Source organism: Bradyrhizobium yuanmingense (assembly GCF_029167105.1).
Lineage (GTDB): Bacteria > Pseudomonadota > Alphaproteobacteria > Rhizobiales > Xanthobacteraceae > Bradyrhizobium > Bradyrhizobium yuanmingense_A.
Map to the genome: position 1 here is coordinate 1 of NZ_JARFML010000009.1, position 111,440 is coordinate 111,440.

At 65.1% G+C, this 111,440-nt stretch carries 111 protein-coding genes and 3 tRNA genes (1 of these 114 running past the window's edge); 57 read left to right on the plus strand and 57 right to left on the minus strand.

The genetic code is table 11. From position 1 onward, the window contains the following. Nucleotides 1-78 precede the first annotated feature (78 nt). A complete protein-coding gene (locus tag P0R31_RS13405; RefSeq protein ID WP_275514483.1) occupies nt 79-1,839 on the minus strand; it encodes a CYTH and CHAD domain-containing protein in 1,761 nt (586 codons plus the stop codon). Nucleotides 1,840-2,017: 178 nt separating this feature from the next. Beyond that, the gene (locus P0R31_RS13410) at nt 2,018-3,565 is read right to left on the minus strand and encodes an FAD-dependent oxidoreductase (protein WP_275514484.1); all 1,548 of its coding nucleotides are present in this window, start codon (nt 3,563-3,565) and stop codon (nt 2,018-2,020) included. Nucleotides 3,566-3,691: 126 nt separating this feature from the next. Between P0R31_RS13410 and P0R31_RS13415 the strand changes: the two genes are divergently transcribed. From P0R31_RS13415 to P0R31_RS13425, 3 genes are all read left to right on the plus strand, one after another. Continuing rightward, on the plus strand, nt 3,692-3,919 hold the full coding sequence (locus P0R31_RS13415) for a hypothetical protein (RefSeq protein ID WP_275514485.1): 228 nt from the start codon (nt 3,692-3,694) through the stop codon (nt 3,917-3,919). 106 nt (nt 3,920-4,025) lie between these two features. After that, complete coding sequence (locus P0R31_RS13420) at nt 4,026-4,841, plus strand: helix-turn-helix domain-containing protein (protein ID WP_275514486.1); 816 nt, start codon at nt 4,026-4,028, stop codon at nt 4,839-4,841. Between the two features lie 104 nt (nt 4,842-4,945). Next, a complete protein-coding gene (locus tag P0R31_RS13425; RefSeq protein ID WP_275514487.1) occupies nt 4,946-5,923 on the plus strand; it encodes a Bug family tripartite tricarboxylate transporter substrate binding protein in 978 nt (325 codons plus the stop codon). 38 nt (nt 5,924-5,961) lie between these two features. Here P0R31_RS13425 and P0R31_RS13430 read toward each other — a convergent pair whose 3' ends face one another. Further along, on the minus strand, nt 5,962-6,669 hold the full coding sequence (locus P0R31_RS13430; RefSeq protein ID WP_036029681.1) for a GntR family transcriptional regulator: 708 nt from the start codon (nt 6,667-6,669) through the stop codon (nt 5,962-5,964). A gap of 258 nt (nt 6,670-6,927) precedes the next feature. Between P0R31_RS13430 and P0R31_RS13435 the strand changes: the two genes are divergently transcribed. From P0R31_RS13435 to P0R31_RS13460, 6 genes are all read left to right on the plus strand, one after another. Beyond that, a complete protein-coding gene (locus P0R31_RS13435; protein WP_275514488.1) occupies nt 6,928-7,914 on the plus strand; it encodes an ABC transporter ATP-binding protein in 987 nt (328 codons plus the stop codon). A gap of 41 nt (nt 7,915-7,955) precedes the next feature. Continuing rightward, complete coding sequence (locus P0R31_RS13440; RefSeq protein WP_036044006.1) at nt 7,956-9,245, plus strand: ABC transporter substrate-binding protein; 1,290 nt, start codon at nt 7,956-7,958, stop codon at nt 9,243-9,245. 5 nt (nt 9,246-9,250) lie between these two features. After that, nucleotides 9,251-10,204, plus strand: a complete 954-nt coding sequence (locus tag P0R31_RS13445) for an ABC transporter permease (RefSeq protein ID WP_275514489.1) — start codon at nt 9,251-9,253, stop codon at nt 10,202-10,204. 3 nt (nt 10,205-10,207) lie between these two features. Continuing rightward, nucleotides 10,208-11,086 (plus strand): ABC transporter permease, encoded by an 879-nt coding sequence (locus tag P0R31_RS13450; RefSeq protein ID WP_275514490.1) that lies wholly within the window; start codon nt 10,208-10,210, stop codon nt 11,084-11,086. Between the two features lie 21 nt (nt 11,087-11,107). After that, nucleotides 11,108-11,839: an aspartate/glutamate racemase family protein gene (locus tag P0R31_RS13455; protein WP_275514491.1), complete on the plus strand. Its 732-nt coding sequence runs from the start codon at nt 11,108-11,110 to the stop codon at nt 11,837-11,839. A gap of 180 nt (nt 11,840-12,019) precedes the next feature. Then, a complete protein-coding gene (locus P0R31_RS13460) occupies nt 12,020-12,511 on the plus strand; it encodes a hypothetical protein (RefSeq protein ID WP_275514492.1) in 492 nt (163 codons plus the stop codon). 180 nt (nt 12,512-12,691) lie between these two features. On the opposite strand, the gene P0R31_RS13465 is transcribed toward P0R31_RS13460, so the two are convergent. From P0R31_RS13465 to P0R31_RS13480, 4 genes are all read right to left on the minus strand, one after another. Next, nucleotides 12,692-13,066, minus strand: coding sequence for a hypothetical protein (locus P0R31_RS13465; RefSeq protein WP_275514493.1), 375 nt, complete (start codon nt 13,064-13,066; stop codon nt 12,692-12,694). Between the two features lie 145 nt (nt 13,067-13,211). Then, nucleotides 13,212-14,906 carry a PAS-domain containing protein gene (locus tag P0R31_RS13470; RefSeq protein ID WP_275514494.1) on the minus strand — a complete coding sequence of 565 codons (1,695 nt, stop codon included), beginning with the start codon at nt 14,904-14,906 and terminating at the stop codon, nt 13,212-13,214. A gap of 134 nt (nt 14,907-15,040) precedes the next feature. Continuing rightward, on the minus strand, nt 15,041-15,571 hold the full coding sequence (locus P0R31_RS13475) for a gamma carbonic anhydrase family protein (RefSeq protein ID WP_260379792.1): 531 nt from the start codon (nt 15,569-15,571) through the stop codon (nt 15,041-15,043). Between the two features lie 84 nt (nt 15,572-15,655). Then, nucleotides 15,656-15,985 (minus strand): DUF6949 family protein, encoded by a 330-nt coding sequence (locus tag P0R31_RS13480; protein WP_275514495.1) that lies wholly within the window; start codon nt 15,983-15,985, stop codon nt 15,656-15,658. Between the two features lie 220 nt (nt 15,986-16,205). On the opposite strand from P0R31_RS13480, the gene P0R31_RS13485 reads away from it, so the two are divergent. Both P0R31_RS13485 and P0R31_RS13490 read left to right on the plus strand, forming a co-directional pair. Continuing rightward, complete coding sequence (locus P0R31_RS13485) at nt 16,206-16,913, plus strand: hypothetical protein (protein ID WP_275514685.1); 708 nt, start codon at nt 16,206-16,208, stop codon at nt 16,911-16,913. Nucleotides 16,914-17,217: 304 nt separating this feature from the next. Then, the gene (locus P0R31_RS13490) at nt 17,218-19,047 is read left to right on the plus strand and encodes a caspase family protein (RefSeq protein WP_275514496.1); all 1,830 of its coding nucleotides are present in this window, start codon (nt 17,218-17,220) and stop codon (nt 19,045-19,047) included. Between the two features lie 214 nt (nt 19,048-19,261). On the opposite strand, the gene P0R31_RS13495 is transcribed toward P0R31_RS13490, so the two are convergent. Further along, complete coding sequence (locus P0R31_RS13495) at nt 19,262-19,771, minus strand: GNAT family N-acetyltransferase (protein ID WP_275514497.1); 510 nt, start codon at nt 19,769-19,771, stop codon at nt 19,262-19,264. A gap of 259 nt (nt 19,772-20,030) precedes the next feature. Further along, nucleotides 20,031-20,885 (minus strand): AraC family transcriptional regulator, encoded by an 855-nt coding sequence (locus P0R31_RS13500; RefSeq protein WP_275514498.1) that lies wholly within the window; start codon nt 20,883-20,885, stop codon nt 20,031-20,033. A gap of 240 nt (nt 20,886-21,125) precedes the next feature. Between P0R31_RS13500 and P0R31_RS13505 the strand changes: the two genes are divergently transcribed. Genes P0R31_RS13505 through P0R31_RS13515 form a run of 3 tightly spaced genes read left to right on the plus strand, consistent with a single transcriptional unit; the run spans nt 21,126 to nt 24,867 of the window. After that, entirely contained in the window at nt 21,126-23,252 is a 2,127-nt protein-coding gene (locus P0R31_RS13505; protein WP_275514499.1) for a molybdopterin-containing oxidoreductase family protein, read from the plus strand. A gap of 2 nt (nt 23,253-23,254) precedes the next feature. Continuing rightward, entirely contained in the window at nt 23,255-23,560 is a 306-nt protein-coding gene (locus P0R31_RS13510) for a ferredoxin family protein (RefSeq protein ID WP_275514500.1), read from the plus strand. Further along, nucleotides 23,557-24,867 carry an FAD-dependent oxidoreductase gene (locus tag P0R31_RS13515; protein WP_275514501.1) on the plus strand — a complete coding sequence of 437 codons (1,311 nt, stop codon included), beginning with the start codon at nt 23,557-23,559 and terminating at the stop codon, nt 24,865-24,867. Before P0R31_RS13510 ends, P0R31_RS13515 begins: the two co-directional genes overlap by 4 nt. A gap of 11 nt (nt 24,868-24,878) precedes the next feature. Here P0R31_RS13515 and P0R31_RS13520 read toward each other — a convergent pair whose 3' ends face one another. After that, nucleotides 24,879-25,097: a DUF3126 family protein gene (locus P0R31_RS13520; protein ID WP_007602550.1), complete on the minus strand. Its 219-nt coding sequence runs from the start codon at nt 25,095-25,097 to the stop codon at nt 24,879-24,881. Nucleotides 25,098-25,228: 131 nt separating this feature from the next. Beyond that, nucleotides 25,229-26,053, minus strand: coding sequence for a serine O-acetyltransferase (cysE, locus tag P0R31_RS13525; protein WP_145640657.1), 825 nt, complete (start codon nt 26,051-26,053; stop codon nt 25,229-25,231). Between the two features lie 274 nt (nt 26,054-26,327). On the opposite strand from cysE, the gene P0R31_RS13530 reads away from it, so the two are divergent. Further along, nucleotides 26,328-27,698 carry a hypothetical protein gene (locus P0R31_RS13530; RefSeq protein ID WP_275514502.1) on the plus strand — a complete coding sequence of 457 codons (1,371 nt, stop codon included), beginning with the start codon at nt 26,328-26,330 and terminating at the stop codon, nt 27,696-27,698. Between the two features lie 123 nt (nt 27,699-27,821). Here the strand turns inward: P0R31_RS13530 and P0R31_RS13535 are convergent, their stop codons facing one another. Further along, on the minus strand, nt 27,822-28,235 hold the full coding sequence (locus tag P0R31_RS13535) for a hypothetical protein (RefSeq protein ID WP_275514503.1): 414 nt from the start codon (nt 28,233-28,235) through the stop codon (nt 27,822-27,824). A 108-nt stretch (nt 28,236-28,343) separates the two neighbouring features. Here P0R31_RS13535 and P0R31_RS13540 point away from each other — a divergent pair, with 108 nt between their 5' ends. Next, nucleotides 28,344-29,279, plus strand: coding sequence for a LysR family transcriptional regulator (locus P0R31_RS13540; protein ID WP_275514504.1), 936 nt, complete (start codon nt 28,344-28,346; stop codon nt 29,277-29,279). Between the two features lie 66 nt (nt 29,280-29,345). On the opposite strand, the gene P0R31_RS13545 is transcribed toward P0R31_RS13540, so the two are convergent. Further along, nucleotides 29,346-30,101, minus strand: coding sequence for an alpha/beta fold hydrolase (locus tag P0R31_RS13545; protein WP_275514505.1), 756 nt, complete (start codon nt 30,099-30,101; stop codon nt 29,346-29,348). Between the two features lie 117 nt (nt 30,102-30,218). Beyond that, on the minus strand, nt 30,219-31,355 hold the full coding sequence (locus P0R31_RS13550; RefSeq protein WP_275514506.1) for a hypothetical protein: 1,137 nt from the start codon (nt 31,353-31,355) through the stop codon (nt 30,219-30,221). A 309-nt stretch (nt 31,356-31,664) separates the two neighbouring features. Between P0R31_RS13550 and P0R31_RS13555 the strand changes: the two genes are divergently transcribed. Both P0R31_RS13555 and P0R31_RS13560 read left to right on the plus strand, forming a co-directional pair. Then, nucleotides 31,665-31,910: a zinc-finger domain-containing protein gene (locus P0R31_RS13555; RefSeq protein ID WP_275514507.1), complete on the plus strand. Its 246-nt coding sequence runs from the start codon at nt 31,665-31,667 to the stop codon at nt 31,908-31,910. A gap of 20 nt (nt 31,911-31,930) precedes the next feature. After that, nucleotides 31,931-33,133: an FAD-dependent monooxygenase gene (locus P0R31_RS13560; RefSeq protein WP_275514508.1), complete on the plus strand. Its 1,203-nt coding sequence runs from the start codon at nt 31,931-31,933 to the stop codon at nt 33,131-33,133. Nucleotides 33,134-33,158: 25 nt separating this feature from the next. Here the strand turns inward: P0R31_RS13560 and P0R31_RS13565 are convergent, their stop codons facing one another. Continuing rightward, nucleotides 33,159-33,575 (minus strand): twin-arginine translocation pathway signal, encoded by a 417-nt coding sequence (locus P0R31_RS13565; RefSeq protein ID WP_275514509.1) that lies wholly within the window; start codon nt 33,573-33,575, stop codon nt 33,159-33,161. Between the two features lie 171 nt (nt 33,576-33,746). Between P0R31_RS13565 and P0R31_RS13570 the strand changes: the two genes are divergently transcribed. Next, nucleotides 33,747-33,835: transfer RNA gene (locus P0R31_RS13570), tRNA-Leu, on the plus strand. 9 nt (nt 33,836-33,844) lie between these two features. On the opposite strand, the gene P0R31_RS13575 is transcribed toward P0R31_RS13570, so the two are convergent. Then, on the minus strand, nt 33,845-35,146 hold the full coding sequence (locus P0R31_RS13575; RefSeq protein ID WP_275514686.1) for a hypothetical protein: 1,302 nt from the start codon (nt 35,144-35,146) through the stop codon (nt 33,845-33,847). Nucleotides 35,147-35,481: 335 nt separating this feature from the next. On the opposite strand from P0R31_RS13575, the gene P0R31_RS13580 reads away from it, so the two are divergent. After that, on the plus strand, nt 35,482-36,729 hold the full coding sequence (locus P0R31_RS13580; protein WP_275514510.1) for a multidrug effflux MFS transporter: 1,248 nt from the start codon (nt 35,482-35,484) through the stop codon (nt 36,727-36,729). A 294-nt stretch (nt 36,730-37,023) separates the two neighbouring features. Here P0R31_RS13580 and P0R31_RS13585 read toward each other — a convergent pair whose 3' ends face one another. Further along, complete coding sequence (locus P0R31_RS13585) at nt 37,024-38,631, minus strand: ABC transporter substrate-binding protein (RefSeq protein WP_275514511.1); 1,608 nt, start codon at nt 38,629-38,631, stop codon at nt 37,024-37,026. A gap of 267 nt (nt 38,632-38,898) precedes the next feature. Here P0R31_RS13585 and P0R31_RS13590 point away from each other — a divergent pair, with 267 nt between their 5' ends. The 8 genes from P0R31_RS13590 to P0R31_RS13625 all read left to right on the plus strand — a co-directional run bounded on the left by P0R31_RS13590 (nt 38,899) and on the right by P0R31_RS13625 (nt 49,257). Beyond that, nucleotides 38,899-40,029 carry a M20/M25/M40 family metallo-hydrolase gene (locus P0R31_RS13590; RefSeq protein ID WP_275514512.1) on the plus strand — a complete coding sequence of 377 codons (1,131 nt, stop codon included), beginning with the start codon at nt 38,899-38,901 and terminating at the stop codon, nt 40,027-40,029. Between the two features lie 212 nt (nt 40,030-40,241). Beyond that, nucleotides 40,242-41,183, plus strand: a complete 942-nt coding sequence (locus tag P0R31_RS13595) for an ABC transporter permease (protein ID WP_275514513.1) — start codon at nt 40,242-40,244, stop codon at nt 41,181-41,183. Between the two features lie 18 nt (nt 41,184-41,201). Then, nucleotides 41,202-42,089 carry an ABC transporter permease gene (locus tag P0R31_RS13600; RefSeq protein WP_275514514.1) on the plus strand — a complete coding sequence of 296 codons (888 nt, stop codon included), beginning with the start codon at nt 41,202-41,204 and terminating at the stop codon, nt 42,087-42,089. Between the two features lie 132 nt (nt 42,090-42,221). Then, nucleotides 42,222-43,871 (plus strand): ABC transporter ATP-binding protein, encoded by a 1,650-nt coding sequence (locus P0R31_RS13605; RefSeq protein ID WP_275514515.1) that lies wholly within the window; start codon nt 42,222-42,224, stop codon nt 43,869-43,871. 247 nt (nt 43,872-44,118) lie between these two features. Beyond that, nucleotides 44,119-45,624, plus strand: coding sequence for a M81 family metallopeptidase (locus P0R31_RS13610; RefSeq protein WP_275514516.1), 1,506 nt, complete (start codon nt 44,119-44,121; stop codon nt 45,622-45,624). A 14-nt stretch (nt 45,625-45,638) separates the two neighbouring features. Continuing rightward, on the plus strand, nt 45,639-46,811 hold the full coding sequence (locus P0R31_RS13615; protein WP_275514517.1) for a M20 aminoacylase family protein: 1,173 nt from the start codon (nt 45,639-45,641) through the stop codon (nt 46,809-46,811). Continuing rightward, nucleotides 46,804-48,225 carry an amidase gene (locus tag P0R31_RS13620; protein ID WP_275514518.1) on the plus strand — a complete coding sequence of 474 codons (1,422 nt, stop codon included), beginning with the start codon at nt 46,804-46,806 and terminating at the stop codon, nt 48,223-48,225. Before P0R31_RS13615 ends, P0R31_RS13620 begins: the two co-directional genes overlap by 8 nt. A gap of 141 nt (nt 48,226-48,366) precedes the next feature. Continuing rightward, nucleotides 48,367-49,257 carry a crotonase/enoyl-CoA hydratase family protein gene (locus tag P0R31_RS13625; protein ID WP_275514519.1) on the plus strand — a complete coding sequence of 297 codons (891 nt, stop codon included), beginning with the start codon at nt 48,367-48,369 and terminating at the stop codon, nt 49,255-49,257. Nucleotides 49,258-49,373: 116 nt separating this feature from the next. On the opposite strand, the gene P0R31_RS13630 is transcribed toward P0R31_RS13625, so the two are convergent. The 3 genes from P0R31_RS13630 to P0R31_RS13640 all read right to left on the minus strand — a co-directional run bounded on the left by P0R31_RS13630 (nt 49,374) and on the right by P0R31_RS13640 (nt 51,794). Continuing rightward, nucleotides 49,374-50,351 (minus strand): NADPH:quinone oxidoreductase family protein, encoded by a 978-nt coding sequence (locus tag P0R31_RS13630; RefSeq protein WP_275514520.1) that lies wholly within the window; start codon nt 50,349-50,351, stop codon nt 49,374-49,376. Continuing rightward, nucleotides 50,351-50,959 carry a 2-hydroxychromene-2-carboxylate isomerase gene (locus P0R31_RS13635; protein ID WP_275514521.1) on the minus strand — a complete coding sequence of 203 codons (609 nt, stop codon included), beginning with the start codon at nt 50,957-50,959 and terminating at the stop codon, nt 50,351-50,353. The genes P0R31_RS13630 and P0R31_RS13635 overlap by 1 nt, the downstream gene beginning before the upstream one ends. A gap of 133 nt (nt 50,960-51,092) precedes the next feature. Further along, the gene (locus tag P0R31_RS13640; RefSeq protein WP_275514522.1) at nt 51,093-51,794 is read right to left on the minus strand and encodes a glutathione S-transferase N-terminal domain-containing protein; all 702 of its coding nucleotides are present in this window, start codon (nt 51,792-51,794) and stop codon (nt 51,093-51,095) included. 146 nt (nt 51,795-51,940) lie between these two features. Between P0R31_RS13640 and P0R31_RS13645 the strand changes: the two genes are divergently transcribed. Then, nucleotides 51,941-52,963, plus strand: a complete 1,023-nt coding sequence (locus tag P0R31_RS13645) for a methionine synthase (RefSeq protein WP_275514523.1) — start codon at nt 51,941-51,943, stop codon at nt 52,961-52,963. On the opposite strand, the gene P0R31_RS13650 is transcribed toward P0R31_RS13645, so the two are convergent. The 3 genes from P0R31_RS13650 to P0R31_RS13660 form a co-directional block, all read right to left on the minus strand. Then, a complete protein-coding gene (locus P0R31_RS13650) occupies nt 52,964-53,599 on the minus strand; it encodes a hypothetical protein (RefSeq protein ID WP_275514524.1) in 636 nt (211 codons plus the stop codon). A 103-nt stretch (nt 53,600-53,702) separates the two neighbouring features. Beyond that, complete coding sequence (gene gpt / locus P0R31_RS13655; protein ID WP_271544783.1) at nt 53,703-54,230, minus strand: xanthine phosphoribosyltransferase; 528 nt, start codon at nt 54,228-54,230, stop codon at nt 53,703-53,705. A 36-nt stretch (nt 54,231-54,266) separates the two neighbouring features. Then, nucleotides 54,267-55,004 (minus strand): competence/damage-inducible protein A, encoded by a 738-nt coding sequence (locus P0R31_RS13660; protein WP_275514525.1) that lies wholly within the window; start codon nt 55,002-55,004, stop codon nt 54,267-54,269. A gap of 278 nt (nt 55,005-55,282) precedes the next feature. Between P0R31_RS13660 and P0R31_RS13665 the strand changes: the two genes are divergently transcribed. The 7 genes from P0R31_RS13665 (at nt 55,283) to P0R31_RS13695 (ending at nt 62,302) form a co-directional block, all read left to right on the plus strand. After that, nucleotides 55,283-56,701, plus strand: coding sequence for a circularly permuted type 2 ATP-grasp protein (locus P0R31_RS13665; protein WP_036015353.1), 1,419 nt, complete (start codon nt 55,283-55,285; stop codon nt 56,699-56,701). A gap of 4 nt (nt 56,702-56,705) precedes the next feature. Continuing rightward, the gene (locus P0R31_RS13670; protein ID WP_036015356.1) at nt 56,706-57,650 is read left to right on the plus strand and encodes an alpha-E domain-containing protein; all 945 of its coding nucleotides are present in this window, start codon (nt 56,706-56,708) and stop codon (nt 57,648-57,650) included. Between the two features lie 102 nt (nt 57,651-57,752). Then, nucleotides 57,753-58,601 (plus strand): transglutaminase family protein, encoded by an 849-nt coding sequence (locus P0R31_RS13675; RefSeq protein WP_275514526.1) that lies wholly within the window; start codon nt 57,753-57,755, stop codon nt 58,599-58,601. 70 nt (nt 58,602-58,671) lie between these two features. Further along, nucleotides 58,672-59,079 (plus strand): carboxymuconolactone decarboxylase family protein, encoded by a 408-nt coding sequence (locus P0R31_RS13680; protein ID WP_275514527.1) that lies wholly within the window; start codon nt 58,672-58,674, stop codon nt 59,077-59,079. A gap of 136 nt (nt 59,080-59,215) precedes the next feature. Beyond that, entirely contained in the window at nt 59,216-59,974 is a 759-nt protein-coding gene (locus P0R31_RS13685; protein ID WP_036015360.1) for a proteasome-type protease, read from the plus strand. 26 nt (nt 59,975-60,000) lie between these two features. Beyond that, on the plus strand, nt 60,001-60,759 hold the full coding sequence (locus P0R31_RS13690) for an SDR family oxidoreductase (protein WP_275514528.1): 759 nt from the start codon (nt 60,001-60,003) through the stop codon (nt 60,757-60,759). A 292-nt stretch (nt 60,760-61,051) separates the two neighbouring features. Beyond that, nucleotides 61,052-62,302, plus strand: coding sequence for a NupC/NupG family nucleoside CNT transporter (locus P0R31_RS13695; RefSeq protein WP_275514529.1), 1,251 nt, complete (start codon nt 61,052-61,054; stop codon nt 62,300-62,302). Nucleotides 62,303-62,418: 116 nt separating this feature from the next. Here the strand turns inward: P0R31_RS13695 and P0R31_RS13700 are convergent, their stop codons facing one another. Beyond that, nucleotides 62,419-63,618, minus strand: a complete 1,200-nt coding sequence (locus P0R31_RS13700) for a rhomboid family intramembrane serine protease (protein ID WP_275514530.1) — start codon at nt 63,616-63,618, stop codon at nt 62,419-62,421. 151 nt (nt 63,619-63,769) lie between these two features. Further along, nucleotides 63,770-64,297, minus strand: coding sequence for a cupin domain-containing protein (locus P0R31_RS13705; protein WP_275514531.1), 528 nt, complete (start codon nt 64,295-64,297; stop codon nt 63,770-63,772). 218 nt (nt 64,298-64,515) lie between these two features. Between P0R31_RS13705 and P0R31_RS13710 the strand changes: the two genes are divergently transcribed. Beyond that, nucleotides 64,516-66,645, plus strand: coding sequence for a tetratricopeptide repeat protein (locus P0R31_RS13710; RefSeq protein WP_275514532.1), 2,130 nt, complete (start codon nt 64,516-64,518; stop codon nt 66,643-66,645). 134 nt (nt 66,646-66,779) lie between these two features. Here P0R31_RS13710 and P0R31_RS13715 read toward each other — a convergent pair whose 3' ends face one another. Further along, on the minus strand, nt 66,780-67,067 hold the full coding sequence (locus P0R31_RS13715; protein ID WP_036046235.1) for an usg protein: 288 nt from the start codon (nt 67,065-67,067) through the stop codon (nt 66,780-66,782). 376 nt (nt 67,068-67,443) lie between these two features. Between P0R31_RS13715 and P0R31_RS13720 the strand changes: the two genes are divergently transcribed. Both P0R31_RS13720 and groL read left to right on the plus strand, forming a co-directional pair. Next, a complete protein-coding gene (locus P0R31_RS13720) occupies nt 67,444-67,758 on the plus strand; it encodes a co-chaperone GroES (RefSeq protein WP_025037205.1) in 315 nt (104 codons plus the stop codon). Between the two features lie 47 nt (nt 67,759-67,805). Then, complete coding sequence (groL, locus tag P0R31_RS13725; protein ID WP_057029537.1) at nt 67,806-69,446, plus strand: chaperonin GroEL; 1,641 nt, start codon at nt 67,806-67,808, stop codon at nt 69,444-69,446. 324 nt (nt 69,447-69,770) lie between these two features. Here the strand turns inward: groL and lepB are convergent, their stop codons facing one another. The 6 genes from lepB to P0R31_RS13755 form a co-directional block, all read right to left on the minus strand. Then, entirely contained in the window at nt 69,771-70,514 is a 744-nt protein-coding gene (lepB, locus tag P0R31_RS13730) for a signal peptidase I (protein WP_275514533.1), read from the minus strand. A 160-nt stretch (nt 70,515-70,674) separates the two neighbouring features. After that, nucleotides 70,675-71,826 (minus strand): slipin family protein, encoded by a 1,152-nt coding sequence (locus tag P0R31_RS13735; RefSeq protein ID WP_275514534.1) that lies wholly within the window; start codon nt 71,824-71,826, stop codon nt 70,675-70,677. Between the two features lie 338 nt (nt 71,827-72,164). Next, a tRNA-Lys gene (locus tag P0R31_RS13740) sits at nt 72,165-72,230 on the minus strand. Nucleotides 72,231-72,234: 4 nt separating this feature from the next. Continuing rightward, nucleotides 72,235-72,307, minus strand: a tRNA-Phe gene (locus P0R31_RS13745). Nucleotides 72,308-72,511: 204 nt separating this feature from the next. After that, nucleotides 72,512-72,781, minus strand: coding sequence for a GIY-YIG nuclease family protein (locus tag P0R31_RS13750; RefSeq protein ID WP_275514687.1), 270 nt, complete (start codon nt 72,779-72,781; stop codon nt 72,512-72,514). 154 nt (nt 72,782-72,935) lie between these two features. Further along, nucleotides 72,936-73,775 (minus strand): LysR family transcriptional regulator, encoded by an 840-nt coding sequence (locus P0R31_RS13755; protein WP_275514688.1) that lies wholly within the window; start codon nt 73,773-73,775, stop codon nt 72,936-72,938. A 127-nt stretch (nt 73,776-73,902) separates the two neighbouring features. On the opposite strand from P0R31_RS13755, the gene P0R31_RS13760 reads away from it, so the two are divergent. Further along, complete coding sequence (locus tag P0R31_RS13760) at nt 73,903-74,496, plus strand: cysteine hydrolase family protein (RefSeq protein ID WP_275514535.1); 594 nt, start codon at nt 73,903-73,905, stop codon at nt 74,494-74,496. Between the two features lie 13 nt (nt 74,497-74,509). Then, nucleotides 74,510-75,139: a glutathione binding-like protein gene (locus P0R31_RS13765; RefSeq protein WP_275514536.1), complete on the plus strand. Its 630-nt coding sequence runs from the start codon at nt 74,510-74,512 to the stop codon at nt 75,137-75,139. Between the two features lie 7 nt (nt 75,140-75,146). Here P0R31_RS13765 and P0R31_RS13770 read toward each other — a convergent pair whose 3' ends face one another. Then, nucleotides 75,147-76,226, minus strand: coding sequence for a DUF2778 domain-containing protein (locus P0R31_RS13770; protein WP_275514537.1), 1,080 nt, complete (start codon nt 76,224-76,226; stop codon nt 75,147-75,149). Nucleotides 76,227-76,837: 611 nt separating this feature from the next. Between P0R31_RS13770 and P0R31_RS13775 the strand changes: the two genes are divergently transcribed. Together P0R31_RS13775 and P0R31_RS13780 are read left to right on the plus strand one after the other, a co-directional pair. Next, nucleotides 76,838-77,362, plus strand: a complete 525-nt coding sequence (locus P0R31_RS13775; RefSeq protein WP_275514538.1) for a FecR domain-containing protein — start codon at nt 76,838-76,840, stop codon at nt 77,360-77,362. Nucleotides 77,363-77,418: 56 nt separating this feature from the next. After that, complete coding sequence (locus P0R31_RS13780; RefSeq protein WP_275514539.1) at nt 77,419-79,308, plus strand: CHASE2 domain-containing protein; 1,890 nt, start codon at nt 77,419-77,421, stop codon at nt 79,306-79,308. 188 nt (nt 79,309-79,496) lie between these two features. Here the strand turns inward: P0R31_RS13780 and P0R31_RS13785 are convergent, their stop codons facing one another. The 4 genes from P0R31_RS13785 to P0R31_RS13800 all read right to left on the minus strand — a co-directional run bounded on the left by P0R31_RS13785 (nt 79,497) and on the right by P0R31_RS13800 (nt 83,095). Further along, nucleotides 79,497-80,999, minus strand: a complete 1,503-nt coding sequence (locus P0R31_RS13785; RefSeq protein ID WP_275514689.1) for a glycosyltransferase family 39 protein — start codon at nt 80,997-80,999, stop codon at nt 79,497-79,499. Between the two features lie 6 nt (nt 81,000-81,005). Further along, a complete protein-coding gene (locus tag P0R31_RS13790) occupies nt 81,006-82,133 on the minus strand; it encodes a glycosyltransferase family 2 protein (protein ID WP_275514540.1) in 1,128 nt (375 codons plus the stop codon). Between the two features lie 241 nt (nt 82,134-82,374). Then, a complete protein-coding gene (locus P0R31_RS13795) occupies nt 82,375-82,578 on the minus strand; it encodes a hypothetical protein (protein WP_275514541.1) in 204 nt (67 codons plus the stop codon). Between the two features lie 136 nt (nt 82,579-82,714). Beyond that, the gene (locus P0R31_RS13800; RefSeq protein ID WP_275514542.1) at nt 82,715-83,095 is read right to left on the minus strand and encodes a hypothetical protein; all 381 of its coding nucleotides are present in this window, start codon (nt 83,093-83,095) and stop codon (nt 82,715-82,717) included. Between the two features lie 98 nt (nt 83,096-83,193). Here P0R31_RS13800 and P0R31_RS13805 point away from each other — a divergent pair, with 98 nt between their 5' ends. Both P0R31_RS13805 and P0R31_RS13810 read left to right on the plus strand, forming a co-directional pair. Beyond that, nucleotides 83,194-84,030, plus strand: coding sequence for a DUF72 domain-containing protein (locus P0R31_RS13805; protein ID WP_275514543.1), 837 nt, complete (start codon nt 83,194-83,196; stop codon nt 84,028-84,030). Nucleotides 84,031-84,036: 6 nt separating this feature from the next. Beyond that, a complete protein-coding gene (locus P0R31_RS13810; RefSeq protein WP_275514544.1) occupies nt 84,037-84,498 on the plus strand; it encodes a DUF488 family protein in 462 nt (153 codons plus the stop codon). 126 nt (nt 84,499-84,624) lie between these two features. Here the strand turns inward: P0R31_RS13810 and P0R31_RS13815 are convergent, their stop codons facing one another. The 6 genes from P0R31_RS13815 to P0R31_RS13840 all read right to left on the minus strand — a co-directional run bounded on the left by P0R31_RS13815 (nt 84,625) and on the right by P0R31_RS13840 (nt 90,692). Then, nucleotides 84,625-85,539 carry a PhzF family phenazine biosynthesis protein gene (locus P0R31_RS13815; RefSeq protein WP_275514545.1) on the minus strand — a complete coding sequence of 305 codons (915 nt, stop codon included), beginning with the start codon at nt 85,537-85,539 and terminating at the stop codon, nt 84,625-84,627. Between the two features lie 152 nt (nt 85,540-85,691). Further along, complete coding sequence (locus tag P0R31_RS13820; protein ID WP_275514690.1) at nt 85,692-86,999, minus strand: adenylate/guanylate cyclase domain-containing protein; 1,308 nt, start codon at nt 86,997-86,999, stop codon at nt 85,692-85,694. Nucleotides 87,000-87,107: 108 nt separating this feature from the next. Next, nucleotides 87,108-88,271 (minus strand): ABC transporter permease, encoded by a 1,164-nt coding sequence (locus tag P0R31_RS13825; protein ID WP_275514546.1) that lies wholly within the window; start codon nt 88,269-88,271, stop codon nt 87,108-87,110. Beyond that, on the minus strand, nt 88,268-89,200 hold the full coding sequence (locus tag P0R31_RS13830; protein WP_036027774.1) for an ABC transporter ATP-binding protein: 933 nt from the start codon (nt 89,198-89,200) through the stop codon (nt 88,268-88,270). Before P0R31_RS13830 ends, P0R31_RS13825 begins: the two co-directional genes overlap by 4 nt. After that, the gene (locus P0R31_RS13835) at nt 89,197-90,000 is read right to left on the minus strand and encodes an HlyD family secretion protein (protein WP_275514547.1); all 804 of its coding nucleotides are present in this window, start codon (nt 89,998-90,000) and stop codon (nt 89,197-89,199) included. Before P0R31_RS13835 ends, P0R31_RS13830 begins: the two co-directional genes overlap by 4 nt. Beyond that, entirely contained in the window at nt 89,997-90,692 is a 696-nt protein-coding gene (locus P0R31_RS13840) for a TetR/AcrR family transcriptional regulator (protein WP_275514548.1), read from the minus strand. The genes P0R31_RS13835 and P0R31_RS13840 overlap by 4 nt, the downstream gene beginning before the upstream one ends. 107 nt (nt 90,693-90,799) lie before the next feature. Between P0R31_RS13840 and P0R31_RS13845 the strand changes: the two genes are divergently transcribed. The 3 genes from P0R31_RS13845 to P0R31_RS13855 are packed head-to-tail and all read left to right on the plus strand — an operon-like array spanning nt 90,800 to nt 92,022. Next, nucleotides 90,800-91,135: an ArsR/SmtB family transcription factor gene (locus P0R31_RS13845; protein ID WP_275514549.1), complete on the plus strand. Its 336-nt coding sequence runs from the start codon at nt 90,800-90,802 to the stop codon at nt 91,133-91,135. Continuing rightward, entirely contained in the window at nt 91,132-91,593 is a 462-nt protein-coding gene (locus tag P0R31_RS13850) for an SRPBCC family protein (protein ID WP_275514550.1), read from the plus strand. The genes P0R31_RS13845 and P0R31_RS13850 overlap by 4 nt, the downstream gene beginning before the upstream one ends. A 15-nt stretch (nt 91,594-91,608) precedes the next feature. Next, complete coding sequence (locus P0R31_RS13855) at nt 91,609-92,022, plus strand: GFA family protein (protein WP_275514551.1); 414 nt, start codon at nt 91,609-91,611, stop codon at nt 92,020-92,022. Nucleotides 92,023-92,031: 9 nt separating this feature from the next. Here the strand turns inward: P0R31_RS13855 and adhP are convergent, their stop codons facing one another. The 11 genes from adhP to P0R31_RS13910 form a co-directional block, all read right to left on the minus strand. After that, nucleotides 92,032-93,057 carry an alcohol dehydrogenase AdhP gene (gene adhP, locus P0R31_RS13860; protein ID WP_275514552.1) on the minus strand — a complete coding sequence of 342 codons (1,026 nt, stop codon included), beginning with the start codon at nt 93,055-93,057 and terminating at the stop codon, nt 92,032-92,034. A gap of 139 nt (nt 93,058-93,196) precedes the next feature. Then, nucleotides 93,197-93,607: a DUF2000 family protein gene (locus P0R31_RS13865; RefSeq protein WP_275514553.1), complete on the minus strand. Its 411-nt coding sequence runs from the start codon at nt 93,605-93,607 to the stop codon at nt 93,197-93,199. A gap of 159 nt (nt 93,608-93,766) precedes the next feature. Then, complete coding sequence (locus tag P0R31_RS13870) at nt 93,767-94,156, minus strand: DUF4189 domain-containing protein (RefSeq protein WP_275514554.1); 390 nt, start codon at nt 94,154-94,156, stop codon at nt 93,767-93,769. 204 nt (nt 94,157-94,360) lie between these two features. Next, entirely contained in the window at nt 94,361-95,965 is a 1,605-nt protein-coding gene (locus P0R31_RS13875; protein WP_275514555.1) for a molybdopterin-binding/glycosyltransferase family 2 protein, read from the minus strand. Continuing rightward, complete coding sequence (locus tag P0R31_RS13880) at nt 95,962-96,663, minus strand: XdhC family protein (RefSeq protein ID WP_275514556.1); 702 nt, start codon at nt 96,661-96,663, stop codon at nt 95,962-95,964. Before P0R31_RS13880 ends, P0R31_RS13875 begins: the two co-directional genes overlap by 4 nt. Before the next feature lie 2 nt (nt 96,664-96,665). Then, complete coding sequence (locus P0R31_RS13885; RefSeq protein WP_025037240.1) at nt 96,666-96,989, minus strand: XdhC family protein; 324 nt, start codon at nt 96,987-96,989, stop codon at nt 96,666-96,668. A 10-nt stretch (nt 96,990-96,999) separates the two neighbouring features. Then, nucleotides 97,000-98,202 (minus strand): vWA domain-containing protein, encoded by a 1,203-nt coding sequence (locus P0R31_RS13890; RefSeq protein WP_275514557.1) that lies wholly within the window; start codon nt 98,200-98,202, stop codon nt 97,000-97,002. Nucleotides 98,203-98,339: 137 nt separating this feature from the next. Then, nucleotides 98,340-99,263, minus strand: coding sequence for an AAA family ATPase (locus tag P0R31_RS13895; protein ID WP_275514558.1), 924 nt, complete (start codon nt 99,261-99,263; stop codon nt 98,340-98,342). A 62-nt stretch (nt 99,264-99,325) separates the two neighbouring features. Beyond that, on the minus strand, nt 99,326-100,132 hold the full coding sequence (locus P0R31_RS13900) for an FAD binding domain-containing protein (protein WP_275514559.1): 807 nt from the start codon (nt 100,130-100,132) through the stop codon (nt 99,326-99,328). Between the two features lie 27 nt (nt 100,133-100,159). Next, nucleotides 100,160-100,645 (minus strand): (2Fe-2S)-binding protein, encoded by a 486-nt coding sequence (locus P0R31_RS13905; protein ID WP_014494194.1) that lies wholly within the window; start codon nt 100,643-100,645, stop codon nt 100,160-100,162. Nucleotides 100,646-100,794: 149 nt separating this feature from the next. Then, entirely contained in the window at nt 100,795-101,241 is a 447-nt protein-coding gene (locus P0R31_RS13910) for an SRPBCC family protein (protein WP_036012850.1), read from the minus strand. Between the two features lie 172 nt (nt 101,242-101,413). Between P0R31_RS13910 and P0R31_RS13915 the strand changes: the two genes are divergently transcribed. From P0R31_RS13915 to P0R31_RS13925, 3 genes are all read left to right on the plus strand, one after another. Beyond that, nucleotides 101,414-102,769, plus strand: a complete 1,356-nt coding sequence (locus P0R31_RS13915) for a 3-carboxy-cis,cis-muconate cycloisomerase (RefSeq protein WP_275514560.1) — start codon at nt 101,414-101,416, stop codon at nt 102,767-102,769. 125 nt (nt 102,770-102,894) lie between these two features. Then, on the plus strand, nt 102,895-103,677 hold the full coding sequence (pcaD, locus tag P0R31_RS13920; protein ID WP_225124767.1) for a 3-oxoadipate enol-lactonase: 783 nt from the start codon (nt 102,895-102,897) through the stop codon (nt 103,675-103,677). Between the two features lie 108 nt (nt 103,678-103,785). Then, entirely contained in the window at nt 103,786-104,178 is a 393-nt protein-coding gene (locus P0R31_RS13925; protein WP_024340834.1) for a carboxymuconolactone decarboxylase family protein, read from the plus strand. Here the strand turns inward: P0R31_RS13925 and P0R31_RS13930 are convergent. Together P0R31_RS13930 and P0R31_RS13935 are read right to left on the minus strand one after the other, a co-directional pair. Continuing rightward, on the minus strand, nt 104,140-104,679 hold the full coding sequence (locus tag P0R31_RS13930) for a hypothetical protein (RefSeq protein WP_275514691.1): 540 nt from the start codon (nt 104,677-104,679) through the stop codon (nt 104,140-104,142). The genes P0R31_RS13925 and P0R31_RS13930 overlap by 39 nt on opposite strands. A gap of 287 nt (nt 104,680-104,966) precedes the next feature. Next, nucleotides 104,967-105,134: a hypothetical protein gene (locus P0R31_RS13935; protein WP_275514561.1), complete on the minus strand. Its 168-nt coding sequence runs from the start codon at nt 105,132-105,134 to the stop codon at nt 104,967-104,969. Nucleotides 105,135-105,395: 261 nt separating this feature from the next. Between P0R31_RS13935 and P0R31_RS13940 the strand changes: the two genes are divergently transcribed. The 5 genes from P0R31_RS13940 to P0R31_RS13960 all read left to right on the plus strand — a co-directional run bounded on the left by P0R31_RS13940 (nt 105,396) and on the right by P0R31_RS13960 (nt 110,479). Further along, nucleotides 105,396-106,313, plus strand: coding sequence for an ABC transporter permease subunit (locus P0R31_RS13940; RefSeq protein ID WP_036043577.1), 918 nt, complete (start codon nt 105,396-105,398; stop codon nt 106,311-106,313). A gap of 12 nt (nt 106,314-106,325) precedes the next feature. Next, nucleotides 106,326-107,645 carry a high-affinity branched-chain amino acid ABC transporter permease LivM gene (gene livM, locus P0R31_RS13945; protein ID WP_275514562.1) on the plus strand — a complete coding sequence of 440 codons (1,320 nt, stop codon included), beginning with the start codon at nt 106,326-106,328 and terminating at the stop codon, nt 107,643-107,645. Next, nucleotides 107,642-108,475, plus strand: a complete 834-nt coding sequence (locus tag P0R31_RS13950; protein WP_275514563.1) for an ABC transporter ATP-binding protein — start codon at nt 107,642-107,644, stop codon at nt 108,473-108,475. Before livM ends, P0R31_RS13950 begins: the two co-directional genes overlap by 4 nt. Beyond that, nucleotides 108,472-109,209: an ABC transporter ATP-binding protein gene (locus P0R31_RS13955; RefSeq protein WP_025037253.1), complete on the plus strand. Its 738-nt coding sequence runs from the start codon at nt 108,472-108,474 to the stop codon at nt 109,207-109,209. The genes P0R31_RS13950 and P0R31_RS13955 overlap by 4 nt, the downstream gene beginning before the upstream one ends. A 151-nt stretch (nt 109,210-109,360) precedes the next feature. After that, nucleotides 109,361-110,479, plus strand: coding sequence for a branched-chain amino acid ABC transporter substrate-binding protein (locus P0R31_RS13960; protein WP_036012868.1), 1,119 nt, complete (start codon nt 109,361-109,363; stop codon nt 110,477-110,479). Nucleotides 110,480-110,573: 94 nt separating this feature from the next. On the opposite strand, the gene P0R31_RS13965 is transcribed toward P0R31_RS13960, so the two are convergent. Continuing rightward, the gene (locus P0R31_RS13965) at nt 110,574-110,960 is read right to left on the minus strand and encodes a response regulator (RefSeq protein WP_275514564.1); all 387 of its coding nucleotides are present in this window, start codon (nt 110,958-110,960) and stop codon (nt 110,574-110,576) included. Nucleotides 110,961-111,188: 228 nt separating this feature from the next. Between P0R31_RS13965 and P0R31_RS13970 the strand changes: the two genes are divergently transcribed. Then, nucleotides 111,189-111,440: the beginning of a PAS domain S-box protein gene (locus tag P0R31_RS13970; RefSeq protein WP_275514565.1), read on the plus strand. 2,562 nt of this gene lie beyond the right edge of the window; only the first 252 of its 2,814 coding nucleotides appear in the window; it begins with the start codon at nt 111,189-111,191; its stop codon lies beyond the right edge, outside the window.

The window sequence follows — 111,440 nt, forward strand, 5'->3', positions numbered from 1 at the left end:
CCCCTCCCCGTCCCAGACCGGTTCGCGCGCGCCCAGCCATCCCCCAATGGCTGGGCGCAACTTTTTGGGAAAGCGCGATCAGCTCTGCTGGCCCTGGCGCGACCAGGGCACGCGTGCGGCGGCAAAATCCCGCCAGCTATCCTGCAAGCCCTGCTGCATGCCGATCGATGCCCGCGCCTGCCAGCCGGCGATCGCGGCCGGCGCAATGGCGCTGTCGCGATCTTCAGCGCCGAGCCCGTCGAGCAACGAGGCCGTCACCGCCATGTCGTTGAAGACGCCGAGCTCCTCCTGCAAGCCGGCGAGCCGGCGCGCGAATTTTCGCGCGGACTTGCGATCCTCGTAGAGCGGCAGCAGGAACTCGCTGAGATAGCGCAGCCGCTTGGTGGCGAGCCGCACGCGGTGCAGTTCGTCGACCGTCAGCGACTTGAAGCGGCGGCCGCGCTTGAGCACCTTCGCGTACTGTTCCGACAGGACGCGCTGCGCGAAATTGACGGCGGGCTCGGCGAGCCGGCCGAGATCTTCGGGCGCGACGCCGTTGCGCCAGCCGCGCGTCTCGATCCAACCGCCAAGACCGATCAGGAAGAGCGCGCAACGGCGATCATCGAGCGCGTGGCGGGCGCTGCGATAGGCTTCCGCCTGACGCTGAGCCGCGGCCTGCCCGAGCGCATCGAAGCCTGCGACCGACGGACAGGCTTTTGCGATCGCCGGCAAGGTGGCGAGCTGGAACACGTCCCAGTCGCGCGCGGCGGACAGGCCTTGCGCCAGCCATTTGGCCTCCGAACGCAGCGCCTCGAGGTTGCTGAGCGCGCCGACCGATCGCATCAGGTCGAGCGCGGATCGCAGCCGGCGCAGCGAGACGCGCAGCTGATGCACGCCTTCCGGATTGCGGCCGTCCTCGGCCGCCGGCAGCGATTGCAGCAGGTGAAGGAAGCAGGCGCGCAGGATGGTCGCGAAGGCTTCGTCGAGCGTCACAGCGGGATCGAGACGAAGCTTGCGCGGCCGGCGTGCCGACGGCGGCAGGTCCGCGGCAAGATCGAAGCCGCGCGCGGATTTGCTGCGGATGGACGGCTTCACCGTTCCCTGCTCCGCAAGGCGCAGCGCGATCTCGTAGATCGCGCTCGCGCTGCCGCTCTTCAGCTCCAGCTCGATCTCGCTGACAGGAACCGACCGGTCGCCGGCGGTGAGCTCGCCGCGGTCGAACGCGACCTCGACCGTGCCGGACGGCAGCTCGACGATGCGCGTATGCCGATGCACCTCGGCCGTGAACACCGCTTCGAGCGGCTGCGCTTTGAGTCGCTCGCGAAGCTTCTCCGGAATGAGCGGCATCGCCAAAGCAAGATCGGGCGCAAGGGAAGGCACGCTTGCTTCCCATTCGCCGCGACGCAACGGATCGTCCGCAACCTCGGTCTTCACGGTCTGCAAGAAACGCGTACCGCTCTGGCGGACGCGCAAGCTCAGGCCGGCGCGACAAAGCGTCCGCTCGGGCGTGTCGTAGTAGACGGACTTGAGACGTTTGCGCGTGCCCTTGTTGCGTGCGTTCGCCGCGATCACGGGCGCTGCGCCGAAATGCGCCATGCGATCGGCACCGACGAGCAGCTTGAGCTCGATTTCGGCGGCGGGAGATGCGGGCTGGGTCGGGCTCGGCTCGGGCGTCACGTCCTGCGATGGCGTCTGCTCAAGGGGAGCGCGCTCCTCGACCGTCGCGGGTTCCACGCTGTTTTCCTCGCGTTGCCCCGGGAAGCCGGTGAGGAGCTGCGTTCTCTTGGTGTTCCCAACAGCAGGATTGGCTTCCGGCGCGCCCGGAGTCTTGCGAGCCGGCGCAGCATCTGACTTCAGCATTTGCGGTAACATGACAGTTCAATGACAGGCGACAGGATATAGCCTGTACAGTCCGCGAGGACCAGTCACATCAGATCGCCGCGCGTCATGATTCACACATGCAGCTCGTCACGTATAAGCTGCAGCCGTCAGGGCACGCCCTGTTAAAGCCTGACCAAGACACGCCGACCGATGCCGGTCATTCTGCCGCTTCAAGATTGGCCGGCCTTTCAGCCTCGCCGAGCGGGGAAACCGCCGGGCCGTTGAGCGCGGTGCCATCGGGTGCAAACTGCGATCCGTGACATGGGCAGTCCCAGCACTGTTCGAGTGAGTTCCAGTGCACGACGCAGCCCGAATGGGTGCAGCTCGCCGAATGCAAATGCAAATGTCCGCTTCCGTCCCGGCACGCCGCGATCTTCTTCAGGCCACTTCGGAAGAGGCGCCCCTCGCCGGGCCGCAGATGTTCAGCGCTCGCGATTTCACTTGCGGTGAGATACTCCGCGAAATTCTTGATAGGGGTGATGTTTTCGCTGATGAACTCGCCGATGTTCCTTTGAATCTTCCGTGACGGAGCGTAGACGTCCTCCCAGGCACTTCCGCCGCTGGTAATGAGATCCGCGATCAGCATGCCCGCCACGAGCCCGTTCGTGATCCCCTGCCCGGAGTCGCCGCTGACAACGAATACATGCTCCTCGTCGGGGCTGCGGCCGATGAAGCCGGTGAAATCGACCGGCTCCAGCACCTGACCCGACCACCGATGGGTGACCTCGCGCAAATCCGGCAATCGCTCGCGCGCCCAGCGTTCAAGCGCGTCAAGGCGCTGTGCGCCATCATTCGCCTCACCCGACTTGTGATCTTCGCCGCCGATGATCACGATGTCCTCGTCGGCAGATAACGGGTGGAGGCGGACATAATGATAAGGATCGAGCGTGTCCCAATAAAGCGCATCCTCCACGGCGCCGGCCGCAATCTTCGCGGCGAGTGCATAAGTGCGGTAAGGCGCCTGCTTGGCGTGGATCGCCACCTGAACATTGACGGGCGAGTTGGTCGCAACCACCACGTCGGCGGCGTGAACCTCGTAGCCTGAGGCGGTGGTGACGACCATGCTACCCTGGCGTTGCTGGATGCTCTCGACGCAGGTGTCGGCATAGAGCTGGGCGCCCCGGCGCTGCAGTGCGCTCGCCAGACCGGCGAGATATTTAGTCGGATGCAGGCGCGCCTGGCGCGGAAAGCGCAGCGAACGCGTCTGCCTCCCGTCATGGAACGGTGTCGGCTCAATGCGATTTTCGACGGGGATCTGCAGCTTGCGACAGCAGCCCAATTCACTATCCAGCTCGGATGCGGACGTTTCGGGTGCCTGTACCCAGTAGCCATCGACGCGTTTAAAATCGCAATCGATGTGCTCGGCGCCCTGGATGGCCTCGACGCGATCGATCGCGGTAGCGACGCTCTGATAGTAACGCCGCGCACAGTCCGGGCCGCGGACTCGCACGAACGCATCGTAACCATCATCGAGCGCGGTCGCCAGATGCGCCGTGGTGCGCGCCGTCATCCCGCTGCCGATGCGGCCGCGATCGATCACTGCGACCGAACGTCCATGGCAAGCAAGTTCATATGCGACCGAAAGCCCGGCTATTCCGGAGCCGACCACGGCAACGTCCACGCCGACCGTACGCGACAACACCGGAGCTTCGGCGACAGATACGTCCATCCAGAGGGACCGAGTGTGCTCATCCAATACGTTCATGGCGCTACTCCTCGGAAGAAGAAACCATGCAGCAGAATGACGGTTCCTATGTGCGCTGCCGAACGAAATGCCGATGAGATGGCCGCATTCATTAGGAACCTTCATCGTGCTCGCGCTTGAACCGGCATGAAAAGTCCATCACCGGGGATGCGCAGGGCGCTGCGCCAGGCACGATTGTACGGGCACCTGCTCGTCCGCAACGACAGGCTGTATCACCCGGGCGGCAATCATCCGATCTGCTCGATACAGCTTGCACGAGAGATGGTCAGGTCAGGATGGATGACCAAGCAGGACGGCGAATACGAGATCACGGCAGAGGGGCAGCTTGCCGCCGAAAGCGAACTCGGTCGCTGAGGAGCCGATGCGGCACCGTCCAATTCCCGGCCGGGGAGTCGGGCCTGTTGACTGATCCGGCGATTGCATCATTGACTAGCGGCACGGTCCCCCACCAAGAGCTGCCATGCCATCGTTCCGTCCCGTCATCGCGTTGTCGAGAGGCCTCGAGGTCCTGCGCGTCATCAACCAGGAACGGCAATCGACCGTAGGCTCGCTGCATAAGGCGACGGGCCTCAATAAGGCAACGATCGTCCGCATGCTCGAAACGCTGGAGCATGAAGGATATGTGGTGCGGCGCGCCGAGCCGCCCAGCTATGCCCCGACGGGACGGTCGCTCCTGCTCAGCGCCGGCTACGACGAACCCAATTGGATCGGCGGTATCGCCGAACCGATGCTCAACAAGTTTCGCCAGCAGATTCAGTGGCCCTCGGACGTGGCCGTGCTCGACGAGGAATCCATGGTGATCGCGCACACGACCCGGATCGGCGGCTCGCTGCTGTTCCACCGTCCCCCGGGTTTTCGTTTTCCCGTGCTGGGCACCTCGATGGGGCGCGCCTATTTGGCGTTTTGCGAACCGGCCGAGCAGGAGCGCATCGCGGCGCGCCTTGCCCTCAGCCCGGAGCCCTGGAACGACCTCGCCCGCAATCCCGCCAAACTCACGAAGGTGCTGCGCGCGATCCGGAAAGCCGGATTCGCAGTGATGGACGAGAGCTACAGCCGCCGCATCTTCGGCGGCGCCGTCTGGGCGATCGGCGTTCCCGTCGCTGTTCCGAACCGCCTGTTCGCAAGCATGAACGTGATGATGCTGCGCGAGGCCGTCAGCACCGAGGAAGGTCTCCGGCGCTTCGTGCCTCAGATGAAGAAAGTCGCCTCCGCATTGGCCGAGACGCTCAGCGCCAGGCTTGCTGCGGCAGGCCCGTCCGCGGCCGCCAAGAGCTAGCCATTTCACACAATGAAATGTTGTTTCTATTTGCCTCTGCTCGTGTGACATCTCTGCCCGGCGGCCAAAGGGCGCCCAAAGACGCAACAAAACGGGAGGGGCAAGTGAGGACATTCGTCGCAACGCTGGGCGCTGCAATTGCAAGCCTGGTGCTGGCCACGGCTGACGGGGCTGCGGCCGAAGCCTGGCCGACCAAAGCCATCAAGATCGTCGTCTCGACGCCCGCCGGCGGCATCACCGATGCGTTCGCCCGCGCCTATGGCGATTACATCTCTCAGAAGCTCGGACAGCCGGTCGTCGTCGAAAACAAGACGGGAGCGAGCGGCGCGCTGGCAGCCCAATCGGTCAAGGATTCGCCGGCGGACGGCCATACGCTGATGTACACGATCTCGTCCACGCTGCTCGGAAACCGGCTGCTGCTGAAGTCGCTCGCCTACGATCCGGACAAGGATTTCACGATCGTCGCGATGACGCCATCGGGTCATCTGCCGCTGGTCGTCCATTCCGCCACCGGTGCAAAGTCTATCGAAGATTTCGTCGCCTATGCGCGCCGCAACAAGGTCACGGCCGGCTCGTATGGGATCGGTTCGTTCGCGCACATCGCGATCGCCGAGCTCAACCGCCAATATGGCCTCGACATCTCCATCGTGCATTACCGCGGCGAAGCGCCGATGTGGCAGGACCTGGCGGCCGGCGTCATCCAGGCCGCGACCGGCAGCTACCAAGCCGCGCTTCCGGTCCTTGATACCGGCGTCGGCCGCGCGATCGCTGTTCCGTCACTGGTTCGCATGAAGAAGCTGCCGGACACCAAGACGTTCACCGAGCAGGGGGTCACCGGCAAGGTCTTCCAGCTGACCAGCTTCACGACCCTGGTGGCGCCCGCTGCGACGCCGTCCGACCGGATCGAGCTGCTCGCCAAGCTCATGGTCGAAGGCGGCAAGACCGAGCGTGTCCAGAAGCTGCTGGAGGCCTTCGGGGTCGATGCGCCGGCAATGGACCGCGCATCCTCGGTCGCCCTCTACGAAAAAGAAGGGCCGGTCTGGCTGGAGTCGATCAAGAATCTCGGATTGGAGCCACAATAGCGTCCGGACCCGCCGATCGTGCGCTGGCGACGCGCTTCTCACGCCCCCAGCACGTCCGCCAGCCGCAGTTCGTCGGCGGCGGGATCCTTCAGGAACAGCTCCGCCTCGATCTCGTTCAGGTGCGACAGCATCAAGGCGCCGGCGCGCGCCTTGTCGCGCTTGCGGATCGCGGCGGCGATGCCGGCGTGATGATCGGTGCCGCACGCGGGCGTGTCGTGACGGCGGTAGAGCAGGATGATGAGCGAGGAGCGCGCGATCAGCTCCTTCAGGAAGCCGAGATAGATGCTGTGGCCGCTCATCTCGGCGACGAGACGATGAAACTCGCCGGAGAGCCGCACCGAGGCGCGGGCATCACCGCGCAACTCGGCCTCGCGTTCTTCTGTGAGATGGTGCTGCAGGCGATCGAGCCAGGCCGGCGAGACCGCGTCAATGGCGCGGTCCACGATGCTGGGCTCGATCAGGCGTCGCGCCTCGAACACCTCGCGGGCATCAGCCGGCGTCGGGCGCGCAACGAAAGCGCCGCGATTCTTCTCGATGTTGACGATGCCCTCATGCGCAAGCTGCTGCAGCGCTGAGCGCACCAGCGTCCGGCTCGCGCCGTAGATGTCGCCGATCTCGTCCTCCCCGAGCTTGGTGCCCGGCAGCAGACGATGCTCGAGGATCGCGGCGGTCACACCCTCCCGGATACGGCTGACGCGATCGCTCGCATCTGGCGCATCGGGTTTCTGGCGGGTCTTGGCGGCCATGATTGTGAGGGCTCGATCGACGTACGTTCGGCCTGCAATGTTAGTCGATGAGCTGTATCCAATCACAGGCGAAACTTTATACAATCTTCGCCCGTTTTGTGTGCATCCGGCTGCACAGGTGACGGCCCGACAAATTGGGCCGGAATCGATCTAACGATCTGAGTCCGCTGCACAGTTTGGGAGATTCGCACCGTCGCGGGCTGTTGGCACGGACCTTGCGGAGAGAGGCGGGACGCAACGCCCCTCCTCGGACACGCCATGGCCATTCCCGCCGCTCTCGAACTGGTCGCCGTCACCAAGCGCTACGACGCCACGCTGGCCGTCGACAACGTCAACCTGAAGATCCCAGCCGGCACCTATTGCTGCCTGCTCGGCCCCTCCGGCTGCGGCAAGACCTCGACCCTGCGCATGATCGCAGGTCACGAGGCGGTCAGCGAAGGCGACATTATCCTTGGCGCGCAGAACGTCACCGACCTCGAGCCGGCCAAGCGCGGCACAGCGATGATGTTCCAGTCCTACGCTCTGTTTCCGCACCTCTCCGTGATCGACAACGTCGCCTTCGCCCTGAAGATGCGCGGCATCGACAAGCCGACGCGGCACAAGCGCGCCGGCGAATTGCTCGAGCTGGTCGCGATGAGCCAATATGCAGGCCGACTTCCGGCACAGCTCTCCGGCGGCCAGCAGCAGCGCGTGGCGCTCGCGCGCGCGCTGATCACCGAGCCGCAGATCCTCCTGCTCGACGAGCCGCTCTCGGCGCTCGATCCGTTCCTGCGCGTCAAGATGCGCGGCGAACTGAAGCGGCTGCAGCGCGAACTCGGCATCAGCTTCATCCAGGTCACCCACGGCCAGGAAGAGGCGATGGCCCTCGCCGACCACATCGTGGTGATGAACCACGGCAGGATCGAGCAGCAGGGCACGGCGCGCGACATCTTCCATCGTCCCCGCACCGAATTCGTGGCCCGATTCATCGGCGGCCACAACGTGCTCAGCGACGCCGGCAATCTCATCGCCGTTCGCGCCGATCAGCTCGGCATCGTGCCGTTCGTCGACGGCGCCTTCGGCGCGCCGGCGCTGCTGACCCAGACCGAGTACCAGGGCTCCTACATCGCCGTCTCGCTCACGCTCGACGACGGCACCGCCCTGTTCTCCCACGTTCCCGAGTCCACCTTCGACGTGCATCCGTTCCGTCCGGGCGATCGCGTGCTGGCGACCTGGGATCCCGCCAAGGCGCAACGCCTGCAATAGCACCCTTCACCACGGAAATGCGCAACAGAGGAGTGAGCGAAATGACCGAGACGACCAGGAAGACCGGCGTCAGCCGCCGCACGCTATTGAAGGGCACCGCGGGTCTCGCCGGCCTCGCCGCCGGCTCCGGCGCGATCACCGGCTTTCCTTACGTGAAGTCGGCCGATGCGAAGGTGCTGCGCTATCTCGGCACGGCCGTGAACGAGGGCGACGACATCGCCAAGCAGTGCCTGAAGGACACCGGCATCAAGATCGAATACATCACCGCGACCACCGACGATGTCACCAAGCGCGTGATGACCCAGCCGAATTCCTTCGACGTGCTGGATACCGAATATTTCTCGCTGAAGAAGCTCGTTCCGTCGGGCAACATCCTTGCGCTCGACGCCAAGAAGATCAAGGAGTTCGGCAACATCACGCCTGTCTTCACCAAGGGCGAGACGCCCGGCGGCAAGAAGATCGGCGGCCAGGGCACCGCGCCCTGGAAGGTGCTCTATCTGGAAGGCAAGGACTCCAAGAAGTTCGCGACGTCGGCGACCGAATTCGTCACGCTGATCCCGACCGTCTACAATGCCGACACGCTCGGCATCCGCCCCGACCTGATCAAGCGCCCGATCAGCACCTGGGCCGAGCTGCTCAATCCCGAGTTCAAGGGCAAGGCTTCGATCCTCAACATCCCCTCGATCGGCATCATGGATGCCGCGATGGTCGTGGAAGCCTCCGGCAAGTACAAATATGCCGACAAGGGCAACATGACCAAGGAAGAGATCGATCTCACCATGAAGGTGATGACCGAGGCCAAGAAGGCCGGCCAGTTCCGCGCCTTCTGGAAGGACTTCAACGAGAGCGTCAACCTGATGGCCTCAGGCGAGACCGTGATTCAGTCGATGTGGTCGCCGGCGGTGACCAAGGTGCGCTCGATGGGCATCCCCTGCACCTTCCAGCCGCTGAAGGAAGGCTACCGGTCCTGGGCTTCCGGCTTCTGCGTGTCCAAGGGCGTCTCGGGTGCCAAGCTCGAATGGGCCTATGAATTCGTGAACTGGTTCCTGTCGGGCTTTGCCGGCGCCTATCTCAACCGCCAGGGCTATTACTCCGCCGTGCTCTCCACCGCGAAAGCCCACATGGAGCCCTACGAATGGGCCTACTGGATGGAAGGCAAGCCGGCCGAGAAGGACATCAAGGCGCCCGACGGCTCGCTGCTTGAAAAGGCCGGCGCGGTGCGTGACGGCGGCTCCTACGAAGATCGCATGGGCGGGGTGGCGTGCTGGAACGCCGTGATGGACGAGAACGACTACATGGTCCGCAAGTGGAACGAGTTCATCGCGGCGTAACGGACATGTCGGAAGAAGTCCTGCAACAGGCTACCCCGGGCTTGATCCCGGGGTCGGGCACAGCGCGCGCCGCAAAGCCGACGCGCCTGTCACCGTCCTTCATCTCCTGGCTCCAGGCCGGGCCGATGATGCTTGTGTTTCTCGCGTTCTTCCTCATTCCGCTCGTCTTCGTCGTCATCGTCTCGTTCTGGGACTACAACGAATACCAGCTGCTGCCGGCTTTCTCCGGCCGCGGCTACACCGACACGTTCGAAGGCTGCATCGCGCAGCTCCCTGAACTCTGCACCATCGCCAAGACCTATCTGAAGACGCTGAAGCTCTGCTTCCTGGTCTGGGCCATCACCCTTTTCCTCGGCTTCTGGGTCGCCTACTTCCTCGCCTTCCACGTCAAGTCCAAGACCTGGCAGATGGGCTTGTCGCTGCTCTGCACGATCCCGTTCTGGACCTCCAATGTGATCCGCATGATCGCCTGGATTCCGCTGCTCGGGCGCAACGGCCTCGTGAACTCCGGCCTGATGAAGACGGGGCTGATCAACCATCCGATCGAATGGCTGCTGTTCTCCGAATTCTCCGTGGTGCTGGCACTGGTGCACCTCTTCACCTTCTTCATGGTGGTGCCGATCTTCAACTCGATGGTGCGCATCGACAAGTCGCTGATCGAGGCCGCCTATGATGCCGGCGCCAGCGGTTTCCAGACCCTCGTCAACGTCATCATTCCGTTGGCCAAGCCCGGCATCGTGATCGGCTCGATCTTCGTCATCACCATCGTGATGGGCGACTTCATCACCATCGGCGTGATGGGCGGCCAGCAGATCGCCGCCGCCGGCAAGATCATCGAGACGCGGGTCAACGCGCTGCAATTCCCCGCCGCCGCGGCCAATGCCGTGATCCTGCTCGCGATCACCTTCCTGATCATCACCATGATGTCGCGCATCGTCGACATCAAGAAGGAGCTCTAGAGCATGAAGGAAGGACGCCCGCGCTCGTTCTACGTGCTCGCGATCTTCTTCGCGGCCTATGTGCTGTTTCTCTATGGGCCGATGATCGCGATCTACGTGCTGTCGTTCCAGGGGCCGCAGGGCGGCCTCACCTTCCCGATGAACGGCGTATCGACCTTCTGGATCGCGAAATTGTTCCAGGGCACCGGCATCGTCGATCTCGGCGCCGCCTTCCGCCGCTCGCTGCTGCTCGGCATCGTCGTGATGATCGTCACCGTCGTGCTATCGGTCGCCGCCGGCATGGCGTTCCGGCGCAAGTTCAAGGCGCAGAGCATCCTGTTCTACTCGGCGATCGCCAGCCTCATCGTGCCCTCGATCATCACCTCGCTCGGCATCTCGCTCGAGTTCCGCATCATCGACGACCTGATCAAGGCGCATTGGAACGAGAATTTCGAGACCTCGATGGGCCTGCTGACGTCCGGGCTCGGCGCGCACCTGACCTGGACGCTGCCGTTCGGGCTGCTCATCATGTTCGCGATCTTCAACCGCTTCGATCCGCGGCTGGAAGAGGCCGCGCGCGATCTCGGCGCGACACCGTGGCAAACCTTTCGTCATGTCGTGCTGCCGATCATCCTGCCCTCGGTGATCGGCATCGGCCTGTTCGGCTTCACGCTGTCCTGGGACGAGCTCGCACGCTCCAGCCAGGCGATCGGCGCGGTGAACACGTTGCCGCTGGATCTTCAAGGCCTCACCACCACCGTGACCAACCCCGACATCTACGCGCTCGGCACCGTGATCTCGGCGGTCTCGTTCACGGTCATCGCGCTTGCGCTCGGCACCATTCACGTGCTCAACAAGCGGCAGGCGGCCAAGGGCTCGGACGCCGGCAAGGGACTCGTCTGAGATAAGGACTCGTCTGTTCCGATGCGGCTTCACGTCGTCAATCCCAACACAACAGCGTCGATGACGGCGAAGATCGCCGCTGCCGCGCGCAGCGTTGCCCTCGCCGACACCGTGATCGATGCGCGTCAGCCGGTGATGGGCCCGGTCTCGATCGAGGGATTTTACGACGAAGCTTTCGCGGTGCCCGGCATGCTCGGCTGCATCCGCGAGGCCGATCGCGACGGCGCGGACGCACACATCATCGCCTGCTTCGACGACACCGGCCTGGATGCCGCGCGTGCCGCCGCCAAAGCGCCGGTGATCGGCATCGGCGAGGCCGGCTTCCACCTCGCGAGCCTGATCGCGGCGCGCTTTGCCGTGGTGACCACGCTCGGCGTCTCCATCGTGCCGCTCGAGCACAATCTGCGCAAGTACGGCCTGGCCGAACGCTGCGCCCGCGTCCGTGCCGCCGAGGTCCCGGTGCTGGCGCTGGAAGAGCGCAACATTGATGCGCTCGGCAAGATCTCGGCGGAGATCACCGCCGCCGTCCGTGACGACCGCGCCGAGGCCATCGTGCTCGGCTGCGCCGGCATGGCCGATCTCGCAGGCGAGCTCGCCGCCGCGCACGGCCTACCCGTGGTCGACGGCGTCGCGGCCGCGGTGACGCTGGCGGAATCACTGGTGCGGCTTGGACTGAAGACCTCCCGGCTCGGGCCCTATGCGGCACCGCGCACGAAAAGCTATTCCGGGCCGTTCTCGCAATTTCAGCCTTGATCCCTGCCCCCTGCGCGGCGCTCCCGGGCTGCAAGGGCCGCTGATCACTGGTTTTTTGCCGATCAGCCTCTTTTTGGTCCCATTCCTTGCCGAAACGTAAGGCTTTCGGGACGCCCCGGTGGCCCCTCTGGGTTGCCGGTCTTCGCCACTCACCAAGTTTCAATTTGGGTTTTGTCAGCGATGATCGATCTCGCCCAGGACACGCCGTCCAACACCCTCCTTCGCCTTGGCGCACAGCCGATCGCGCTGACTGCTGCAGCCCTCCTGTTGCTGATCGCGGGCGTGACGTCGATCGCAATCTGGCGGGCCTATACCGGCGCCGCCCCCGAGAGCGACCGGGTGGTTGCCTCGCGGCAGCTTCAGGCCCGCACCGCCCAGGCCTCCGAGCAGCTGGTCGAGAAGACCAAGGGGCTGGAGGCGACCCAGCAGGAATCGATCGACCAGCTCCAAGTGGTGCAGGACCAGCTTCAGACGATGAAGCGGCTGCTGGCGGCGCAACAGGCCGACACCAAGCGCCTGTCGGAGCAGGTCACGGCCTTGAACGAATCCATCGACGGCTTGCGGCAGTCCTCTGCCAGCGCACGGGCGACCGAAGTCGAGACTCCATCGGTTACCCGCAGGAAACCGGCGCGGCACCGCCAGGCCAGCGCACGCAAGCGCTCGGGCGGCTGAGCCGGTCACGGTGCGGGAACTTTATTTTCGCCACTTGTGAACTGGATCACATTCGCCGGTATGATTCCGCGCGATGCTCGCCGTTACCGGATGGCGTGAGCCGATTTCAATATCCGGGGCTGGCAAGGTCGTTGACGGTATACTGCGTCAACGACCTTGTTTTTTAACAGCTATTCCGCCTCACTCGCAGACGTCGACTTGGCGGTAGCGCCATCCCGACGGGGTCATGACGCGCTTGCGCACCACGTAGCAACCGCCATAACCGTCGTTGTAGCCGGCGCCATAATAGGTGGGGCCGCCGTAATAGGGGTAGCCGTAGCCGTAATAACCGCCGTAGTAGCCGGCGCCGGCGAGACCTACCCCGATCCCGACCCCTGGCCAGAAGCCGCCGCCATGCCAATGACGGTGCCCCCAGCCATGGAAGCCGCTACCATGGAAGCCACCGCCGTGAAAGCCTCCACCACGTCCGAAACCGCCGCCCGCCTCGGCCTTTTGTGGCGCCGACAGCCCGACCGCCGCCACGGCCAGCGCCGTCATCATCATCCTGCGTAACATCACTCGATCCTCCGCGTGGAGGTTGCTCCACGCTTCAAAGCAGGACCAAGCTACCGTCAGTCGGTCATTCGTGACAGCCACGCTGTCTCACTTCCGCGCGAGCATCGGCGGCAGATGCTCTTCATTGTCCTACCTTGCCGGTCCGCTACGCAGCAGCGCCCATCCCTGACCCGAGATCCTCGACCATGGTCACGAAGATATGCGAATCCTCTCCGGCGCCGCCGATTTGAAGGCGCCGCCACGACACCTTGCGCCGGCCGCGGATCGGGTTGTTGATCGTATCGGTGATAGGCTCGAGTTGCTGCTGCTGGGCGAGCAGCTGCTTGTCGCGCTGCTCGATCAGATCGGCGGTTTCCTTGGAAAACAGTTCGCGCGCAGTCTTGCCGACGATTTCGGCGCGCGACATGCCGATCTGCTTTTCGGCAGCCTTGTTGATGAACAGATAGCGCAGGTTGCGCGCATCCTTGGCGATGATACCTTCGGTTACGTTTTCGACGACGATGGCGAGCAGGCGCTCCATGCGCTCGTGCATGCGCTCGCGCTGACGCTGTTCGGTGATGTCCTCCTGCACCGACACCCAGCCGCCGCCGTCCATCGGGCGCTCGTAGATCTTGATGACGCGGCCGTCGTTCAAGGCAAGCTCGTAGGCCGTCGGTTCGCGCCTGGCGATCCGGTCGAGAACCGCCGCGACATATTTCGCGACGTCGCCGCTGAACAATCCGCTCTTGACCCTGTGCTCGAGGATCTCCTCCAGGGTCGATCCGGTCTGGATCGTCTCCGGCAGATCGTACATCTTCCGGTAATTGGCGTTCATCGCGACCACATTGGCCTTGCCGTCGAGCATGATCAGCCCCTGCGGCATGTTGTTGATCGCCGCCGAAAGCTGCCACTTCTTGGCCTGATACTTGTCGTTGAACTTGTCGCGCTCGGTCATCGCCGCGTCGCGCGCCTGCGCGGTGCCGAGCTCGAGCTCCTCGAGCTCGAAGATGCGCGCCACCGCGTCACGGAAATTCTGTACCGCGCGCGCAAGGCGCCCGATCTCGTCGTGACGGTGCAGATGCGGCACCTCGCTCTTGACGTCGCCCTGCGCGATCCGGTCGGTCGCCTGCGTGATATCGGCGAGCGCGCCGACCACGGAGTTCCGCATGACGACGACGTTCAGCGCCGCGAGCATCAGCGCCACGAGCCCCAGCGCGAACAGATAGGCGGCGGCGTAGCGATGATTGTCGGCGAGTTCATCGGCCTCGCTGGCGCGCTGCTCGTAGATCCGTTCGAGCGCTTCGAGATCGCTGTTGAGCTTGCTGCGCAGGGTGCGGTTGGCGTCGTTGTCGCCCCACTCGCGGGCCGCGGCGGGGCTGATCTCTACACCGCGCCGCACCAGCTCGTTGCGGAAGTCGATGAACTGCTGAATGCGCAGGCGGAAGGACGAGAACAGCTCGGCGTCGTCGTCGCGCACCGTGCGCTCCATGCTCTTCACGGCCTCGGCGAGCTCGCGGTTGCGCCGCACCAGCCCGTCCGCGAACTGCTTCATCGCGGCACGATCGGCGGACATGTAGATGCCGCGCGATTCCATCACGACGGCGTAGATCAGGGCGTTGATGCGCCCGACGCCGACCGCTGCGTCGGCGGAGGTGGCATGCAGGTGGCGATACGTCGTCTGCAAGCGCACCGACTGGACCGACATCACGAGCAGGAAGGTGGTGACGATCGCCAGGAAGGCGGCGATGCTGTAGACCTTCTCCGCGACCGTCAGCGTATCGGCGCCGCGTATGAAACGGACCAATTTCTTCAAAAATTTGGTTCCAGCACCGAGGCCGGATTCCAGCGCCGCAGCTCCCATGGCGCCGCTCCTCCTGGTTGAAAACGCTGGATGATAAGCGTGATCGCGCTAGCAGAGGATTAAAGCGCCAACCTGTACTTTTACGGTATGGATCCGTTCGCCCGGCTGGAGCGAAGCGCGGCCGGGCGAGCCGGTCAGCCGATCCGCTTCAGGCCCTGCTTGAAGCGCGGACCGTTGGCCACATAGAACCGGGCCGCGCTCCCCATCTTCTGCACCTGGGCGTCGTCGAGCGTGCGGATCACGCGGGCCGGCGAGCCGATGATCAGCGAGCGTTCGGGGAACTCCTTGCCCTCGGTGATGACGGAGCCCGCGCCGACGATGCTGTTGCGGCCGATCTTTGCGCCGTTCATCACGATCGAGCCCATGCCGATCAGCGCGCCCTCCTCGATGGTGCAGCCGTGCAGGATGACGTTGTGGCCGACCGTGCAGTTCCTGCCGATGACGAGCGGAAAGCCGAGATCGGTGTGGCAGGTCGAGCCGTCCTGCACGTTGGCGCCCTCGCCGATCTCGATCCACTCATTGTCGCCGCGCAGCACCGCGCCGAACCAGACGCTCGCGCCCGGCTTCAGGCGAACCCGGCCGATCACGGTCGCGGTCTCGGCGATGAAATAATTGCCGTCGGCGGGAAGGTCGGGCGCCTGCCCGTCGAGCTCGTAGATGGCCATGGCTGTCTCCTGTCGCGTTGACGACTGGCATAGCCAAACGGCAGCCGCGACGCAAAGGGCCGGCCGCGCTCAAAGCGCGCGGGATCAGACCAGAAGGCCGGCGGCGCGCAGCGTCATCAGGAAGAAGGTGCCGCTCATCATGCTCCAAAAGGCGGCGATGACGGTTGCCATCATCACGAACTCGATGCGGCGGCTCTCCACCCGCACGCCGCGCAGCGTGTTGCGCATGATGATGAAGGGCGCCGCGAACACCAGGAATGGAACCGCCGCGAAGGTTTTCGGGGCCACGCCGTCCTGCAGCAGGCCGAAGCCGGCGGGCCGCTGCGCCAGCGCCTGGTATCCGCTCACGAGCGCGCCCGCGAGCGCGAAACCGATGCCGATCGAGAAGAAGGTGTTGAGAGCTTCAGGTGTCATCGGAAGTGCTCCGCCCTTACGCAACGCGCGTGCCTTCCTGTGACAAGGAGAGCGCGTTAACGCTACATTATCCTTAAGGAAAGGTTAACGCGGCCGGCCGCCCCGTGCAGGGCCGTCCCCGATCCCGGCAGCCGGGAACGCTGCGCGAAACCGCCGTCGCATGGCATATTCGCCGCTGATTCGTCGGCCATCGGCCGACCTCCGGTCGACCTCGCAATTCATGACATTGTTCTCGGCAGCTCCCCTCAGGTCCCCCCGCACGCGCACCCGGGCGCATGTCGTGCCGATCGTGCTCGGGGGCGCGGCTGCGGTCGCTGCGGTCGCTCTCGTCGCCTATCTGCTGTGGCCGACCTGGGGCAGCCGGGGCGCCAACGCGCCGGACAAGTTGCCGGTGAGCGTCGGCGGCACCTTGTTCAACCTGCCGGTGACCGCGATCCGGATGAAGATCCAGCGGCACTCGGGGCCCCAGGAGCGCATCGATCTCGACTTCCTCTATCCGTCGCTGGAGCCGCCGGGCGCGCCCAAGCACGTCACCTCCGACACGGCGGAAGCGGCCCTGCAGTCGATCGACCGCATCTTCCTGTCGATCGCGGCCCATCACGATGCGCTCTCGCCCGAGCAGCGCACGGCCACGATCTATCCGCGCTATCTCGACCAGGCCGCGCCAAGCCCAGCGGACGGCCTGACGATGCGGATGTTCCGAACCGACACGCCCTACGGCAGCGAGGACCTCTATTCGGCTGCGAGCCCCGCGCTCACCGCGCGCTGCACACGCGATGCCGCCACACCCGGCATGTGCCTCTCCGAGCGCCGCGTCGGCGGCGCCGACCTCACCTTCCGCTTTCCACGAAGCTGGCTGGCGCAATGGCGGGAGGTGGCGGAGGCGATGGACAGACTGACGGTGCAGCTGCGCGGGCCGCGGGGCTGAACGCGGCCCGCTTGCTGGACGGCTGGAGCCTTCAAAACAAAAAGTCGAAAACAACCCCATGCACAGTAGCCAAGCGTGGGCAGCATCGAACCGTTTCGTATTTTTCGAATAACGATTGACCTGTCGGGGCAAAACAGGGCATGATGCCGTGATGCGGTGGCCGACTCCTGAGGAAGTCGGGCCTCCTCACCTGGCACCGGGGTTGCCCGGATGGCCGCATGGATGTGTGATTGATATCACTGATCGTAGAATTGCATTTGGCCATCCTGCGAATAATCTGACGCTATTGCATTCGGGGGCAGGAATGCGGCTTCGGCTGTTTGTTTTTTTGATTGTCACGACTTGGCTTGGGATCGGCTCTGCGCTGGCCGAGAAGCGCGTCGCGCTCGTCATGGGCAACTCGGCCTACAAGAACGTGGCGCGGCTGGCGAACCCCGCGAACGATGCCGCACTGGTCGGCGGCATGTTCAGGAAGGCCGGGTTCGAGACCGTCGACATCAAGCTCGACCTGACCGTCGTCGACATGCGCAAGGCGTTGCGCGAATTCGGCAGCAAGGCGCGCGAGGCCGACGTCGCGGTGATCTACTACGCCGGCCACGGCATCGAGCTTGATGGCACCAATTATCTGATCCCGACGGACGCAACGCTTGAGACCGATACCGACGTTCTCGACGAGGCGTTCCCGCTCGACAGGGTGCTGTTTGCCATCGAGCCGGCAAAGCAGCTGCGCCTCGTCATCCTCGATGCCTGCCGCGACAATCCGTTCGCCAAGACGATGAAGCGTACCGTTGCCTCGCGTGCCATCGGCCGCGGGCTCGCCAAGGTCGAGCCCACCAGCCCGAACACCATGATCGCCTTCGCGGCCAAGGCGGGCTCGACCGCCTCGGATGGCGATGCGAAGAACAGCCCGTTTGCCACCGCTCTGGTCGAGCGCCTGCCGACGCCGGGGCTCGACCTGGGCAAGGCCTTTCGATTCGTTCGCGATGATGTGCTCAAGACCACCGGCAACAAGCAGGAGCCGTTTGTCTATGGCTCGCTCGGCGGTGACGATTTGGCCCTGGTTCCGGCCAAGCCGGTCGCGGCCGGGCCGCAAGCGAATCCCCAGGATGCAGTTCGCCGCGATTATGAGCTGGCGTTGCAGGCGGGGGATCGCGACGCGTGGCAAGCGTTCCTCCAAGCCTATCCCGAGGGTTTTTACGCGAACCTTGCGCGGGTGCAATTGAAGAAGATCGGGGCCGAAGATGCCCGCGCCATCGCCGCAGAGAAAGCCAAGCAGGCTGAAGACGAGAAGGCGCGGCTCGTGGCAGATCGCGCCAAGAAGGCTGAGCAGGACAAGGCTTCAGCTGCCGCGAAGGCTGCCGAAGATGCCCGCATTGCGGCCGAAAAGGCCAAGCAGATCGAGGAGGCCAAGGCCGCCGCCGCCGAGCAGCGCAGGAAGGAGGCCGAAGCCGCCGTCGCCAAGGCCCTGGCCGACAAGCAGGCTGCCGAAAAGGTGATGGCCGAGAAGATTGCAAACGACAAGGCAGCTGCCGAGCTAGCCGCCAAAGAGAAGGCTCAGCGCGACGCTGAGCAGAAGGTCGCGGCCCTGGCCCCTGCTCAATCGGCGCCCAGCCTGTCGCCGCAGGAGACGGCCAAACTCGTGCAGTCAGAACTCCGTCGAGTCGGATGCCTCGCGAGCAATGCGGACGGCGACTGGAATGCGACCTCGCAGCGTTCGCTCACCCTCTTCAACAAATATGCCGGCACGAAGTTCGACGCCAAATTCGCGAGCTTCGAAGCGCTCGATGCCATCAAGGCCAAGCCGGGGCGCGTCTGCCCGCTCGTGTGCAATCACGGCTTCAAGGCGAACGGCGATACTTGCGTGAAGATCACCTGCCGCGCCGGCTACCGCGTCAACGACGACAATGAGTGCGAGAAGGTGCAGGACAAGAAGCCGGTCGCGACCCGCGAGGATGCCAATAAGCGAGACAATGAAAGGAAGAAGGTCGAAACCACACCCGCGAAGCCGCAAGCGACGGGTCAGATCTATTGCAACTCTGTCGGTTGTCGTCCAGTTCGTTCGGGCTGCCGGCTCGAAAATGCAGGGAGGGGAAGCGGAATAGGTGGTAGTTCGCTCATTGAAGTCTGCAACTAAGAAGCCGCCGGCCACGGGGGAGGATGCTTGCAGCCAAACGGTTGTCGGCAGGTGGGGCCCGATTGTGGACTTGAGGTGAGGTCAATTGGGAGGACCAGCCTCGTCGGTGCTGGTAACGCTGAAATCTGTAATTGAGCACGTAAAGCTGATCAGGATGCCGCGCCAGCAATGCTCGCGCCGATCGCGCGTGTTGCCGTAAGAAGCCCAAACAAAACTATCGACGCTTGATCGTACCCTGACCGGAATGATGCGGCAGCTCGTACGCCATGACGACCCGCGTCTTACCGAGATATTCGAGCTCCTCCACCGCCTGCCAGCCGCGGGAAGCATAATAGCCCGGCAACGTACCAGACGTGTAGAGATATAGTTGTCGATAGCCCAGCTCCGCAGTGCGAGCTAGGGCGGCATCAATGAGCGCGCTTCCGACACCTCGACTCCGCTCGCCAGCGGGCACAAACAGCTGCGCCATCCACGGCGACAGCGCAGGGCGCATCGTCATCTCGCTGGCGAGCAGATTGACCGAGCCAAGGAGCGTCGTGCCACCCCGGGCAACCAGAACTTGCGGCAATTGGCGCGAACGAGCTGCGCGGCAAAGAAACTGCTCATAGTCCGCGACCGAGTCGTAGCCTGTCAGCGGCCCCCAGAACGCGAATTGAAGCGCGGCGATCGTCTTCGACAGGCCCGACTCCTCGGTCAGGCGGGCAATTTCAAAAGACGCTTGCATCGATATCGATGGTGATGATTTCCAGTTAGATGGCATCAGTCTAGTTGCGGGTGACGGTATCCCCTACTCACACATTGTGCCGATCACACCGTTCCCACCGGCTGAGGACCGGGCGTCGTCGTGCAAGCCGACCTCGTCGAGGCGGAGGGTATCACTGCCGCTGGTGCCAGGGCGCGGCTACGCGTTCTCACGAAGAAATAGATCTCGAGACGGGTCTATACGAAGGTCCGACGCCATGCGCCCGCCAAAGTCGGCGCGCTCACTCCCGCCCCTTCTGCGCCCGATACAGGCTCGGCGTCGTCCCAACCGCCTTGCGGAAGGCGCGGTTGAAGTTGGCCTGCGAGGAAAATCCTGCGGCAAAAGCGATATCGACCAGGGGGCGATCACTGGTGGACAAGAGCCGCATGGCGAGATCAAGACGCTGACGGCTGACATATTCATGCGGCGCAGCTCCAGTCGCGGCCTTGAAGCTGCGGGAGAAATGCGCCGGGCTCATGCACGCCACCGACGCCAGATCCTTGACCGTGAATTCGCGCTCGACGGATGCTTCGATGAACTCCGTTACGCGCGACAGCCTCTTGGCATCGAGCGGCCGTTGGCTTGCGTTGATTTGCCGAAGCCTGACCGCCGTGGCCGAGTAGGTGTGCACGAGATGAGCCGATAACGCGCGCCCGAGGCTTTCGATCAGGAGCCGCCCGGTGGAACTCTCCTGTTCGAGCTCCTTCAGGATCCGGTCAGCGACATGCTCGATGAACATGTCTCGATCGATGGCCTCGTAGCGGATCGAGATTCCCGACGGATCGATGTCGAGATCCCGGAGCATGGTGTCGTCGAAAGGCTTGCCGGGAAGAAAGAGATGCAGGCATTCCTGCATCTGGTTCTCGACCCGGATGAAATCCTCGCGGATGCCGGCCGGACAGAGCCACACGGTGCCTTTTCGGCCGAAGGTGCGCTGCCGCGTGCCTGCGCCTTCGCGATCGACAACCGAGTTGCCGCGCAGCAGGATGGCGATCTCGGTGTCGCGCGGCAATTGCGGCGGCAGATCCCCCGGCTCATGGCTCCATCGCTCGGCAAGGAGGTTCCCCCACCGCCGGTCGTTGGACGTCTGGAGCATTCTGCCGGTCACATATTTATCGACAGAATTGCCAAGCATACCCATCGGGAATCTCCGCCAGATCACGCGATGTGTGGGTAGAAAGGTATTGCCGGGTCCAGCAATAACCATGCCAGAGATCCGCCCAGCCGTCCATCAGCCCAGAGCAGTCCAGGACAACAACACCGCACGTTTTGAAAAGCCAGGCCGCGCCCGGCCGCCGCATGCTTCGACGTCTTGAATCAGGAAGCGGAGAGATCCATGGCCCGGACCACGGTCATCGGCGCGTGCCCCCACGATTGCCCGGACACCTGTTCCATCCTGACCACGGTCGAGGACGGCAAAGCCATCGCGGTCCGCGGCAATCCCGACCATCCGTTCACGCGCGGACGGCTCTGCGTCAAGGTCAACAACTATGAGGAGCGCGTCTACAGCGACAAGCGCGTTCTGTATCCGCTGAAGCGGGTCGGCCCGAAAGGTTCCAGGCAGTTTCAACGGATCTCCTGGGATGAGGCCCTGGAGACCATCGCGGCGCGCTGGACATCTGTCATCGCCGAGCACGGCGCGCAGGCGATCCTGCCCTACAGCTATCTGGGCACGCAGGGCATCATCAACGGGCTCAACGTCGGCGATCCCCTCTTCAACAAGCTCGGCGCGACCGTCCTGGAGCGCACGTTTTGCGACTCCGCGTCGTGCACGGCCTACATGATGACGATCGGACACACGCCCGGCGTCGACCCCGAGAGCTTCGTGCATTCGAAATACATCATCCTGTGGGCCTGCAATACGCTGAGCACGAACTCGCATCACTGGCCGTTCATCGAGCAGGCGAAGAAGGCCGGCGCCAAGCTGGTGGTGATCGATCCCGTCCGCACCCGCACCGCGCGCCTCGCCGACTGGCATATTCCGATCCGGCCCGGCACCGACGCTGCGCTCGCGCTGGCGATGATCCACGTCATCATCAAGGAGAACCTGGTCGATCGCGACTACGTCGACAAATACACCGTCGGCTACGACGAGCTGGCGGAACGGGCGTCGGCTTACACGCCCGAATTCGCCTCGCAGGAAACCGGCATACCCGCCGGCGACATCATCAAGCTGGCACGGGAATTTGCCACGACGCCACCGGCCGTCGTGCGGATCGGCGTGGCGGTCGAGCGGCACGCCGGCGGCGGCCAGACCGTGCGCGCGATCGCCTGCCTGCCGGGGCTGATCGGAGCCTGGAAGCATGTCGGCGGCGGCCTGCTCCAACTGCCGATCTGGGCATTCCCGGTTCGATGGGACGTTCTGATGCGTCCCGATCTGCAGCCGGAGAAGATGCGCGTGCTCAATTCGTGGCGCCTTGGAGCTGCGCTGACGGGCGAGCTCGGCTTCGACCCGCCGATCAAGGCGCTGTTCGTCTACAACGCCAACCCGATGGCGATGGTCACCGAGCAGGGCAAGCTCGAAAAGGGGCTCGAACGCGAGGACCTCTTCACCGTCGTCAGTGAGCATTTCCTGACCGACACCGCCAGATATGCCGACATCGTCCTGCCCGCGACCACGCAGCTCGAGCAGAAGGACATCATGTTCTCCTGGGGACATCTTTACCTGTCCTACAACAACCAGGCGATCGCGCCGCTCGGCGAAGCCGTCTCCAACTCCGAGCTGTTCCGCCGCCTTGCGCGCGCGATGGGCGTCACGGATCCATCCTTCTTCCGCAGCGACGACGAGATCATCGAGGGCTCACTAGACTGGAGCAACCCGGTCCTTCAGGGCATCACGCTGGATGATGTCAAGGCCAAGGGCTATGTGCGTCTCAACATGCCGGCGCCGGCGGACTGGGCGCCGCATCGCGAGGGCAATTTTCCGACGGCGTCCGGAAAGTGCGAGTTCAAGTCGACGATCGCCGGCGGCGGCAACTTCGTGGTGCCGCTGTTCCGCCAGGGCTACAACGGCGACCAGGATGGCACGCCGGTCGATCCCCTGCCCCACTACATCCCGCCGAACGAGAACGCGCGCACCGCGCCCGCGCTCGCGACGCGATACCCACTCAGCCTGATCTCGCCCAAGAGCCACGCCTTCCTCAATTCCAACTACGGCAACCTGCCGGCGCAGACCGCGCAGGCCGGCGAGGAGCAGGCGGTGCTGCTCAACCCGGATGATGCGGCCACGCGCGGGATCGTCGCAGGTGCGCCGATCCGCGTGTTCAACGATCGTGGATCGTTCGAAGCGTTCGCGACCGTTTCGCCCGACATCATGCCGGGCGTCGTGGTGGCACCGTCCGGCTACTGGCAGCGGTCCAACCGCAGAGGCGCGACGGTTCATGCGTTGACGCCGCCTGCGTTCGCCGACCTCGGCCGCGCGCCGACATTCTCCGACATCCTCGTGCAAGTCAGCGGGGCCTGACGATGACCTATGTGGTCACCGACAATTGCCGCGGCTGCCGCTACACCGAATGCGTCAGCGTCTGCCCGGTGGAGTGCTTTCACGTCGACGACGCCATGACCTATATCGACCCGGAAAACTGCATCGACTGCGGCGGCTGCGCACCGGCCTGCCCGGTCGGCGCGATCGAGCCGGATTATCGCCTGGCCGCAGACAAGAAGTACTGGATCGACGTCAATCGGAAACGCGCGGCTGAGACTCCCGTGATCAGTGCGCGTCTGGCGCCGCTGCCGGGCGCCGACCAGCGCAAGCTGGCACTGGGCCGATGACGGCTTCTCCTGCGAACGAGCTGCGCATCGCCGTCATCGGCAGCGGACCGAGCGGCTTCTACACGACCGAAGCCCTGTTGCGCTCGGGCGCGCCGGTGACTGTCGACATGTTCGAACGACTGCCCGTGCCGTACGGGCTAGTACGGTTCGGCGTTGCCCCCGACCATCCGAAGCTCAAGCAGGTCACGTTGGCCTTCGACCGTATCGCCGGCCTGCCCGGGTTCCGGTTCTTCGGCGGCATCACGGTCGGAGACGACGTCACGATCGACGAGCTGCGCAAGGCGTACGACGCCGTTGTGCTCGCGACGGGGGCCGAATTGAGCCGGGTCCTCGGCATTCCCGGCGAGGCATTGCCGGGGTGCCACAGCGCCGGCGATTTCGTCGCGTGGTATAACGGGCATCCGCAATTTGCAGATATTCGGTTCGATCTTGACCATGAGACCGCGATCGTCGTCGGCCATGGCAATGTCGCCCTCGACGTGGCGCGCATCCTCGCCAAAACTGCGGACGAGCTGCGCCAGACCGACATTGCGCGCCATGCGCTCGAGGTTCTGGCAGAGAGCCGGATTCGCGAAATCCAGGTCATCGGCCGCGGCGGACCGGCGCAGGCCAAGTTCAGCGCAAAGGAATTGCGTGACTTTCTCGAGCTCGGCGCATGCGAGACATTGGTCGACATGCGCAACCTCACCCCCGATGAATTCGAGCCGCAACGCAATCCGGAACTGACCGAAAAGCTGGCGTTGCTGCGCGCCTTCTCGCAAGCCACCACGACGAAACAGCGGCGCTGCGTCTTCCGCTTTGGTCTGTCACCGTCCGCGATCGGGGGCCGAGGCCGCCTGGAGACGATCTCGTTCAAGCATGGATCGGGCGCGATCGAGGACATCGCATGCGGCCTCGCTTTCAGCAGCGTCGGCCGGAAGACCGCGCCTATGGCCGGTGTGCCCTACGACGTGCATCGCGGCGTGCATGCCAATGTCGACGGACGTGTCGCAGCCGACCGTGCGGTGATCGAAGGCCTCTATGTCTGCGGATGGAGCAAGCGCGGGCCGAACGGCACGATCGGCACCAATCGCGGCTGCGGGATCGCGACCGCAGAGGCCGTGCTGGCGGACATCGCCCAGCGACGGCCTCGCTCGGACACACCCGAGGCGCTGCTCGCGCGCCTGAACGGCCGCGTTGCGCGCATCGTGAGCTATCCGGACTGGGGCATGATCGACGCGGCCGAGAAACGCAGGGGAGCCGCGCTCGGTAAGCCGCGGGAGAAATTCGTCACGATCCCCGACATGCTCGCAGCAATGGGTGCGTAACGGAGAAGTAGCTACTCCTGATCGACCAGATCGTCCTCGAGGATCGCCATCTGGAACTGGAACGAACGATCGTCATCCTCGTCGTCGACGAAGAGCACGCCGATGAATTCCTCGCCGATATAGACTTCGGCAGAATCGTCCTTCTTGGGCCGCGGCACGACGCGGATCTTGGGATTGCCGAATACGCGCTTCAGATACGCATCTAACTTTCTGACTTCTTTGACGTCCACGGCAAGTCTCCGATCGAAAATGGTCGGCGGGTTTTAGGACGAGATGCAGCGAACCGCCAGCACGAATTGTCAAAGAATTTGGGGAGGAAAAGGGCCGGAAAATCCGGCCCTTCGCAGCATCAAGGGCCCGCTCAGAGCCCCATTGCGTTGATCATCTGGTCCATGGTGCGCGACGGCTCGGCGCAGCCGGCCTCGCCGACGATCTTGGCCGGCACGCCCGCGACCGTGACGTTATGCGGCACCGGCTTGACCACAACGGAGCCTGCGGCGATGCGCGCGCAATGGCCGATCTCGATATTGCCGAGGATCTTTGCACCGGCGCCGATCAGCACGCCGTGGCGGATCTTCGGATGACGATCCTCGTTCTCCTTGCCGGTACCGCCGAGCGTGACGCCGTGCAGGATCGAGACGTCGTCCTCGATCACAGCCGTCTCGCCGCAGACGAAGCCGGTGGCGTGGTCGAGGAAGATGCCGCGGCCGATGCGCGCGGCGGGATTGATGTCGGTCTGGAACACCGCCGACGACCGGCTCTGAAGGTAATAGGCGAAATCCTTGCGGCCCTTCAGATAGAGCCAGTGCGCGAGGCGATGGGTCTGGATGGCGTGAAAGCCCTTGAAGTAGAGCAAGGGATCGATGAAGCGCGAGGTCGCGGGATCGCGGTCGTAGACGGCGACGAGGTCGGCGCGGAAGGCGTTGCCGAGATCGGGGTCGTCGCGCAGCGCCTCGATATAGGCCTGGCGCACGAGGTCGCCCGACAGCGCGGAATGATCGAGCCGGTCGGCGACGCGGTGGACCACCGAATCCTCCAGCCGGCCGTGATGCAGCACCGCCGAATAGATGAAGGTCGCAAGCTCCGGCTCGCGGCGGACGATGTCCTCCGCTTCGCTGCGGATCCGGTCCCAGATCGGATCGAGCGATGCGAGCTTTCCTCCCGGATTGACCTGATGCACTGCCATGAATTTTGCTCTCTCGAATGGGCGTCTTTTGCTCTCTGTATAGCACAGTCTAGGCGACTAAGTCCTGACGGGCTTGCCTGAGAGTGAACAGCACCTTGCCCCAGAGGGCATCACAAGGCCTTGAAACATAATAGCTTCTTCTGACGCCCCAAACGGGAAGGTCGGTTCAAGGTGGTCAGAGTTTTGCCAAATTCAAGCCGGGCCGCGTCAAACTATTGGTGAATTCGCCCCCAACCGTTATTGCGGGCATGATCCGAATGGGGGCAGAGCAGATTTGACCATCACCACCGACCAACTGCGCGCGCGCGCCGCGGGATCTTTTTGGCTGCGGCTGGCGGCGGTGGCCTTGCCCCTTCTCTTGCCCCTCCTGATGATCGCGCCGGCGGTCTGGAACGGCTATCCGCTGCTGCAATGGGATACCGGCGGCTATCTCGCGCGCTGGTACGAGGGCTATCTCGTTCCCAGCCGCTCCACAATCTTCGGCCTCTATCTGCATTATGGCGAGGGTTCCGGCTTCTGGATCAACCTCGCGGTCCAGTCGCTGGCGACGCTGTGGCTGCTGCAGCTCACGCTCCGCGTGCTGGGATTGATGCAGACCTTCCGCTTCGTCGCGATCAGCCTCTCCCTGATGCTGTCGACCGCGCTGCCCTGGCTTGCGAGCATGCTGCTCACCGACATCTTTGCCGGGCTCTCGGTGCTGTCGCTGTTCCTGCTGGTAATCGGCGCAAGCCGCACCTCGGCGCTGGAGAAGACATCTTTGTTCGTCTTCACCGCCTTTGCCGCGGCGACCCACAGCGCCACGCTCGGCGTGCTGCTGGGGCTGTGCGTCGCAGGGTGGATGGTGCGGCCGTTCGTGGGCGCGCGGCTGCCGCTCGCCGGGTTGACGCAGGCAAGCCTCACCATCGTCGCAGGCGGCGTGATGCTGGTGTCGGCAAATTACGCCCTGTCCGGCAAGCTGGCCTGGACGCCCGGCGGCTACGGCGTCGCCTTCGGCCGCATGGTGCAGGACGGCATCGTTGCGCAATATCTCAACGACCGTTGTCCGCGCGAACGTTACAAGCTGTGCCCCTATCGCAACGAGCTGCCGGCGAGCGCCGACGAATTCCTGTGGGGCAAGAGCGTGTTCAACACGCTCGGCCGTTTCGCAGGCATGAACGAGGAGATGGGCACCATCGTCGTGCAGTCGCTGAAGGACTATCCGGCCTGGCAGGCCGGCGCGGCGCTGCGCGCGATGGGCCAGCAATTGCTGCATGTGGCGACCGGTGAAGGCACCGACGGCTGGATCCCGCACACCCGCGGCATCATCGAGCGCTACATCCCCGCACAGGCCGCGCCGATGCGCGCGGCGCGGCAGCAGAACTGGGGCGTCAATTTCGACACCGTGAACTGGCTGCATGTCCCGGTCGCGCTGGCCTCGATGCTGGCGCTGGTCGCGCTGCTAGGCCATGCGCTGGCGAACCGCCGGCTGGACGACCTGACGCTGCTGGCAGCAACCGTGACGCTGGCGCTGCTCGGCAACGCCTTCATCTGCGGCGTGATCTCAGGGCCCCATGATCGCTATGGCGCGCGCATGGTGTGGGTGGCGACGTTCGTGGTGCTGATGGCGCTGGCGCGGCGTTGGGGCGATGATGCCAAAGCGGAATGAACTTTGGTTAGATCGCGACAACGAGATACGCCCCTCTCCCGCTAGCGCAGGGCTATCGCGTATGACTTTTCGGACGACCTGAGCACGCGCCTCGTCTTTCGAGGTGACCGCAATGTCGTAATTTCACATCGCCTTGGCGAGCGCGAACAGCCGGAAATCTTCGAGCGCCGCGTGCCGATGCGGGGCGACTTCGCGCCGGTAGATCTCGGTGTCGACGATCGAGCGGAAGGTGGCGAAATCGCCGTATTCATTGAGCGCCGCTTCGTCCCAGCGCTCGCCCGGCGCGCCTACGAGGCTCGTCAGGACCGGGCCGGAAAACATCCGCGCGAGCGGCTTACCTTCCGCCAGACGCCGGAATGCCGGCCTGTAGCGTTCATGAAAGGCTTCGCGGCCCGTGCATGGCGCGGCGTCGAAGCCATCCTCGTAACGCGCCTGCGCGCGGTAGCGCAGCAGATTGAGCATATAGACCGGCTGGCCGGGTGGAATCGCCCGCTCGGCGGCGTCGAGGGCTTGGAGAGTGATTTCGATTGGGTTCATCAGACTTCCCGCGGCTTTAGCGCTTGCAGAATGCGCGCTGCCTCTCCCTAGCTAACGGTTCAGGGCCGGCGCTTGTAGTGACTGTGCAGCCATGATTATGTGGACTCCATGTCCACAACCACCTTGCCTCCCGACCTCTCGCGCCTCCTCGCCTTCGTCCGCGTCGTCGAAGCGGGCTCCTTCGCCGAAGCCGCGCGGCGGGCCGGGACGACCACCTCGGCGATGTCCAAGGCGGTCGCTCGCTTCGAAAAGGCCCACGGGCTGCGGCTGTTGCATCGCTCCACCCATTCGCTGGCGCTGACCGAAGAGGGCGACAGGCTGATGACGGCGGGACGCGCGCTGGCCGAAAGCCTCACCCGTGTCCAATCCGCCCTCGGCGAAGTCGCGCGCGACGATGGCGGACGGGTGCGCGTGACCGCCCCCGCCTCCTTCGCGCGCGCCTGCATCCTGCCGCGGCTGCCCGCGTTCCTGCGGGAACGGCCGGAAATCGAGATCGAGGTCAAATTCCGCAACGAGATTCTCGATCTCGCGGCGGAAGGCGTCGACGTCGCGATCCGCACAGGGCCCCTCGATCGCGCGCCCGGCCATCAGGCGCGGCGGCTTTGCACCTTCTCCTGGATCGCCTGCGCCTCGCCCGCCTATCTGAAGGCGCGCGGCGCGCCGGCCACTCCCTTTGAGCTTTCCGCGCACGACCACGTCGGCTTCCGCAATCCCGCGAGCGGTCAGATCCTGACCTGGCGCTTCGCCGACCCGCGCGGCAAAGGACCCATTCGCATCACGCCCAAGCCCAAGCACATTTGCGACGACGCGCACGCTGCGCTCGCCTTGATCGCGAATGGGTTCGGGATCGGCTGGGGGCCAGCGTGGCTCGTTGGCGAAGACCTTCGCGCCGGCCGGCTGGTCGAAGTGCTGGCGCCCTGGCGCGCGCCTGGGGAACCGCTATGGATGCTGCGCACCTCGGACCGCCGCCCGCCCCTGCGCACGCAGCGCGTCATGTCGTTCCTCAAGACGCTTCCCGCAGGGTTCAGCGACAAGTTGGCGTGAAGCAGCGGTCGACACCGACATTGAGGCGCTGAGAAGCTGAGCTAGAGGTCCTAGGGATTTGCCGACTCAGCCGCGGCGTGAAAGGAAATCGAGCACGCCGGTCTTGTAAACCTTGTCGCCGACTGCACGCATGTGGTCGCGATTGGGAATATCGAGTACTTCGGAATTCGGTATGATCGCGCCGAGCGCGCTGGCTGAGCCCGCGACGTCGTCGGTCGAGCCGACTGCGATCAGCACCGGCACCTCGATGCGCGCGGCCTGCTGTCTCGTCATGAGATCGCGCGTGCCGCGCAGGCACGCGGCGAGCGCGCGGCGGTCGGAGCGGGTCTGGTCGGCGAACGCGCGAAACGTGCGGCCGACGGGATCGGTGACGTCGTCCAGCGCGGGCGCCTCCAGCGCCTTGGCGACGTTCTCGCCGGGGCCGGTGCCCTCGATCAGGCCGCCGATGCCGATGCCGCCGAGGATCGCCGAGCGCAGGCGCTGCGGCTCATTGAGCGCCAGCCAGGCCGTCATCCGCCCGCCCATCGAATAGCCCATGATGTCGGCCTGCGGGATGGCGAGATGATCCATCAGCGCGAGCACGTCGCCGGCCATCACGGGTATGGAATATTGCGCGGGCTCGTAGAGCTTTGCGCTCTCGCCGTGGCCGCGATTGTCGAGCGCGATGACGCGGCGGCCGTTCTTGCGCAGCTCCGAAACCCAGGTCGGATAGACCCAGTTCACGTTCTTGCTGGAGGCAAAGCCGTGCACCAGGATGATCGGATCGCCCTCGCCTTCGTCGAGATAGGCAATTTCAACGGCGCCGTTGTGAAAGCTCGGCATCAGCAGTTCCGTGAGGTGTTGAGGGGAATGACGCGATCTTAGAGCACGATCCGGCAAAGTGTGCAGCGGTTTTCCGGCAACATCATGCTCAAACAATAGCCTGAAGCGGATCGCGCCTCAGGCCATCGCGGCCGCGTTAGCCAAAGCAGCGTCGGCCGCCATCTGCGCGCGGCGAAGCCGCCGCGCCCGCCTGCGATCGCACCAGGCCTGGGTCAGGCGCTCGGTCGTCGCCTTGATGGAGGAGAGCAGGCCGAACAGCGTCACGACCGCACCAAACAGCCACATCGCCAGATCGAACGCGCCGCCGACGAGCAGCAGCGCGCCGCGGCCGAGCAGCTTGATGATCGCGCGCGTCTTGCCGCTTTGCGCTTCCGCAAGCCGCGCGGCGCGCGCAACGTCCTTCGGGCCTTCGGCGATGCGGAGCGTATCCATCGCCCCGCGCGTGCCGGTCTTTCCGGCGACGCGCGTGACGTCCTTGCCGAGCCGGACCAGCACACCGGCCTTCTCGGCCCGGAACGCGGCCTTGATCGCGCTCACGGTCTGGCCCGGCCGCAGCACCGAGCCCGATGCCACGGCATGGCGCAGCATCGGCGCATCGACGACCTCGCGCGCGGACCGGCCGGCCCATGCGGCGAGCCCCTCGCCGAGCCGTCCGAGCTTGCGCGCATCCTTCACCAGCGTCAGTCCGGCGCGCACCGGCGCGGCACCGCCGACGGAGACGTAGGTTGCCGCCGTCACCGCAAGGCCGGCGGCCGCAAGGGAGAGCACGAGGCGGTCGGTGTCCTCGCCCATGGCGAGGTGCTTGCCTTCGCGCACCACGTCCCTGATGTCGCCGAACACGAAGAGATCGCCGGCGACCGTTCCTGAGAGGCTCGCGACGTCGTCCGCGTTGCCGGTGACGAGACCGGTGGCGAAGCGCTTGGCGAAATGCGCGGTGGAATTCTCCGCTTTCACGGCATCAGTGACGCGGCTCAAGAGGTCGTCGGGAAGCGCGATGTTGCGCTCGCGCGCCAGCGTGACGAAACTGTCGGCGAGATCGGCATCGCCGGCCGCGAGCGCGGCCTCGATATTGTCCTGAACCAGACGGTCGTTATGCCGGAGCAGCGCATCGAGCTTCAGCTCGGAGAGCGCGGCGGGATCATCCTGGGCGGCCAGGATCGCGCCGGCCTCGCGGGCATGCGGCGCCACCTGCGCGAGCACGAAGCCGCACACGGCCATTCCCGCCAACGCCGTACTGATTCGCAGCCACTTCATGTGGAAAAGCCCGGATGCCCTTAAGATCGCTTGCGCGGAACACTACGTCTTTCGTCCCGGTTTCACGCAACCACAGAGATAGTATGCCAAAATTGCGACACAACGTCCCCGACGAAAGAAGGGCTTCTCTCAGGCCGCAAGATTGTGTCGAATTTGCATGAGCAAATGAGCATGGGGCGCTTGCGAAGCATTTCGGTTCCGCTGGACTAGCAATCACCTGTACCCGCCAGTATGGTCCGCAGCGCCTCAAAGATGCCGCGTCAGTTCGTGATTGTATCTGCCGCCATTGCCACTCCAGGATGAACTTCGATGTCCGACCATGTCGTCCCGCACTTCCATAACGATGCCGGTGTCTCCGTCATCGAGATCGGCTCGCAAGAGTTCATGTGCGTGGGCGCCAATCCTCCGTTCGACCATCCGCACGTCTTCCTCGACCTCGGCAACGACAACGAGATCATCTGCCCCTATTGCTCGACGCTGTACCGCTTCGCGGCCGACCTGAAGCCGGGCGAAGCCCGCCCGCCGGAATGCGTGCTGCAGGACAAGGTGGCCTGACCGCGTCCATCGGTTAAGGGGTGGCGCTCTCCCGAACGATTGTCATCGCCGGTGCCGGCATCGGTGGCCTGACGGCCGCGCTCGCGCTCGCCGCCCGCGGCTTCCGCATCGTCGTGCTGGAGAAGGCCGAACGCCTCGAGGAGGTCGGCGCCGGCCTGCAGCTCTCGCCCAATGCCAGCCGCGTGCTGGTCGAGCTCGGCCTCACCGAACGCCTCAAACTGCGCGCCGTCACCCCGGAAGCGCTCTCGATCATGAGCGCGCGCGCCGGCGGCGAGCTGCTGCGCATGCCGCTCGGCGAAGCCGCCTCGCTGCGCGCCGGAGCGCCCTATTGGGTGGTGCACCGTGCCGACCTGCAAGCGGCCCTCGCCGGCGCCGTCGCCGACCATCCCGATATCGACCTGAAGCTGGGCGCGACCTTCGAGGATGTCGCGCCTCACGCCAAGGGCCTGACCGTGGTTCATCGCAGCGGCACGATCCGCCGCAGCGATCTCGCCAGCGCGCTGATCGGCGCCGACGGCATCTGGTCGACGGTGCGCCAGCATCTGTTCCCCGAGGTGCAGCCGCGCTTTTCCGGCCTGATCGCCTGGCGCGGCACGCTCGATGCCACGCAATTGCCGAAGGACTATACCGCGCGCCGGGTGCAGCTCTGGATGGGACCGAACGCCCATCTGGTCGCCTATCCCATTGCGGGCGGGCGCCAGATCAACGTGGTCGCGGTGCTGCCGGGCACCTGGAACCGGCCGGGCTGGAGCACGCCCGGCGATGCCCGCGAGGTGATGGACGCCTTTGCCGGCCGACGTTGGCCGCCGGCGGCGCGGATGCTGCTCGCCGCGGTCGACAGCTGGCGCAAATGGGCGCTGTTCGGCGTGCCGGACGGCTGTCCCTGGAGCAAGGGTTCGGTGGCGCTGCTCGGCGATGCCGTGCACGCGATGCTGCCGTTCGCAGCGCAAGGGGCCGGCATGGCAATCGAGGATGCCGCCGTGCTCGCCCGGCATTTGAGCCTGGAGGCCGCCGAGAGCAGCAAAGCGGTTGCCGCCGCGCTGACGCAATACGGCCGTGCCCGCCAGGGGCGGGTACGGCGGGTGCAGCGGACCGCGCGGCAGCAGGGCCGCATCTATCATCTCAAGGGGCCGCTCGCGCTCGCACGCGATGTTGCGATCCGCGCGCTCGGCCCGCAGCGCATGCTGGCGCGACAGGACTGGATCTACGGCTGGCGGCCCTGATGCGACGCGCCGCCGGCGCGGCGCCTCAGCGAGCCGCTTTGCCGGATTTCGATGCGGATTTGGCGCTGGCCGCGGGCGATGCCGGAGGCGCCTCGGGCGGCGTCTCCCGGCATCTGTTGCGGCGCCAGGCGTCCTCGGCCAATTGGGCCTGCCCGCGCACCGCGACATAGTCGTTGCGATAAGCGAGCTCGGACACGACGGCGCCGCCCGCCCCCGTCTCGGCCTTGTCCATCAGTCGCTGCAAATCGGCGGTGCGATTGGCCAGGTTCTTGCGCTCAGCCTCCAGCTGCTTGCAATCGTACAATTCGTACTTGGCGGGATCGGCAAAGGCCGGTGCGATCGTCTCGCTCACGCCGGCACAGCCGGACAGCGCGAGGCAAGCCGCAAGCAACGCGAACAGCGCGCCAAATCCGCGCAGCGAAAAGGAAAACGAAGCAGCCATGCCGGATGAATAGCCCCCGTGGATTGAGAATGCCTAAAGCAGCAACAGATGTCCGGATTGAGGCTTTGCCTTGTGCCCCCGGCTCGCTTAAGGAAGAACCGTCCCTTCGGCGGCGAACGCGCCAATTCCAGACGCCGGAACGGACTTAAGTGTTTGATCTCGTTGGATCAAGCGGGCATGGCGGAATTGGTAGACGCAAGGGACTTAAAATCCCTCGGTGCGCAAGCGCTGTGCCGGTTCGACCCCGGCTGCCCGCACCACTCGATGAATTATCCCCGCTCCAGCCGCTCGGGCTCTGCGCGAAAATCCAGCAGCACGATCCAGAAGCAGATCAGCGCGCTGACGAGGAGGATGAAGGTGCCCTCGATCGGCGCGCCCAGAAGCGAGACCAGTGCCGGGAAGGCGAGGCCGACGCCGAGGATGGCGGCGAGCGCCAGGGGCGGAAGATCGACGATGAGGATCGCGGCAAGAAGCGCAAGCTCGAAGAAGGCATATTCCTTCAGACGCGGCGAGCTGAGATAGAGCGCGAACATGGCGAGCACCGTGATGCGCATGGCCGTGCGCGGGTGATCCATCAGCCAGCGATCGAGCTGCGTCAGGAGCGATGCCCCTTCCCGCACCGGTCCGCTCGCGGCCGCGCGCAGGACGGACAGAGCGAACGGCACGAGCACGAGCGCGAGTGCCGCGAACGCATAGGCCGCCAACATCGCCGGCTTGCCGTCACCGAAGCCGGCCTGGACCATGAGGTCACGCGCCAACAGCAACAGCGACGGATTGGTCTCCACAAGACCGACGGCATGCTGGCCGGGAATCTGTCCTGCGATCGCGAGCAGCCAGCTCGCGAACAGATCGGGATACAGCAAGCGCGACAGCGCGAGCGGCAACGCGAAGGCGAACGCGGCCACCGCGATCAAGGCCAGCTTGCGGTCGCGTGGCAGCGGCAGGAAATAGAGCGCCGCCAGCACCGGGACGAACACCAGCTTGAACGAGGTCACGAGGCCGAGCAGCGCAGCACCGGCGAGGCGCGAGGAAAAGTTCGAACTCTGTTCGGACGCGAACGGACGAAGCAGGAGCTTCAGCGCGATCGCGGTCAGCACTCCGCTCAACAGCGCAAAATTCCCCGACGCCACCATAAATTCGAAACCGACGAACGCGCCGAGCGCGCAGAGCACCTTCAAGCCGGCATCGCGCGCGCTGGCACGCGTCCGGCCAAGGCCGGGCAAAAGCAGCGCGCAGAGCACGGCGAGGACGAGATAGATGCTTCGGTAATGATCGAGCAGAACGCCGCCCGCGCAGAGCGGACGGAAGACGTCCAGCGTCACCGGCAGATAGGGATAAGAATAAGTGGTGCCCTTCAGGTTCTTGACGAAGTAGGGATCGAGCCCGTCGGCATGCGCATCGACCGCCGCGCAATTGACCCGGACGTCCCAGCCATATGGCAGGTCGAGCGCGGCATCGTTGGCGAGATTGCCGAGCGCCAGCAGCGCCGTCAGCGCGACCACGCCGGCAAGCCAGACGTTGCGCCTGCCAGCCTTGGCCGCAGGCGCCAACCATCGTGCTGCACCGGACATGTCGGACAAGGGCGATACCCTGTTTGGCCTCTCACGGCGCCGTTGCGGCAGCCGGTCCAACCACAATGGACAGGACGGGTTGCCGATTCATCTCCCCGCCGTGCCGCGCCCGATCTTATGGTGAATCCCTGGTTGCAGGCCCAGCCCTCCGGCGACGCGGCTTCGGAAAACGCTGCGATGTGCGCGGCGATGCGGTCGAGGATGGCCATCAGGCCGGCGACGGGCCCTCACCCGCTTTTGACCGCCCCTGCTCCGCCTGCCAGCCATCCCGAAACATGGGTTGTGCAACGCAGCATCGGGGCTAGATAACTGGCTTGATTGCAGGGGTAAGCTTCTTGTCCGACGTCAATGCCGACGCTTGGGTGTCCTCGGGACACCGCCCAATGGGTTTTCCGGAATTCGTCATCGTGATCGCGTCCATCATGGCGCTGAATCCGCTCGCGATGGACATGATGCTGCCGGCGTTGCCCAATATCGGCGCCGCCTTCAAGATTCCCGTCGAGAACCATCTGCAACTGGTGCTGTCGACCTTCCTGATCGGCTTCGGCGCCGGTCAGTTCGTCATGGGTCCCCTGTCGGACCGTTTTGGACGCCGACCGGTGCTGCTCGGCGGCATGGCGGTCTATGCGGTGGCGAGCGCGCTGGCGGTTGCCGCGCCCTCGTTCGAGACGCTGCTGCTGGCGCGTGCGCTCCAGGGGCTCGGCACCGCGGCGACGCGCGTGATCGCGACCTCGATCGTGCGCGATTGCTATGTCGGCCGCCGCATGGCGAGCGTGATGTCGCTTGCCATGATGGTGTTCATCGCGGTGCCGGTGGTCGCCCCCTCGTTCGGACAGGCGGTGCTGCTGGTGACGGCGTGGCGCGGCATCTTCGTCGTGCTGATGCTGTACGGCCTGCTCGCGCTCGCATGGTGCGTGCTGCGGCTGCCTGAAACTCTCCCCCAGTCGGAGCGCCGATCGCTGGCGCCCGCCGACGTGCTCTCGGCGTACCGGCAGACCGTGACCCATCGCCAGACCATCGGCTATGCCACGGCTGCCGGCAGCGTGATGGGCGCGCTGTTCGCCTACGTCTTCTGCGCCCAACAAATCTTCACCGGCATCTATCACCTCGGCCACTACTTCCCGCTCGCTTTCGCGGCGATCGCGGCCGGCGTCGCCATTGCCGGATTCCTCAATGCAAGGCTGGTCGGGCGGCTCGGCATGCGCGTGATCTCGCACGGCGCGCTGACGCTCTACACGGCCGTGGCCGCCGTGATGCTGCTGACGGAAAGCCTCGGCGTGCTGCCGCTCGCCTTGTTCATGGTGCTCTCAGCCCTGATGATGTTCTCGTTCGGCATGATGGTCGCCAACTTCACCGCACTGGCGATGGAGCCGCAGGGCCACATCGCCGGCACCGCCTCCTCGCTCTACGGCTCGATCACCACGCTGATCGGGATCGTGGTCGGCATGGCGATCGGGCAGAGCTTCGACGGCACGCTGCTGCCGTTCTCGATCGGCTTCTTCCTGTCCACCCTCGCCGCGCTGGCGATCGTGCTGGTGGTCGAGAAGGGACGGCTGTTCAGGCCGCAACATCGTCCCGTCTGAGGAACTTCCCTCTCCTCTCGATGTTGTACTGCAGCAATCGAGAGGATGCCGAGATGGAACAAGAGAGCAGACGAGATCAGCCCGCGACGGAGCTCGAGCAGCCCACGTTGCAGCAGGCCGAAAAGCGGCCAGACGGAAACCTGCCATTCGCAAGTGAAGGGCTTGAGCAGGTGCGCGACAGCCATTGCTAACGCAAGTTCGCGCGAGGAATCTTTCAAAGAAACGGCGCCGCAGGAAACCTGCGGCGCCGTTCGCTTTACTGGAACTTCGCTTTACTGGAACCAGGTGTCCCGCTTACTCCGACTTGTCGACGTTCCAGAACACCGGGGTCGCGGGACCGTCGAGCACACCGTTCAGCGACTTGCGCCAGCCGCTCGCGATCAGATACTGCCCGAGCGGAATGTAGATCACCTGCTCATAGGCCTGCTTCTGGATGTCGGCGGCGATCTTCTTCTGATCGTCGACCGAGGCGGCGCGGACGAAAGCGTCCTTGAGCTGCTCGATCTTGGCATCCTCCGCCCAGCCGAACCAGCCCTTCTTGCCAAGGCCGCTGATCGAGAGATTGGCGATCGGGTTCGAGACGTCGGCCGCGACCCAGTTGGTGAAGAACATGTTCCAGCCGCCTTCCTTCGGCGGCTTCTGGCTGGCGCGGCGGCTCACCACCGTCTGCCAGTCGGTCGCCTGCAGGTCGACCTTGAAGCCGGCCTCGCGCAGCAGCTGGGCCGCAACGATCGGCTGCGCCTTCAACGTCGTGACGTCGCCAGGGGCCATGATCACGATCGGCGTGCCGTCATAGCCGGACTCGGCGAGCGCCTTCTTGGCTTGCGCCATGCCGTTCCCCTTGATCAGGGTCTCGGAGCCCACATCGGTCGCGAGCGGCGTGTCGCACACGAAGAAAGCGCCGCAGATCTTTTGGTACTTGGCATTGCCGACCAGCGCGTCGAGCACGTCCTTCTGGTTCATCGCCAGCAAGGCAGCCCGCCGCACCTTCACGTTGTCGAACGGCGGATGAAGGAAGTTCATCCGGCCGAGGGTCTGAAAGCCGAACTTGTTCAGGACCTCGATCTTGAGCTCCTTGTTCGCTTCCAGCACCGGCAACATGTCGAAGGGCAGGTTCTCCATGAAGTCGATGTCGCCCGACTGCAGCGCGTTCACCGCGGTCTGCGAGTCCGGCATGGTGATCCATTCGACGCGGTCGACCTTCACCACCTTGCCGCCGGAGGTCCAGCTCGCCGGCTCCTTGCGCGGAACGTAATCGGTGTTCTTGACGTAGACCGCCTTCACGCCGGGCTGGAATTCGCCCTGCACGAACTTGAAGGGGCCCGAGCCGATCTGCTCGGGAATCTGCTTGTCCGCCGGCGTCTCCGCAAGGCGCTTCGGCATCATGAAGGCCACGCGCGAGGACGGCTTGCCGATGGAATCGAGGACGAGCCCATAGGGCTCCTTCAGCTTCAGCGTGATGGTCTTGGCGTCGGTCGCCTCGATGCTGGCGGTGAAGTCCATGAGCTTCTGGCCCATGCCGTCGACCGCGGCCCAGCGCTTCAGCGAGGCGACGCAATCTTCCGCCGTCACCGGCGCACCATCATGCCACTTCAGACCGTCGCGCAGCGTGAAGGTGTAGGTGAGCTTGTCGTCGGAGATCTTCCAGTCCGCCATCTGCGGCTGGACCTTGAAGTTCGAATCGGTGGCCACCAGCGTGTCGTAAACCATGTAGCCATGGTCACGCGTGATGTAGGCCGTGGTGAAGATCGGGTCGATGATGCGCAAATCCGAGTGCAGCACCGCCGTGAGGGTCTTGCCGGCCGCGAGCACCGGCGAGGCCAGTGCGGTCGAAAGCGCGACGACCGACAGCGCGAGTGTGGAGGCGAACGCGCGAGGCCCCCGGCGCATGAGATGGAACATGGAAAGTTCTCCTGACGTGAAACTGTTCAAAGGCAGGTTATTGATTGAGCATGCAGTCCGTTCGTTGGGCGAACTAACCTCATGCAATGCCTTTATCTTTTCGAGACTTGCAGACAGTGCCGAGCGCGTCAATCCGGTTTCGTTGCAAGCCCTTGCGGCGCAGGCACGGGCTCCACAGGGATGGATTTGGCTCTACAACACCTCCACACGTCCTGCCCGCGCCGATGCAATGTGCGTTCCATCTTTCCAAGCTCGAGAGACATTGAGATGAATCCTGCCAATCTCCCCTTTGATTCCGAGGCAATGCTCGCGGGCCTGCGCACCTGGGTCGAATGCGAAAGCCCGACCTGGAACGCGGGCGCCGTGGACCGCATGCTCGATATCGCGGCGCGGGACATGGCGATCATGGGTGCGACGATCGAGCGCATCGCCGGTCGCCAGGGCTTTGGCGGCGTGATCCGCGCGCGCTTTCCGCATCCGAAGCAGGGCGAGCCCGGCATCCTGATCGCCGGACACATGGATACCGTCCACCCGGTCGGCACGATCGAGAAGCTGAAATGGCGGCGCGAAGGCAACAAGTGCTACGGCCCCGGCATCTTCGACATGAAGGGCGGCAATTATCTCTCGCTGGAAGCGATCCGGCAGCTGGCGCGCGCATCGTTCACCACGCCGCTGCCGATTACCGTGCTGTTCACGCCGGACGAGGAAGTCGGCACGCCCTCGACACGCGACATCATCGAGGCCGAGGCCGCGCGCAACAAATACGTGCTGGTGCCGGAGCCCGGCCGCGCCGACAACGGCGTCACCACCGGACGTTACGCCATCGCACGCTTCAACCTCGAAGCGACGGGCCGACCGAGCCACGCCGGCGCCACGCTGTCGGCGGGACGTTCGGCGATCCGCGAGATGGCGCGGCAGATTCTCAACATCGACGCCATGACGACGGAGGACTGCACCTTCTCGGTCGGCGTCGTGCATGGCGGCCAGTGGGTCAATTGCGTCGCCACTACCGCGACCGGCGAAGCGCTGTCGATGGCCAAGCGCCAGGCCGATCTGGATCGCGGTGTCGAACGGATGCTGGCGCTGTCGGGCAGCAACGACGACGTCACCTTCAAGGTCACCCGCGGCGTGACGCGGCCGGTTTGGGAGCCGGATGCCGGCACCATGGCGCTGTATGAGAAGGCGCGCGGCATCGCCAGATCTCTTGGCATGGAACTGCCGCATGCAAGCTCCGGCGGCGGCTCCGACGGCAACTTCACCGGCGCGATGGGAATCCCGACGCTCGACGGCCTCGGCGTGCGCGGCGGCAATGCCCACACGCTCGAGGAGTATATCGAAGTCGAGAGTCTCGTTGAGCGAGGCCGCCTGATGGCGGGGCTGCTGGCGACGCTGGAGTGATCCAGGAGACCCCGTCATGGCCGGGCTTGACCCGGCGATCCACGCCTTTGCCACCGAACGCGAAGAAAGACGTGGATGCCCGGGTCAAGCCCGGGCATGACGACCATTGGGGGTCCCGGCCCTCGTGGCACGGGAATTGCTGAAATGTTAGGCTGGTGGCAGAACTGACCTCGCGGCTGCCGCCGATTTGACTCTAAACTGACGGATCCAACTTGCTCGGATATCTCCTTCGCCGAATTCTCGCCGCCGTGCCCGTGATGGGCGTGGTCGCGCTGTTCGTTTTCCTCCTGCTCCGCCTCACCCCCGGCGATCCCGCCGCGATCCTCGCCGGCGACAACGCGACCCCGGAACGGCTGGAGCGCATCCGCGAATCGCTCGGCCTCAACGAGCCGCTGATCGTGCAGTTCATCACCTGGGTGAACAAGCTGCTGCACGGCGACCTCGGGACGTCGCTGATCTCCAATTTGCCGGTGATGAAGATGATCGGCCAGCGCGTCGAGCCATCGATCTCGATCGCGCTGTGCACCATCATCCTCGCCGTCGTCGTCGCAGTTCCCTTGGGGGTGATCGCGGCGTGGAAGCACGGCACCTGGATCGACCGTTTCGTGATGGGTCTGTCCGTGCTCGGCTTCTCGGTGCCGGTGTTCGTGGTCGGCTATGTCCTCATCCAGGTCTTCGCGATCGAGCTGCGCTGGGTGCCGGTGCAGGGCTTCCGTAGCATCTTCAACGGCTTCGGTCCGTTCTTCGAGCGCATGATCCTGCCGACCTGCGCGCTGTCCTTCATCTACGTCGCACTGATCGCGCGCATGACGCGTGCGGCGATGCTCGACGTGCTCGGCGAAGACTACGTGCGAACGGCGCGCGCGAAGGGCATCAACGAGGTTGCGGTGATGATGCGCCATGCGCTGCGCAACGCCGCCGTGCCCGTGATCACCGTGATCGGCACCGGCTTTGCGCTCTTGATCTCCGGCGTCGTCGTCACCGAGAGCGTGTTCAACATCCCCGGCATCGGGCGTCTCACCGTCGATGCGGTGCTGGCGCGCGACTATCCGGTGATCCAGGCGATGATCCTGCTGACCTCGCTGATCTACGTCGTCGTCAATCTTCTCATCGACGTCGCCTACACCCTGCTCGATCCCCGGATCCGGTACTGAGGCAAGGACAAGAACAAAATGTCGGTCGATACCCTTCCCCAGTCCTCCATTCCGATCACGTCGCCGCTGCGGCCGCGCTTCGGATTCCTCACCTCGACGCCGATCATCGCCGCGGCGACATGCCTGCTCGCTCTGATCGTCGTGGTCTCGATTCTCGCGCCGCTGATCGCGCCGCATGATCCGATCCAGCTCGCCCCGTCGCAGCGGCTCAAGCCAACTTCCGCACAGTTCCTGCTCGGCACCGACGCCTACGGCCGCGACGTGTTGTCGCGCGTGATCTATGGCGGCCGCATCTCGCTTCTGATCGGCATCGGCGCGGCGATCCTTTCGATCGCCATCGGGCTCGCGATCGGCCTCGTCTCCGGCTTCTTCAAGCTGGTCGATTCCGTGATGATGCGCGTCATGGACGGCCTGATGGCAATGCCGAGCATCCTGCTCGCGATCGCTGTGGTGTCGCTGTCAGGCGCCAGCCTCTGGACCGTGCTGATCGCGATCACGATCCCCGAGATTCCGCGCGTTGCACGCCTGGTCCGCTCGGTCGTGCTGTCGGCCCGCGAGGAGCCTTACGTCGAGGCCGCGATCTCGGTCGGCTCGAGCCTGCCGAAGATCATGTGGCGCCACCTGATGCCGAACACGATCGCGCCGCTGATCGTCCAGGGCACCTATATCTGCGCCAGCGCCATCCTGACCGAGGCGATCCTCTCCTTCCTCGGCGCCGGCATCTCGCCGGAGACACCGACCTGGGGCAACATCATGGCCGAGGGCCGCCAGTACTTCCAGATCAAGCCGTCGCTGATCTTCTGGCCGGGCCTGCTGCTCTCCATCGCCATCCTCAGCATCAACCTGATCGGCGATGCCGCCCGCGACGCCCTCGATCCGCGCATGAAGCAGCGGGAGGGGAAGTGAGGTTCCTCAGTTTCGTCATTCCGGGGCGCGACGAAGTCGCGAACCCGGAATCCATTTCAACACCGGCACTGCGGCCCGATGGATTCCGGGCTCGTGCTGCGCACGCCCCGGAATGACGGCGGAGAGATTGACGTGACCGACACCATCCTCGACATCAACAACCTCGTCGTCTCCATCGGCAAGCAGCCGAAAGGCGCCAACATCATCGACGGCATCTCGATCCAGGTGCGCGAGCGCGAGACGCTGTGCCTCGTCGGCGAGAGCGGCTCGGGCAAGTCGGTGACCTCGCTCACCACCATGGGCCTGCTGCCGAAGGGCACGCTGGTGCCGACCGGCGGCAGCGTGAAGCTGGTCGGCGAGGAGCTGCTCACCGCCACCGACCGCCGCCTGCGCCAGCTGCGCGCGACCAAGATGGCGATGATCTTCCAGGAGCCGATGACTGCGCTCAATCCGGTGGTTCCGGTCGGGCGCCAGATCGACGAGGTGCTCCGCGCCCACACCAGCCTCGACGCCAAGGCGCGCAAGCAGCGCATCCTGGACATGATGGAGCAGGTGCGCCTGCCCCAGGTCGAGCGCATCTTCGCCTCCTATCCCCACCGCCTCTCCGGCGGCCAGCGCCAGCGCATCATGATCGCGATGGCGCTGGTGCTGGAGCCGAAGCTGCTCATTGCGGACGAGCCGACCACCGCGCTCGACGTCACCACACAGAAGCAGATCCTGACCCTGATCCGCGACCTCCAGCGCGATCACGGCACGGCGGTGCTGTTCATCACCCATGATATGGGCGTGGTGGCCGAGATTGCCGATCGCGTCGCGGTGATGCGGCAGGGCCGCCTGGTAGAGACCGGCCCGCTCGAGACCGTGCTGCGCAATCCGACCATGGAATACACCCGCAACCTGCTCTCCTCGGTGCCGAGCCTGGTGCCGCGGGCGCCGCGCGAGGAAACCCGCGAGCCCGTGGTGCTGGAGGCCAACGAGCTCAGCAAGGTCTACAAGGAGCGCGCCTTCTTCGGCAAAGGCCGCGAGGTCGTCGCTGCCGACAAGGTCACGCTCACCTTGCGCAAGGGCCGCACCCTCGGCATCGTCGGCGAAAGCGGCTCGGGCAAATCGACGGTTGCGCGCTGCATCGTGCGCCTGATCGATCCGACCTCAGGCGGCGTGCGCCTCGCCGGCCGCGAGATCGCCGACATCTCGCGCCGCCTGCTGCAGCCGCACCGGCAGAAGATCCAGATCGTATTCCAGGATCCCTATCGTTCGCTCAATCCGCGCGTCACCGTCGGCGAGAGCATCGCCGAAGGCCCGGTCAACTACGGCGTGGCGCACGCCGACGCGATGAAGCGGGCGCGCGAGTTGCTCGAGCTGGTCGGCCTGCCGCCGGATGCGGTGTCGCGCTATCCGCACCAATTCTCCGGCGGCCAGCGCCAGCGCATCGCGATCGCCCGGGCGCTCGCACTCGATCCGGATGTGCTGGTCGCGGACGAAGCGGTTTCCGCGCTGGACGTCTCGGTGCAGGCGCAGGTGCTGGAGCTGCTCGACGAGATCCAGAAGCGGCTCGGCATCGCCATCCTGTTCATCACCCACGATTTGCGTGTCGCAGCCCAGATCTGCGACGAGGTCGTGGTAATGCAGCACGGCCGCGTCGTGGAACAGGGACCGGCCGCCGAAGTGCTGACGCATCCGAAGGAGGCCTACACCAAGGCGCTGCTGGATGCGGCGCCGGGGCGAGGCTGGGATTTTGCGAACTTCCGGCCGGTGGCGGAAGGCGTGGGGGCGAGCGCGTAGGTCTCACCCCCTCGTCATTGCGAGCCAACGGGTCCGCGCGAAGCGCGGCCCGATGACAGGCTCCGCGAAGCAATCCAGAATCCCTCGCCGGAAAGACTCTGGATTGCATCGCTACGCTCGCAATGACGGTGTGCGCGGCAGCATTCCCAAAACAGCTTGAGGCCATGCACGACACGATGGCCTCTCACCTTGCTCTCCTCACGAGGGCAAGGCTAACGTCGCGCACTTTCAATTGGGACTGAACTGAATGACACGCATCGCCGTCGGCGGCTTCCTGCACGAGACCAACACCTTCGCTCCGACCAAGGCGACCTTCGCCGACTTCCAGCATGGCGGCGGCTGGCCGGCGATGACGCAAGGTAGCGACGTCTTGAAGGTGATGCGGCGCATCAATGTCGGGCTCGCCGGTTTCGTCGACAGCGCCGAGGCGAACGGCTGGGAACTCGTTCCGACGATCGCCTGCGGCGCGAGCCCGTCGGCGCATGTCACCAAGGATGCCTTCGAGCGCATCGTGAAGGTCATGGTCGACGGCATCGCAGCCGCCGGCCCGATCGACGCCGTCTATCTCGACCTGCACGGCGCGATGGTGACCGAGCATCTCGACGACGGCGAAGGCGAAATCCTCGCGCGCGTGCGCCGCGTCATCGGCAAGGACGTTCCGCTGGTCACCAGCCTCGATCTGCATGCCAACGTCACGCCCGAGATGATGGAGCATGCCGACGCGCTGATCGCCTACCGGACCTATCCGCATGTCGACATGGCCGAGACCGGCCGCGCCTGCGCGCGCCATCTCGCGCTGCTGCTGCAGACGAAGCAGCGCTTCGCAAGGGCGTTCCGGCAATTGCCATTCCTGATCCCGATCAGCTGGCAATGCACCAACGACCAGCCGACCAAAGGCATCTACGAAAAGCTCGCCGCGCTGGAGAGCGATGCCGTTCCCACCCTCTCCTTCGCGCCCGGCTTTCCCGCCGCCGATTTCCGCGACTGCGGCCCGAGCGTGTTCGCCTACGGCAGGACGCAGGACGACGCCGATCGCGCGGCGGACGCGCTTCTGAAGCTGATCGAAAGCCACGAAGACGATTTCGACGGCAAGATCTGGTCGCCCGATGATGGCGTGCGCCACGCCATGGAACTTGCCAAGAGCGCGCGCAAGCCGATCATCATCGCCGACACCCAGGACAATCCGGGCGCCGGCGGCGATTCCGACACGACGGGCATGCTGCGCGCGCTGGTGCGCAACAAGGCGAGTGCCGCAACCGGCGCGATCTACGATCCGGAATCGGCCAAGGCCGCGCACGCAGCCGGCGTCGGCGCCACCGTGACGCTGTCGCTCGGCGGCAAGTCCGGCATCCCCGGCGACAAGCCCTATCGCGAGACGTTCGTGGTCGAGCAGCTCTCAGACGGCCGCTTCATCGCGCCCGGTCCCTACTACGGCGGCCGCGAGATGGAGATGGGCCCGTCCGCAGCCTTGCGCATCGGCGATGTCCGCATCGTCGTCTCCTCGCACAAGGCCCAGCTCGCCGACCAGGCGATGTACCGCTATGTCGGCATCGAGCCGACCGAACAGAAGATCCTGGTCAACAAGAGCTCCGTGCATTTCCGCGCCGATTTCGAGCCGATCGCCGAGAAGCTGATGATCTGTGCCGCGCCCGGTGCGATGCCGGCCGACACCGCCTCGCTCCCCTGGACGCGCCTGCGCCCGGGCATCCGCATCAAGCCGAACGGCCCCGTGTTCAACCCTCCCTCACGCTAACCGGACAGGACCACATGCCCACGATCGATCGCATCGACGGCTACGCCGACGAGCTCACCGCAATCAGGCGCGACCTCCACGCCCACCCCGAGATCGGCTTCGAGGAAGTGCGCACCTCCGGCATCGTCGCCGACAAGCTGAAGAGCTGGGGCATCGAGGTGCATCGCGGCCTCGGCGGCACCGGCGTGATCGGCATCATCAAGGGCAAGGGTACGGGCAGCAAGCGCATCGGGCTTCGCGCCGACATGGACGCGCTGCCGATGGAAGAGAACACCAATCTGAAGTGGAGCTCGAAGATCCCCGGCCGCTTCCACGGCTGCGGCCATGACGGCCACACCACCATGCTGCTCGGCACCGCGCGCTATCTCGCCGAGACCCGGAACTTCGACGGCACCGTACATCTGATCTTCCAGCCGGCCGAGGAAGGCCTCGGCGGCGCCCGCGCCATGATCAAGGACGGGTTGTTCGAGAAATTTCCCTGCGACGAGCTCTACGGCCTGCACAACGCGCCCGACCTCAACCATGGCGAGATCGCGATCCTGCCGGGACCTGCGATGGCCGGCGCCGATTTCTTCGACCTGCGCATCACCGGCTACGGCGCGCATGGCGCGATGCCCGAGCGCTCCAAGGACGCGGTGGTCATCGCGACGACGCTGGCGCAGGCGATCCAGACCATCGTCAGCCGCAACGTCGAGCCGCTGCAGGCCGCGGTGATCTCGATCACCCAGATCCATGCCGGCTCGGCTTACAACGTCATTCCGGGCGATGCGCATCTGTGCGGCACCATCCGCACCTTCTCGAACGAAGTCCGCGCCCTGATCGCCGAGCGCATCCGCACCATCTGCGCCGGCATCGCCGCCGCCTATCAGTGCACGATCGAAGCCGACATCCGCGACACGTTCGGTGTTCTGGTCAACCAGGTCGAGCAGTCCAAGGTGGTCGAGGAGGTCGCGCGCACGATCGTCGATCCCGCCAACGTGATCACCCGCATCCAGCCGAAGATGGGCAGCGAGGATTTCGCCGACATGCTGGAGACGATTCCCGGCGCTTACTTCTGGGTCGGCCATGACGGCTCGGTGCCCGTGCACAATCCCGGCTTCGTGCTCGACGACAAGATCCTGCCGATCGGTGCCAGCATGTTCGCCCGCATCGTCGAGACGCGCATGCCGGTGGGTGGCAATGCATAAAAAGAGCGTCGAGGAAGCGGTCACCTCGCTGCACGATCTGTCCGCGGTCGACCTGATCGCGGGTTATCGTGCCAAGCAGTTCTCGCCGAGCGAGGTGCTGGAAGACGTGCTCGCGCACGTCGCGGCGTGGGAACCGCATCTGAATGCGCTCTACGCGTTCGACCCCGATGGCGCGCGAGAGGCCGCAAAGGCCTCGACCGCGCGCTGGACCGGCGGCGAGCCCTCCGGGCCGCTCGACGGCGTACCCGTGACGGTGAAGGACAACATCGCGACCAAGGGCGTGCCGGTGCCGCTCGGCGCGGCCAGCGTCAAGCTCGTCCCGGCCGAGAAGGACGCACCGCCAGCCGCGCGGCTGCGTGAGGCCGGCAGCATCATCTTCGCCAAGACCACCATGCCCGATTACGGCATGCTGTCCTCCGGGCTCTCCTCGTTCCATGCGCTCGCGCGCAACCCGTGGGACCTCAGCAAGAACCCGGGCGGCTCCAGCGCCGGTGCAGGCGCCGCCGCCGCGGCCGGCTACGGGCCCCTGCATCTCGGCACCGATATCGGCGGCTCGGTTCGCCTGCCCGCCGGCTGGTGCGGCCTCGTCGGCCTGAAGCCGAGTTTTGGCCGCGTGCCGATCGACCCGACCTATGTCGGCCGTGTCGCCGGCCCGATGACCCGCACGGTCGACGATTGCGCGCTGATGATGAGCGCGATCGCAAAGCCCGACCGGCGCGACGGCATGAGCCTGCCGGCCGAGCTGCTGAACTGGAAGGGGCTGGAGAAATCTCCGCGCAAGCTGCGCATCGGGTTGATGCTCGATCCCGGCTGCGGCCTGGCGCTGGAGAAGCCGGTGCGCGAGGTCGCGGTGAAGGCCGCGAAGGCGTTCGAGTCCGCAGGCAGCGTCGTCACCGAGGTCGACGGCATCCTGACGCGCGAGATGCTCGACGGTCTCGACGATTTCTGGCGCGCGCGGATGTGGGACGATCTGTCCAAGCTGACGCCGGCCGAGCAGGCCAAGGTGCTGCCTTACATCTTCAAATGGGGCGAGTCCGGCGCGAAGCTCTCGGGCGTCGATGTCATCCGCGGCTTCAACCAGACCATGGCGATCCGCGCGGCTGCGGCGAAGCTCTTTTGCGAGCTCGACTACGTGATCTCGCCGACCGCGCCGAACGTGAACTATCCGGCGGAATGGGCGTCGCCGACCAACGATCCCATGAAGCCGTTCGAGCACATCGCCTATACCGTGCCATGGAATATGTCGGAGAACCCGGCGATCTCCCTCAACGGCGGCTTCGACGCCAAGGGCTTTCCCATCGGCGTGCAGATCGTCGGCCGCCGCTTCGACGACATCGGCGTGCTCGGCATGGCCAAGGCTTTTGAAGGCCTGCGCGGCCCGCAGCGGCCCTGGCCGAAGCCGCCGGCCAAGTAGAGACGCGCCTCTAGCGTCTCAGCACAACTCGTCATGCGCGGGCTCGACCCGCGCATCCATCCTCTTCAAAAAAAGATGGATTGCCGGGTCAAGCCCGGCAATGACAGAATTGATTCAAGAATGACAAGGAAGGAGACCACCATGGCGTATGAGACGATCAAGTACGAGGTCGCCGATCAGATCCTCACCATCACGCTGAACCGGCCCGACAAGCTCAACGCCTTCAACGCGCAGATGCAAGCCGAGCTGATTGATGCCTTCGACGCAGCCGACAAGGATGACAATGTCCGCGCCATCATCGTCACCGGCGCTGGCCGCGGCTTTTGCGCGGGCGCCGATCTCTCCTCCGGTGCCGACACCTTCGACCGCGACGCGCGGCGCGGGCCGGTCAAGCGTTTTGCCGACGGCAAGGTCGACTATAGCGACCCTCAGGTGCGCGACGGCGGCGGCCAGGTGACCTTGCGCATCTTCAAGTGCCTCAAGCCCGTGATCGCGGCGGTGAACGGCCCGGCCGTCGGCATCGGCGTCACCATGCAGCTTGCGATGGATATCCGCATCGCCTCGGAGGCTGCGCGGTTCGGCTTCGTGTTCTCCCAGCGTGGCATCGTGCCCGAGGCGGCCTCGAGCTGGTTCCTGCCGCGCATCGTCGGCATCTCGCAGGCGCTGGAATGGTGCTATTCGGGCCGCGTCTTCCCGGCCCAGGAAGCGCTTGCGGGCCGCCTCGTCAGCAGAGTGGTCGCGCCGGACGATCTGCTGCCGACCGCCCGCGCGCTCGCCAAGGAGTTTGCGGCAAAGACCGCGCCGGTGTCGGTCGCGCTGATCCGCCAGATGATGTGGCGCATGATGGGCGCCGACGATCCCATGGAAGCCCACAAGGTCGACAGCCGCGGCATCTACGCCCGCGGCCGCTCCGACGACGTCAAGGAAGGCGTGGTGTCATTCCTGGAGAAGCGGCCGGCGCAATTCAAGAACAAGGTCTCGACCGACATGCCCGACTATTTCCCGTGGTGGACGGAGCGGGAGTATAAATAGCTCAGGGTCATTCCGGGGCTCGCGAAGCGAGAACTATGGTGCGCGATTGCGCACCTGAGAATCTCGAGATTCCGGGTTCGATGCTCCGCATCGCCCCGGAATGACGACGGTAGAAACTAATCCATCACCAGCGCGACCCGTCCGATCGCCTTGCGGTCGATCAGCAACCGCATCGCCTTCGCAAATTCTTCCAGCGGCAGGCGGTGCGAGACGTTGGGGCGCAGCTTGCCCTCCTCCGCCCATTGCAACAGCGCCTTCAGGCGAACCTCGCCGAGTGCAGGATTCTTCCGCACCGCCTCGCCGGCGCGCACGCCAAGCACGCTGGCGCCCTTGATCAGCAGGAGATTGGTCTTGGCCGAGCCGATGCCGCCGGTGAAGCCGATCACCAGGAGCCGCGCGCCCCAGGCGATGCAGCGCATCGAATCCTCGAAGACCTGGCCGCCGACGGGGTCGAACACGACGTCGGCGCCGCGACCGTCAGTGATGCGCTTGACGGCATCGCGGAACGGCTCGCGGTCGTAGCGGACGAGATGATCGGCGCCGCGCGATTTCGCGATCGCGAGCTTCTCTTCGCTGGAGGCGGTCGCGATCACGGTCGCACCCAGCATCTTGCCGATCTCGACGGCAGCAAGGCCGACGCCGCCGCCGGCGCCGTGGACCAGAAGCACTTCGCCCGGCGCGACCTGGCCGCGATCGACCAGCGCGTGATAGGCCGTGCCGTGGCCGGCGAGATAGGTCGCAGCCTCCGCATAGTCGAAGGTGGACGGCATGGGGGTGAGCTGCGATGGCGTGACCACCGCTTCATCCGTGAAAGCACCAAAGCGCATCTTCACGATGACCTTGTCGCCGACGGCAACGCCGCTTGCCTCCGATCCCACCTCGGTGACGTCGCCGGCCGCTTCCATGCCCGGCGTGAACGGCAGCTCCGGCTTGAGCTGGTATTCGCCGGCGGCCATCAGCACGTCGGGGAAGTTCAGCCCGGCGGCGCGGATGGCGACGCGCACCTCGCCCGGCTTCAGCGCGCGGGGTGGAAACTCTTCCAGCAGCAAACGCTCGGGCGCGCCGAGCTCGCGGCAGACGACGGCGCGCACCATCAGGCCGCGCTCGCCTTGCTGCGCTGAAGCGCTTCGCGGATCAGCGGCAGGCGGTCATTGCCGAAATACATGTCGGTCTTGTTCACGAAGATCGTCGGCGAGCCGAAGCCGCCGCGCGCGATGACCTCCTCGGTATTGGCCTTGAGCTGGTCCTTGATGCCCTGCTCGGCAATGCCGGCGAAGAACTTCTGCTCGTCGATGCCGACCTTCCTGCAGATCTCCGCGAGCACCGCGTCCTGCGAGATGTCCTTGTCCTCGCCCCAATAGGCCTCGAACACTGCTGTCGCGAACGGCACCATGTCCTGACCGACCCAGAGGCAGCCGCGCATCACCTTGACGCTGTTCACCGGAAACACCGTCGGCGGCATCTTGATGGCAAGGCCCGCCGAACGCGCCCAGTCCGCGAGGTCCTTCTGGTAGTAGCGCGCCTTCAGCGGCACCGGCTTCTCGCGCTGCGCGTAGACGCTCGGATTGACCGAATTGAAGATGCCGCCGACCAGGATCGGACGCCAAGTGATGTCGGTCCCGAACTCCTTGGCGAGCGGTTGGATGTTGTGGAAGGCGAGATAGGTCCAGGGGCTGGAGCAGTCGAAGAAGAATTCGATCATGGGGGTTCCTTTGTCTTGTTTCTCTCGATCTCTCCCCCGTCATTGCGAGCGAAGCGAAGCAATCCAAAGATTTTCCGCGGAACCAGTCTGGATTGCTTCGCTGTGCTCGCAATGACGAGGAGGAAGCGGAGGCCTACTTCCTTCCCAACACTTCCTTAGCTCTCTGCCCGAACATGATCTTGCGTGATTCCTCGTCGAACGGCTCTTTCACGAATTTTCCGATCGCAAGCCCCGCCTGCACCTGCGGCCTGGCGCGGACCTCGGCATACCAGCGTTTCACATGGGGATAGTCGTCGAGCGTAAAACCCTGCGCCTTGTGGGTCATGGTCCAGGGGAAACAGGCGATGTCGGCGATGGAATAGTCGCCGGCGACATAGGCGCCGGTCCTGGCCAATTGGCGATCGAGCACGCCGTAGAGCCGCGCCGCCTCGTCGCGATAGCGCTCGATCGCATAAGGGATCTTCTCGGCCGCATAGAGCGCGAAATGGCCATGCTGACCGAGCATCGGCCCGAGGCCCGCCATCTGCCACATCACCCACTGGATCGTGCTGGAGCGGCCGCGCCAATCGGCGGGCAGGAAGCGGCCGGTCTTCTCCGCGAGATAGATCAGGATCGCACCGGTCTCGAACGCCGAGAACGGCGCGCCGCCATCAGCGGGCTCGTGGTCGACGATCGCGGGAATTCGGTTGTTCGGAGAGATTTCCAGGAACGCAGGATTGAACTGCTCGCCGGCGCGGATATTCACGGGGATCACCCGATAGGGAAGCCCGAGCTCCTCCAGCATGATCGAGATTTTCCAGCCGTTCGGCGTCGGCGCATAATAGAGGTCGATCATGACCTGTCCCTTGGCCTTTCCTTTGGGCCTTTCCTCGGCCCGTCCCTGTCGCCGCTGCTGGAATGGAGAGCGACTTTCGTTGTTCTGTACCTCGACGTTAGGACATGGCAGGAAGGGGCGCAACTCAACCCGCCGGGAGGGCCGCCATGCTGTTTCCAACCACGATCGCCGGCTCCTTGCCGAAGCCGGAATGGCTCGCCGAGCCCAACATGCTCTGGGCGCCCTGGAAGTCTGAAGGCGACGAGCTCGCCCGCGCCAAGCGCGATGCGACGCTGATCTGGCTGAAGATTCAGGAGGACGCCGGCATCGACATCGTCACCGAAGGCGAGCAGGCCCGGCAGCATTTCGTGCACGGCTTCCTGGAGAAGATCGAGGGCATCGATTTCGCCCACAAGGTCGAGATGGGGATCCGGAAAGATCGCTACAAGGCGATGGTGCCGCAGGTGGTCGCGCCGCTCCGGCTGAAGGACCGCGTCCATGCCTTCGAGGCGCGCGTCGCACGCACGCACACGAAGAAGCAGCTGAAATTCACCCTGCCCGGCCCGATGACCATCATCGACACCATTGCCGACCGCTATTATGGCGACAGGGTCAAGATGGCCTTTGCCTTCGCCGAGCTCTTGAACGAGGAAGCCAAGGCCTTGCAGGCCGACGGCGTCGATCTCGTGCAGTTCGACGAGCCCGCCTTCAACGTCTACATGGACGAGGTCAATGATTGGGGCATCAAGGCGCTGGAGCGTGCCGCGCAGGGCCTCACCTGCGCCACCGCCGTGCACATCTGCTACGGCTACGGCATCAAGGCCAATACCGACTGGAAGGAGACGCTCGGCAGCCAATGGCGGCAGTACGAGCAGATCTTTCCGGCGATCGATGCGAGCCCGATCCAGCAGGTCGCGATCGAGTGCCGCAATTCCAAGGTGCCGCTCGACCTGCTTGCGCTGCTGAAGAACAAGATCGTGCAGGCCGGCGTCATCGACGTCGCCAGCGACACGGTCGAGACCGCCGGGGACGTCGTGAAGGTGATCGAGGCGGTGTCGCAATTCGTGCCGAAGAGCAACATCATCGCCACCACCAATTGCGGCATGGCGCCGATGCGGCGCGAGATCGCGGAAGCCAAGCTGATGGCGCTCGGCGCCGGCGCGGCGCTGGCGCGCGAGAGGCTGGCGTGATCACGAGACGTCGGTGCCACAGCCCGACGCCGTCGGATGCAGCACGGGCTGATAGCCGGCCATGATGGCGCGCAGCGTCGAAGGCGGCGTCAACAACATCGCTTGATCGACCAGGCGTGCACGCGACGCGTAACCCGCCGGCGACCACAGCAGCGCCTGTCCCTGCATCACCAGAAAGCTGTCTTCGCCCTGCTGCACCATCGCGCCGTCGGGCAGATTCGCCAGCGGCATCGGGAGCGGGTGCAATTGCTTGCGACCGCGATCGAGACGCTCCCGATGCAGAACGGCATCCATCGCCTTGGCGCTGATGTCGCTTGCAGCATTGCCCTTCTCCCACGCCGCGCGAAACCGTTTGGCGTCGTCGCGCCGGCAAAAGAAGCAGGGCCGGTGTCCTGCCGCGAAGGCGGTGGCCTCGTCGAGGAAGAACAGCTCGGTCCAGCTCCGCCGCGCCATCACCGGCCGCCGCCAGCCGCGGAATTCGCACAGGCATGTAATCCAGGCCGGCGTCGACCAACGCTTCTTCAGCAGGGTCTTTGTCGCGGGATTGTGGATGATGCCGCGATTGCCGGTGAATAGGCCGCGGTGCGGCGTGGCGATGATGGCGCCTGTGGGTGTGACGCGGTTTTGGAGAGGCATGGTGTTACCCCGTCATTGCGAGCGAAGCAAAGCAATCCAGATTGCCGCCGCGGCTGCATTCTGGATTGCTTCGTCGTTTCGCTCCTCGCGATGACGGCGTCGCTCACGCCGCGCCGTCGCGCAGCGGCGGGTGGTAGGACAGCGCGGTGTCCCAGGGGAAGAAGATCCACGTGTCCTGCGAGACTTCGGTGATGAAAGTGTCGACCAGCGGGCGTCCCATCGGCTTGGCGTAGACGGTGGCGAAATGCGCATCGGGCAACATCTCGCGCACCATCCTGCCGGTCTTGCCGGTGTCGACGAGGTCATCGACGATCAACAGGCCCTTGCCGGTGCCGCCGCCGAGCGTCATGGTCGCCTCGGAAATGCCCTTGAGCACCTGGAGCTCGCCCTGCTTGTTGTGGTCGTAGCTGGCGATGCAGACCGTATCGATGATGCGCACTCCCAGCTCGCGCGCCACGATCGCGGCGGGCACCAGGCCGCCGCGGGTGATCGCAATCACCGCATGAAACGGACCGACCTCGTTGAGCCGCCAGGTCAGCGCCCGGCAATCCCGGTGGAACTGGTCCCACGAGACGGGGAAGGCCTTGCCTGCCCGCTCCTGCGCACTCAGTTCCGGTGCTTCACCAGCCATCGCCTGTCTCCTGCAATCTCGTCCGGCAATTCCCTGCTAGCGGTTGACGTTCAATCCCGCCAGCATTTCCTTCACCGCGGCCATTGCCGCCGCGAGTTTCTCGGGATCGCGCGAGCGCACCACCAGGTTGGTGTTGGGCTTCTGCTCCTCGTCCATGAAGGGATAGCTGCCGATGATGGTGTCGGGATGGGCGGCGGCGATCGCCCGCAGCGGGCCGCCGATGTCGCCCTCGCGCGCATTGGCGCGGACCGAGTCCGACAGCATGCGCACGCCCGACTTCAGCTTGGGCGCGACGATGTCCATCATCGCCTGCATGATCGACGGCACGCCGGCCATGACGATGACATTGCCGATCTTGAAGCCGGGCGCGAGGATGGTCGCGCTCTGGATCAGCTCGGCACCGTCGGGGATGCGGGCCATGCGCAGCCGGGCCTCGTTGAGGTCCTGCTCGCTCCAGCGCTCGCGGAAGCGGGCGACCACTTCCGGATGATGGTCGATGCCGACGCCGAACGCCTTGGCGACGGCATCTGCGGTGATGTCGTCATGGGTCGGCCCGATGCCGCCCGTGGTGAAGACGTAGGTGTAGCGATGCCGCAATGCATCCAGTGCAGCGATGATATCCGGCTCGTCGTCGGAGACGACACGCACCTCCTTCAGGTCGATGCCGATATTGGTCAGGTATTCGGCGATGAAGCCGATATTCTTGTCCTTGGTCCGGCCGGACAGGATTTCGTCTCCGATGACCAGAATGCCCGCCGTGACGATCTCGCTCATGCCTTAAGTCCCTCACCTGTGACGCCGACTTTGCCGAGGTAACGCGTTGAAGTCACGCGGTTTTGCTTCTGAAATAAGCAGTCTTCAGCCATTTTTTCAGGCACGCCGCCGGCCGTCCGCGGCAAATGCCCCCTCTCCATGCTTATCGCGCTGGCCCGGCCCTTGCTACCACATGAAAGTCATGCACTGTTGACGCATGGCCACAGGACGTTGCGGTCTCATCAAGGCCGACGCGACCTGGCGCATGGCGCAACGCCTGGGGAGACAAGTCGGGATCTATGGCAGTCGCGTTTGACGAAATGAACATTCCCGGCGGGGACCTCCGCCCCGCCTATCAGGAGCTGGCGCGCTGGCTCAAGGAGACGCCTCCCGAGGCGCTCGAATATCGCCGCCAGGAGGCCGAGCTCCTGTTCCGCCGGATCGGCATCACCTTCGCGGTCTACGGCGATTCCGAGTCCACCGAGCGCCTGATCCCCTTCGATGTGATTCCGCGGATCATGTCCGGCAAGGAATGGGCGCGGCTGGAGAAGGGCCTGAAGCAGCGCGTGCGCGCGCTCAACATGTTCCTGCGCGACATCTATCACGGCCGCGACATCCTCCGCGCCGACATCGTGCCCGACGATCTGATCTTCCAGAACCCGGTGTTCCGTCCCGAGATGAACGGCCAGCAGGTGCCGCACGACGTCTACGTGCACATCGCCGGCATCGACATCGTGCGGGTCGACGCCGAGGACTTCATCGTGCTGGAGGACAACGCTCGCACGCCGTCGGGCGTGTCCTACATGCTGGAAAACCGCGAGATCATGATGCGGCTGTTTCCGGATCTGTTCGCCCGCCACAGGGTGGCGCCGGTCGAGCGCTATCCGGACGAGCTGCTCGCAGCGCTCCGCTCGGTCGCGCCGCAAAGCGCCTCCGGCGAGCCGACGGTGGCCCTGCTCACTCCGGGCGTCTACAATTCGGCCTATTACGAGCACTCCTTCCTCGCCGACAAGCTCGGCATCGAGCTGGTCGAAGGCCGCGACCTCGTCGTCAAGAACAACGAAGTGTTCATGCGGACGACGGAAGGCCTGAAGCGGGTCGACGTGATCTATCGCCGCGTCGACGACGATTTCCTCGATCCGCTCACCTTCCGACCCGATTCGGTGCTCGGCGTGCCCGGGCTGATGTCGGCCTACGCGGCCGGCAACATCACGCTCGCCAACGCCGTCGGCACCGGCATCGCCGACGACAAGGCGATCTACTCCTACATGCCCGACATCGTGAAATTCTATCTCGGCGAGGAGCCGATCCTGAAGAACGTGCCGACCTGGCGCTGCCGCGAGCCGAAGGACCTCGCCTATGTGCTGGACAATTTAAGCGAGCTCGTCGTCAAGGAAGTGCACGGCTCCGGCGGCTACGGCATGCTGATCGGCCCCGCCGCGACCAAGGCGACGATCGAAGCGTTCCGCGACAAGCTCAAGCGCGAGCCGGAAGGTTTCATCGCCCAGCCGACCCTGGCGCTCTCGACCTGCCCGACCTGCACGGCGTCGGGCCTCGCTCCACGTCACGTCGATCTTCGCCCCTTCGTGCTCACGGGCAGCAAGAGCACGACCATCGTGCCGGGCGGGCTCACCCGCGTCGCGCTCAAGGAAGGCTCGCTGGTGGTCAACTCGAGCCAGGGCGGCGGCACCAAGGACACCTGGATTCTGGACGAGTAGAGAGATGCTGTCGCGCACCGCCGAAAACCTCTACTGGCTCGCCCGCTACGTCGAACGGGCCGAATATCTCGCGCGCACCATCGATGCGACGCTGCGCGTCACCGCGCTTCCCGCCGCCTATATCGGCAAGACCAATGAATGGGATTCGGCGCTGCTCACCGCCGGCGTCGCCGCGAGCTTCTATCAGGCCTATGAGGAAGCCAACGAGCACAACGTCGTCGAGTATCTCTCGTTCTCCCAGAACAACCCGTCCTCGATCCGAAACTGCATCGAAGCGGCGCGGCTGAACTCGCGCTCGGTGCGCACGGCCCTCACCAGCGAGATGTGGGACACCATCAACTCGGCCTGGATCGAGCTTCAGGCGGTGTGGAGCAAGGGCACCTCGACGCGCGAGGATCTCGCAAAATTCCTGCGCTTCGTGCAGGAGACCTCGCTGCGCTTCGACGGCTCGGCCTATCGGACCATGCTGCGCAACGACGCCTATTGGTTCTCGCGCATGGGCGTGCATCTGGAGCGCGCCGACAACACCGCGCGCATCCTCGACGTGAAGTATCACGTGCTGCTGCCCGAGGAGGAGCATGTCGGCGGCCCGCTCGACTTCTACCAGTGGAGCTCGATCCTGCGCTCGGTCTCGGCGCTGACGGCCTATCACTGGGTCTATCGCGAGACGCTGAAGCCCTGGCTGATCGCGGACCTGTTGATCCTCAACGACACACTGCCGCGCTCGCTCGCCAGCTGCTACGGCAACCTCGTGCGCAACCTCGACCAGATCGGCGTCGCCTATGGCCGCCAGGGTCCGGCCCAGCGCCACGCCCGCGGCATCCGCAACCGGCTGGAGCACAGCAACATGAACGACATTTTCCAGCATGGCGTGCATGAATTCATTCAGGAATTCATCGCGGACAATTCCAGGCTGGGCGAAATCATCACGAAGCAGTATTTGATCTGACCTTCGGTCATTCCGGGGCGCCCGAAGGGCGAACCCGGAACCTCGAGATTCCGGGTTCGATGCTGGCGCATCGCCCCGGAATGACGGAGCAAATAATCCACCATGCGCCTGCGAATCCAGCACACCACGACCTATCGCTACGAGCCGCCGGCCACCAGCGTGATCCAGATCCTGCGCATGACGCCGGGCAGCCATGACGGGCAGTACGTCGCGGAATGGCAGATCGACGTCTCCACCGACACCAAGCTCGACATGCATGAGGACGCGTTCGGCAACGTCACCCATGTGCTGTCCTGCGGGCCCGTCGGCGACATCCAGATCATTGCCGAAGGGCTGATCGAAACCCACGACACCGGCGGCGTGCTGCGCGGCAGCGATGAGCGTTTTCCCCCGGGCATGTTCCTGCGCGCCACCGACCTCACCTCGGTCAATCCGGCGATGGCGGCGGTCGCGCGCCAATTGCGCAGTGAAGCCGAGAGCGACACGCTGGGCTTCCTGCACACGCTGATGACGCAGGTGGCCGATCACATGACGTTCGACGAGGACCCCACCAACAGCGGCACGTCCGCGGCGGAGGCGTTCACGCTCAAGCGCGGGGTCTGCCAGGATTACGCGCACATCTTCATCGCCTGCGCCCGCGCCGGCGGCGTGCCGGCGCGCTTCGTCTCCGGGCATTTCCTGCGTGCGGACGACACCGTGCACCAGGAGGCCGGCCATGCCTGGGCGGAGGCCTACGTGCCCGATCTCGGCTGGGTCGGCTTCGATCCCGCCAACAGCATCTGCGCGACCGACGCGCATGTCCGCCTCGCGATCGGGCTCGACTATCTCGGCGCGGCCCCGGTGCGCGGCACGCGCTACGGCGGCGGCACGGAGACGCTGACGGTGGCGGTGAAGGTCGAACAGGCCGGCCGCGGCGGGCAGTCGCAATCGCAGTCCCAGCGGCAGAGCTAGCTAGCAGTCGCCGGCCGAACACATTCGGCGTGCTACAATTGCGGGATCGGATCAGACCCGCGAGGTAGCCATGGCGACTGTAAAACTGCTTTCGGATGATGAACTCTCGACTGAAGCGCGCGCCGTCTTCGACGATATCCGCAAGGTGCGGAAATCGGACTTCGTCAACAATTTCTGGCGCGCGCTGGCGCATGATCCGAAGACGCTGCGGCGGACCTGGGAGAGCATCAAGGAGGTGATGGCTCCCGGCGCGCTCGATCCCAAGGTCAAGGAAATGCTCTACGTCGCGGTCTCGATCGCGCATGGCTGCAGCTACTGCATCCATTCGCACACGGCCGCGGCACGGGCCAAGGGCATGAGCGAGGCCGAATATGGCGAGCTGCTCGCCATCGTCGGCATGGCCGCGGAGACGAACAGGCTGGTCACCGCGCTCGGCGTGCCGGTCGATGAGGCGTTTCTCGTCGATGCGGCGGGCTGAGCGGCAAAGCTAGCGTCGTTCCGGGCTCGCGCTTACGCACGCCCCGGAATGACAGCCTTCCCCCGCGGGAATCGGGGGTTTCATGGCTCCCTGAAATTGGCTAGTAATTCCGCGCAAACGCGTTCGGGGACTGGAAATGACCTATTGCTGCGGAATCCTGGTTCGGGACGGTCTGGTGATGATCGCCGATACCCGCACCAATGCCGGCCTCGACAACGTCTCGACCTTCCGCAAGCTGCACATCTTCTCCAAGCCCGGCGAGCGCATCATGGCGATCGCCAGTGCCGGCAACCTCGCCATCAGCCAGTCGGTGCTGTCGACGCTGACCGAGGGCCTCGAAGACCCCAATACGGGCGAGATCGAGACGCTGATGAACGCGCCGACCATGTTCCAGGCTGCCCAGCGCATCGGCCGGGCGATCCGGGCGGTGCATGCCACCGAAGGGCCGGCGCTGAAATCCGAGGACGTGTCCTTCGACGTCTCCTTTCTATTCGGCGGCCAGATCAAGGGCGCGCGGATGCGCCTGTTCATGGTCTACACCGCCGGCAATTTCATCGAGTGCACCACCGACACACCCTACCTGCAGATCGGCGAGCACAAATACGGCAAGCCGGTGCTCGACCGCGCCATGCATTACGATGTCGAGCTCTACGAGGCGCTGAAGACCGGCCTGATCTCGATGGATTCGACGATGCGCTCGAACCTCGGCGTCGGCCTGCCGATCGACGTGCTGGTGGTGCGCAACGATGCCTGCGAAGCCGATCTCAACCATCGCATCGAGGCGGGCGAGCCCTATTTCCACGACCTTCGCTCACGCTGGTCGGCGGCCTTGCGCGCGGCTCACCAGAACATTCCGCGCCCGCCCTACAAGAACGACAAAGAACCCAAAACCTGACAGCAGAAGAGAAAAGGCAGGAAACGATGAGTAACGCGAACAAGATCGCATTGGTGACGGGCGCCGGCACCGGCGTCGGGCGCGCGGCGTCGCTGGCGCTGATGAACACCGGCTTCACCGTGGTGCTCACCGGGCGCCGGCTCGACATGCTCGAGGAGACGGCAAAGCTCGGTCCCGCGGGAAAAAGCCTCTGCGTCACCGCCGACATGACCAAGCCGGACTCCATCGCCGCGCTGTTCGACAAGGTGAAGGCGACCTATGGCCGGCTCGACGTGCTCTTCAACAATGCCGGCATGGGCGCGCCGGCCGTCAACTTCGAGGATCTCAGCCTCGAGCAATGGCAGGCCGTGGTGAACACCAACCTCACCGGCCCGTTCCTGTGCACCCAGCACGCCTTCCGCATCATGAAGGACCAGACCCCGCGCGGCGGCCGCATCATCAACAACGGCTCCATCTCGGCGCACGCACCGCGGCCGTTCTCGGCGGCCTATACCTCGACCAAGCACGCCATCACCGGCCTCACCAAGGCCTCCAATCTCGACGGCCGCATGTACGACATCGCGGTCGGCCAGGTCGACATCGGCAATGCCGCGACCCCGATGACCGACCGCATGGTCAACGGCCCCGGCGTGCTGCAGCCCGACGGCACCACCAAGCACGAGCCGCGCATGGACGCGAAAGCGGTCGGCGATGCCGTGGCCTACATGGCCAGCCTGCCGCTCGATGCCAACGTGCTGACCATGACAGTGATGGCGACCAAGATGCCGTTCGTGGGGCGGGGCTGAACAAAAACGCGAAAACAACCCCATGCACAGTAGGCGTCAAGAGGCGCCTGCTGCTGCCGGGCCGCGGGTGTGACGCGAGTTAAGTCTCCACGCCATCTCAACAATCGTCATTGCGAGCGCAGCGAAGCAATCCAGGCTGCCGCCGCGGTGAGATTCTGGATTGCTTCGTCGCAAGAGCTCCTCGCAATGACGTGGAGAGAGCGGAGCCCCAACAACGGCCCGCTTCCCCGCCCCAGCGGCATTGCCTTTGCAATGTACACCCGGCCATAATCATCGAGGGGCTTGGGACATCATGCTGCGCCTGCAATCTGCACTCGGCATTTTCGCATTGCTGCTGATCGCCTTCGCGCTGGCGGAGAATCGGCGCGCCGTGTCGCTGCGGCAGGCGGCGATCGGCCTCGCCGCGACCTTCGTCACCGCCCTCGTGCTGCTGAAGCTGCCGGTCGTCGCTCATGCCTTCGGCGCCATCAACGACGCGGTCGGGGCGATCTCGGCGGCCTCGCGGGCCGGCTCCGCCTTCGTGTTCGGCTATATCGGCGGCGGACCCCTGCCCTTCGACCTGAAGGCGCCAGGCGCGGACTTCATCCTGGCGTTCCAGGCGCTGCCGATCGTGCTGGTGATGAGCGTGCTGACGACGCTGTTGTTCTATTGGCGCGTGCTGCCGCCGATCGTCCGCGGCATGGCCTGGCTGCTGGAGCGCACGCTGGGCGTCGGTGGCGCCGTCGGGCTTTCGACCGCCGCCAACATTTTCCTCGGCATGGTCGAGGCGCCGCTGTTCGTGCGGCCGTATCTGGCACAGATGACGCGCAGCGAGTTGTTCCTGGTCATGACCGGCGGCATGGCGGGCATCGCCGGCACCGTGCTGGTGCTCTATGCGACGCTGCTGGCACCGCTCATTCCCGACGCCGCCGCACATTTCGTCATCGCCTCGGTGCTCGGCGCGCCGGCGGCGATCCTGGTCAGCCTGATCATGGTCCCTGAAACCTCCGACAAGCGCACCGGCGGCGCGCTGGAGGATCCGCAAATGGAGGTCGCCAGCACGATGGACGCGATCGTGAAAGGCACCAGTGCCGGCATCGAGCTGCTGATCAACATCGTCGCGATGCTGCTGGTGCTGGTGGCGCTGGTCTATCTCGTCAACGCAATCCTCGGCCTGCTCCCGCAGGTCGGCGGCGCCGCGATCTCGCTGCAGCGGCTGCTCGGCCTCGTCATGGCGCCGGTGTGCTGGCTGATGGGATTGCCGTGGGACCAGGCGATCACGGCCGGCAGCCTGATGGGCACCAAGACCGTGCTCAATGAATTGATCGCCTATGTCGACTTCTCGAAGCTGCCGCCCGATACGCTCGAGCCGCGCTCGCGCCTGATCATGCTCTATGCAATGTGCGGCTTCGCCAATTTCGCCAGCCTCGGCATCATGATCGGCGGCTTAGGTGTGATGGCACCCGAGCGGCGCGAGGAGATCAATGCGCTCGGGCTGAAGTCGATCGTGTCTGGGACGCTGACGACGTGTCTGATGGGGGCGGTGGTGGGGGTCTTGGCGTAGGCTCTCTCTGCCGTCATTGCGAGCGAAGGAAGCAATCCAGAAATGCGTCCGCGGAGACAGTCCGGATTGCTTCGTCGCGAGAGCTCCTCGCAATGACGACGGTAAGTGTCTGTGCCTCAACCGCACAATTTCGACTTCTGCAGGATGCGACGCACCTCGGGCATCTTGGCACGGCATGGCTCGGCCGCCATGGCCTTCGCCTCGCTGGTTCGCCCCTGCACCCACAGCAACACCGCCATCAAGCCCTGCGCCCCGGAGCGCACCGGCCCACCCGCCACATCCGAAGCTGCGAGCGACATGGCGGTTCGCGCTTCCCTCTCGGCGGCGTTGATATCCGCTTGTTCCAGGAAGAAGACGGCACGGTACACGTGAGCCCGTGCGTCTTTCGGGTAGCGGGTGACGAGATCGAGCGACCGGCTGACCATCTCGTCAGCCTTCACCGGCACTTCCGACGCGCGGATGTAGTGCGCGGCATCGGCCATGTAGGCCGAATAATGTGCGGCGGCGAAGCCGGCGCAGATGAGAGATCCGATGGATCCGGCGAGCAAGGTCATGCTCGCGCTCCGCGGCAGGCTGTCATAGGACCAGAAGGCCAGCCACGGCGTGACGGCGAGCGCGGCGCCGGCCACCGCACCGCCTGCATGGGCGTAATAGTTGACGTTGCCGGAAGCGCCAAAGGCCATTGGCAGCAGTGCGGGAACACCGAAGAACAGCGACGTCTTCAGCCTCGATATGGTCTGATCGGCGTCCGCTTCGGGATCGAAGCTTGCGACGAACAGCGCGGCGATCAGCGCAGTGATGGCGCCGGACGCACCGACGCCGACGGTGCCGGGGCCGTTGCCGAGCAGCGAGCCGGCCTCACCGGCCAATGCACCGGCGACAAAGATCAAGGCAAACCAGCCGCGGCCGATCAGCGATTCCAGCCTGACGCCGACGATGAACAGCGCCACGCAGTTGCTCACGAGGTGCCACCCGCTGCCATGCAGAAGCGGCGCAAGGCCGATCCGCCACCACTCCCCCCTTCCGACGACGAGATCGTAGCCGGACGCGCCTTGAGCGATCAGCGAGCGCACATCGATGTCGCCGTCCCGCGCGATGTCGATGGCGAGACTACGTTGCAGAACGAAGATCAGGAGTAGACCGAAGATCAGGCCGATGGTGAGGAAGGGGATATCGGCCAGAAGCTTGTTGTCGGCAAAAAGCGCCTCCTCGCTGGAAGAGGGCTTCTCAATGGCGGCCGGCGCGGCGGCGGCTTGAAACGATGCTCTTGGAGCTGGCGCTACGGTGCCGCGTCGGCCAAAAGTGTTGGTCGCCATGAAAGCATTTCCCGCGTTGTCACAGCCTTGAGTTGACGCGAGAGATATCTTCGACTGGTTAGCACCAGGCTTGCGGGGCGGCTGAAATCATCCCGATTGCTGACCGCCCGGTTTCTCGGATCGAGCGCATTTTAGCGATCGAGAGTTGCGCTTACGCCTTCAGCTCCACCGTCTTGAACTCAGCCGGGAGGATCACCTCCAGCAGCTCCACGTCGTCTGAATAGTCCAAGATCATGTGCCTGATCTTCGGCGGCTGGGTCCAGGCGCTGCCTTGCTTCATCAAGGTCTCGCCCTGCCCGTCCATATAGGTCTTCACCCAGCCCTTGAGCACGTAGACCATCTGGAATTCGACGTCGTGATAGTGGAGCTTGGACACCTCGGCCGGGTTGCAGGGGCCTTGCAAGCGGATCACATGCGCCTGCGCGAGGCCATGGGTCGCCTCGGCGATGCCGAGGTCGCGATACTTGGCGTAGGCGCGCAGGCCGTCGGCCTTGAAGTCTTCCTCGCGGTGATGGCTGACGGCGATGCGCTGCTTCGGACGTGCGGGCTTCTTCGGCGCGGCAATGCGCGCCTTCGCCTTCACGGCCTTGCGTGCCGAGGATCGCGCCGCCGCCTTGGCGCCGCTCCGCTTCTTCACCGCGGTCTTCAATGCGGGCCTCGATGCCTTTTGCTTGGCCATTGTCTGCCTCCCTGTTGTGAGCCGCGCCATCGCACCGGTGTGGCCCGAAGGTAAGCTTACCCAGTCCCGGGCGAGGCAGCAATTGCCGAGCTTGAGGCCAATCACGCGATCACGCCATCGATCGTAGCTTGCCCCAAGCTGGCGTGGCGAGCGGCCGTCGTCTCGTGTTCGCTTTCGCGCTGAACTAGTCTCGCCCGGACATCCGGGGGAATTGATTCATGGGCAGCAATTTCGGTCAGCGTGCATTTCAAAATGCGCGGCTTCAGAAGCGGCAAAAGGCCGACGTGCTGCCGTTGCTCGGGCAAGCACTCGAATTGCACAAGAAGGGGCGCCTGCTTGAAGCCAAGGCTGCCTATTGCCAGCTCCTGCAGATCGCGCCCAATCAATTCATCGCTCTGCACATGCTCGGCGCCCTGGAGTCCGATGCCGGGAATTATCAGCAGGCCGAGATCCTGCTGAGCCGGGCGGTTGCCGTCGATCCGCGATCGGCCGAAGCCCATATGGGCCTGGGCGTCGCGCTGAACGGGCTGAAACGTCACGCTGAGGCCCGCGACAATTATTGCAAGGCCCTCGCCTTGCGGCCCAACTTCGCCCTCGCCCTCTCCAACCTCGGGAACGCCAACGCGGCCCTTGATCGCTACCAGGAAGCGCTCGACAGCTACGATCGGGCGCTCGCCATCGACGGAAACCTTGCCGAAGCCCACAACGGCCGCGGCTCTGCGCTCTGCCGTCTGCGCAATTACGACGAGGCACTCGCAAGCCTGAACCGCGCGCTGGCGATCAAGCCCGACTATGCGGCGGCGCTGGCGAACCGCGCCGTGGCACTCCGGGAGCTGCAGCGATTTGACGAGGCCATGGCGGATTGCAACCGGGCAATCGCCCTCGCCCCTGACGACGTGAACGGATGGCTCTGCCGCGCCAATGTCCTGCTCCAGACCCGGCAGATGGCCCAGGCACTATCCGATTGCGAGAGGGCGCTGGCGATCGCGCCCGATTCCGATCAAGCTCACCTGGTGCTGGGCCTCTGCCTTGCCGGACTCGGCCGGGTCGACGAAGCCCTCGCCAGTTTCGACAGGGCCCTCGACATCAGGCCCGATCTCGAGAGCGCGATCTCCAGCAAGATCTTCGCGCTCGATTTCGTGCCGGACGCCAGCGTCGAGCGGCATCAGCAGGCGCGACGCCTATGGTGGGAGCGGATCGGCGCGAAGATCGCTTCAGAAGCGGCGGCGCCGCATGACAACAGCCGCGATCCGGATCGCCGCCTGGTGCTCGGCTACGTCTCGTCGGACTTCAACGCGCATTCGGCCGCGTTCATTTTCAAGCCCGTCCTGCAGCACCATGACCGGGCCGAGTTTGAGATCGTGTGCTATTCGTGCTCGGCGAAAGTGGACGCGACGACACGGGAGTTTCAAGGCATCGCCGATCGCTGGCGTGATGCCTCGCAATGGAGCGACGATCGCCTCGCCGCCCAGATTCGCGACGATCGCATCGATATCCTGATCGATCTGTCCGGCCACACAAAAGGAAACCGCCTCGGCGTATTTGCGCGCAAGCCGGCACCGATCCAGGCGCACGGCTGGGGCCACGGCACCGGCACCGGATTGCCGACGATCGACTATCTGTTCTCGGATCCGGTCGGGATTCCGCACGACGTTCGGCATCTGTTTGCAGAGACGATCGTCGACCTGCCGTGCTTCGTGACGCTGGCGCCGCTGCCACCCGGAATTGCGCAGGGCAAGACGCCGGCGCTCTCGAACGGCTTCGTCACGTTCGGTGTCTTCAACCGCATCAGCAAGATCTCCGACGAGGCCGCAGAAGTCTGGTCCAGGATCCTCGAGCGGGTGCCTGGCTCGCGACTGCTGATTAAGGATGTGGCGCTCGACGATCAACTGGTCCGGGACAAGCTGCTGGCGCGATTTGCGGCGTGCCGATTGCCGGCCGAACGCGTCGATCTGCTCGGAGCCACCTTGCGGGACGCGCATCTGGCCTCGTTCAATCGTATCGATATTGCCCTCGATCCGTTCCCGCAGAACGGCGGTGTCAGCACGTGGGAAGCCCTGCAGATGGGCGTGCCCGTGGTGGCGAAGCTCGGCAACAGCCTGCCCGGCCGCGCTGCCGGCGCCATCCTCTCCGCGCTTGGCCTGCCGGACTGGGTCGCCGACAACGAGGAGGCCTATGTCGAGATCGCAGCCGGCCGCGCGGCTGAGATCGGCGAGCTCGACAAGTTGCGGCGCGAACTGCCCGCAACGATCAACGCTGCGGCCGCGGGCAACCCCGTCTCATATGCGCAAGCGGTGGACGCGGCCTATCGCGCGATGTGGCAACGCTATTGCAGCGGCGCTGTCTGATTGCGTGATCTCGTCGGGTGGATTAGCCGGAGGCGTAATCCACCATTTCTGTTTCGGCACGCGGAGAGAAACGAGGTGGATTACGCCAGCGACAGCGCGTCGCGCCGCCGCAGGCTAATCCACTCTACGCGGCCTCAATGCAGGCGGAACACGCCGTCGACGGCGCGGAGCTCGGCCGGCTTGATCAGCTTGGAATGCGCCACCGTGACCGAATGGAGAGGGCCGTCGAGCTTCTCCTGCCAGAACGCCAGGAAGTCCTTCAGGGCCGGAAATTTCGGAAACATGTCGTAGTTCTGCCAGACATAGGTCTGGAGCAGTGAGGGATGATCCGGCATCCGATAGAGAATTTGTGCCGTCGTCAGCCCGTAGCCCAGCATCTGTTTCCGGAATTCCTCCGAAACGCCCCCAACGCGCAGTCCCATGCCAAACCTCCTTTGCAGGAGCGCATTCGGCGAGTGGCTAGTCCGTGCCCCGGGGAGCCACCCGGAAACGATGCGCTCACATGAGAGAAATGTGACGCAAACTGACAACTCATCTCAAGCCCAAAAGTTTAACAAGCTGTTGAAATTCAATGCTTTAGCAGCAGAGACGACTCCGTGCTAATACGGTCACGGCTGCCCGGTTAACGATGGCGAGGGTTTCTGGCAGTCCGCGCTTTCGGCTGCTAATTTTTCTGCTACAAGCCCTTGCCCCCGGAAAATTCCTGTCCTATTTCAGGCTCGCTCGTGCTAGCACTCACGGGCAACGACTGCTAACAATCTTAAAACCTCAACCCGAGCAATTGCTTAGGAGGACTGCATGAAATTCCGTCCGCTTCACGACCGCGTCGTGGTCAAGCGCATCGACGCAGAAGAGAAGACCGCTGGCGGCATCATCATTCCCGACACTGCCAAGGAAAAGCCCTCCCAGGGCGAAGTCGTCGCTGTTGGCCCCGGTGGCCGCGACGAAGCTGGCAAGCTGATCCCGATCGACCTGAAGGTCGGCGACCGCGTGCTGTTCGGCAAGTGGTCCGGCACCGAGGTCAAGATCGACGGCCAGGACCTGCTGATCATGAAGGAGAGCGACGTGATGGGCGTTCTCGAAGTCAGCGAGTCCAAGAAGAAGGCGGCCTAAGAGCCCCTCTCTCCTCCCTCCAGTCAAACACCTAAGGAAAATTCCAGATGGCAGCCAAAGAAGTCAAATTCTCGGTTGAAGCGCGCGACAAGATGCTGCGCGGCGTCGACGTTCTCGCCAACGCGGTGAAGGTCACGCTCGGTCCGAAGGGCCGCAACGTCGTGCTCGACAAGTCGTTCGGCGCTCCCCGCATCACCAAGGACGGCGTCACCGTCGCCAAGGAGATCGAGCTCGACGACAAGTTCGAGAACATGGGCGCGCAGATGGTGCGCGAAGTCGCCTCCAAGTCCGCTGACGCGGCCGGCGACGGCACCACCACCGCTACCGTGCTCGCCCAGGCGATCGTGAAGGAAGGCGCCAAGTCGGTCGCCGCCGGCATGAACCCGATGGACCTCAAGCGCGGCATCGACCTCGCGGTCGAAGCCGTCGTGGCCGACCTCGAGAAGAACTCGAAGAAGGTCACCTCGAACGACGAGATCGCCCAAGTCGGCACCATCTCGGCCAACGGCGATGCCGAGATCGGCAAGTTCCTCGCCGACGCCATGAAGAAGGTCGGCAACGAGGGCGTCATCACCGTCGAGGAAGCCAAATCGCTCGAGACCGAGCTCGACGTGGTCGAGGGCATGCAGTTCGACCGCGGCTACATCTCGCCCTACTTCGTCACCAACGCCGACAAGATGCGCGTTGAGATGGACGACGCCTACATCCTCATCAACGAGAAGAAGCTCTCCTCGCTGAACGAGCTGCTGCCGCTGCTCGAGGCCGTGGTGCAGACCGGCAAGCCGCTGGTCATCGTCGCCGAGGACGTCGAAGGCGAAGCCCTCGCGACCCTCGTCGTGAACCGCCTGCGCGGCGGCCTGAAGGTCGCGGCCGTCAAGGCGCCGGGCTTCGGCGATCGCCGCAAGGCCATGCTGCAGGACATCGCGATCCTGACCGGCGGCCAGGCGATCTCGGAAGACCTCGGCATCAAGCTCGAGAACGTCACGCTCAACATGCTCGGTCGCGCCAAGAAGGTGATGATCGACAAGGAGAACACCACGATCGTCAACGGCGCCGGCAAGAAGGCCGACATCGAGGCGCGCGTGGCCCAGATCAAGGCGCAGATCGAGGAGACCACCTCGGACTACGACCGCGAGAAGCTCCAGGAGCGTCTCGCCAAGCTCGCGGGCGGCGTCGCGGTGATCCGCGTCGGCGGCGCGACCGAGGTCGAGGTGAAGGAGCGCAAGGATCGCGTTGATGACGCGATGCATGCGACCCGCGCGGCCGTGGAAGAAGGCATCGTTCCGGGCGGCGGCGTCGCCCTGCTCCGTGCCTCCGAGCAGCTCAAGGGCCTGCGCACCAAGAACGACGACCAGAAGACCGGCGTCGAGATCGTGCGCAAGGCGCTGTCGGCGCCCGCTCGCCAGATCGCGATCAACGCCGGTGAAGACGGCTCGGTGATCGTCGGCAAGATCCTGGAGAACAAGGCCTACAATTACGGCTTCGACTCCCAGACCGGCGAATATGCCGACCTCGTCAAGAAGGGCATCATCGACCCGACCAAGGTGGTCCGCACCGCGATCCAGAACGCTGCCTCGGTGGCCGCGCTCCTGATCACCACGGAAGCCATGGTCGCCGAGCTGCCCAAGAAGGGCGGCGCCGGCCCGGCGATGCCCCCCGGCGGCGGCATGGGCGGCATGGACTTCTGATCCAGCCGATCAGGCACGATACGAATGCGAAACCCCGGCAGCGATGCCGGGGTTTTGTTTGGGGGAAACTCTCACCCTTCGTCATTCCGGGGCGCGCCCTCTTGGGCGCGAGCCCGGAATCCATAACCACGAACCTTGATTGGTTATCCCGGGATGGAAATCAGCCCGGTCCAAATCCCGATCCTCGATTACCGAGTCTTCCGATCCCTCCGCCACTTCCTGCACTCTTTCTTACGGGCGACAGGCATAGCGGGCCATTCCGTCCGCCTGTGGTTATGGATTCCGGGCTCGCGCTTCGCGCGCCCCGGAATGACGGCCTCCGCCTCACTCCACCTTGCCGATCCGCTCGAAGCGCGGCTCGCCGTCTTCGTCGAGGGACCAGAAGATCCGCGTCACCTTGCCGATGAGATTGTCCATCGGCACGAAGCCGAACGTCGGCATGCGGCTGTCGGTGGAATTGTCGCGGTTGTCGCCGAGCACGAAGAAGTGGCCCGGCGGCACCGTGAAGGCGTCTGTGTTGTCGAGATAGCCGTTGTCGAGGCAGTCATAGGTCACATAGGACGCGCCGCTCGGCAGCGTCTCGCGCCAGCGCTTGACGACCGCACCGTCGTCCACGCCGCAGGCCTCGCCGGCAAGTGTCGCCTCCAGGGCGACGCGGGTCACCGGGCGGCCGTTGAGGATGAGCCGGCCCTGCCGCATCTGGATGCGGTCTCCGGGCAGGCCGACGAGGCGCTTGACGTAGTCGGCAGAACCGTCCTTCACCGTCCGGAATACCACGATATCCCCGTATTCGGGATCGGCGGCGAGGATGCGGCCCGAGATCCAGGACGACGCGAATGGGAGTGAATAGCGGCCATACCCGTAAGTGTATTTCGCGGCGAAGACGTAGTCGCCGACCATCAGCGCCGGTGTCATCGAACCGGACGGAATGTTGAACGGCTGATACAGGACGAAGCGAAACAGGATCACCGGCGACCACAGCACCGGGATCATGAGGATCAGGACGACGATCGCCTTCCAGTCGCTGGATCGTGCCGCGGGGCGGATCGATTCCTGAAGAACGGTCATGTGCCTTCCCTGATCAAGACGTTGCGGCCCCAGGATGACGCAACCTGCGAGCGCGCTCAATCCCCGACGAGCTCAAATTGGTCGCGCCTCGCGCCGATCGCGTTCATCGCAGACCGCGGCAACGCCGATGTGAAGGGCCGCCCGTGGGCGGCCCTTCGGTTCATGCGCTCTCGGGCGCCTTCAGACGCACGAGCCGGGTCAGGAGGGCATCGAGGCCCTGGCCTTCGCCGGCATGGAGGTCGATGCGGCCGACCTTCTCGACCAGCCGCTCCAGCGACTCCAGCTCCTTGAGCCGCAGCAGCAGGGGGTTCTCCTCCATCAGGCGGGCAGTGTTCAGGAGCGAACGCGTCGCCGCGGTCTCCTCCTGCCGGCGGATCAGGTTCGCCTTCGCGACCCGCTCCGCCTCCACCACCTTGTTCACCAGCTCCCGGATCTCGCCGGGCAGGATCACGTCCCTGACGCCGAGCTCGGTCACCTCCACGCAGGACTCTGCGACGCGTGCACGCACATAGTCGCGCAGCTCCGCATCCAGCGCCGCCTTCGCAGACAGCACCTCGTCCAGCGTCCGGCTAGCTACCGCCTCGCGGATCGCGAACTGCACCAGGCGGTACAGCCACGCATCCACGTCAGGCACGGTCGCAACCGTCCGCTCGGGATCGACGATGCGGCGGAACGCCGTCAGCGTCACCCGCAGCGCGATGCGATCCTTGGTCAGCATCTCCTGCGCGGTGATCTCGACCGCCTGGGGCCGCAGGTCGAGGCGCTTCACCTCGATCTTGCGGCCGACGGTCCAGAAGGCGTGCCGGCCGGGCGCGAGCCGCTCCACGAGCCGGCCCTCGACATAGAGCAGGCCCGCCTCGTGGTTCTCGACCACCGTCTCGCTCATGACGGTCGAGCGGCTGCGCTCGATCATGGTGAGATGCCGCGCGTCGACCCTGGCGTCGCTGGACACATCGATGCGCTCGACATCGATGCGCGTTGCGACCTTCCAGTAGACGCGCACCTGCCAAGGCGTCATCAGATGCACGGGCCGGCCGTCGAGGCTGACGATGGCGATCTCGTCCGCCTTGGTCTCGACCGCCTCGAACAGCTCGGCGGCCAGATCGGGCCGCGCGGCCTTCAGCACCGCGTAGCGCTCCGCAGAAAATTCGCTGCGGACCACGTCGAGCACCTCGGCCTTCAGCTCGTGCAGGGGATCGAACAGACGGTGCTTGCCTGGCGCGAGCACGCGCACGAGCTGCCCGTTGCGCGTCAGCAACGCACGCTCGCCATCCTTCACCGTCACGTTCAGCATCAGCAAGTGCCAAGTCATGGCACGCCTCCTTCAGTTGCCTCCTGCCGAGCGCGGCCGGATAGCGGGTTACACCTGCAAAGGACGTGAGGACGCGGACGACGCTTCCCGCGAAATCGGCGGGCCGGGGCTTGAGCTTGCATGACGACGGGCGCACGCGCGCGATCGCGCGACGCTTGTCGCGCGGCCGTGCGGAGCCACCCGGCATCGGCGCAAGCGGTATCTACCCGCGGCGCAAAGCCGGTCTCACAGTGTCTAGGTTCGGACGGAAAGCCTTGCGGCAAAACGGCCGGACTGCGACTGAAGCGCGCGTCCGGTCCTCGTCAGAGGTATCAGCCTTTCAGGCTGAAACGGAGCGCTGGAGCGGGATTCGAACCCGCGACCCGATGATTAAAAGTCATCTGCTCTACCAAACTGAGCTATCCTTCGTGGAGCAAGAGACCGGAATCGAACCGATGCCTTCGGGTGTTCAACCCGACGCTCTCCATGAGCTACGTCCTGCGTTTCTCCTTCATTCGGCGGAACACGAAACCGGCAAGACCGGCCCGCGCCAGTCGGGATCTCAGCGAGCCCGAGCCCATGGCCTAGCGAAGGACGGCGCTAATAGACCAGGCACGTTCGGGTTGCAAGGGGGGATGAGAAATTTTTTGGTTCGTCATTCCGGGGCGGCGCGGAGCGCCGAGCCCGGAATCCATAACCACAGGCTTTAGTTGGAAATACCGTTATAGAGATCATCCCAATTTGGATTCTGTTCATCGATCAATCGTGTCTTCCAATCGCGCCGCCATTTCTTCAGTTCTTTTTCTCGAGCAATCGCGCTTGCAGCGTCATCGAAAATTTCAAACAGGACCAGCTTATCCACTCCGTATCGCTTGGTGAATCCCGGCACCACTTTGATCTTGTGCTCGTAGACGCGCCGAACGAGATCGCTCGTTACGCCAATGTAGAGCGTGCCGTATTTTCTACTCGCCAGGATGTAGACTTAATACGCCATTCCATCGGCCTGTGGTTTCCGGGCTCGGCGCGCTTCGCGCCGCCCCGGAATGACGAGCGGATGCTAGGATCAAGCGGAGAATACATCAACCAAAGCTTGTAGTCGCAGTATTGCGATCGTTGCTCCGCGAAGCGCGTCACTCGCGCGCACTGTCCTGGAAGCACGCCCTCACCCATGCGATCGTCACGCGCGTCGCCGGATCGCGCTTGAGGTGGTTCTGCACGAGAAGCCAGACGTCGCGGCGCTTCGGCAGCAGGGTGGCACGCAGGCTGCGGTCGGCGAGCAGCGGTGCGCAGCTGTGCTCGGGCAGCACGCCGATGGCCTGATGCGACTGGATCATGGTGCGGATGATGCGGATATTGTCGGTGATGCAACGCACGTTCGTCAGCCGTTTCGCCCGCAAGAACTGCGCTTCCGGAATCGCGTCGAGCTCGTCCGGATAGACGCAGGCAACGGGCTCGCCGCCGCCGCGGTCCGCGGGCTCGAAGAAGTACAGCCTGACGTCGCCGAGCTTGGAGATGGTGAAGTCGCCCTTCTCCGGCTTGCGCAGACGGATGGCGAGATCGGCCTGCCAGCGCGAGAACTTGACGTTGCCGCTCGCGGTGAGGAATTGCAGCGTCAGCCCCGGATGATCGCGCAGGAAGCTGCTCGCATGCGGCGCCAGCAGCTCTTCGGCGACCGCATTGGTCGAGGCGATGCGCAGCCGCCCGACCGGGCCGACCTGGCTCTCCTTGATACGGTCGATCGCCGCCGCATGCGCGGCCATCGCACCGACATGCGCGAGCACCGCCTCGCACTGGCGCGTCGGCCGCCGCACGCCGTCCACCGCATCGAACAGCGGCACGCCGAGATCGCGCTGGATGCGCGCAAGCCTGCGGCCGACGGTGGTCTCGTCGATGCGCAGCCGCGCGCTGGCGCCGGCGTAGGTGCCCTCGTCCCTGACCGCGGCGATGATGCGCAGATCGTCCCAGTTCATGGGCGCGAGCGTAGCAGGCGCCGCCGCTGCCTGCAAATTTGCAGCCATCAGCTGCAATAGTCCTGCACAATGGCAGGCTGCTGCTGCGCTAGTGTCGAAGCATCCGAATTCACGAAAGCCTGACGGCATGACCGCTCCGAAGACCCTGCTCGAACTCGCCGGCGCCGATCTCGATCCGCCCAGGCTCAACGAGACATGCCTCGTTCTGATCGACATCCAGAACGAATATTGCGGCGGCCCGATCGCCCTGCCCGATGCGCAAGCGGCGATCGCCGCGGCTGCGCGCCTGCTCGCGCGCGCACGGGAAAGCGGAGCTGCGATCTTCCACGTCGCGCACAAGGGCCGCGCCGGCGGCCTGTTCGACCGCGAGGCGGCGCGCGGCGCGATCGTCGAACGCCTGACGCCGCTCGCGGCCGAGCCCGTGATCGAGAAGGCGCTGCCGAATGCCTTCGCCGGCACCGACCTGCAGGCCAGGCTGGCCGCGACCGGACGCAAGAACATCGTGCTCGCGGGGTTCATGACGCATATGTGCGTGTCTTCGACCGCGCGCGCCGCGCTCGATCTCGGCCTGCGCACGACGATCGCGGCCGACGCCTGCGCCACGCGCGATCTTCCCGATGGGCGCGGCGGCACGCTGCCGGCGAGAATTGTTCACGAGGTCGCGCTGGCCGAATTGTCCGACCGCTTCGCGATCATCGCGCAGAGCGACGCACTGACCTGAGGAGACCGTCCTGATGCTGCAGCTCTATTTCTTTCCGATGGCCTGCTCGCTCTCGAGCCGCATCGCGCTGCTGGAGGCCGGGATCGAGGCGCAGTATCACCTCGCCCATATCTGGACCAAGCGGCTCGTGGACGACGGCGGCGACTTCCGTGAGGTGTCACCAAAGGGCGCGGTCCCGGTCCTGGTGCTGGAGAACGGCGAGCGGCTGACGGAAAGCGCAGCGGTGCTGCAATACATCGCCGATCTGAAGCCGGAGGCACGCCTTGCGCCGCGACCCGGCGACATCGATCGTTATCGCCTGCAGGAATGGCTGAGCTTCGTCGGCGCCGAGATCCACAAGGCGTTCCTGTTTCCAACCTTCTGGTACAAGGACGACGGCTCGCTGGCCAAGCCGCGCGTGAGGATCATGCAGACATTGTCGGTGCCCGCAGCGCATCTGGCGGGCCGCGAATTCCTCGTCGGCGACGCCTTCACCGTGGCCGATGCCCATCTCACCTGGACCTTGCTGCTGCTCCGTCCCGCGGGGATCGACATCGCGCAATGGCCGGCCCTGGCCGCCTATCTCGAGCGCATGCAGGCGCGGCCCGCGGTGAAGGAGGCAATCGGAATCGAGATGGCGCTGCGCAAGACCGTTGCAGCCTGAGCTCGCCTCACTCCACCCGCGCCAGCACCGCGAGCTTGCGGATGCCCTTGTTGCGGTAGGCGTCGAGGAATGCGTAATAGTCCTTGAACGACACGCAGCCGTTGGAATCGCCGCCCGGCCCGAGCATGAAGGTGTGAGCGAGCAGGCCGTCGCGGCCGTAAATCGCGCTCTCGCCGCCGATCGGGGTGAGGCGCAGCGCCGGCACGCCATGGAACAGCGCCTCGCGCGGCTTCAGCGTATAGATGTGCGGCGGCGTCACGCCGCGCATGCGCAGGCGGCGGGAGTCCGGATCGTCGCGGTTGGCGCCAAGGCCGGAATGCGCCTCAAGCCTGGTGCCGTCGGGCAGATACACCATCTTGGCCGTGATGTCGTAGACCGCGGTGTCCCGCTCATAAGGCGGAGCGCCCCCGAACATCGGGTTCTGCTCCTTCGGGGCGATGGACGCAGTGATGCTGGCATCGGCCGAGGCGTAGGCGAGCAGCCCGCCGGACGCTTCGCGCTTGCCCCACAGCTTTTCCACCATCGCCTGGCGCGGAGCGGTGATCGACATCACCGCGGCCTTGGCACGGTCGGCGAAGGATTTTTGCTTGGCTTCTGGCGCCGGCACGATCTCGGCCGGGTCGGCCGAGGCGAGTTGCAGCTGGGCAGCCGGCGCGCGCTTGGTCTTGTCCGCGGTGCTATCGGCGCCCTTGGCCGCCGGCTTCAGCGCTTCCGCGACCTTCGCGATCACGCCCTGCTTCGGGGCGTCTTTGGCCACCGCAACGACCTGCGTTGCGGGTGCGACGCTTGCGGCATTCGACGGCACGCCTTGCGTTGCGGCTGCGGCAAAGCGCTCGTTGAACATCTCGCGCGAGATCGGAGCTGCGACCTGGAGGCGGTCGGGCAGCAGTGCGAAGGTTTCCTTGATAGCCTCGCCCGCCTCGCGCAGCACCACCCTGGGCGCGCGCTTGATCACCGGCTCGTCGTAGCCGCTGCTGCCGACGGTCGGATAGACGCTCGCGCCGAAGATGTTGCTGTGGATGGTCCAGCCGGCGCCCACCACGGCGCAGCCGATCGCCGCGGCGCCAAGCCAATTGGTCGTGATCATTTTCCGGGAAGATTTCCGCGAATTGGTCTTCGAGAAATTCTTGGACTTCCGTGCCGCGTTACTCTGCGCAGCGATACTCGTACTCATTCGCCTTGCGTCCAGGACGGTGTCACTCAGTCCCCCCTCGAAGTGCCGCTGGTCACGATCCGGGAACAGCATCTCGCAGAGGGTCGGAGCGTCATTAAGGCGACTTTTAGTTAAATGCGGATTAAGTTCGGGCGGATCTGCGGCAACGCGTTAACGCTGTCCCGTTTTGAGAAAAAAGCCCGCAGAACTACGGACTTAGTCGGGTCTGTTAACTATAATTCTCGGCCGGTTCAGCACGCTCTGCGGACGTCTGCGGCCACATCCATGACGCACTTGAGAACGTTCATTTTTGTGGCCCTCAACTGCCCCTGAACGTAACGCGCCAGCGTTGCGCGAGGCTGGTGGACGACGCGTGCGACTTCACGCGGCACGGCGCCGTGATTGAAAGTTGATCGCCTCGGTTCTAGACATCGCGGCCGCGGGAAAATAGCTGCCACCTCGGCACTTTTCAGCAGCCTCTGCGCGTGATACGGTACCGTATCATCCTGCCCTGAGCTGTGCCGAGCACGCAAACGGAGGCTGGCATGAGAGGGATCGCGCGCGCGGGGTTTTTCGCCCTGGCGGGGTCGTTTCTGTTGATCGGATCTGCGGCTGGGCAGCCTGCGGCGAATGCGGGCTGCACGGCATCGCCGTCGGCTGCCGGGACGCAGACCTGGCGCTGTGACAATGGCATCACCATCGTTGCGGAAAACGGCGCCAGAATTGAACTTAAGGACGCCAACCGCGACGGACATATAGACTCCGTGGAGTTGAGCAGCAAAGCGCTGCTGATCGAGGTGCCCAAGAAGCCGCGCGGCAATCCCTTCAAGGTGCTGACGCCGCAAGCGATTGCCGCAGTACGCGGCACGAAATGGGCGGTCGATGTCGCCGACACCAAGACTTCCGTGTTCGTCGCGGACGGCCGGGTCGGCGTGAGCCGCAGGGCTCGTGGACGCGGTGTCGTGCTTGGACCCGGCGAAGGCGTCGATGTCGAGCCAACCGGTCCGTTGACCGTCAAGACCTGGGGCCAGCCGCGCGTCGACGCGCTCATGGCCAGACTTGGGCAATGAGCCCGGGCCGGCAGGGCCCGGCCCATGAGATTTGGATTATACGATTGCAAGACCGCATGCGCAGCCGACGCGTTCAGATCCTAGTGGCCCTCGTCCTCACCGCGCTGTGGGGCGCGGCCATCTATGCGACGCACGCCCACGGCCATCTGCGCTTCCTGGACCGCCTCGAAGCCACGTTGACGGATTGGCGGACGCAGGCCCGCGGCGTGCAGCGTCCGCCGGATTTCGTCACCATCGTTGCGATCGACGACACGGTGGTGAAGCGCGGCGGCACCTATCCACTGCCGCGCGCCGATCTTGCCCGCGTCGTCGACACCATCGTGCAGTTCAAGCCGAAGGTGGTGGCGATCGACCTGTTGCTGGTCGACCGCAGCGCCGCGATCGGCGATGCGACGCTGGCCAACACGCTGGCCACCGGCCCCATGGTGCTTGCCGCCGCCGCGATCTTCCCCTCGGCCAGCGAAACCGTGGCACCCAGCCGCGAAGGTCCCCTCGCCGTACTGCCGGAGGCCGAGCGCTTCCTGCAGCCATTGCCCGCATTCGCCGAGCACGCCGAGGTCGGCATCGTCAATGTCGCGACCGGGCAATCGGGCTCGCCGCTCTCGGTGCCGATGCTGTTCCGGACCCGCGACAAGGTCGAGCTGTCGTTTCCGTTGCGCGTCGCGGCCCGCGCGCTCGACCAGCCGCTGACCGTCGCGCCGGGCCATCTCATGCTCGGCGATCGCGTGGTGCCGACCGACAGCAATCTGGCATTGCCGATCACCTATTACGGCCCGCGCCGCACCATCCGTACCGTCAGCGCACAGAGCATTTTCGACGGCATGCTCGATCGCGCGGCCATCGAGAACCGGATTGTCGTGATCGGCGCCTCCGTCGCCGGCGGCGGCGACTTCTATCCGACGCCGTTCGATTCCCTGATGCCCGGCGTCGAGGTGGTCTCGACGGCGATCACGCATCTCGTCGCCGGCGACGCCATCCTGCGTGACCACAGGGTCCGCATCACTGATGCGCTCACGGCGATCCTGCTGCCGGTGCTGCTGGTGGGCCTGCTCGCCTGGCGGCGCATCGCGTTCGGCACCATGGCGGCAGCCGCGGTGATGATCGCCTGGGCCGGGCTCAACCTGTTCGCGTTCACGCACGGCGTCTGGCTGAACGCCGCGACCACGCTTGCCGCCGCCGTGCCGCCGGTTGCGGTCTTTGCCGGCGTGCAGCTGTGGGCCGGAGGCCGCCGCACGCAATATTTCGCCGCTAAGAGCAGGTCGCTTGCGCAATTCCAGGCTCCGGCGCTGCAGGATTGGCTGGCGCGAGATCCGAACTTCCTGTCGAAGCCGGTGCGGCAGGATGCAGCCGTGGTGTTCGTCGATCTCTCCGGCTTCACCGGTTTGAGCGAGCGGATCGATCCGGACGAGCTCACGGATATTCTGAAGGCGTTTCATGCGCTGATCGACCGGATCGCGATCGATTGCGGCGGCATGATCACGGGCTTTCTCGGCGACGGCGCCATGATCCTGTTCGGGCTGCCGCGCGCGATGCCCGACGATTCGGCGCGCGCGCTGAAATGCGCGGTCGATCTGCATCGCGGCCTCGCACACTGGATCGCCTCGCTGCCGCCGGCGATCGCAGGTCAGCTCGGCTTCAAGATCGGCGCGCATTGCGGCCCGATCGTCGCCTCGCGGCTCGGCGAAAGCCATCAGCACATCACGGCTACAGGCGACACCGTCAACGTCGCAAGCCGGCTGATGGAGATTGCCGCGCAGAACGATGCGCGGCTCGCGCTGAGCAACACGCTGCTGGATGCGGCCGACTTCCAGGGCGCGCCCGACGGCGTTCTGTCCGGTCCCCTGCTCGCCCAGGTCCGCGGCCGTTCCGGCGTCGTGACCGTCTGGTTCTGGCGCGATCGCGATGGCCCGGGCCAGGATGCTGACAAGGCCGAGATGATGGGCTGAGTAGCCGTTGCGGCCCCCAACGCTTCATTCGTCGTCCCCGCGAAGGCGGGGACCCATACCGCGTGATCTATCGATGAGCGCAGGTGGCCGTACCGACTGAAGAACCGCCCACGAACAATCTTCGTTAAGCTTCTCCCTGGGAGTATGGGTCCCCGCCTTCGCGGGGACGACGGCGGAGTGTGAGGTCCCTACCGCGCTTCCGGCGGCGGCGAGCGGTCCAGCACTTCGCCTTTGGCGCCTTCCAGCAGGTCGATGCCGTAGGTCTCGATCAGGAGCGGCCCGCGCTTGCGCTGCAATTGCGCCACCTGCGTCACCTTTGCAAAGAGAGCATTGAGGGCGGGATGACCGTCGGCGCGCAGCTCGTCGACATAGAGCAGCTTGCCGGCGAGCAGCTTGGGATCGGGTTCGGCCATGTTGACCCAGCGGATGCGCTGATTCTGCTGCGCGACGCAGGTGCCGCGCGGCAGATAGAATGCGAGCCAGCTCGTGGTGCCGTAATCCTGCGCCAGCACACAGGTGGCGCCACTGCGCGCGCGCACCGCTTCGATCTCGGCGGCGAGCTCGCGCCAACCGACACCGACGCTGCGCACGGTGGCATCGCGGCGATATCCGGACAACCAGCCGGTATTGGCCTGCACGATCAAGGCTGCAAACATGACGATGCCCACCGGCGCGGCCCAGCGCAGGCAGACGTCGACGAGGCGCCGCTGCCGCGGCTTCCATTGCGCAAGATTGGCAGCGGCGGCCGCGGCAATGACGAACGGCGGATACACCGGCGCGAACCAGTTGGCCTCGACGCGCGCATGCAGCGAATGCCAGACGAAATAGACGACGATGGTCCAGAACATCGTCTCGATCAACACGCGCGAGGCCAGCGCGCCGGCGCGCTGCCAGGTCAGCGCGTGCAGGCCCATCGCGCCGAGGATGAAGACCAGCGGCGTTGCGAACGCGATCTGGGTCGGGACCAGCTCGGCGATGAAGACGGGGCGGAAGTCCTCGATCCTGGCGCGGCCGAGCTGCTTTGCGAACGAGACCCATTGATGATCCGCATTCCAGAGGATCACCGGCGAGAACAGCGCCAGGGCGACGAGACCGCCGAGATAGGGCCAGGGCGAGAGAAACCAGCGCCGGAGTTTCGGTACCCACGCAAGCCAGATCAGAATCGCCAGCCCGAAGAACATCGCGGTGTATTTCGACAGCAGCGCCGCGCCGACCGCCACCCCGACCGCGAGCCACCAGGCGCCCCGTCCCGTCTCCAGCACCTTGGCGAGGAAGAACAGCACGAAGCTCGAGGCGACTAGCAGCGGCGCATCGGGCGTGACGATCAGCGTGCCGACGGAGGCCAGCAGTGTCGCGTTGAGCAGGATGGCACTGGTCGCGGCCACGCGTACCCCGCCGAACAGGATCGCCGCGGAGCGATGGACCGCATAGCTCATCGGCAGCGCCAGCAGGATCGAGACGAGGCGGACGCCGAGCTCGGTATCGCCCGCGATCATGGTGCCGGCGCGGATCACATAGGCGACCATGGGCGGGTGGTCGTAATAGCCCCCGGCGAGGCTCTTCGACCACATCCAGTAATAGGCTTCGTCGAACGTGATCGGCGTGAAGGCGGCTGCGACGAGCCGCAATCCCACCAGCGCGACAATCAGCAGCGCGGTGTTGCGGACGATCCGCGCATCGGCCCCGCCCATCACGCGCTATTTCTTGCGCCAGACGAACAGTCCGGACATCGCGTAGTTCCACACCACGCCCATCAACGCGCCGGCCAGGCCGGCCAGCCACCAGATCGGCTCCTGGTCGTAGACCGAGAAGGCGACGCCGACATTGGCGAGCAGGCCGACGCTGCACACGATGTAGAAGGCGATCAGGCCGCGCAGCAGCGCAAAGCCCTTCAGTCGCTGGTCGCGATAGGTGAGGAAGTTGTTGAGGATGAAGTTGCTGGTCATGGCGACGATGGCGCCGGCGGCCTGCGCTTCCGCGAACGGCGCCTTGAACAGCTGAAGTCCGATGAACAGCGTGGTCAGGTGCACGACGAGGCCGATGCCGCCGACCATCGCGAACAGGATGAAGCGCAGCGAGACGATGTCGTTGGTCAGCTTGGCGAAGACGAGGCCGAGGAAGTCGAGCGCGACCATGGAATCGAGCTTGCTCTCGCCGTGCTGGCGGGCGCCGAAAGTGTAGGGAATCTCGACCGCCCGCAAGCTGCCATGCGCGGTCGCAACGATGTCGAGCAGGATCTTGAAGCCGTGCACGGAGAGCTTCGGTGCGAGCTGCTCGAAGCGGTCGCGGCGGATCATGAAGAAGCCGCTCATGGGATCGGCAATCTCTACCCGCAGCATCTTCTTGGCAACCTCGGTCGCGAGCGCGCTGGCGCCGGCACGCTGCTTGTTGAAGCCTTCGCTCTTGTAGCCCTCGATGTAGCGGCTGCCGACGACGAGGTCGGCCTGATCGCTCGCGAGCAAGAGCAGCATCTTGGGCAGCTGTGTCTCATCGTGCTGGAGGTCGGCATCGATCACGGCCACGTAGGGCGCGCTGGAGGCAAGGATGCCCTCGATGCAGGCGCCCGACAGGCCGCGGCGGCCGATGCGGCGGACGCAGCGCACGCGGCTGTCGCGCTGCGCCAGCTCGCGCACGACGTCCCAGGTGCCGTCGGGCGAATTGTCGTCGACGAACACGACCTCCCAGACGACGTTGGCGAGCGTCGCGTCGAGACGCCGGTACAGCACGGTGACGTTGTCGCGCTCGTTGAAGGTCGGGACGATGACCGACAGTTCCGGCCCCTCGTGGGCCTGGTTGTCGATGCCCGGTCTGATCGCTTCGTTCATGACGGCAGCGTATATCCGCCGCATCCTGCGCTGCCAAGCCGGGGTTCTGGGGAATGGCCGAAAAGGGGCCTAAAATGCCAACGACCCCGGAACGGCGGGCCGCGCGTACATCCGGCGCAAGCCTTAAGCTATTCCAAGGTCGTCCCAGCGACGGAGGTCTTTACGCTCAACGTCGCCGTTACAAGCTAGATGGGAATGGCAAAAGCGTTCCGCAAGGGGGCGGAAATCCGATTTTCAAACCCTATTGGTTGGGCACCTCCCGGATGACCGGCCCGCGCGGCGCGGGCGCGACCGGGGCTGCGGGCGCCGCCGCAGGAGCCGGCTCGGCCTTCGCCGGCTTGGGCGGCTTGCCGTACTGGCCGATCGGCCCGAACACGACGGCAACCGCAAGGACGGCTGCCGCGACGATCGCCCCAAGAATGCCACCCACCGACTCAGACGACATGCAAGTTCCTGCTCCAGACCGGCCCCACTGATACCACGGATGCGCGCGCGGCCGGAAGGCCCAGCGCGAATCGCGAATGGCGAATGAGCATGGCCTGCCTTCTCGCCCTATTCGCTATTCGCCATTCGCCACTCCCCTACTTCTGGGGCGGCCGGTGCTTGACGAAGGCCATCACGATGTCCTTCTGCGCCGCCTCCACCGCTCTGTTCGCGGTGGCGAGATGAGCGCCGGCATCGATGTCAGGATATTGCGTGGTGAGATAGTCGAGCAGCGTGACCCGGTAATATTGCCGCTCCGACGGACAGGCGCCCGCAACCGAGCGGCCGAAATCCTGCTCCGACAGGCCCCGATTGGACTCGCGCGAATATTCCCGCGCCAGGCAATGCCAGTAGTCGTCACGGCCCTGCTGGGCGAGCTTCTGCGCGCCCTTCGTGTCGTCGTCATCCGCCACGGCAGAACTTGTCATGGCAGCAGATGTCATCATGACGAGTGCGCCCCCCACCAGCAGCATCCGCATCTTGTTCTCCTTCTTCGCGGGCCCGTCGCGAGCTTAGACCGGACCGGCCAACTGGCCAATCACATCTGGTTTGATTAGGATGTGATCCCTCCCCGTCGATGCGAGATCCTCCCGTGGCCAAAGCAAAAACTGCGTCCAAAAAATCCGGCAATATCTACATCGGTATCGGCGGCTGGACCTTCGAGCCGTGGCGCGGCGTGTTCTATCCGGAGAAGCTCGCGCAGGCGAAGGAGCTGTCCTATGCCGCCTCCAAGCTGACCTCGATCGAGATCAACGGCACCTATTACGGCTCGCAGAAGCCGGAGAGCTTTCGCAAATGGGCGAGCGAGGTGCCTGAGGGCTTCGTGTTCTCGGTGAAGGGACCGCGCTTCGCGACCAACCGCCGCGTGCTCGCGGAGGCCGGCGATTCCATCAAGCGGTTCTACGATTCCGGCGTGCTGGAACTCGGCGATCATCTCGGGCCGGTGCTGTGGCAGTTTGCGCCGACGAAGAAGTTCGATGGTGCCGATTTCGGCAAGTTCCTGGAGCTGCTGCCGCGCAAGCTCGAGGGGCGCGCGCTGCGCCACGTCGTTGAAGTGCGCCACGACAGCTTCTGCACGCCCGACTTCGTGGCGCTGATCCGCGAGTTCGAGACGCCGGTCGTGTTCGCCGAGCACGGCAAATATCCCGCCATCGCAGATGTCGCCGGCGATTTCGTCTATGCGCGGCTGCAGAAGGGCAATGACGAGATCAAGACCTGCTATCCGCCGAAGCAGCTCGACGCGTGGGCCGAGCGCTTCCAGGACTGGGCTTCGGGCGGTGAACCCGACGACCTCCCGAAGGTTGACAAGACGAAGCCGAAGAAGGAGCCGCGCGACGTGTTCGCCTATGTCATCCACGAGGGCAAGGTGCGCGCACCGCACGGCGCCATGGAACTGATTGCGCGGGTGAGTTGAGGCCACATGGCAAAGGCGAAGAAGCTGTTCACCATCGGCTATGAGCAGACACCGCCGAAGGCCGTGCTGGACGAGCTGGAACAGGCCGGCGTCAAGCTCGTGGTCGACGTGCGCGCGGTGACGTCGTCGCGCCGGCCAGGCTTTTCCAAGAAGCAGCTTTCGGCGGGCCTCGACGAGCGCGGCATCGGCTATGTCCATCTCGCCGCGCTCGGCACGCCGAAGGAAGGCCGCCTCGCCGCCCGCAGCGGTCAATACGACGTGCTGGAAAAGATCTTCTCCAAGCACCTGAAGACGCCGCAGGCGAAAGAAGAGATGGACGAGCTTTCGGCGCTGGTGAAAAAGGCCGGCCCGGTTTGCCTGCTGTGCTACGAGCGCGACCACACCCACTGCCACCGCCAGATGATCGCGGAAATCATCGAGGAGCGCGATGGGGTTACGGTGAAGAATTTGGCGGGGCGGCAGGTGTAGCCACACCCGTCATTCCGGGGCGCGACGAAGTCGCGAGCCCGGAATCCATTTCGCCACCAACACTGCGGCCCGATGGATTCCGGGCTCAGCGCTTCGCGCTGCCCCGGAATGACGAGCTGAAAGAGCTCAGCCCTCCCCCGCCAGCCGGAACGTCCCCTCCATCATCTCTACGCAAGCGCCGCCGACGTGAGCGGATACGATCTTGCCGTCCTGCTTGCGCACGCGCGTCGAGAGGATGCTCGGACGACCCATGTCAAAGCCCTGGCCGACTGCGAGCTTGAGCTCGCCGTCGCGCGCGGGATCGAGATCGGCGAACAGCGCGGCGGCGGCAACCGTGGCGCTGCCGGTGGCGGGATCTTCGACGAGACCGCTGGCACCGCGCATGAACATGCGCGCCTGTCGCTCGCAAGGCGCCTCCGTCGCCGGCACGTCGCGCGTATAGAACCACACCGAGCGGGCACCATCGCGCGGCAAGACCTTGCCAAAGGCCGCGGCATCGGGCCTGGCCCGCTTCAGCGCCTCGCGCGAATGCAGCTCCATCACCAGAAACGCGTTTCCGACGGTGACGATCTCAGGCTCGTGATTGCCTGTCTTGACGTCGTCGGCAACGAGCGAGATGCAGCTCGCGGCCTCTGCTGCCGACAGCCTTGAGAGCCGCTGCAGCGGCTGCGGCGCGGTGAGCTCGGTTCTGATCACCCGGCCCTGCTCTCGCACGATCTCGACCGGAACCAATCCGGCCTTCTCCTCGAACAGCAGGCGCGGCTTCGGCTCTTTCGCCATCGAGGCCAGCACGAAGGCGGTGCCGACATTGGGATGGCCCGCAAAGGCGATCTCCTGCACCGGCGTGAAGATGCGCACCTCGGCGTCGTTGGCCTTATCGCGCGGCGGCAGCACGAAAGTGGTCTCGGAATAATTGAACTCGGTGGCGATCGCCTGCATCTGCTGCGTCGAGAGTCCGCCGGCATCGAGCACCACGGCGAGCTGGTTGCCGCCGAAGGCGCGGTCGGTGAACACGTCGACGGTGATGTAGCGGCGCTGCATCGTCACTTCCCCATGCAAGTCGCGGCCGCGCGCCGGCCGCATCGCGCAGCACTCTACAAGCCGAAAACATCGCTCGTCATGCCCCAAAATTCGGAGCAATCGGAGCAATCGCTTGGATGAAAGAGAACTGCGCGCGCCGATGTGTGATGCAGTTACCCCAGCTGAAACACCGGTACTTTCCGCTCGTAGCCGCGCACCTCGACCTCGCCGAGCGCGACGGCGTCGCTGCCGTCGGCTCCCAGCGCCTCGCGCACGGATGCGGAGATCAGGAGCTGCGAGCCGAAATCCTTGTTCAGCGCCTCGAGCCGCGAGGCGAAGTTCACGGTGTCGCCGATGACGGTGTATTCCTTGCGCCGGGGCGAGCCGATATTGCCGGCGACAACCTCGCCGAAATGGATGCCGATGCCGATCCGCAGCGGCCAGCTCGTCTCTGCGTTGATGCGGTTCATTGCCCGGAGCATCTCGCGGCCGGCGGCGACCGCGCGATGCGCGGCGTCGGATGCCTCCAGCGGCGCGCCGAACAACGCGAGAAAACCGTCGCCGAGAAACTTGTTCACGATGCCGCCCTGGCGGTCGAGAATGTCGACCAGGACGGCGAAGGCGCCGTCGAGCCGGTCGACCACCTCCTGCGGCGTGCGCGACTGCGCGCCGGCCGTGAAGCCGCGGAAATCGACGAACATCACCGCGACGCGACGAACGTCGCCGCTTGCGCGCGTTCCCGCTGTCATCAGCCGCTCCACCACCTGCGGCGAGACGTGCTGGCCGAACAGATTGGTGACCCGGTCGCGCGCGGTGGCGGCCGCGATGCTCGCGGCGAACTGCCGCCGCAATTGCGCACCGACGGCGCCGGCGAGCACGCCGCAGATCAGGATGATGGTGCCGCGCACCGCGTGAAAATAGAGCTGGGGCTCGCCGATGCTGCTCGAGGGATCGTAGACCAGTGCGACCGCGAGCAGCTCGGCTGCAGCGACGAAGCCGGTAAAGGTCGAGAGCCAGAAATCGAGCCGCAGCGTCGAGAGGATGACGAAAATGAAATACATCAGCGGCACGACGAAACCGAGGGCCTGGGTCGCGCCCATGCTCCGGATCTGCAGGATGAGGATCACGGTTGGCAGCGACGTCTCGATCAGCGTGCCGATATAGCGCCTGACCATCGGCACGTCGCGATCGAGGCGGAGGTTCTTCCTGATCTGGGTGTGGACCCAGACCTCGAACAAAATGAATCCGACGAGCAGGCCGTAGACTACGGCGAGCCCTTCGGTGCCGCGCCAGACCCGGTCCACCACGGCGGGGGCGATCAAATACATCGCGGTGAGGAACAGCGTCATGACGCAGCCGGTCGCGATCAGCGCTCGCACCCGCAGCAGCTCGGTGCGCAGCACCTCCCGCGTCAGCTCGCGCTCGAAATCCTCCGACAAGGCGGCATGCTGCCGCGCTTTCCTGCTCGCAAACTTGGCCATCATCCCCCCAAGGTCATTCCGGGGCGATGCGACAGCATCGAACCCGGAATCTCGAGATTCCGGGTTCGCGCTTCGCGCGCCCCGGAATGACATCGAGGACAGTTTGCCTCAATCCAGCGTGCGGCGGAAGCGCGTTACGGCGACGGTCATGGCGAGCAGCATCAGGGCCGCCAGCGCCAGCGCGTCGAAATGCAAATTCTGCATGGTCGCGCCCTTCAGCATGATGGCGCGGACGATCCGTAAATAATGGGTCAGCGGCAGGCATTCGCCGAGATATTGCGCCCAGGCCGGCATGCCTGCGAACGGGAACATGAATCCGGAGAGCAGAATGCTCGGCAGGAAGAACATCATCGACATCTGCATGGCCTGGAGCTGGTTCTGCACCAGCGTCGAGATGGTGTAGCCGACCGCCAGATTGGTGGTGATGAACAGCGTCGACAGCAGCGCCAGCAGGACGAGATTGCCGAGCACGGGCACGCCGAACAGGCCGACGCCGATGCTGATGATCAGGAAGGCCTGGACGAAGCCGACCAGCACGTAGGGGATGATCTTGCCGAACATTACCTCGACCGGCTTGATCGGCATCGACAACAGGCTCTCCATGGTGCCGCGTTCGACCTCGCGCGTGACCGAGAGCGCGGTGAAGATCAGCATGGTCATGGTGAGGATGGTGCCGACGAGGCCTGGCACGATATTGAGGCTGGAATTCGCGGCCGGATTGTAGCGGGCGTGGGCGCGGATCTCGAACGGCATCTCCGGGGGCTCGCCAATATAGAGATCGTGCGCGAGCGCGGTCTGCACGATCATGCCGAGCGAGCCGAGCGCAGCGCTTGCGGCGACCGGATCGGTGGCGTCGGCCGCGACCAGCAGCGCCGGCCTGTCGCCGCGCCGCACCGCCCGCTCGAAGCCGCGCGGGATCTCGACCCCGAACAGCACCTTGCCGGACTTCAGGAGGTTGTCGAAATCGTCGACGTCGTGAACCTCGTAGAGGAAGCGGAAATATTTGGTGTTCTCCAGCGCCTTCAGCACCGAGCGGGCGAGATCGGAATCCTCCTGGAGCAGCACCGCGCTCGGCAGATGACGCGGCGTGGTGTTGATGGCATAGCCGAACAGCATCAGCTGCATCACCGGCAGCATCACGATCATCGCGAACGAGACGCGATCGCGCCTCAGCTGGATGAACTCCTTGATCAGCATCGCGTAGGAGCGCCGCAGGAATCCGAAACGCTCGCGGATTTCGCGCCGTGGTGCGGGATGTTCTACCGCGCTCATTGGAAATTGTCCTTGGAACGTCCCATCAGCTCGATGAACACGTCTTCGAGTGAGGGCTTGGACTTCTGCCAGTGCAGGCCGCCTCTCTCGCGCCAGGGCGCGATGCTGGCTTCGAGCGCCGGGACGTCGCGGCCGGAAACATGCAGCGAAGTGCCGAACGGCGCCACCATGTCGATGCCGGGCTTGCCTGTGAGCGCGGCGCCGAGCTCGTTCAAGTCGTCGCCCGTGACGGTGTAGGTCGTCAGCGCGGATTTCGCGATGACCTCCTCCACCGTGCCGTGCGCCAGCAGGTAACCGTAGGCGATGTAGGCGATCTCGTGGCAGCGCTCGGCCTCGTCCATGTAATGGGTCGAGACCAGCACCGTGAGACCCTCGGCCGCGAGCGCATGGATCTCGTTCCAGAAATCGCGCCGCGCCTTGGGATCGACGCCGGCGGTCGGCTCGTCCAGCAGCAGCAATTGTGGATTGGGCAGCGTGCAAGCCCCGAGCGCCAGCCGCTGCTTCCAGCCGCCGGAGAGCTCGCCGGCAAGCTGCTCCTCGCGCCCCGAGAGCCCGAGCCGCTTGATCATGTCGCGTGCGGCGCCGCGCGCGTCAGCGAGACCATAGAGCCGCGCCACGAATTCGAGGTTCTCGCGCACCGAGAGGTCCTGGTACAGGCTGAAGCGCTGGGTCATGTAGCCGACCTGGCGCTTGATCTTCTCGGCATCGCGGCGGATGTCGTAGCCGAGGCAGGTGCCCTCGCCGCTGTCGGGCGTGAGCAGACCGCACAGGATGCGGATGGTGGTGGTCTTGCCCGAGCCGTTGGGACCGAGGAAGCCGTAGATCGAGCCGCGCTTCACCTGCATCGACAGATCGTGCACGACCTCGCGGCCGCCGAATGACTTGGTCAGGCCCTTGACGTCGATTGCGATGCCGTTGCCGTTGCTCATCGCTTGTCCGCCACCGGTGTCTTGGTCTCAGAAGTTTTGGGATTGAGGTGGACGTCGATCGGCTGTCCGACGCGCAAGGCATCGGGCCGCGAGGGTCGCGCCTGGATCAGATAGACCAGCTTGTTGCGCTCTTCGAGGCTGTAGATGACGGGCGGCGTGTATTCGGCCGAGGTCGCGATGAAATAGATCTTGGCGGTGAGGTCGGCGGCGCAATTGTCGCAGGAGACACGCACCGTGTCGCCGATCGCGAGCTTCGGCAACTCGGTCTGCGGCACGAAGAAACGCAGCTTCATGTTGCCGGGCGGCATGATCGAGAGCACCGGCCGCTGCGCCGCCACCATCTCGCCTTCGCGGAAATAGATCTGCTGGATCGTGCCGGCGACGGGCGCAAAGCCCTTGCGCCGCGCCATCCGCGTCTCGGCGGTCGCCACCCGCGCCTCCGCGACGCGCAAGGCGGACACGGCGGAATCGAGATTGGCCTGCGTGCCCGAACCGGTCTTGTTCAGCGAGGCCGCACGGTCATAGGTCTGCTGCGCGTTTGCAAGAGTCGCCTTCTGTTGGTTGAGGTCGGCAAGCTGGAGATCGTCATCGACGGAATAGAGGTGATCGCCGACCTTGACCTCGTCGCCTTCGCGGACGTTGAGCTTGGTGACGCGCCCGGCTTCGTCCGGGCTGACGAAGATCATGTCGGCCTCGACCCAGCCCTGGAAGCCGGGATCGCGCTTCTCGTTGCACCCGGCAAGCCCGGTTGCGAGCACAGCGAGCAATGCCAAGACAGAAATTGCTTGCGACGACCTCATGTCGTCCTCCGTTCGCCAAAAATCAAATCGAGATGAACGCGCAGCATCTCCTGCGCGTCGAGCGGCGCATGCCGCGCAAACAGGCTCTGCCAGATCACGGCGATCATCGCGGGCGCCACCAGGATCTGCGGATAGCGCGCGAGATCCTTCTGCCGGATCTCGCCGCGGGCGATGCCGAGCTCGATCAGCGCGCGCATGGCGGAGATCCCCCGCGAGACCACCTCGCGATAGTAGAAGTCGGCGACCGACGGAAAGCGCGGACCCTCCGCCACGATCAGACGCACCAGATCGCCGCGCCGCGTGCCGATCACCTCCTTCAGGAAGTTGCCGGCGAACGTCTCGATGAGGTCGCGCACCGAGCCCGCCGGCGGCGGCAGCGTGGTCAGCCGTGCGACCACGGGAACGATGACGATGCGCACCAGCTCCTCGAACATCGATTCCTTGTCCTTGAAGTGCAGGTAGATCGTGCCCTTGGCGACGCCGGCGCGCTTGGCGATGTCGTCGAGCCTGGTGGCGGCAAAGCCGCGCGCGATGAACTCCTCCATCGCCGCCTCCACGATCGCCGCACGCCGCTCCGCCGCGCGCGAGGCGCGGTTCGAGGCAGGCGGGGCATCGGGGGCTGCAGCCGCAGGGCCGTCCGCAAGGGTGGGAGCCGCAGAGGGCGAGGCGGCTTTGGTTGGCTTCTTCGTCATTTGGAATGTATGACTGACTAGTCAGTCATTGTCAAGTTACCAAGGCAGCGCAATTGCCCAGACGAATTAGTATTGACTAATGCATTAGCGCCCGCTAATTTGAGCTCATGATTGAAGCCGCTCCAAACCCCGTCACCACCGTGATGCGCGCCCTTGCCGATCCGACCCGCCGCGCCGTGTTCGAGCGTGTGTTCGAGAGCAAGGAAATCAGCGTCGCCGACCTGACGCGCGGCAGCGGCGTGACCCAGGGCGCGATTTCGCAGCACCTGAAGTCGTTGAAACAGGCGGGCCTCGTCGCCGAGCGGGCCGAGGGCCGCAACGTCTATTACCGCGCCGCGCCGCAGGGACTCGCGCCGCTGGTCACCTGGATGGACCATTACGGCGTCTTCTGGCGCGAGCGTTTCCAGAACCTGCGTGACCTCTTGAAGGAGATCGACCCGTGAGTGCTGCCGCCTTGAAAGCCGACACAAGAGACATCGTCATCGACGAGGTCTTCCCTCACACAGCCCAGACGATCTGGAAGGCGTTGACCAGCGCGCAGCTGATCGGGCGCTGGCTGATGCAGCCGACCGGCTTCGAAGCCGTCGAAGGCAAGGCCTTCACCTTCCAGACCACGCCGGGCGGAAACTGGGACGGCGTGATCCATTGCCGGGTTCTGGAGGTCGTGCCGCATCGCCGCCTCGTCTACGGCTGGAAAGGCGGCGACGAGCGCAACACCGGCTATGGCGCCCCGCTCGACACCGTCGTGACCTGGTCCCTCACCCCGGTCGAAGCCGGCACCCGGATCCGCCTCGTCCATGCGGGCTTCGTCCTGCCCAGAAACGAGTCGGCCTACACGGTAATGAGCGGCGGCTGGAAGCAGGTCGTTCGCAAGCTCGACGAGATCAGCGGCGAAGGTTGAGCGGGAGATATCGCGATGGAGAAGCCCTATACCGGCGGCTGCGCCTGCGGCGCGATCCGCTATTCGATCGAAGGGGAGCCCCTCTTCAGCAATCACTGCCAATGCCGGGACTGCCAGCGGGAAAGCGGCAGCGGCCATGGCTCGTACGCGACCTTCGCGCGCGCCGGTGTCACGCTGACGGGCGATGCCAAGCACTGGGACATGGTCGCCGACAACAGCAAGGTGAAGACGCGCGGCTTCTGTCCGCAGTGCGGCGTCGCCGTCTACATGACCTTCGCGGCACAGCCCGACGTTTTCACGATCCGCGCTGCGAGCCTTGATGAACCTGCCCGCTACAAGCCGCAGGCGGTGACCTTCGCCGCGCGCGGCCACGAGTGGGATCCTCTCGATCCCAGCCTGGTCAAGTTCGAAGGCATGCCGCCTGGATGAGGCCCGGGTCTAGCCGAAATCGAGCACCATGCGGCCGTCGATCTTGCCGGCCTTCATGCGGTCGAAGACGTCGTTGATTTGCGCCAGCGGCACCTTCGTCACCTCGGACTTGACCTTGCCGTCCGCCGCGAAGGCGATGGCTTCGTCGAGGTCGCGCCGGGTGCCGACGATCGAGCCGCGCACGGTGATGCGCTTGAGCACGACGTCGAAGATCGGTGTCGGGAATTCGCCCGGCGGCAGGCCGACCAGGCTGACGGTGCCCTTGCGGCGCACCATCTTGAGCGCCTGCGCGAAGGCCGGCGTCGAGACAGCCGTCACCAGCACGCCGTGGGCGCCGCCTCCGGTCGCCGCCAGCACCTTGTCCACCGCACCGGCCGCAAGCGCGTTCACGGCGAGATCGGCGCCGGTCTCGCGAGCGAGCTCAAGCTTGTCTTCGGCGATGTCGATGCCGACGACCTTCAGCCCCATCGCCTTGGCGTACTGGATCGCGACATGGCCGAGCCCGCCGATACCGGAGATCACGACCCACTCGCCGGGCTTTGCCTCGGTTTCCTTCAATCCCTTGTAGGTGGTGACCCCGGCGCAGAGGATCGGCGCGATGGCCGCGAAATCGATCGTCGCCGGCAGCTTGGCGGCGAACGCGGCCGAGGCGATGACATATTCGGCAAAGCCGCCGTTCACGCTGTAGCCGGTGTTGTGCTGGTGCTCGCACAGCGTCTCCCAGCCGGTCTCGCAATATTCGCACGACATGCAGGCGTCATGCAGCCAGGCGACGCCGACGGCATCGCCAACTTTCAGATTCTTCACGCCAGGTCCGAGCGCGGCGACGATGCCGGCGGCTTCATGGCCGGGGATGAAGGGCGGCACCGGCTTCACCGGCCAATCGCCGGAGGCGGCATGCAGATCGGTGTGACAGACGCCGCAGGCCTTGACCTTGACCAGAACCTCGCCCGGACCGGGCTGCGGCACCGGCACGTCCTCGATAACCAGCGGCTTGCCGAATTGCTTGACGATTGCGGCTTTCATGGTCGGCATCGGTCTGCTCCTTGTGCTTTGTGAAGCAGAATAGCGACGCCGCCCGGCGCACCTTTGACGGGAGTCAAACAGCACAAAGTTTGCGCAAGGGCAGGTCCATCATGACACCCCGATGACGCCGCGCGGTGCTCTCGATCTGTCAGCTATGGAACTTGAGACCGTCGACGATCTTGTCAATCACCTTCCGCTCGGCGCGCATCGCAATACCGACGAGATTGAGGTCGCCACGCGCAACCGCCCTCACCGCCTCGCGGTTGGCGGCGTCGTGCGTCGTCTTGAACATGTCCTCGGTATAGACCGCCGCTTTGACGTTGCGGGTGAGCGCGCGGTCCAGCGCGCGCGACAATGCAGGACCGTCGGCGCCATAGATCAGGATCGGCTGGCCAATCAGTGCATGATATTTCGTGCCTGAGGCGTCTTCATAGGCATCGCCGATGCAATCCGGAAAAGCCGCGGCGATGCCGCTGGTGAGAAATGACGCGACGTTCAGCTTCTGCCAGGCTTGAAGATCGGTACGGATCACGACGGCGATCTTGGTGTCGAACTGCATGTGTTTCCTCGATTGTCATTCCGGCGCGCCGCTTGGCGCGAGCTATGGTGCGCAATTGCGCACCTGAGAATCCATACTCCCGATAGTGGTTATGGATTCCGGGCTCGATGCTACGCATCGCCCCGGAATGACAGCAAGAGAAATTCAATGGTCGAAAAATCAGCCCTTGGCGTCGCAGGCCCAGGCGCGGATCACGCATTCCTTGCCGCCATATTTGTAGCATTCACGCGTGGCGGCATTGAGCGAGGCGGAAATCTTCGGCTTGACGGCATAGCCATAGGCGCCGCAGGGATTTGTCATATCGACCGACATCGCGGCACAGGCGCGCTTCATCGTCAAGGTGGTGCAATCGCCCTTGCACTGCTTCTGCGCGGCGGCGCGGGCCTCGTGCTCGTGGCCATAATCATAGGCCTGGCCATAAGCGCCGCACTTGCCGACCGCAAAAGCGCCGGCGGCATGGGCTTCTGTCATATAGCGGGCGCCGGATGCAAAGACGGACAGCGCAAGGAAAAACATCGCGCAACGGCGCGCGACGATGTTCGAAGCCATGAAAAACCCCTCACCCCCAAGGCAGGTGGCGGCAACTCTAAGCGGCGGTCGTTTCCAGATGGTGAACGGGTGGTTGAAATCGGCAGGCTTGGAGGATGCCGCAGTCCCGTAGGGCGGATCAGCGAAGCGTAATCCGCCTCTTTTTGTTTCCGCGGAGAAACACAGCGGCGGATTACGCCTTCGGCTAATCCGCCCTACGCACCTTCAGCCCCGCCGTGCCGCCTCCAGCGCCTGCGGCGTGTCGATGTCGAGGAAGGCGCTCTCGCCGTCGACGGGCACTTCGGCGACCGCCTCGGTGTGCCTGGCGATCAGATGCCGCGCGCCGACGTCGCCCTCGAGCGTCATCAGCTCCTTGAAGAAGCGGCGCGACCACAGCACGGGGTTGCCGCGGCGGCCCTCGCTGACGGGAACGACGATGAGATTGCCGCGGTCGGGCGCAAAGCTGTCGATCAACCTGTCGATCAGGCCGGCGTCGATCAGCGGCATGTCGCCGAGACACACGACGGCGCCATCGCAGGTCTCGGGAACGGCGGCGATGCCGGCCTTCACCGAACTGGCGATGCCGCCGGCGAAGTCCGGATTGCGGACGAATGTCACCTTCAGGCCTTGCAGCGCCTGCTCGACGAGCTCGGCCTGATGGCCGGTGACGACGATCACCTCGGATGCCCTAGAGGCCAGCGCCTGCTCGGTCGCGAGGCGCACCAGCTTCTTGCCGTCGAGCTCGGCGAGCAGCTTGTTCGGCCCGCCCATCCGGGTCGAACGTCCCGCCGCGAGCACGATGGCCGCGACATGGCTGTTGCCCTCGGTCTCCGGCTTGGCGCGCGGCTGCGGCCGCGTCACGATCTCCATCAAGAGGCCGCCGACGCCCATGCCCATCAGCTCGGACCGCGTCACCTTGATGCCGGCGAGAAGCCGCATCAAGACCCAGTCAAAACCGTTCTCGACCGGCGAGCGCGCGCAGCCCGGCGCGCCCAGCACAGGCACCTCGCCGGCGCGGGCGATCAGCAGGAGATTGCCGGGGTCGACCGGCATGCCGAAATGCTCGATCTCGCCCCCGATTCCGGTGACGGCCGCCGGAATCACGTCGCGGCGGTCAGCGATCGCGGATGCACCGAACACGATCACGAGCTCGGCGCCGAGGCCGAGCAATTCCTTGATTGCGGCCGACAGCGCCTGCTCCTCGTGCGGGACCCGGCGCTCGGCGATGATGCCGGCGCCGGCCGGCGCGAGCCGTTCGGCAGTGACGCGCAGGGTCTTGTCGATCACCTTGGTGGACAGGCCCGGCAGCAGCGTCGAGACCACGCCGACGCGCTTGATCACGTAAGGAGCGACCTTCAGCACGTCCTTGCCCGCCGCCTTCACCGCGGCATCGCGCAAACTCGCCTCGACGCCGAACGGGATGATCTTGACGGTGCCGACCATCTCGCCCTCGACCACCGGCTTGTAGGCGGCGAGCGTGGCAAAGGTGATGGCTTCGTCGATGTTGTTGATGCGGTCGACCGCGGCGCGGTCGATCACCAGCACGCCCGCTCGCGCGGCGAACAGATTGGCGCGGCCGGTGAAAGCGCGCTCGACATGGATGCCCTCGCCGCCGATGGCGAGCGCGATGCTGGCGGCCGCAACGTCCTCGGAGACGTCGCCCGCCTCCATGCGCACCACGACGATGTCCTTGATGCCGGCGCGCTCCATCGCCTCGACCTCGGCAGGTCCGATCGTCGTGCCCTTCTTCAGCACCAGCGATCCCTGGCGCAGGGTGTGGACGGTCACCCCGCCAAGCGCATCCCTGGGACTCGCCGGGCCGAACTTCATGCCGCTTCTTCTTTTTCCTTGGGAGGCAGCCGAAGCACGGCCGTGATCTCGGCCATGATCGCCACCGCGATCTCGGACGGCGAGACCGCGCCGATCGCAAGCCCAATGGGCGCGTGGATGCGCGCGATGTCGCTTTCCTTGGCGCCCTGCGCCCGCAACCGGTCGCCACGCTTGGCATGCGTCTTCCGCGAGCCAAGCGCGCCGATGTAGAAGCAGTTGCGCTCGAAGGCGTGCAGGAGCGCGGGGTCGTCGATCTTGGGATCGTGCGTCACCGCCACGAACGCGGTGTAGGCATCGACATTGAGCGGCGGCAGCGCAGTATCAGGCCATTCGGCGATCAATGGAATGTCGGGAAAGCGCTCGGGGCTCGCAAAGGCCGTGCGCGGATCGACCACGGTGACGTCATAGCCGAGCGAGCGCGCCAGCGGCGCCAGCGCCTGGCTGATATGGACCGCGCCGATGATGACGAGCTTTGCCGTCGGGGCGTAGACGTTGAGAAACAGCTTCTTGCCGCCAGCCTCGACACTGGCGCTCTTGCCCATGCGAAGCTGCTTCTCCAGTTCAGTGCGCAGCGGATCCCTGGCGAAATCCTTCGCCTTCACCAGGCGCTGCTCGCCGCTCTCGGTGTCGGTTACCAGAATGACGGGCCGGCGCGCGGCGCGTTCGGCATTGAGTTCGTGCAGGATGTCGAGCTTCACGGCTAACCGACCTTCTCGACGAAGACGCGGATGGTGCCGCCGCAGGACAGCCCGACGTTCCAGGCGGTCTCGTCGGCGACGCCGAACTCCAGCATCTTCGGCTTGCCGCTCTGGATCACATCCATGGCCTCAGTAACCACCGCGCCCTCGACGCAGCCGCCGGAGACGGACCCCAGGAACGTGCCTTCGTCGTTGATGACGAGGCTGGAGCCCGCCGGGCGCGGCGCCGAGCCCCAGGTTTCGACGACCGTCGCCAGCGCAACGCCACGGCCGGCCTTCTGCCAGTCCTCCGCCGCCTTCAGGATGTCCTCGTCGCGATCGAGCATGGCTGGCCTCTCAAGCTGCGGAGCGGATCAGGCTGCGGTGATGCGGCGGCAGCGGCTGGGAGAGCGTCGTGATCAGCTCCTGGATCGAACTCAAATTATGTACCGGGCGGAATTCGTCAACGTGGGGGAGCATCATTTTGATGCCCTGCGCCTTGGCCTCGAAGCCGCCAAACCGCAGCAGCGGGTTCAGCCAGATCAGCCGCCGGCAGGACCGGTGCAGCCGGTCCATCTCGAAGGCGAGCTTGGAATCGGCCTCCCGTTCCAGCCCGTCGGAGATCAGGAGCACGATGGCACCCTGGCTCAGCACCCGCCGCGCCCACAATTTGTTGAAGTTATGCAGCGAGGCCGAGATGCGGGTGCCGCCGGCCCAGTCCTCGACCGAGGCCGAGCAGCTCGCCAGCGCCTCGTCCGGGTCGCGCTGGCGCAGCGCGCGGCTGACATTGGTGAGGCGCGTGCCGAACAGGAACACCGAGACGCGCTTGCGGGCATCCGTGATGGCATGCAGGAAATGCAGGAACAGGCGGGTGTATTCGCTCATCGAGCCCGAGATGTCGAGCAGCGCCACGATCGGCGCCGGCTTCTCGATCCGTCCGAGGCGATGAATGTCGATGATGTCGCCGCCGGTGCGCAAGGAGGCGCGCAACGTCCGGCGGAGGTCGAGGCGCAGGCCGCGCGCATCGGGCCGGCGCCGGCGCGTCAAGAGCTCGGCCTGCGGCAGATGCATCCGCTCGATGGCACGGAGCGCCTCGGCGATCTCCGCCGCGCTCATCTGCGCAAAATCCTTCTTCTGAAGGATCTCCTTGTCGGAGACCGACAGGCGCAGATCCTGCTCCTGGTGCTGCGGCGTCTCGGTCATGCGCGGCTGCGCCATCGCCTCCTGGACGCGGCGGGCGCCGGCTTTCGGCTTCTTCTTGGTCTCGTCCGGCAGCGGCACCGAATCCAGCATGTGCTTCCATTCTTCCGAGGCGCGGAAGAACAGGTCGAAAGCCTGCTTGAAGATCAGCGCATGCTCATGGCGCTTGACGAAGATCGCCTCCAGCGTGGTGAAGACGTCGGATCGGTTGCCGATGTCGATCACCTGCAGCGCGCTCATGGCATCGATCACCGCGCCCGGCCCGACCGGCATGCCGGCCGCACGCAGCGCGCGGGCGAAGCCGACGATGTTGTCGGCGAATTGCTCGGTCTTTTCGGGGGCAAGGTGGTTGATGGCCATGGCTACACTCTCAGCCGTCATTCCGGGGCGCGCCTCTTGGCGCGAGCCCGGAATCCATACTCCCGATCGTGGTTATGGATTCCGGGCTCGCGCTGACGCGCGCCCCGGAATGACGAGCTAGTTACGACGCCCGCGCGTCAGTTCTCGCTCGTCGCGTCCTTCAGCACCTTCTGCAAGGTGTCGCCCTGCATGCGGGTGATGTCGTCCTGGTACTTGAGCAGCGCGCCCAGCGTGTCGCCGACCAATTGCGGGGTCAGCGAGCGGGCATCGAGCTCCGACAGCGCCGTGGCCCAGTCGATGGTCTCAGCAACGCCCGGCGACTTGTAGAAGTCCTGGTTACGCAGCGCCTGCACGAAGCGCACGACCTGCTGCGACAGCTTGGCGGAGATGCCGGGCACGCGTGTCTTGACGATCGCGAGCTCGCGCTCGGCGGCGGGATAATCGACCCAGTGATAGAGGCAGCGCCGTTTCAGCGCGTCGTGGATCTCGCGGGTGCGGTTGGAGGTGATGATGACGATCGGCGGGTGCGGCGCCTTCACGGTGCCGAATTCGGGGATGGTCACCTGGAAGTCACTGAGGATCTCGAGCAGGTAGGCTTCGAACGCCTCGTCGGCGCGGTCGAGCTCGTCGATCAGCAGCACCGGCGGTCCGGCGACATCAGGCTCCAGCGCCTGGAGCAGCGGCCGCTTGATCATGTAGCGGTCGGCAAAGATATCGCTCGAAAGCTGATCGCGATCAGTGTCGCCCGCGGCTTCCGCCATCCGGATCGCGATCATCTGCGACGCGCTGTTCCACTCATACACCGCGGAGGAGACGTCGAGGCCTTCATAGCACTGCAGGCGGATCAGCTTCCGCCCCAGCGCCGCCGAGAGCACCTTAGCGATCTCGGTCTTACCGACGCCGGCCTCGCCTTCCAGGAACAGCGGTCGGCCCATACGCAGCGACAGATACGTTACCGTCGCCAGCGAGCGCTCAGCGAGATAGCCGCGCGACGTCAGGAGTTCGAGCATCGCATCGACCGATGCCGGCAAAGCACCGGAAGAAGTGGCCGCTGAAGTCATGAAAAAGCCAGTCTCGCTACGCCCTCACCGGGGACAGGTCTGGACCGAGGAATGAGGTCAGCTCATTCCTTGGCATTGGCGGCATCGACGGCGCGCCGCGTCAGCACGCCGATGAGATGCGCGCGGTATTCGGCGCTGCCGTGGATGTCGCTGTTGAGGCCTTCTGCCGGTATCGCGATGCCCTCCAGCGCCTTCGAGGCGAAGCGCTTCTTCAAGGCTTCCTCGAATGCGGTGACGCGGAACACGCCTTCGGAGCCCGCACCGGTCACGGCAACGCGCACGTCCGAAGGACGCCGCGCCACGAACACCCCGACAAGCGCATAGCGCGAGGCCTGGTTGCGGAACTTGACGTAAGCGGCCTTCTTCGGCAGCGGGAACATCACCTTGGTGATGATCTCATCCGCCTCGAGCGCGGTCGTGAACAGGCCCTGGAAGAACTCTTCCGCCTTGAGGCGGCGCTTGTTGGTGACGATGGTGGCCCCGAGCGCGAGCACCGCGGCCGGATAATCGGCAGTCGGATCGTTGTTGGCGAGCGAGCCGCCGATCGTGCCCTTGTGACGCACGGCGGGATCGCCGATGCCGCCGGCAAGGTTCGCCAGCGCCGGAATGGCTTCACCGACGATGGCGGAGGTCGCGACCTCGGCATGCTTGGCGGTGGCGCCGATCACCAGCGAGCGGCCCTTCATCTCGATCGCATTGAGCCCCTCGATGTGGGAGAGGTCGACCAGATGCGGGGGGCTGGCGAGGCGCTGCTTCATGACGGGAATCAGCGTGTGGCCGCCGGCGATCACCTTGGCGTCCTCGTTCTTCACTAGGAGGTTGGCCGCCTGGCGAACGGTCCCAGGGCGATGATATTTGAATTCGTACATCTGTATGTCCTGATCGCGGGAGGCGCGTTACGCGAGGTCGGATTTGGCCATCGCCTTCGCGCCGGCGGAGATCGAGGCGACGATGTTCTGGTAGCCCGTGCAGCGGCAGAGATTGCCTTCGAGCTCCTCGCGAATGGTGTGGTCGTCGAGCTCGTGGCCCTTGCGGTGCACGATGTCGATCGCGGTCATGATCATGCCGGGCGTGCAGAAGCCGCACTGCAGGCCATGGTGCTCGCGGAAGGCCTCCTGCATCGGATGCAGCGGCGCGCCGTCCGCAGCCAGCCCCTCGATCGTCTTGACCTCGTGGCCATCGGCCATCACCGCAAGCGTGGTGCAGGACTTCACGGCCTTGCCGTCGAGATGCACGACGCAGGCGCCGCACTGCGATGTGTCGCAGCCGACATGGGTGCCCGTCAGCCGCAGATTCTCGCGCAGGAATTGCACCAGAAGCGTGCGGGGATCGACATTGGCCGTCACAGGATTGCCGTTCACGATGAGGGAGATTTTTGCCATAAGCACTCTCTGTCAGCACCCCGACGGGTCCCGTCGAAGCGGTTCTTATAATTATTCCAACCCATCATATGGGCCATTATGCCCCGGGGCAACATCGCCCCGGGCGCAAGGCGCCATGCCGAAGGCGCTATGCTAAAGGTATTGGACCTTCAGCCCTGTACGGCCTTGGCGAAGTTCGCGAAAAACTCGTCGGCAAGCTTCTTGGCGGCACCGTTGATGAGGCGCTGGCCGAGCTGCGCCAACTTGCCGCCGATCTGCGCCTCGACGTCGTAGGAGAGCAGCGTGCCGCCGTCCTTCTCGGCGAGCTTGACGGCCGCGCCGCCCTTGGCGAATCCGGCCACCCCGCCCTCGCCCTCACCGGAGATCTTGTAGCCGTTCGGCGGGTCGAGATCGGACAGCGTGACCTTGCCCTTGAAGCGCGCCGACACCGGGCCGACCTTCATTTTCGCCGTCGCGCGGAAGCCGCCGTCGTCGGTCTTCTCCAGCTCCTCGCAGCCGGGGATGCAGGCCTTCAGCACCTCGGGATCGTTGAGCTTGGCCCACACGGCCTCGCGCGGCGCCGCAAGCTGGACTTCGCCGTTCATCGTCATGGCCATGAGGGTGCCTCCCGGATCGCGTAACTATAATGCTGATCAAGTAACGCAGCGAAGCGGCAAAGGAAAGACCGGCGCCCGGTCACGTGCAATGCATATTCGCAACTGCAAAATGACGTGTGCGGGCGGTGGGGGATTGGCACGGCCGGGCCATGATGATTAGGTCGCGCGCAACATGAGCACCTCCATCTCCCCCCTGCTCGCACCGATGCTGTCGAGCGCCGCCATGCGCGTGGTCTGCGACGATCGGTCGACCTTGCAGAACATGCTCGATTTCGAGGCAGCCCTGGCACGGGCCGAGGCGGCCAGCGCGGTGATTCCCGCATCCGCCGTCGGACCAATCGAGGCGGCGTGCAAGGCCGATGGCTTCGACATGGCCGCACTGGCCGAGGCCGCGACGCGGTCGGGCAATCTCGCGATTCCCCTGGTCAAGATGCTAACCGCCAATGTCGGCAAGAATGACGCGGAGGCCGCGCGCTACGTGCATTGGGGCGCGACCAGCCAGGACGTCATCGACACCGCGACCATGCTGATGCTGCGCGCCGGCATCGCGGCGCTGGATGCCGACCTCAGCCGCGCCGTCAAGGGCTTTGCCGCACTGGCGCGCAGCCATCGCAACACCGCGATGGTGGCGCGGACCTGGCTCCAGCATGCGCTGCCGATGCCGTTCGGGCTGAAGGCCGCCGAATACGCCTCGAGCCTTGGCCGCGCCCGCTGCCGCCTGCGGCGGCTCTCCCGCGAGGGCCTCGCGCTGCAATTCGGCGGCGCCGCCGGCACGCTCGCAGCCCTCGGCGACAAGGGGCTCGCGGTGGCCGAACGGCTGGCGCAGGAGCTCGCTCTGCCGCTGCCCGAGGCGCCCTGGCATACCCATCGCGACCGCATCGCCGAGGCCGCATCCTGCTTCGCCATTCTCGCCGGCAGCTGCGGCAAGATCGCGCGCGACGTCTCGCTGCTGATGCAGACCGACGTCGCCGAAGCATTCGAGCCAGCCGGCGAAGGCCGCGGCGGCTCCTCGACCATGCCGCACAAGCGCAACCCGGTCGCCGCCGCAAGCGCGCTGGGCGCTTCCACCATGGCCCCGCAGCTCGCCGCGACGATCTTCGCCGCCCAGGTGCAGGACCACGAGCGCAGTGCCGGTCCCTGGCACGCGGAATGGCCGACGCTGCCGCAGTTGATGCTGGTCACATCAGGCGCGCTGGCTTCCGTCGTCGACATCGCCGAGGGTCTCGAGGTCGATGCAGCGCGCATGCTCCGCAATCTCGATGCGACGCATGGCTTGATCATGGCCGAGGCCGTCACCTTCGCGCTCGCCGAAGCCATCGGCAAGAGCAACGCGCATCATCTCGTCGAGGCCGCGAGCAAGCGCGCCGTCGCCGAGAAGAAGCATCTGCGCGAGGTGCTGTCGGCCGATTCGCAAGTCACCGCGCACCTTACGGCGGAAAAAATTGCGGCATTGTTCGAGCCGATGGCCTATCAAGGGGCGTCACAGGCGCTGATCGACCGGCTGCTCGATTCTCTGGATCTCTCCTGATGTCATTGCCGGGCTTGACCCGGCAATCCATCATCTGGGAAAGATTCTTTTTCTAGACGGGTGCGCGGGAAGTTTAGGATAAGACGCGCTGAGCGCTATTGCCCGCGCATGACGAGGAACATGCCATGCCCATGATCGATGCCGACGGATGCCTCCTCAACGTCTCCGTCGAAGGCCGCGACGGCGGGCCGACCTTGATGCTGTCGAACTCGCTCGGCTGCACGCTGCAGATGTGGGAGCCGCAGATGAAGGCGCTGACGCAGGTGTTCCGCGTCATCCGCTACGATCGCCGCGGCCACGGCAAGTCGAACGTCCCGCCCGGCCCCTACACGATGGAGCGGTTCGGCCGCGACGTGCTCGCGATCCTCGACGACCTCAACATCGAGAAGGTGCATTGGTGCGGCCTGTCGATGGGCGGCATGGTCGGGCAATGGCTCGGCGCCAATGCGCCCGAACGGTTCGGCAAGCTGATCCTCGCCAACACGTCCTGCTACTACCCCGATCCAACCAACTGGCACAACCGCATCAAGGCGGTAAAGGAGGGCGGCATCGCCGCGGTCGCGGATGCCGTGATCGCGGGCTGGCTCACCCAGGATTTCCGCGAGCGCGAGCCTGCGATCACCGCGAAAATGAAGTCGATGCTGCTCGCCTCGCCTGTCGAGGGCTATCTCGCTTGTTGCGAGGCGCTGTCGACGCTCGACCAGCGCGCGCTGCTGCCGAAGATCAAGAGCCCGACGCTGGTGATCGCCGGCCGCCACGACGTGGCGACGCCGATCTCGGCGGCCGAATTGATTCGCTCCAGCATTCCCGGCGCCAGCATGACGATCATCGACGCCGCGCACATTTCGAACGTCGAGCAGCCGCATGCGTTCACCGATGCGGTGGTGGGATTTTTGACGCAGCGCTAGCAACAACCGTCATTGCGAGGAGCGTAGCGACGAAGCAATCCAGTCCGTCTCCGGGGACACATTTCTGAATTGCTTCGCTGCGCTCGCAATGACGAAGGAGGAAACAGAATGGACGACCAGAAGCGCCGCGATGCCGGCATGAATGTGCGCCGCAAGGTGCTGGGCAATGCCTGGGTCGACAAGTCGATCGCGAACCGCAATGCCTTCAACACCGACTTCCAGGACCTGATTACCCGCTACGCCTGGGGCGAGATCTGGACGCGGCCGCATTTCGACGAGCGTACGCGGCGGGTGCTGGTGATCGGCACCATGGTCGCGCTCGGGCAATGGGACGAATTCCGCCTGCACGTGCGTGCGGCACTGGCCGAGGGCGGCTTCACGCCCGACGACATCAAGGAGATCCTGCTGCAGCAGGCGATCTATTGCGGCGTGCCGGCGGCGAACCACGCCGTCAAGGAGGCGTCAGCGATTGTGCAGGAGCTCGGCCTGCTCAAGACCTAGAGGCTGAAGGTTCGGCGGCGCGGCGACCTCGGCCGTCTTCGGCGCAGCCGCCGGCTTCTCGATCACGAGCACGACGGCGGCACCGAGCAGCATCAGGAGCTCGGTGGCGTGCAGCCGAAGCGCGGCCAGCTCACCGACCTTCGAGGCCATCACCATGCTGGCAAAGGAGATCAGGCTGCCGATCGCGAGCGCAATACCGAGCGCCTCGTCGCTGCCGCCGCCCTTGCGGGTGCGGGGAATGCAGAGCAGCACGAGGTAGATCGCAAAGAACGCCACCACGGTCAGCCGTCCGAGCGCCAGCAGCCAGGCGGCACGCACCGTGTCCATGCCCGCCATCTGCAGATGGTCGCTGAGATACAGCGCCACCGCGACGCTCGGCCGCTCGTAGAGGCCGCGCACGGGCGCGACGATGATGCTGAAGGCTATGAGGCTCCAGACGGGAATGAAATAGGCCGCCAGCAGCGCGCCGTTGACCGAGCCGATCCGCCAATTCCTGAACATGCCGCTTCCCGCCTGGTTGCCGAGCCTTCGATGGAAGGCGGCGGCCATGCCGAGCTAACTCGCATCGGACTGTGGCGGCAATTTAAACCCTTTGTTTACCTTAACTGCCCTCTCGCGCGGCGTCATTCCGGGATGGTGCGCAGCACCAGACCCGGAATCTCGAAATTCTCAGATGCGCAAGGGCGCACCGGAGTTCGGCTCTTCGAGCCGCCCCGGAATGACTCTTCCGCAAAGCAGAGGCCCCGCCTTGCGGCGGGGCCTCGCCTACTCCTGGGCTCCCAAATTCGCTATTCCTGACCGCGCTCGCCGCCCTGCTGCTGGCCGGGACGATCGCCCTGACGCGGATCCTGCTGCTGCTGTCCGGGTTTCTGACCGCCACCCTGCTGCTGCCCGGGGCGCTGCTGGCCGGGGTTCTGGCTCTGCTGACCCGGATTCTGGTTCTGCTGCTTCGTCATTCGGGGAAACTCCCTTGTTGGACGTCAGAACCAAGGTAACGGCCGGCATCCACTTTGGTTGCCTCGGGAACCGGGTTCCTCGAAGACTGAGGGAACCCGCCGCCGAAATGATCTCTGTACAAGCCTTAAGGTGGAGACCGGGCCAGTTGCAGCCGCCAGTTCCCTCCTGTTACAAAACCCGACCGCTCAAGGGCTGCCGGGGCCCAAGAACTCTCTGCAAGAGCTCCCTTTGAGCCGCGTCAAGTTTGGGTACGGCAGCTTATGGATTATTTCGCCCAGCAGCTCATCAACGGCCTCGTGCTCGGCTCGATCTACGGCCTGATCGCGATCGGCTACACGATGGTCTACGGCATCGTCGGCATGATCAACTTCGCCCATGGCGACGTCTTCATGATCGGCGGCTTCATCGCCCTCATCACCTTCCTGATCCTGATCTCGCTCGGCCTCACGGCCATTCCCCTGATCCTGCTCGTGGTGCTGCTGGTGTCGATGGCGATCACGGCGCTCTATGGCTGGACCATCGAGCGCATCGCCTACCGGCCGCTGCGCCATTCCTTCCGCCTCGCCCCGATGCTGTCGGCCATCGGCATGTCGTTCGTGCTGACGAATTATTCGCAAGTGGCGCAAGGCGCCCGCGTCAAGCCGATCCCACCCTTCATCACCGGCGGCCACACGCTGCACGAGAGCCCGGACGGGTTCGTGATCCAGCTCTCCAACATCCAGATCATGGTGGTCATCACCACCATTGTGCTGCTGGCGATCTTCACCTGGCTGGTGTCGAGCACCCGGCTCGGGCGCGACATGCGCGCCTGCGAGCAGGATCAGACCATGGCGGCGCTGCTCGGCGTCAACGTCGACCGCACCATCTCCATGACCTTCGTGATCGGCGCCGCGCTCGCCGCCGTCGCAGGCCTGATGTACCTGCTCTATTACGGCCTGGTCGACTTCTTCATGGGCTTCGTCGCCGGGATCAAGGCCTTCACCGCCGCGGTGCTCGGCGGCATCGGCTCGCTGCCCGGCGCCATGCTCGGCGGGCTTGCGATCGGCCTGATCGAGACGTTCTGGTCGGCCTATTTCTCGGTCGAGTACAAGGACGTCGCGGCGTTCTCGATCCTGATCGTCGTGCTGATCTTCATGCCGACCGGCCTGCTCGGCCGTCCCGAAGTCGAAAAAGTCTGACGGACCGGCCGCGTGACAGCACCCTCGACCCACACGACCAAACCTGCAACGGGCATCGCCGCCCTTCTCAAGACCGCCGTCATCAACGCCCTCATCGCGCTGGTGCTGTTCTCGCTGATGGTGGGCATCCGCACCGAGGCGGGCTCCGACGGCCAGCTCACCTACTGGACGCGATTCGGCGAGCTCGCCTCCCTCGTCGCCGCGGTGTTCGGCGGCTCGATCGTGATCGAGCTGCTCAGGCAATGGATCGGCCCGGCCGGCACCGAGCGGCTGGTGCCGCCAGCGTTGCAGAAGGGCGTGTCGCTAGTCGGCCGCTACCTTGCGCCCGCGCTGCTGATCTTCACGCTGCTGGTGCCCGTGATCTTCTATAACCAGCGCTACATCCTCGACCTCGCCATTCTCGTGCTCACCTATGTGATGCTGGGCTGGGGCCTCAACGTCGTGGTCGGGCTCGCCGGCCTGCTCGATCTCGGCTACGTCGCGTTCTATGCCGTCGGCGCCTATTCCTACGCGCTGCTCGCCACCAATTTCGGCTGGTCGTTCTGGATCTGCCTGCCGCTCGCCGGCATCCTCGCCGCATTCTGGGGCGTGCTGCTCGGCTTTCCCGTACTGCGCCTGCGCGGCGACTACCTCGCCATCGTGACACTCGCCTTCGGCGAGATCATCCGCCTCGTCCTGATCAACTGGCAGGATCTGACCGGCGGACCGAACGGCGTATCCGGTATTCCGCGTCCCACCCTGTTCGGCATTCCGCTCGACAGGAGCGACGATGGGCTGGCCGCCAAGCTCGGCATCGAGTACTCGGCGACCCACCGTATCGTCTTCCTGTTCTATCTGATCCTGGCGCTGGCGCTGCTCACCAATTGGGCGACGATCCGCCTGCGCAGGCTGCCGATCGGGCGCGCCTGGGAAGCCTTGCGCGAGGACGAGGTCGCCTGCCGCGCGCTCGGCATCAACACCACGACGACCAAGCTCACGGCATTTGCGACCGGCGCCATGTTCGGCGGCTTCGCCGGTGCGTTCTTCGCCACCCGGCAGGGCTTCATCAGCCCGGAATCCTTCACCTTCCAGGAATCGGCGCTGGTGCTCGCCATCGTCGTGCTCGGCGGTATGGGCTCGCAGCTGGGCGTCGCGCTTGCCGCGCTGGCGATGATCGGCGGGTTCGAGCTGTTTCGCGGCCTCGAGACCTATCGTATGCTGGTGTTCGGCTGGGCCATGGTGCTGATCATGATCTGGCGGCCACGCGGCCTGGTCGGCCATCGCGCGCCGACCGTTTATCTGAAGAAGGCGCAGGCCATCTCCTCCGACCTCGTCAAGGAAGGACACGGATGAGCGGCGACAAGATCCTCAGCGTCGACCGGCTGACCATGCGCTTCGGCGGCATCGTCGCCGTGCAAGATCTCTCGTTCGCCGCCGAGCGGAAGAAGATCACCGCGCTGATCGGGCCGAACGGCGCCGGCAAGACCACGGTGTTCAACTGCATCACCGGCTTCTACAAGCCGACCGGCGGCGCCATCCGCCTCACCCACGATGACGGCAAGGAAATCGCGCTCCAGCGGCTCAACGACTTCCGTATCGCCAAGCAGGCCAAGGTCGCGCGCACGTTCCAGAATATCCGCCTGTTCCCCGGGATGACCGTGCTCGAAAACCTGATGGTGGCGCAGCACAACATGCTGATGCGCGCCTCGGGCTTCACCTTGCTCGGCCTCGTCGGCGCGCCCGCCTATCGCGACGCAGAAAAGCGCGCGATTGATCTCGCCTCCGACTGGCTGAAGCGGGTCAACCTGCTGGACCGCGCCGACGACGCGGCCGGCAATCTCGCCTATGGCGATCAGCGCCGCCTCGAGATCGCGCGCGCGATGTGCACCGTCCCCGCACTGCTGTGCCTCGACGAGCCAGCTGCCGGACTCAACGCGCGAGAGAGCGCCGCGTTGAACGAGCTCCTGCTTTCGATCCGCAACGACCTGGGAACGTCGATCCTCCTGATCGAGCATGACATGTCGGTGGTGATGGAGATCTCCGACCACATCGTGGTGATGGATCACGGCGTGAAGATCGCACAAGGCACGCCGCGCGAGGTGCGCGACGATCCCAAGGTGATCGCCGCCTATCTCGGCACCGACGAGGAAGAGGCCGTGGCCGTCATGGAGAGCGGATCGTGACGGCAGCGTCCCCCCTGCTCGCGATCCGGGGCCTGCGCGCGGCCTACGGCAAGATCGAGGCCTTGAAGGGCGTCGACGTCGACATCAATTCCGGCGAGATCGTGGCGCTGATCGGCGCCAACGGCGCCGGCAAGTCGACGCTGATGATGACCATCTTCGGCAAGCCGCGCGCCCGCGCCGGGCAGATCCTGTACGAGGGCAAGGACATCACGGCCGTCCCGACCCACGAGATCGCGCATTTGCGCATCGCGCAGTCGCCCGAAGGCCGCCGCATCTTCCCGCGCATGAGCGTCGCCGAGAACCTCCAGATGGGGGCCGACGTCACCGAGAGCACGCCGGCGGAACGGGAGAGCACTCTCGAGCGCGTGTTCGCCCTGTTTCCCCGCCTGAAGGAACGTTTCGCCCAGCGCGGCGGAACCCTGTCCGGCGGCGAGCAGCAGATGCTGGCAATCGGCCGCGCCTTGATGAGCCGCCCTCGCCTGCTCCTGCTCGATGAACCCTCGCTGGGGCTCGCCCCGCTCATCGCGCGGCAGATTTTCGACGCCATCCGCACACTGAACCGGCAGGACGGCCTGACCGTGCTGATCGTCGAGCAGAACGCCAACCATGCCCTCAAGCTCGCCCATCGCGGCTATGTCATGGTCAACGGCCTGATCACACTGGCCGGCAGCGGCGCCGAATTGCTGCAGCGCCCCGAAATCCGCGCCGCTTATCTGGAAGGCGGCCGGCACTGACCGGCCCCGCCCTGCGCGAGAATGCGGCTAGATATCTTGGCGTATGCCCGTATTTTGCCGGTGACTTCTCCTCGAATTCATTCAAGAATGGCGCCGGTTTGAACCGGGCATGCCCGGCAACTTCCACAGGCGACCACCCGCGAGGTATCTCATGAAATCACTGAAGCTCATCGGTCTGGCATTCGGCGCATCGCTCGCGCTATCGAGCGCGGCATTCGCGCAGGATGTCACCGTCGCAGTCGCAGGCCCGATGACCGGCGGCGAGTCCGCCTTCGGCCGCCAAATGAAGAACGGCGCCGAGATGGCCGTCGCCGACATCAACGCCGCCGGTGGCGTCAACGGCAAGAAGCTCGCGCTCAACGCCGAGGACGACGCCTGCGATCCGAAACAAGCCCGCTCGATCGCGGAAAAGATCGCCGGCGCCAAGATCCCGTTCGTCGCCGGCCATTTCTGCTCGTCGTCTTCGATCCCGGCCTCTGAAGCCTATGCGGACGGCAACGTCCTGCAAATCACCCCGGCTTCGACCAACCCGCTCTTCACCGAGCGCAAGCTGTGGAACGTGGCGCGAGTCTGCGGCCGCGACGACCAGCAGGGCCTGATCGCCGCGCAGTACATCGCCAAGAACTACAAGGGCAAGAACATCGCGATCCTCAACGACAAGACGACTTACGGCAAGGGTCTTGCCGACGAGACCAAGAAGGCGCTCAACAAGGCCGGCATCACCGAGAAGATGTACGAGTCCTACAACAAGGGCGACAAGGACTTCAACGCGATCGTCTCGCGCCTGAAGAAGGACAATGTCGAGCTCGTCTATGTCGGCGGTTACCATCAGGAAGCCGGCCTCATCCTCCGCCAGATGCGCGATCAGGGCATGAAGACGGTGCTGATGTCGGGCGACGCGCTCGCGGACAAGGAGTACGCCTCCATCACCGGTCCCGCCGGCGAAGGCACGCTGTTCACCTTCGGTCCCGACCCGCGCAACAAGCCGACCGCGAAGAAGATCGTCGAGGCGTTCAAGGCCAAGGGCATCGATCCGGAAGGCTACACGCTCTATACCTACGCTGCGCTGCAGGTCTGGACGCAGGCGGTCAAGAAGGCCGGCACCACCGACGCCAAGAAGGTCATGGAGACCATCAAGGCCGGCAAGTGGGACACGGTGCTCGGCCCGATCGAAATTGACGCCAAGGGCGACCTCAAGCAGATCGACTATGTCGTCTACAAGTGGGACGCCAAGGGCAATTACGCCGAGCTCGGCGCCAAGGGCTCTTGATCCAGAATGCTCTTCGGGGATCCCGATCAGCGATCCCCCGAAGTCTCTCGCCATCGCCACCACGCCCCGGCTTGCCGGGGCGTTCTTTTGCCGGTCAGACCGCGGCCGAAATCTCGCCGCCGGCCGCGGCCTGGGCCCTCCGCAGGGCCTGCAGCAGATCGTTCGGCCGAAACGGCTTTTGCAGGCCGACCACGTTGGCGAGGTGGGGCGATTGGTCCATGAAATCGAGTGCCGTCATCCCCGATACCGCAATCACCGGCAGCGCCGGCGCGCGTTCGCGCAAGGCGGTGATGACGTCGACGCCGCTGGTATCACCGAGGAAGATGTCCACAATCGCCGCGTCAAAGCGGCTTTCCGTAAAGGCCTTCAGCCCCGCCGCGCCGGTTTCGGCCTCCACGACCTCGAAATGGTTGACCCGAAGCACGATCGCCACCATCGCACGGACGTCCTTCTGGTCGTCGATAATGAGAACGCGGGGCATGCTCCCGACCTCGAAATCAAAATCGCCTGTTTCAAGCCTGGAACCGGCCGCAGCGGCAGGGCATTATGACACCGTCCAGTAAAGCGCCCCTTACCAATCCCTGTTCCGTGCTCTCACCGAAATTAGGTAAGCTGTAACCCTCGGTTGAGTCGTAAACCGGTTCCGTTGACCACCTGCGCCCAGAACCCGCTACGATGAACGGACTGCCGGCGAATGAGACTAGCGGAGATGCTCAAGCCCACCGACTCGCGCGAAATGGACGTGCCTGCGCCGATCGACCGAAGCACATTTCTGTCGACCCTGCCGGCCACCTCGACCGACCGCACTGCAGCATTGACGATTGTCGGTGTGTCCTCGCTCCTGTTCGCCGCAGCCGTGCCCTTCGCCGGTATCCCGCTGCTGCCGGTGCCAGCCTTCGTCGCCAGCTATCAATCCGCGCTGGCCGTGAGCGACATCGTCACGGCGGTGCTGTTGCTGTCG

What these genes read in the sequence shown, in the direction of transcription:
- P0R31_RS13405 (WP_275514483.1), bottom strand. Translation starts at nt 1,839, where the DNA reads ATGCTGAAGTCAGATGCTGCGCCGGCTCGCAAGACTCCGGGCGCGCCG.
- P0R31_RS13410 (WP_275514484.1), bottom strand. Translation starts at nt 3,565, where the DNA reads ATGAACGTATTGGATGAGCACACTCGGTCCCTCTGGATGGACGTATCT.
- P0R31_RS13415 (WP_275514485.1), top strand. Translation starts at nt 3,692, where the DNA reads ATGAAAAGTCCATCACCGGGGATGCGCAGGGCGCTGCGCCAGGCACGA.
- P0R31_RS13420 (WP_275514486.1), top strand. Translation starts at nt 4,026, where the DNA reads ATGCCATCGTTCCGTCCCGTCATCGCGTTGTCGAGAGGCCTCGAGGTC.
- P0R31_RS13430 (WP_036029681.1), bottom strand. Translation starts at nt 6,669, where the DNA reads ATGGCCGCCAAGACCCGCCAGAAACCCGATGCGCCAGATGCGAGCGAT.
- P0R31_RS13435 (WP_275514488.1), top strand. Translation starts at nt 6,928, where the DNA reads ATGGCCATTCCCGCCGCTCTCGAACTGGTCGCCGTCACCAAGCGCTAC.
- P0R31_RS13440 (WP_036044006.1), top strand. Translation starts at nt 7,956, where the DNA reads ATGACCGAGACGACCAGGAAGACCGGCGTCAGCCGCCGCACGCTATTG.
- P0R31_RS13445 (WP_275514489.1), top strand. Translation starts at nt 9,251, where the DNA reads ATGTCGGAAGAAGTCCTGCAACAGGCTACCCCGGGCTTGATCCCGGGG.
- P0R31_RS13450 (WP_275514490.1), top strand. Translation starts at nt 10,208, where the DNA reads ATGAAGGAAGGACGCCCGCGCTCGTTCTACGTGCTCGCGATCTTCTTC.
- P0R31_RS13455 (WP_275514491.1), top strand. Translation starts at nt 11,108, where the DNA reads ATGCGGCTTCACGTCGTCAATCCCAACACAACAGCGTCGATGACGGCG.
- P0R31_RS13460 (WP_275514492.1), top strand. Translation starts at nt 12,020, where the DNA reads ATGATCGATCTCGCCCAGGACACGCCGTCCAACACCCTCCTTCGCCTT.
- P0R31_RS13465 (WP_275514493.1), bottom strand. Translation starts at nt 13,066, where the DNA reads ATGTTACGCAGGATGATGATGACGGCGCTGGCCGTGGCGGCGGTCGGG.
- P0R31_RS13470 (WP_275514494.1), bottom strand. Translation starts at nt 14,906, where the DNA reads ATGGGAGCTGCGGCGCTGGAATCCGGCCTCGGTGCTGGAACCAAATTT.
- P0R31_RS13475 (WP_260379792.1), bottom strand. Translation starts at nt 15,571, where the DNA reads ATGGCCATCTACGAGCTCGACGGGCAGGCGCCCGACCTTCCCGCCGAC.
- P0R31_RS13480 (WP_275514495.1), bottom strand. Translation starts at nt 15,985, where the DNA reads ATGACACCTGAAGCTCTCAACACCTTCTTCTCGATCGGCATCGGTTTC.
- P0R31_RS13485 (WP_275514685.1), top strand. Translation starts at nt 16,206, where the DNA reads ATGACATTGTTCTCGGCAGCTCCCCTCAGGTCCCCCCGCACGCGCACC.
- P0R31_RS13490 (WP_275514496.1), top strand. Translation starts at nt 17,218, where the DNA reads ATGCGGCTTCGGCTGTTTGTTTTTTTGATTGTCACGACTTGGCTTGGG.
- P0R31_RS13495 (WP_275514497.1), bottom strand. Translation starts at nt 19,771, where the DNA reads ATGCAAGCGTCTTTTGAAATTGCCCGCCTGACCGAGGAGTCGGGCCTG.
- P0R31_RS13500 (WP_275514498.1), bottom strand. Translation starts at nt 20,885, where the DNA reads ATGCTCCAGACGTCCAACGACCGGCGGTGGGGGAACCTCCTTGCCGAG.
- P0R31_RS13505 (WP_275514499.1), top strand. Translation starts at nt 21,126, where the DNA reads ATGGCCCGGACCACGGTCATCGGCGCGTGCCCCCACGATTGCCCGGAC.
- P0R31_RS13510 (WP_275514500.1), top strand. Translation starts at nt 23,255, where the DNA reads ATGACCTATGTGGTCACCGACAATTGCCGCGGCTGCCGCTACACCGAA.
- P0R31_RS13515 (WP_275514501.1), top strand. Translation starts at nt 23,557, where the DNA reads ATGACGGCTTCTCCTGCGAACGAGCTGCGCATCGCCGTCATCGGCAGC.
- cysE (WP_145640657.1), bottom strand. Translation starts at nt 26,053, where the DNA reads ATGGCAGTGCATCAGGTCAATCCGGGAGGAAAGCTCGCATCGCTCGAT.
- P0R31_RS13535 (WP_275514503.1), bottom strand. Translation starts at nt 28,235, where the DNA reads ATGAACCCAATCGAAATCACTCTCCAAGCCCTCGACGCCGCCGAGCGG.
- P0R31_RS13540 (WP_275514504.1), top strand. Translation starts at nt 28,344, where the DNA reads ATGTCCACAACCACCTTGCCTCCCGACCTCTCGCGCCTCCTCGCCTTC.
- P0R31_RS13545 (WP_275514505.1), bottom strand. Translation starts at nt 30,101, where the DNA reads ATGCCGAGCTTTCACAACGGCGCCGTTGAAATTGCCTATCTCGACGAA.
- P0R31_RS13550 (WP_275514506.1), bottom strand. Translation starts at nt 31,355, where the DNA reads ATGAAGTGGCTGCGAATCAGTACGGCGTTGGCGGGAATGGCCGTGTGC.
- P0R31_RS13555 (WP_275514507.1), top strand. Translation starts at nt 31,665, where the DNA reads ATGTCCGACCATGTCGTCCCGCACTTCCATAACGATGCCGGTGTCTCC.
- P0R31_RS13565 (WP_275514509.1), bottom strand. Translation starts at nt 33,575, where the DNA reads ATGGCTGCTTCGTTTTCCTTTTCGCTGCGCGGATTTGGCGCGCTGTTC.
- P0R31_RS13575 (WP_275514686.1), bottom strand. Translation starts at nt 35,146, where the DNA reads ATGTCCGGTGCAGCACGATGGTTGGCGCCTGCGGCCAAGGCTGGCAGG.
- P0R31_RS13585 (WP_275514511.1), bottom strand. Translation starts at nt 38,631, where the DNA reads ATGTTCCATCTCATGCGCCGGGGGCCTCGCGCGTTCGCCTCCACACTC.
- P0R31_RS13590 (WP_275514512.1), top strand. Translation starts at nt 38,899, where the DNA reads ATGAATCCTGCCAATCTCCCCTTTGATTCCGAGGCAATGCTCGCGGGC.
- P0R31_RS13600 (WP_275514514.1), top strand. Translation starts at nt 41,202, where the DNA reads ATGTCGGTCGATACCCTTCCCCAGTCCTCCATTCCGATCACGTCGCCG.
- P0R31_RS13610 (WP_275514516.1), top strand. Translation starts at nt 44,119, where the DNA reads ATGACACGCATCGCCGTCGGCGGCTTCCTGCACGAGACCAACACCTTC.
- P0R31_RS13615 (WP_275514517.1), top strand. Translation starts at nt 45,639, where the DNA reads ATGCCCACGATCGATCGCATCGACGGCTACGCCGACGAGCTCACCGCA.
- P0R31_RS13620 (WP_275514518.1), top strand. Translation starts at nt 46,804, where the DNA reads ATGCATAAAAAGAGCGTCGAGGAAGCGGTCACCTCGCTGCACGATCTG.
- P0R31_RS13625 (WP_275514519.1), top strand. Translation starts at nt 48,367, where the DNA reads ATGGCGTATGAGACGATCAAGTACGAGGTCGCCGATCAGATCCTCACC.
- P0R31_RS13630 (WP_275514520.1), bottom strand. Translation starts at nt 50,351, where the DNA reads ATGGTGCGCGCCGTCGTCTGCCGCGAGCTCGGCGCGCCCGAGCGTTTG.
- P0R31_RS13635 (WP_275514521.1), bottom strand. Translation starts at nt 50,959, where the DNA reads ATGATCGAATTCTTCTTCGACTGCTCCAGCCCCTGGACCTATCTCGCC.
- P0R31_RS13640 (WP_275514522.1), bottom strand. Translation starts at nt 51,794, where the DNA reads ATGATCGACCTCTATTATGCGCCGACGCCGAACGGCTGGAAAATCTCG.
- P0R31_RS13645 (WP_275514523.1), top strand. Translation starts at nt 51,941, where the DNA reads ATGCTGTTTCCAACCACGATCGCCGGCTCCTTGCCGAAGCCGGAATGG.
- P0R31_RS13650 (WP_275514524.1), bottom strand. Translation starts at nt 53,599, where the DNA reads ATGCCTCTCCAAAACCGCGTCACACCCACAGGCGCCATCATCGCCACG.
- gpt (WP_271544783.1), bottom strand. Translation starts at nt 54,230, where the DNA reads ATGGCTGGTGAAGCACCGGAACTGAGTGCGCAGGAGCGGGCAGGCAAG.
- P0R31_RS13660 (WP_275514525.1), bottom strand. Translation starts at nt 55,004, where the DNA reads ATGAGCGAGATCGTCACGGCGGGCATTCTGGTCATCGGAGACGAAATC.
- P0R31_RS13665 (WP_036015353.1), top strand. Translation starts at nt 55,283, where the DNA reads ATGGCAGTCGCGTTTGACGAAATGAACATTCCCGGCGGGGACCTCCGC.
- P0R31_RS13670 (WP_036015356.1), top strand. Translation starts at nt 56,706, where the DNA reads ATGCTGTCGCGCACCGCCGAAAACCTCTACTGGCTCGCCCGCTACGTC.
- P0R31_RS13675 (WP_275514526.1), top strand. Translation starts at nt 57,753, where the DNA reads ATGCGCCTGCGAATCCAGCACACCACGACCTATCGCTACGAGCCGCCG.
- P0R31_RS13680 (WP_275514527.1), top strand. Translation starts at nt 58,672, where the DNA reads ATGGCGACTGTAAAACTGCTTTCGGATGATGAACTCTCGACTGAAGCG.
- P0R31_RS13685 (WP_036015360.1), top strand. Translation starts at nt 59,216, where the DNA reads ATGACCTATTGCTGCGGAATCCTGGTTCGGGACGGTCTGGTGATGATC.
- P0R31_RS13690 (WP_275514528.1), top strand. Translation starts at nt 60,001, where the DNA reads ATGAGTAACGCGAACAAGATCGCATTGGTGACGGGCGCCGGCACCGGC.
- P0R31_RS13695 (WP_275514529.1), top strand. Translation starts at nt 61,052, where the DNA reads ATGCTGCGCCTGCAATCTGCACTCGGCATTTTCGCATTGCTGCTGATC.
- P0R31_RS13700 (WP_275514530.1), bottom strand. Translation starts at nt 63,618, where the DNA reads ATGGCGACCAACACTTTTGGCCGACGCGGCACCGTAGCGCCAGCTCCA.
- P0R31_RS13705 (WP_275514531.1), bottom strand. Translation starts at nt 64,297, where the DNA reads ATGGCCAAGCAAAAGGCATCGAGGCCCGCATTGAAGACCGCGGTGAAG.
- P0R31_RS13710 (WP_275514532.1), top strand. Translation starts at nt 64,516, where the DNA reads ATGGGCAGCAATTTCGGTCAGCGTGCATTTCAAAATGCGCGGCTTCAG.
- P0R31_RS13715 (WP_036046235.1), bottom strand. Translation starts at nt 67,067, where the DNA reads ATGGGACTGCGCGTTGGGGGCGTTTCGGAGGAATTCCGGAAACAGATG.
- P0R31_RS13720 (WP_025037205.1), top strand. Translation starts at nt 67,444, where the DNA reads ATGAAATTCCGTCCGCTTCACGACCGCGTCGTGGTCAAGCGCATCGAC.
- groL (WP_057029537.1), top strand. Translation starts at nt 67,806, where the DNA reads ATGGCAGCCAAAGAAGTCAAATTCTCGGTTGAAGCGCGCGACAAGATG.
- lepB (WP_275514533.1), bottom strand. Translation starts at nt 70,514, where the DNA reads ATGACCGTTCTTCAGGAATCGATCCGCCCCGCGGCACGATCCAGCGAC.
- P0R31_RS13735 (WP_275514534.1), bottom strand. Translation starts at nt 71,826, where the DNA reads ATGACTTGGCACTTGCTGATGCTGAACGTGACGGTGAAGGATGGCGAG.
- P0R31_RS13755 (WP_275514688.1), bottom strand. Translation starts at nt 73,775, where the DNA reads ATGAACTGGGACGATCTGCGCATCATCGCCGCGGTCAGGGACGAGGGC.
- P0R31_RS13760 (WP_275514535.1), top strand. Translation starts at nt 73,903, where the DNA reads ATGACCGCTCCGAAGACCCTGCTCGAACTCGCCGGCGCCGATCTCGAT.
- P0R31_RS13765 (WP_275514536.1), top strand. Translation starts at nt 74,510, where the DNA reads ATGCTGCAGCTCTATTTCTTTCCGATGGCCTGCTCGCTCTCGAGCCGC.
- P0R31_RS13770 (WP_275514537.1), bottom strand. Translation starts at nt 76,226, where the DNA reads ATGATCACGACCAATTGGCTTGGCGCCGCGGCGATCGGCTGCGCCGTG.
- P0R31_RS13775 (WP_275514538.1), top strand. Translation starts at nt 76,838, where the DNA reads ATGAGAGGGATCGCGCGCGCGGGGTTTTTCGCCCTGGCGGGGTCGTTT.
- P0R31_RS13780 (WP_275514539.1), top strand. Translation starts at nt 77,419, where the DNA reads ATGCGCAGCCGACGCGTTCAGATCCTAGTGGCCCTCGTCCTCACCGCG.
- P0R31_RS13785 (WP_275514689.1), bottom strand. Translation starts at nt 80,999, where the DNA reads ATGGGCGGGGCCGATGCGCGGATCGTCCGCAACACCGCGCTGCTGATT.
- P0R31_RS13790 (WP_275514540.1), bottom strand. Translation starts at nt 82,133, where the DNA reads ATGAACGAAGCGATCAGACCGGGCATCGACAACCAGGCCCACGAGGGG.
- P0R31_RS13795 (WP_275514541.1), bottom strand. Translation starts at nt 82,578, where the DNA reads ATGTCGTCTGAGTCGGTGGGTGGCATTCTTGGGGCGATCGTCGCGGCA.
- P0R31_RS13800 (WP_275514542.1), bottom strand. Translation starts at nt 83,095, where the DNA reads ATGCGGATGCTGCTGGTGGGGGGCGCACTCGTCATGATGACATCTGCT.
- P0R31_RS13805 (WP_275514543.1), top strand. Translation starts at nt 83,194, where the DNA reads ATGCGAGATCCTCCCGTGGCCAAAGCAAAAACTGCGTCCAAAAAATCC.
- P0R31_RS13810 (WP_275514544.1), top strand. Translation starts at nt 84,037, where the DNA reads ATGGCAAAGGCGAAGAAGCTGTTCACCATCGGCTATGAGCAGACACCG.
- P0R31_RS13815 (WP_275514545.1), bottom strand. Translation starts at nt 85,539, where the DNA reads ATGCAGCGCCGCTACATCACCGTCGACGTGTTCACCGACCGCGCCTTC.
- P0R31_RS13820 (WP_275514690.1), bottom strand. Translation starts at nt 86,999, where the DNA reads ATGGCCAAGTTTGCGAGCAGGAAAGCGCGGCAGCATGCCGCCTTGTCG.
- P0R31_RS13825 (WP_275514546.1), bottom strand. Translation starts at nt 88,271, where the DNA reads ATGAGCGCGGTAGAACATCCCGCACCACGGCGCGAAATCCGCGAGCGT.
- P0R31_RS13830 (WP_036027774.1), bottom strand. Translation starts at nt 89,200, where the DNA reads ATGAGCAACGGCAACGGCATCGCAATCGACGTCAAGGGCCTGACCAAG.
- P0R31_RS13835 (WP_275514547.1), bottom strand. Translation starts at nt 90,000, where the DNA reads ATGAGGTCGTCGCAAGCAATTTCTGTCTTGGCATTGCTCGCTGTGCTC.
- P0R31_RS13840 (WP_275514548.1), bottom strand. Translation starts at nt 90,692, where the DNA reads ATGACGAAGAAGCCAACCAAAGCCGCCTCGCCCTCTGCGGCTCCCACC.
- P0R31_RS13845 (WP_275514549.1), top strand. Translation starts at nt 90,800, where the DNA reads ATGATTGAAGCCGCTCCAAACCCCGTCACCACCGTGATGCGCGCCCTT.
- P0R31_RS13855 (WP_275514551.1), top strand. Translation starts at nt 91,609, where the DNA reads ATGGAGAAGCCCTATACCGGCGGCTGCGCCTGCGGCGCGATCCGCTAT.
- adhP (WP_275514552.1), bottom strand. Translation starts at nt 93,057, where the DNA reads ATGCCGACCATGAAAGCCGCAATCGTCAAGCAATTCGGCAAGCCGCTG.
- P0R31_RS13865 (WP_275514553.1), bottom strand. Translation starts at nt 93,607, where the DNA reads ATGCAGTTCGACACCAAGATCGCCGTCGTGATCCGTACCGATCTTCAA.
- P0R31_RS13870 (WP_275514554.1), bottom strand. Translation starts at nt 94,156, where the DNA reads ATGGCTTCGAACATCGTCGCGCGCCGTTGCGCGATGTTTTTCCTTGCG.
- P0R31_RS13875 (WP_275514555.1), bottom strand. Translation starts at nt 95,965, where the DNA reads ATGAAGTTCGGCCCGGCGAGTCCCAGGGATGCGCTTGGCGGGGTGACC.
- P0R31_RS13885 (WP_025037240.1), bottom strand. Translation starts at nt 96,989, where the DNA reads ATGCTCGATCGCGACGAGGACATCCTGAAGGCGGCGGAGGACTGGCAG.
- P0R31_RS13890 (WP_275514557.1), bottom strand. Translation starts at nt 98,202, where the DNA reads ATGGCCATCAACCACCTTGCCCCCGAAAAGACCGAGCAATTCGCCGAC.
- P0R31_RS13895 (WP_275514558.1), bottom strand. Translation starts at nt 99,263, where the DNA reads ATGACTTCAGCGGCCACTTCTTCCGGTGCTTTGCCGGCATCGGTCGAT.
- P0R31_RS13900 (WP_275514559.1), bottom strand. Translation starts at nt 100,132, where the DNA reads ATGTACGAATTCAAATATCATCGCCCTGGGACCGTTCGCCAGGCGGCC.
- P0R31_RS13905 (WP_014494194.1), bottom strand. Translation starts at nt 100,645, where the DNA reads ATGGCAAAAATCTCCCTCATCGTGAACGGCAATCCTGTGACGGCCAAT.
- P0R31_RS13910 (WP_036012850.1), bottom strand. Translation starts at nt 101,241, where the DNA reads ATGGCCATGACGATGAACGGCGAAGTCCAGCTTGCGGCGCCGCGCGAG.
- P0R31_RS13915 (WP_275514560.1), top strand. Translation starts at nt 101,414, where the DNA reads ATGAGCACCTCCATCTCCCCCCTGCTCGCACCGATGCTGTCGAGCGCC.
- pcaD (WP_225124767.1), top strand. Translation starts at nt 102,895, where the DNA reads ATGCCCATGATCGATGCCGACGGATGCCTCCTCAACGTCTCCGTCGAA.
- P0R31_RS13925 (WP_024340834.1), top strand. Translation starts at nt 103,786, where the DNA reads ATGGACGACCAGAAGCGCCGCGATGCCGGCATGAATGTGCGCCGCAAG.
- P0R31_RS13930 (WP_275514691.1), bottom strand. Translation starts at nt 104,679, where the DNA reads ATGTTCAGGAATTGGCGGATCGGCTCGGTCAACGGCGCGCTGCTGGCG.
- P0R31_RS13935 (WP_275514561.1), bottom strand. Translation starts at nt 105,134, where the DNA reads ATGACGAAGCAGCAGAACCAGAATCCGGGTCAGCAGAGCCAGAACCCC.
- P0R31_RS13940 (WP_036043577.1), top strand. Translation starts at nt 105,396, where the DNA reads ATGGATTATTTCGCCCAGCAGCTCATCAACGGCCTCGTGCTCGGCTCG.
- P0R31_RS13950 (WP_275514563.1), top strand. Translation starts at nt 107,642, where the DNA reads ATGAGCGGCGACAAGATCCTCAGCGTCGACCGGCTGACCATGCGCTTC.
- P0R31_RS13960 (WP_036012868.1), top strand. Translation starts at nt 109,361, where the DNA reads ATGAAATCACTGAAGCTCATCGGTCTGGCATTCGGCGCATCGCTCGCG.
- P0R31_RS13965 (WP_275514564.1), bottom strand. Translation starts at nt 110,960, where the DNA reads ATGCCCCGCGTTCTCATTATCGACGACCAGAAGGACGTCCGTGCGATG.